The sequence below is a fragment of the Flavobacterium acetivorans genome (assembly GCF_020911885.1).
Taxonomy (GTDB): domain Bacteria; phylum Bacteroidota; class Bacteroidia; order Flavobacteriales; family Flavobacteriaceae; genus Flavobacterium; species Flavobacterium acetivorans.
The window spans coordinates 692060-807402 of record NZ_CP087132.1 but is presented as its reverse complement, the minus strand read 5'-3'; the positions used below and the strand labels follow the sequence as shown (position 1 = coordinate 807402).

Sequence of the window (115343 nt, the reverse complement as noted above, 5' to 3'; positions counted from 1 at the left end):
ACTTTCGCACTTCGATTTAAGAAAAGGACAAAATGAGTACAAAATTTACTGAATACAAAGGACTTGACTTACCAACTGTGGCATCGGAAGTTCTGGATTTTTGGAAGAAAGAAAACATATTCGAGAAAAGTGTAACTACTCGTGAAGGAAGCCAACCATTCGTGTTTTTTGAAGGACCGCCTTCGGCAAACGGATTGCCGGGAATTCACCACGTAATGGCACGTGCTATTAAAGATATTTTTTGCAGATATAAAACTCAAAAAGGATTCCAAGTAAAGCGTAAAGCCGGCTGGGATACTCACGGATTGCCTGTGGAATTAGGTACCGAAAAAGAATTAGGGATTACCAAAGAAGATATTGGAACTAAGATTTCTATCGAAGAATATAACGAAGCATGTAAGAAAACCGTGATGCGTTATACCGATGTGTGGAATGATTTGACCGAAAAAATGGGCTATTGGGTTGATATGGAAGATCCGTATGTGACTTACAAACCCAAATACATGGAAACCGTTTGGTGGATTTTGAAACAAATCTACAACAAGGATTTGATGTACAAAGGCTACACCATTCAACCGTATTCTCCAAAAGCGGGAACAGGATTGAGTTCGCACGAAGTGAACCAACCGGGTTCTTATCGTGATGTGACGGATACGACCATCGTAGCTCAGTTTAAAGCATTAAATGAAACTTTTCCAGAATTTCTTCAAGGTTTTGGCGATATTTATATTTTAGCTTGGACGACGACTCCTTGGACTTTGCCTTCTAACACGGCATTGACCGTTGGTCCAAAAATTGACTATGTTTTAGTAAAAACTTTCAATCAATACACTTTTAGACCGATAACGGTTGTTTTGGCTAAAAATTTAGTTGGGAAACAATTCGGGAAAGGATTTTTTGAAAGTACAGAAGCTGCTGATTTTGAAAACTTCAAAGAAGGCGACAAAAAAACACCTTACCAAGTTCTTGCGGAATGCAAAGGTTCGGATTTAGTTGGTATTCGTTACGAACAATTATTGCCGTTTACTTTACCGTATCAAAATCCGGAAAATGCTTTTAGGGTAATTTCAGGAGATTTCGTTACAACGGAAGACGGAACAGGAATTGTGCACACTGCGCCAACTTTTGGTGCCGATGATGCCAAAGTGGCCAAAGAAGCTACGCCTGAGGTTCCGCCGATGTTGGTTTTGGACGAAAATGGAAATCCGGTTCCTTTGGTCGATTTACAAGGGAAATTCACTTCTCATATGGGTGAATATGCCGGTAAATATGTGAAAAACGAATATTACGATGAAGGTCAAGCACCGGAACGTTCGATAGATGTTGAAATCGCCATTCGATTAAAAGAAGAAAACAGAGCTTTCAAAGTAGAGAAATACGTACACAGTTATCCACATTGTTGGAGAACCGACAAGCCTATTTTATATTATCCTTTGGATTCTTGGTTCATAAAAATAACGGAAGTTAGAGACCGTATGTTCGACTTGAACGAAACGATTAATTGGAAACCAAAAGCGACCGGAGAAGGTCGTTTTGGAAATTGGTTGAAAAATGCCAATGACTGGAACTTATCCCGTTCAAGATACTGGGGAATTCCGTTGCCAATTTGGAGAACGGAAGAAGGAACCGAAGAAATCTTGATCGGATCGGTTGAAGAATTATACAATGAAATAGAAAAATCGATCCAGGCCGGATACCAAAAAGAAAATCCTTTCAAAGGTTTCGAAATTGGAAACATGGCGGAATCAAACTACGATTTGATTGATTTGCATAAAAATGTGGTCGATGAAATCACCTTGGTTTCTGCTTCGGGAAAACCAATGAAGCGTGAGGCTGATTTGATCGACGTTTGGTTTGATTCGGGGTCTATGCCTTATGCACAATGGCATTATCCTTTTGAAAATAAAGATAAAATAGACGAAAACAAAGATTTCCCAGCCGATTTTATCGCCGAAGGAGTGGATCAAACACGCGGTTGGTTTTATACCTTGCATGCGATTGGGACTTTGGTTTTCGACAAAGTGGCCTATAAAAATGTGGTTTCCAACGGATTGGTTTTGGATAAAAACGGGCAAAAAATGTCTAAACGTCTAGGCAATGCTGCAGATCCTTTCGAAACATTGGCAGAATACGGTCCTGATGCGACGCGTTGGTACATGATTTCGAATGCAAATCCTTGGGATAACTTGAAATTTGACTTGGAAGGAATTGCTGAGGTGCGCCGAAAATTCTTCGGAACACTTTACAATACCTATTCGTTCTTTAGTTTGTACGCGAACATTGACGGATTTAAACATGAGGAAGCCGAAATTCCGTTAAACGAAAGACCGGAAATTGACCAATGGATCATCTCGGAATTGAACACTTTGATAAAAGACGTGGATGGTTTTTATGCCGATTACGAACCTACAAAAGCGGCTCGCGCTATTTCTGATTTCGTTCAGGAAAATCTGAGTAACTGGTACGTTCGTTTGTGTCGTCGTCGTTTCTGGAAAGGCGAATATGCGCAGGATAAAATTGCAGCTTATCAAACATTGTACAGCTGTTTGTTGACCATCAGTAAACTGGGTGCGCCAATCGCTCCGTTCTTTATGGACAAGCTTTACAGAGACTTAACTTTGGCGACACAATCAGAAAAATATGATAGTGTACATTTGGCTGAGTTTCCAAAATACGTTGAAAACTTTGTTGATAAATCGTTAGAGAGCAAAATGCAGAAGGCGCAAACCATTTCTTCACTGGTTTTATCGCTTCGTAAAAAGGAAATGATCAAGGTGCGTCAACCCTTGCAAAAGGTAATGATACCGGTGCTTGACGAGAATCAGAAGGCTGAAATTGAGGCGGTTTCTGAGCTAATAAAAGCCGAGGTAAACGTCAAAGAAATTCAACTTTTAGACGATGCTTCAGGTGTTTTAGTGAAACAAATTAAACCTAATTTTAAGGCACTTGGACCTCGTTTTGGTAAGGATATGGGCTTGATTTCTAAGGAGATACAAGGTTTTTCGGCGGATCAAATCAACGAGTTGGACAAGGAAGGAAGCCTGAAAATTGTTATTGCAGGAAAAGACGTAACTTTATCATTAGAAGATGTAGAGATAACATCGCAAGATATTGAAGGTTGGTTGGTAGCTAATTCAAACGGAATAACGGTTGCATTAGATATTACAATTTCTGAAGAGTTGAAACAAGAGGGAATTGCGAGGGAATTAGTGAACAGAATCCAGAATATCCGTAAAGATTCAGGATTTGAAGTTACTGATAAAATTAAGGTTCAATTGAAAAGAGATGGACTTTTGGAACAAGCAATTCTTAAAAATGAAGACTATATCAAATCAGAAACATTAACCAGTGATTTGGTTTTTGTGGATGAATTAGAAAGTGGTACAGAAATTGAGTTTGATGAGATAAAAACAAGAATAACAATTACTAAATAATTAGGTTATGGTAGAAGAAGCAACAAGATACTCTGATGCCGATTTGGCAGAGTTCAAAGAGATAATTCTAAAGAAAATTGAAAAAGCACAAGCGGATTTAGATTTGATAAAAAGCGCCTATATGAATGATTTGAATAATGGTACCGATGATACATCGCCTACTTTCAAAGCATTTGAAGAAGGTAGCGAAACCATGTCTAAAGAAGCAAACTCACAATTGGCCATTCGTCAGGAGAAGTTTATTCGCGATTTGAAAAACGCTTTATTCCGTGTGGAAAACAAAACTTATGGGATTTGTAAAGTAACCGGAAAGTTGATCAATAAAGACAGATTGAAAATTGTACCTCATGCTACGATGAGCATAGAGGCTAAAAATTTACAGCGATAATCAACTTTCGTTATATAAATATTTAACGCTCCATTGGGAGCGTTTTTTTTGATTAAATTATTACTTTTACGGACTTAAAATTTAAAAAATGTCATTACGAAAAGCGTATTTACTGATCTTCCTTATACTGATTGTTGATCAGCTTTCTAAAATATACATCAAAACTAATTTTATCTTAGGTGAGGAAGTAGAAGTTTTCAATTGGTTCAAAATTCTATTTATTGAAAATGAAGGAATGGCTTGGGGTACTGAAATTCCAGGAGAATACGGCAAATTAATTTTGACTCTTTTTAGACTGGGTGCAGTTGTAGGAATTGGATATTGGTTGTGGGATTCTGTAGAAAGAAAACACAGTTCTAATTATTTGATTGTTTCCATAGCGTTAATTCTTGCAGGGGCTTTTGGTAATATAATAGATTCGGTTTTTTACGGATTAATTTTCAATGACAGTCATGCTCAACTGGCGACTTTGTTTTCAGAGAATCCTTATGGCACTTTGTTTCACGGCAAAGTGGTAGATATGTTTTATTTTCCTTTTTGGCATGGAAATTTGCCTAGTTGGTTGCCAATTTGGGGAGGAAAAGATTTTACTTTTTTTAATGCTATATTCAATATTGCCGATGTAGCTATTTCTACCGGTGTTGGAATATTGATTGTTTTCAATAAAAAAGCATTTCATCATCAGGAATAAGATTTAAGATCAGTATATTAAAAAGACCTGTTTCGTAATTTGAAATAGGTCTTTTTTTTTGATGATAACGTGGTTTTTTAATTGTGATAGTAATAATCAGAATTGATAGATTTCATTTGGTGTCACGCAATAATCCAATTTGATGTCATTTTCATGGGTATCAGCAATTGATTGTTCGGCCTCAAAAAAAGAAAGACCAATTTTTATGGTTTCCGGTGCGCATTCAGCAAGGAAATTATCGTAGAAACCTTTGCCGTAGCCTATGCGATGTCCTTTTTTGTCAAAAGCAAGTAATGGAACAAAAACAACCTCAATTTTATGAGACGGTACTTCAATTCCATCAAGGGGTTCAGGGATATGGTACTCGTTTTTTTTGATTTTGGTATTGTCTGTCAGTAAGAAATGGGTCATTTTTCTGGTTTCAAAATCAGCTTTCGAAATTATGGTTTCCTTGTCTTTACCTGAAAGTAAATGTAATATCAATTCGGTATCGACTTCCTTTTGTTCAGTAATGGGTAGGAAAACATGAAAGTAGTTTTTCTCCCAAATGGGAAGCTCTAGCAATTTATTGGCAATAGCTAAACTCATTTCTTCTCTTTCCTTTTCAGAAAGTTGTTTTCTTAAGTCTTTGTATTTTGAGCGTAATTCTTTTTTATTGGTTTCCATCATCGATTGATTTGGGTTTTTATGCTTTTCATAGGGAATAAAAAATCTAAAAGTAGAAATAATTATTTGGATTTCGTAAATTTGAAATGAATTCAAATTAATAAAATCACTTCTTAGTTTTAAGTGCGATCGCGTATCCTTGTGAAATAAAATTATAATGCAAAACCCAACTCTCGAACTTCAAATTCAAACCTTGCCTGACGATCCCGGCGTATATCAATATTATGATAAACAGGGAAAAATTTTATATGTAGGTAAGGCTAAGAATTTAAAAAAAAGGGTTTCTTCCTATTTTAATAAAATTCATGATACGGCCAAAACTAATGTTCTGGTCAAGAAAATTGTAACGATTAAACACATTGTTGTTCCTACGGAAACGGATGCGCTTTTATTGGAAAATAACCTGATAAAAACCTTGCAGCCCAGATATAATGTGCTGTTGCGTGATGACAAAAGTTATCCTTGGTTGTGTATAAAAAAAGAATCTTTTTCTAGGATTTTCGCCACCAGAAGAATGGTCAAAGACGGTTCGGAATATTTTGGACCTTATACCAGTTTTAAGACGGTAAATACCATTTTAGAACTAATAAAAGAGTTGTATCCGCTTCGAACGTGTAATTATGATTTAAGTGAATCCAATATAGAAAGTGGGAAATTTAAGGTTTGCCTCGAATACCATATTGGGAATTGTAAAGGGCCTTGCGAAGGATTGGAAACCTTAGAAAATTACCAAAAACAAGTGGATGCCATTCGCGAAATTTTGAAAGGGAATTTCAAAGAAAGCATGAAAGATTTCAAAAGAGTAATGACGGAGCTGGCTCAAAATATGCATTTTGAGGAAGCACAAAAAATTAAGGAAAAAATTGAAGTGCTTGAAAATTATCAATCACGTTCGACCATAGTAAATCCCAAAATTACTAATGTGGATGTGTTTTCGATCGTTTCGGACGAAAGCGCCGCTTATGTGAATTTTTTGCAAATTTCACACGGTTCCATTATCCGATCCCATACAATGGAGATCAAAAAGAAGCTGGAGGAAACAGACGAGGAATTACTTGAGTTAGCAATAATTGAACTTCGGGAGCGTTTTCAATTGCTTTCCAAAGAAATATTAGTGCCATTTCCTGTCGATTTAGGAGAAAACATAAAAGTTTCGGTACCACAGTTGGGCGATAAAAAACAGATATTGGATCTTTCAATTCGAAATGCTAAATTTTATAGAATTGAACAGCTGAAACAATTGCAAATTGTGGATCCTGATAGGCATGCCAATAGAATTATGGCGCAGATGCAAAAAGACCTACGGCTCCATGTGGAACCGCGCCATATTGAGTGTTTTGATAATTCGAATATTCAGGGTACCAATCCGGTTGCAGCTTGTGTGGTTTTCAAAGATGGAAAACCAAGTAAAAAGGATTACCGTCATTTTAATATAAAAACGGTCGAAGGACCTGATGATTTTGCTTCGATGCAAGAAGTGGTTTATAGACGTTACAAAAGGCTTTTGGATGAGAAAGAACCTTTGCCGCAGTTGATAATTATCGATGGAGGAAAAGGGCAATTGTCATCAGCGCTTAAGAGCTTGGACGAGTTGGGATTGAGAGGAAAAATAGCCATCATTGGCATTGCCAAAAGACTCGAAGAGCTGTTTTATCCCGGAGATTCTGTCCCTTTGTATTTAGATAAGAAATCAGAAACTTTAAAGGTGATTCAGCAATTGAGAAACGAAGCGCATCGATTTGGAATTACACATCATAGGGATAAAAGAAGCAAGGCGGCTTTAAATTCTTCGATAGAATCGATTCCTGGAATTGGCGAGAAAACGATGTTGACGTTAATACAACATTTTAAAAGTGTTAAAAGATTAAAGTTAGCGACAGAAAAAGAAATTTCTGATGTTATAGGTATATCGAAAGCAAAAAAAATTGCCGACTTTTACAAAACAATACAGGAGTAATGTGATACAGTAATTTCTAGAGATCCAAGTACCCAAATAGAAACAAACACTTTTATGAAAAAACAAGCACTTTTATTTCTTATTTTTTTTTCAAGTATAGCCTTGTTTGCGCAAGAACAGAAAAGAGTCAAGGTAGGTTTGGTTTTAAGTGGTGGAGGAGCGAAAGGATTTGCACATATAGGTGTCCTTAAAGTTCTTGAAGATGCTGGCGTGAAGATTGATTTTATAGGAGGAACAAGTATGGGAGCTGTGGTAGGAGGGTTATACGCTTCGGGTTATAATGCGGCTCAACTGGATTCTATTTTTCGAGAAACCAATTTTGATGAGTTATTAAGCGACTATATTCCACGAGCGTCTAAGAATTTTTATGAAAAGAGAAATGATGACTTATATGCGCTTAGCTTGCCTTTTAATGATTTTAAAATAGGAATTCCAAAGGCGCTTTCTAAGGGGCTTTATAATTTTAATTTGTTGAGTAGACTAACTCGAAATGTTAGACATATTAGGGATTTCAATCAATTGCCAACTCCTTTTTTATGTATCGGATCCAATATTGAAACGGGGGAACAGATCATCTTGGATCGTGGCAATCTAGCACAGGCAATGATTGCTAGTGCTGCTTTTCCTTCTTTATTTTCACCTGTTGAAATAGATGGTAAACTCCTAGTTGATGGAGGCGTGACTAATAATTATCCCATAGATGAAATTAAGAAGTTGGGTGCCGACGTTATTATAGGGGTAGATGTACAGAATGATTTACTGGACCGATATTCTCTTAAAGATGCAACTAAAATCTTAGTTCAGATTACAAATCTTCATTCGATTGAAAAAATGAAAGCAAATGTAAAAAAAACGGATATTTATATAAAACCGGATATTAAAAACTATGGTGTTGTTTCCTTTGATAAAGGAAGAGAAATTATTGTAAAAGGAGAAGATGCTACCTTTTCGGTTTATGAAAAAATTGAACTGTTGGCTGACAGTTCTAATAAATATGCAAAGCCAAAGTTGAAGCTGGTGTCGGATTCTCTGAATATTAAAAGTATAAATTGCAATGATTTGGATAATTTCACCAGAGATTATATTATAGGTAAACTTCGATTTAAATCAGGCTCTAAAATTAGTTACAAACAACTGGAGGCGGGGATTAATAATATTAATTCGACACAAAATTTTAGTGCTATCACCTATTCCTTAAATCCGGAAATGGAAGGCGATAATTTGAATCTTACAATAAAAGAGAATCCTACAAAATCGTATCTTAAATTTGGTTTGCATTATGACGGTCTTTATAAGAGTGGGGTGTTAGTAAATCTGTCTCGAAAAAAAACTTTTTTTAAGAATGATGTAGCCTCATTTGATGTTGTCTTAGGAGATAATTTTCGTTATAATTTTGATTATTATATTGAAAATGGATTCAATTTAAGTTTAGGTTTTAAGTCTTCCTTTAATCAATTTAACAAAAATATAGCCAAGGAAATTAGCGGACTGGATCCTGATGATTTTGGAATAAAAGCCATTAATGTTGATTTTTCGGATGTGACAAATCAAGTTTATTTTCAATCTTTATTTGTGCGTAAATTTTTGCTAGGAGGAGGAGTTGAGTTTAAATTTTTGAAAATTAAGTCAGAAACTATTGCCAATGCAGATCCAATAATTGATAGAAGTACCTATGGGAGTGTTTTCGGATACTTAAAATACGATTCCTTTGATGATAAATATTTTCCAAAAAAAGGCTGGTATTTTTCTGGGGATGTTCAATCCTATTTGTTTTCGTCAAATTATACAAATGAGTTCAATCCTTTTTCTATAGCAAAGGCTGATTTTGGATTTGCAACCAGCATTTTTGATAAAGTCACGATGAAATTTCAAACTGAAGCCGGTTTTTCAATAGGCAAAGAAAGTGTGCCATTTTTTAATTTTACATTGGGTGGCTACGGTTATAATATGATAAATAATTTCAGACACTTTTACGGTTATGATTTTTTGAGCATAACGGCCAATAGTTATATAAAGTCCTCAGCAACTATTGATTATGAGTTTTATAGAAGAAACCACATCAATTTTTCGGCTAATTTTGCTAACTTGGGAGATAAACTTTTCGAGACAACGAATTGGGTTTCTATTCCTAAATATTCTGGTTATGCTTTTGGTTATGGGCTAGAAACGGTTATTGGTCCCATCGAAATAAAATATTCCTGGTCTCCTGAGAACTCAAGAAGCTATACTTGGATTAGTGTTGGATTTTTATTTTAAATTTATTTTATTTTAATAAAAATTCCGATATTTGTTATAATGAAAACAAAATGGCTAGGTTTATTAGAGTATCTTCAATTCCTTATCAAGAGAAATCCTGAATAAGGACACTTTTTTTGATTTATCATAACACATTATAAAGTAATCTCAACTTTAATTTGTTACACTTTTAAACAAAAAAATCATGCCTCTATACCATAAATTAGGGAGTTTCCCCCAAAAAAGACACACACAATTTGAAAAACCAAATGGCGGTTTGTATTATGAACAACTCTTTGGAACAGAAGGGTTTCATGGTCATTCGTCATTATTATATCACGTTCACAGACCAACACAAGTAAAGGAAATTTTGAAATCCTATTCGGTTGAGCCTAAAATAGCGATAGGTAAAAACATCAAATCATTATTGTTAAAAGGGTTTGAGTTAAAGCCCGAAGACGATTTTCTAGATAGCCGCAAACCCATGCTTGTCAATAAAGATTGTACGATAGGATTAGCAGCGCCAAAGCAATCACTACGCAACTATTTCTATAAAAATGCCGATGCCGATGAAATGATTTTCATCCACAAAGGAAAAGGGAAATTGCGTACTATGATGGGGAATATTCCCTTTGAATACGGTGATTATTTGATTATTCCTCGCGGAATGATTTACCAAATTGATTTTGAAACTATAGAAAACCGACTTTTCTACGTTGAATCTTTTGCGCCTTTTTACACACCAAAACGTTACAAAAACGAATCAGGGCAACACTTAGAGCATTCCCCATTTTGCGAACGCGACTTTATCTTGCCTAATGAATTGGAAACGCATGATGAAAAAGGAGATTTCTTGATCAAAATCAAGAAAGAAGGAATGATTCACGAAGTGATTTATGCAACGCATCCTTTTGACGTAGTAGGTTGGGATGGGTATAATTTTCCTTATGGTTTTAGCATCCATAATTTTGAGCCTATAACCGGTCGCGTGCATCAGCCGCCACCAGTACACCAAACTTTTGAAACTTCGACTTTCGTGGTTTGCTCTTTTGTTCCAAGGCTGTACGATTACCATCCAAAAGCCATTCCCGCGCCTTATAATCACAGCAATATTGACAGTGATGAGGTTTTGTATTATGTAGATGGCGATTTCATGTCGCGCAACAATATCGAGCAAGGTCATATCACGTTGCATCCAAAAGGAATTCCACACGGACCCGCTCCTGGAGCCATGGAGCGTAGTATCGGTCAGACGATAACCCACGAATTGGCAGTTATGGTCGATACGTTTCGCCCTCTAATGGTTACCGAAGAAGCTATGGGATTAGATGATGGTCAATATTACAAATCTTGGGTAGAGTAAAACAAATTAGATAATTAGATAATGTGTAAATTGGATAATTAAAAATCGAGTATGCTAAATGGCTTGTTTTTTTATGATAATTATCTAGTTGTCAGTATTAACTGATTTTGTAATTTAAAAAAATATGACTTTCAACGAAAAATATAAAGACTATGTTCTTTTGATTAAAACATTTGATTTTGCTTTTAAAATAATTGATTACACGGAAGAGTTACAAGAAAAAAAGAAATTTGTGATTGCTAATCAATTACTGAAAAGTGGTACTTCAATCGGAGCAAATTCGAAAGAATCCCAAAATGCAGAGAGTAAAGCTGATTTTATCCATAAATTAAAAATCGCGATTAAAGAAGCTGACGAAACAGAATATTGGTTGTTTTTGTGCAACGCACATCAAGCTTATCCTGATTGTGAAGTGCTTTTGAATGATTTATCAGAGATTTTAAGAATACTAAATAAAATAATTTCAACAACAAAATTGAATAATTAGAAAATTGTCTAGATTGCAGGATTAATTTATCCGGTAAGACATTTTCTGATTTTCTAATTAACTAATTTTCTAATTAACATAAACAATGTCAAAAGAAATTAAATCAGTAGAATACGGCTTAGAGAAAATATTCGAAGGTGCGCAAGACTTCCTTCCTTTAATGGGGACAGACTATATTGAGTTTTATGTAGGAAATGCAAAGCAAGCGGCACATTTTTATAAAACAGCTTTCGGTTTTCAGTCTCATGCTTATGCGGGATTGGAGACAGGAATAAGAGACAGAGCGTCTTATGTCTTGAAACAAGACAAAATCCGTTTGGTGTTAACAACGGCTTTAAACAGCGACTCTCCAATTGGCGAACACGTAAAAAAACATGGTGACGGGGTGAAAATTGTTGCTCTTTGGGTTGAGGATGCTCGTTCGGCATTTGAAGAAACTACAAAGCGTGGAGCAAGAGTCTTTATGGAGCCGACAGTAGAAACTGATGAGCATGGCGAAGTGGTTCGTGCCGGAATTTATACCTATGGCGAAACGGTTCACATGTTTGTGGAGCGCAAAAACTACAACGGAACCTTCTTGCCGGGTTATAAAGCATGGAAATCTGATTATAACCCAACTTCAGTTGGATTGAAATACGTAGACCACATGGTTGGAAACGTGGGTTGGAATGAAATGAATACTTGGGTAAAATGGTATGAAGATGTGATGGGATTTGTAAATTTCTTGTCTTTTGATGATAAACAAATCACAACCGAATATTCGGCTTTGATGTCAAAAGTAATGAGTAACGGAAACGGAAGAATCAAATTCCCAATCAACGAACCTGCCGAAGGAAAAAAACGTTCTCAAATAGAAGAATATTTAGATTTTTATGAAGGACCAGGAGTGCAGCACATCGCTGTAGCTACTGATGATATTATCACAACGGTTGCTGAAATGCGAGCTAGAGGGATTGAGTTTTTGAGTACTCCTCCGCAGGCCTATTATGATGCTATCCCTGAAAGATTGAAAGATCATATGACAAAATTTAAAGAGGATATTCAGGAGCTTCAAAAACTAGGTATCATGATTGATGCCGACGAAGAAGGTTATCTTTTGCAAATTTTTACTAAACCGGTAGAGGATCGTCCTACCTTGTTTTTTGAAATTATTCAAAGAATGGGGGCTAAAGGTTTTGGTGCGGGAAATTTCAAAGCCCTATTTGAATCTATAGAAAGAGAACAACAATTGCGAGGAACGTTGTAAAAAAGCCTTTTTTTTACATTATGTGAAAAAATAAGTAAATATCGGCGAGTTGTTTGGTAAATGTTGTGTTAAACTTTATTTTTAGAAAAAATAACTTGATTTATTGGCTACCTTTGCACTCGCAAAATGGAAGGGGTGGTTTCCTTCCGAATTGATATAAATTTCATAATTTATAGTTTTTTGGTTAGTTAATAGCATGAAAACTCAGTCATTATTTGACTGAGTTTTTTTGTTTTGATATATTTTGGAACTAAATTTGCTATTCTCTCAATAAATAGACAAAGTAAATTATGAAAAAAATAATACTATTCTTGATATTGATATTGACCGTAGGTTTTGATTCGCGAAGTGATGAAGCATATGATACTGGAGAATGGTTTAAGTTTCGTATTCATTATGGCTTTATAAATGCCGGTTTTGCTACGCTGGAAGTAAAAGATGCAGTTGTAAATAATAAAAAAGCTTTTCGAGTTATTGGGAAAGGCTATACTACTGGGATGTCTCGATTCTTTTTTAAAGTTGATGATTTATATGAAAGTTACATAGACAAAGACTCTGGAAATCCATATCAATTTGTTAGAAAAATTAATGAAGGAGGCTATACTAAAAATCAAGAAGGATTTTTTAATCATGCTGCTAATAAGGTTCTTGTAAAAGATTATAAAAATAAAAGCGAAAACACTTTTACAGTTCCAAAAAACACGCAGGATATTCTGTCAGCTTTTTATTACTTGCGCAATTACCCGGGCATAGATAAAATTAAATTGGGGGAATTCATCGTAATTGACATGTTTTTTGACGGTGAAACCACAAAATTTAAGTTAAAATTTATAGGTCGTGAAGATATTAAAACTAAATTTGGCGTTGTGTCTTCGATGATCTTTAGACCTTTGGTCCAGTCAGGACGTGTTTTTAAAGAACAAGAAAGTTTAACAGTTTGGATTTCAGACGATGGTAATAGATTGCCCGTTCGAATAAAAGCGGATTTGGCTGTAGGTTCAATTAAAGCAGATTTGGATGCATTTAAAGGCCTAAACAATCCGTTTAAAATAAAAATGTAATGAATATTAGTGAGAATACAGAAGCTATTTTAAAGCAAATAGAGCTTAAATACGAATCTATAAATCAAAAAACAGAAACGCATCTTGAAGGATTACTTTGGTCTAAACCCATTACTTATTGGGATTATATCCAAACAGATGCTTTGCTAAATTTGCAAATTCAAAGAACAACTCTTCCTGATGAAATGGTTTTTATTATGTACCATCAGGTTAATGAGCTGATGTTCAAAATGATTCTTTGGGAGATGCATCAGATTTCGTATTCTCAGGATATAAAAACGGATTTTTTTGCAGAAAGGTTAACAAGAATCAGCCGTTATTTTGATATGCTGACCACGTCTTTTGATATAATGGGCGACGGAATGGAAGTAGATCAGTATCTGAAATTTAGAAACACATTGACGCCTGCTTCTGGTTTTCAAAGTGCCCAATACCGCTTAATCGAATTTTCTTCAACTGATTTGATTAATCTTATCGACCATCGTTACAGGGCAAGTATTGATAGAAATACACCTTATGAACATGCTTTTGAACATTTATATTGGCAGGCAGCAGGCAAGGATTATCAAACAGGTAAAAAATCCTTCTTATTAGAAGAGTTTGAAAGAAAATACAAAGGGGTTTTCCTGAGACATATGGAGGAATATAATACCATAAATATCTGGCAAAAGTTTAAACAGCTCCCGGAGGTAGATCAAAAAAATCCAGACTTGATTCAAGCCATGCGTCATTTTGATCATACTGTAAATATTACTTGGGTTATGGGGCATTTGAATGCTGCTAGAAAATACATAGATAACGGACAAGGTTCAGGTGAAGCCACTGGAGGAAGTGATTGGAAAAAATACATGCATCCAAAATACCAAAGAAGAATTTTTTTCCCGGAACTCTGGAATGCAGAGGAATTAGCAAATTGGGGTGTGGAAAAATAGGTTGAATTAAAAAAGAAATGAAGTTTGAAAAGAGTATTGGTATTTATTTTAATAGTTTCGTCTGTATTATCGTGTAAAAAATCCGAAAAGGAAATTGCTGTAAAACCCGTTAAAGTTGTTGCGGAAAAATCTGATTTCGGGTTCAATTTTTCTGATTTTAATGTGGTGGAGGATACAATAAAAAAAGGAGATACTTTTGGGACAATTTTGAATAAACAAAATATTGGTGATCGTAGAATATTTGAGATTGTACAAAGTGTAAAGGATACTTTTAATGTGAGGTCAATTCGACCAAATAAAGCCTATACAATTCTTAGGACTAAGGACAAAACGAATAAAATACAAGCTTTTATATACCAGCCAGATGCTTTAAGTTATTATGTTTTTGATTTTAGAGACAGTGCGGTTGTGGCTTATAAAAAGACAAGACCGGTCACTATCAAAAGAAGAACTATAGGCGGGGTTTTGAAAGGTTCTTTGTCGGAAACACTTGGAAATTCAGGTGTTGAGGCTGCTTTGGCGAGCCGAATTACGAAAATATATTCTTGGTCTATTGATTTTTTCAAGTTAAAAAAAGGAGACAGATTTGCAATTACTTTCACCGAAAGGTTTATTAATGATTCAGTTTATGATGGAGTTGAGGATTTAGAAGCTTCATTTTTTGAATACAAAGGAAAAATTATTTATGCCTTCCCTTTTGCTCAGGATCCTTCATCAGGAAAAATTGAATATTATGATGAAGAAGGGAAAACACTTAAAAATTTCTTCCTCAAAACTCCTATAAAATTCAGTAGGTTGACTTCTCGTTTTTCAATGAATCGTTTTCATCCTGTTCAAAAAAGATGGAAAGCTCATAAAGGAACTGATTATGCGGCGCCTAGAGGAACTCCAATTTCTACAACTGCCTCTGGTATTGTTGAACGTACAGGATATACCGCAGGAAATGGGAATTATGTAAAAGTAAAGCACAACGGGACTTATTCTACCCAGTATTTGCATATGTCCAAGATTTTAGTGCGTAAAGGACAACGTGTTACTCAAGGACAGACCATAGGATTAGTAGGAAGTACAGGGCTAGCTACAGGTCCACATGTATGCTATCGATTTTGGAAAAATGGCGTGCAAGTCGATGCTTTAAGGCTTAATTTACCAAGCGGTGAACCGATGGTAGGAAAAAATAAACAACTTTTTTTGAAAAAGATAGAGCCTTTAAAGTTTGAATTGGACAGTGTTGCTAATTTGTAATTATTGATCTGTTGTTTTTTTTGGTTTTTCAAAATTCTAAAAATAAATTAAAAAGAACGGAATGCTATTAAATTGATAGCATTCCGTTCTTTTTTTGTCTATAATTTTGTTAGGGCAAGCTTTTTATTATTATTTGGTTATAATTGAAAATGTTTTAGCGGTTAATGCTAATTTCAGTATTTTTGACATACAAATAAATAATTACTATAATCCTACTATAAATGGCTTTAGATACAAAAAAACCAACAGAAACAGCAGCTTGGAAAAAACTACAAGAGCATTATGAAGCAATGCAAAAAGCAACAATGCAGCAAATGTTTCAAACAGATGCTTCAAGAGTTGAAAAGTTCAATCTTAAATGGAATGATTTTTTAATTGATTACTCTAAGAACATCGTTAATGAAGAAACATTGGAATTGTTACTTGAATTGACAAATGAACTGGGGCTTAAGAATGCGATCAAAGAATATTTTGAAGGAGAGTTAATCAATCAAACCGAAAATAGAGCAGTGCTTCATACGGCATTGCGCGCAAAGGAAGATGCGGTAATAAATGTAAATGGTCAAAACGTAGTTCCTGAAGTTTATGAAGTAAAAAGAAAGATAAAAAGCTTTACAAATGAGGTAACGAATGGAGTTAGGACCGGATATACGGGAAAAACATTCACAGATGTTGTCAACATAGGAATTGGTGGTTCTGACTTAGGTCCTGCCATGGTAGTTGAAGCTTTACAATATTATAAGAATCATTTAAATGTTCATTTTGTATCGAATGTGGATGGCGATCATGTATATGAAATTATAAAAAAATTAAACCCTGAGACCACTCTTTTTGTAATTGTTTCAAAAACATTTACTACCCAGGAAACTTTGACCAATTCTGAAACGATTAGAAAATGGTTTTTACAATCAGCAACCCAGGAAGATGTGGCCAAGCATTTTGTGGCAGTTTCTACTAATATGCAAAAAGTAACGGAATTTGGAATTAATCCTGATAATGTTTTTCCAATGTGGGATTGGGTTGGCGGACGATTTTCTTTATGGAGCGCTGTAGGATTAACGATAAGTTTAGCGGTTGGTTATGATAATTTTGACGAGCTTTTAAGCGGTGCAAATGAAATGGATGAGCATTTCAAGACAGCTGATTTTGATAAAAATATACCTGTAGTTCTCGCTTTATTAAGTATTTGGTACAATAATTTTTTCGGAGCCGAAAGTGAAGCTCTGATTCCTTATACTCAGTATTTGCAAAAGTTAGCCCCTTATTTGCAACAAGGAACAATGGAGAGCAATGGAAAAAGTGTGGGCCGTGATGGAAAAAAAGTTGATTATCAAACCGGAACTATTATTTGGGGAGAGCCGGGAACTAATTCTCAACATGCTTTTTTTCAGCTTATTCATCAAGGGACTAAGTTAATTCCTTCTGATTTTATCGGATTTGTAAAACCTTTATACGGATATGCAGATCATCATGATAAATTAATGTCTAATTTTTTTGCACAAACGGAAGCGCTTTTGCATGGTAAGACTAGCGCTCAGGTTCAAGCTGAATTTGATCAACAAGGACTTGATACGGATAAGGCAAAGTTTCTTTTACCATTTAAAGTTTTTGAAGGGAACAAGCCAACAAATACTATTCTTATAGAAAAATTAACTCCAAAATCCTTAGGCTCATTGATTGCACTTTATGAGCATAAGATTTTTGTTCAGGGGATTCTTTGGAATATTTTCAGTTATGATCAATGGGGAGTAGAGCTAGGAAAACAGTTAGCAAATTCGATTTTGGAAGAGATTAATACTGGAGAGGTGAAAACTCATGATAGTTCAACAACTTTTTTGTTAAATTATTTCTTGAATCATAAATAGAACGATTTTTTTAGTACATATATTTTACCTCAAAACCTTGATTTTTAAGTCAAGGTTTTGTTTTTTAGAACATTAAATAGATTTTTTCAAATTTTTTTGTGATATTTTTTAATGATTTTTTGTGGGATTTATTGCATTATTTTCTGTTAATGCTATGCATGACTATAAAAAATGCTTTTTTTTAAGAAAAAATGCTGAAAATTATACTTTTACCATGACTGGTTTTGTTTTTAATAATATTTTTATTAACATTATAGTAACATTTTGTAATTGAAATGTTATAATTTTGCCAAAAATAATAAACTAAACAACAATGAAGACAATGAAAAAAATTAATCAGTTTTTATTGCTAACTGTGGCATTATTATGCTCTTCAGTTATGATAGCTCAAGTAACTTCATCTAGTATGAGTGGAAGAGTTACAGACACTGGAGGACCTCTTGTAGGTGTAACAGTAATTGCAACCCATACTCCTTCAGGTACTACCTATGGAACTGTAACAAATTCCGAAGGAAATTACAATCTACCAGGGATGCGTGTTGGCGGTCCTTACAGTGTAGAAGTATCTTATCTTGGATATGGTAAAAACATTACTAATAATATTGTGATTAGGCTAGGTGCGCCTTATGTTCATAATGTCGTTTTAAGTGAGGAAAATGTTTCCTTGGATCAAGTTGTTATTACTACAAAAAGAACTAAGTTTTCAGCGGATAAAACAGGTGCAACAACTAACATATCTAATGAGCAAATGACTTCTATGCCTTCTATTAATAGAAGTATTACTGATATGGCTCGTCTTTCTCCATATGCTAATGGAATGAGTATTGCTGGTGGAGATGGCCGTTCGACTAACTTTACAATTGATGGCGCTAATTTTAACAATAACTTTGGATTGAGTTCTAGTCTACCAGGTGGAGGAAGCCCAATTTCATTAGATGCGATTGAAGAAGTTCAAGTTGTAATAGCTCCTTTTGATGTTCGTCAATCAAATTTTATTGGAGGGGGTATAAATGCAATAACTAAATCAGGAACTAACAAATTTAAAGGGAGTGCTTATGCTTATTTTAACAACCAAGATATGCGAGGTAATAGAATTGGTGATGTTGATTTTGGAGTACGACCTAAGGCATCAACAACTACTAAAGGGATTACTTTTGGAGGGCCAATTATTAAAAATAAATTATTCTTTTTTGTTAATGCAGAATCTATAGTTCGTCCAGGACAAGTTGTTAATTGGAGGCCTTCAGAAAATGGTGTTGCTAACCTTGATTTATCACTTTCACGTACTAGTATTGCAGATATGGAAAGAGTAAAACAGCATTTAATCACCAATTATGGTTATGATCCAGGTTCATATAATGATTATCCTGCTGATGAAACTAACAAGAAAATTCTTGTACGTCTTGACTGGAATATTAATAATGCAAACAAATTGAGTTTGCGTTATAATTACACTAAAAACCAAGGATGGAATCCAACTAATGGTAACTCAACAGATGCTGGTTTCCGTAATAATACTATGGATCGTATTTCACAATATTCTATGGCTTTTTCTAATTCTATTTATTCTATGGATAATATTGTAAATTCACTTTCATTGGATTTAAATAGTAGGATTTCAGATAAGCTTTCAAATCAGCTTCTTATTACAACTTCAAAAATACAAGATGCTCGTGGTTCAAATTCTTCGCCTTTTCCGTTTATTGATATTATGAACGGGGTTACAACAGGCGGGGCACAAATTCTTGAGCCTTATATATCTGCTGGCTATGAACTGTTCACTTGGAACAATGCTGTTAACAACAATACTTTTACATTTACAGATAATTTAACCTATTATTTGGATAACCATAAAATTACAGGTGGTCTAAGTTTTGAACACCAGTTGGCAAACAATTCTTATATGAGAAATGGTACAGGTTATTATCGTTATGCTAGTGTTGATGATTTTATTAATCAAGCTGCGCCAAGAGACTTTGCGCTAACTTATGGTTACAATGGAGAGTTGAATCCAACTGCCGAAGTTGCTTTCAATCAATTTGGAGTTTACCTTCAGGATGAATGGAATGTCAATCCTAACTTTAAATTATCTTATGGAGTGCGTGCCGATTATTTAAAGTATGAAGATAATATTCTTAGAAATAACTCTATTTATAACCTAGATTTTGGTGGAAGAAAAATTGATACAGGTAAATGGCCAGATGCTAATGTTCAGTTGTCTCCAAGAGTTGGTTTTTCATGGGATATAAAAGGGGATCAATCAATTAAACTTCGCGGAGGAACTGGTATTTTTTCTGGAAGATTGCCATTGGTGTTTTTTACCAACATGCCAACCAACTCAGGGATGGTACAAGGAAGTTATGCTGCCACTACTACATATAACGCAGATGGTTCTGTAAAAGTAGCTAATCCTGCCTTAGCTGGCTTAGCCGGTCCAATAATTACGGATGTAAATGAAATGATTCAAAAATTGAATTTGCCTAATACGATCACTCCTGAAGATGGTGTTTTACCGCGTGATATTAATGCTGTAGATCCTAATTTCAAAATGCCACAAGTATGGAAATCTTCTATAGCTTTAGATTATCAAGTTCCTGTTTCTTTCCCATTGTCAGTTACTGTTGAAGGAATATATACAAAAACTATGAATGGTGTCATGCTTAAAAATTACAATCTAAAACAGCCAGATGCTACATGGGGTCGTTTTTCTGGAGCTGATGATAGATATATTTATCCAGCTAAAGCTGACATTACTTATACTACAAAAGATGCATATGTATTATCAAACACAAACAAAGGTTTTAGTGCTATAGGAAATATTACAGTTAATTCAGAGCCAATAGAGGATTTGAAATTAATGGCAGCGTATACCTATACAGAATCTCAAGAAATTTCGGGTATGCCTGGTAGTAATGCACAATCAGCATATACAGGATTAGTTACGGTTAATGGACCACATTTGGCAGGCCTTCAACGTTCTCAATATACGGTGCCAAATAAAGTAATTGCATCTGTTTCTTACAAGCTTCCTTGGTCAAATGACATGTTAAAATCGGCTTCTTTTATTAATGTGTTCTATTCTGGTTACTCTCCTAACGGGTATAGTTTTACTTATTCAAATGATATGAATGGAGATGGTATCGCAGCAGATTTAATTTACATACCAAAAGCTAAAGGTGATATTAAATTCATCAACACTGCTAGCGAAGATGCATTCTTTAATTTTATGGAACAAGATAGTTATTTGAAAGCGAATAAAGGTAAATATGCTGAAGCAAATGCTGCACGTAGCCCATGGGTTAATAGTTTTGATTTAAGATTATTACGTGAGTATTATTTTAAAATAGGAGGAAGGACTAACACGTTACAATTTAGTATGGATTTCATCAATGTGGGGAATATGTTAAATTCAGAATGGGGTATTCAAAAAATCAACAATATCTCTGGTAATGGTAAAATTTTAAAATATGAAGGTAAAGATGTTAACAATGTTCCTTCTTATTCATTTAATAAAGTTGCAGGTAATTACCCTAGTAATACATACGATTATAACTCAAACTTTAATCAAACATGGAAACTTCAGTTAGGTGTTAAGTATTCTTTTTAAACAAAAAGTACACTTTTTGCAACTTAATTAGAATAAACATTATTTAGAATATTAAACTTAATTCATGTTTAAATTTCTAAAAAAAACAAATAAAAAACCACGTTGGAGAACGTGGTTTTTTTATTATATTTGAATTTTAAAAAAAAATTATATGTACGAATTCATTCAAAAGTTTCATTCTGGCTGGGCTTATCTGGCTATTTTAGTATTAGTGATTGCAGTTATTAACGCCTTTATTGGTTTGATGTCCAAAAAAGAATTTACTGCCAAAGACAGAAAAATTGCCCTTTTCGGATTGATAGGAATACATACTCAATTATTAGTTGGATTGATTCTGTATTTTGTTTCTCCGCTTGGATTTGCTTCTCTTGGGCAAATGTCAGATAAAATGTTAAGATTAACATCAATGGAGCATCCATTGATTAATATTATTGCAATTACTTTAATCACCATTGGGTGGTCTAAACATAAAAAATTGACAACATCTGAATCTAAATTTAAGACATTTACTATCTTTTATGGTTTAGGATTAGTGCTTATTTTAAGTAGAATTCCATGGTCTATGTGGTTATAATAAATTTTAAAAAGTCCTAGAAATAGGACTTTTTTTATCTAGGTACAGTTTTTGTACAAATGGAGTCCAAATAAAATGTTACAAATGAGAAAAACGATAACCCTATTTTTTTTACTGACAATAGTTGGTTTTGCCAGTAGTCAAAGTACAATTGCGGATAAAATTAAAGTAAGCTTGTCAAAGACAGTTGTCCAAAAAGATACTGTCAAAAAAAACAAGTCCTTTGTTGTACAACAGCAAATGGTTAAGGACACTTTGGCAGAAGAAATTTTGAAATTAAAATTCTACAAGAAAAATGCGCATGCTTCCTATTATGCCGACAAGTTTCACGGTCGACATACAACCAGCGGTATAAAATACGACAAAGAAAAATACACCGCAGCCCACAAGAAATTCCCTTTTGGTACAAAATTAAAGGTGACCAATCAGACTAATGGAAAATCAGTAATTGTAGAAGTGAACGATAGAGGTCCGTTTGTCAAGGCAAGAGAAATTGATTTGTCTAAAAGAGCTTTTATGGAAATTGCTAACAATAAAAGAGCAGGAGCGATGATTGTAACTATTGAAGAGGTTAAATAATCAAACCCAGTTTTTAAAGGGATTGGTGCTCAAGTATGAATTGTAATAGCGCTTGTCTGCTGTGACTTCTTTTCCGAGCCAATTTGGTTTTTGGAAATTTTCTGTTTCTGATTTAAGTTCTATTTCTGCCATAAGCAGGCCTTGGTTTTCGCCATAAAACTCGTCTATTTCATAAGTATGCTGGCCTACTTTTACCTCAAAACGGGTTTTGTCAATGATTCCTTTTTCGCACAAAAGCAATAATTTTTCTGCTTCTTCAACCGGGATTTTCTTTTCCCATTCAAAACGGGACATACCTGATTCGTTTGTACTGCCTTTTATGGTTATATAAGCCTCATTTCCTTTTATTCTTATGCGAACTGTTCGTTCCGGAACAGCACTCAAATAACCCTGTTTAATGCGATTTTGAGAAAAAGCTTCTTTTTTAAATTGATCTGAAGTAACCAGAAATTTGCGTTCTATTTCTATCATTTTCTACTTTTTTTAATAATTGAAGGTGCTTTTGTTTATTAGTTTTGTAGTCTTCTAAGTGAAAACTCAATCTTATTTTATCCAAGAATTTAATGATTATCTGGGCTAATTATGGATTCAAAGGTATTGAATATTTTACTTTAATGGCTTTGTGACTTTCAAAAGCGATTGAATTTAGGTTTTGGCTTAAATGGTTATTGTTTATTTTATTTGAAAACTATTTTCAATTGCTTTTCTGTATTTTGAGTAAACAAAAGATCTGTTGCCGAACCCAATTGTATTTTTTTGTTTTTTTTACTCAGTTAGAGTGATTTTTTATGATTTAGTTGCTAGAATTTCTTGTAACGATGTGTATTTTTACAAAAATTGAATTGTTACAATGAAGCTATTTTTCAAATCAAAACCAAAATCAACCGCAACAGAACTTTTAACTGAATTTTTTGGAGAAACACAGTCATGGAGAGAAACGAATGATCTCATTGAGCCTTTAGTAGAATTGGTTCGTGTAATAAGACCTGTAAAAAATAAAAATGTACTGAAGGTAGATTTACAGGAAATAATTTCTTTTTTAAAAAAGAACGATTCCTGTCGCAAACAGTTTTCTATCTATCTCAAAGAAGTTTTAAAGGACAGGAAATTCAACAAAATTCTTGCTGATGCCGCTATCTTGCAAGACGTGGATTTTATTTTTGAAGTAAAAAAAAGGATCTTCGCGAAGTTGCTGCCCTATCAGCCTCAAAAGGATACTTTAGAATATGTTCTCAATCAGGTTTTTTATCTTGCCAATGATGGGGTTTGGATCAATAGAATTCCTTTTAGCCAATTGGAAGAATTATATGATCTTTTGCAATTCAAGTCTATTTACGAAAGCAAGTTGCCTAATTCTGTTTTTTCCGAAGTATTGATTGCCCAGCACTTGATTATTCAGCGAATCAGCGGTCGAGCTATGGAAACCGATGTGATCAAAATGGTGCCTGAATTTGATGATCTTGAAAGCCCTTTTTCCGCTTTCGAAAAAGAATTGTTTTTGATTGAAGATCGAATTATAAATTCGGATAGTCATTATATTAGCTCGGATGATTTATCCTATGCGCAGTTGTTGATATTGTACAAACAATGCCAAGGATTTGTGGAGAAAGCCTTTCATAACAGTTCAAAATATGGAATTTCATTGCGGGTAAATCAGCATTTGTTAAAGATTAGACAGCAATTAGAACGTTTGATATTTTTAATTTCTTTATTAGTAGTTGATTCTGAAAAAGATAAAAGAAATAACAGTATTGCATTGGCTTTGCGATTGATAAAGTATAACTGTTATAAGAATAATGTTCGAAAATTCGTTGCCGAAAGTACCCAATTGCTTTCTTACGAGATTACACAACATACTGCCAAAACTGGAGAGCATTATATTACTGAAAGTCGTAAAGAGTATTTCAAAATGTTCCAAGGTGCTTTAGGAGGCGGTTTTATTGTGGGGATTTTGTGTATTATTAAGGTTTTACTTTCTAAGGCCGACACGAGTTTTTTTGGACATGCTTTTTTATATAGTATGAATTATGCTTTTGGATTTATCGCGATTTATCTTTTGGGCTTTACATTGGCCACAAAACAACCAGCGATGACTGCTTCAGCTTTAGTTAAGGCATTAGAAGAAGGCGCTTTGCAGCAAGGAGTTGGTACTATAAAGTATAAAGCATTTGCTGTTCTTTTTGCACGTGTTTTTCGATCACAGTTTATTGCCTTTGTAGGAAATGTGATAATGGCCTTTCCGATTTCATTACTTGGAATATGGCTGATTGATTATTTTTTAAATTATAATATTGCTGCAACTAAATGGGAACACTTGCTTGTTGATTTAAGTCCGATTCATTCTTTGGCTATTTTTCATGCGGCTATTGCAGGGGTATTTCTGTTTTTATCGGGAATTATTTCTGGTAGTGTGGCTAACCGAGACAAGCACAATCAGGTGTGTTTTAGAATTACAGAACACCCTTTCTTGAAAAGAAATTTAGGGAAAGGTAAAACTCTACAATTGGCAAAACTCTATGAGAAAAAATGGGCGGGTATTATTTCTAATTTTTGGTTTGGAGTATTTATGGGAAGTACAGCTTCGGTTGGTTTGTTTTTAGGGTTAAATCTTGATGTACGTCATATAACTTTTGGTAGCGGAAACCTTGCCTTGGCTTTATATGGTGCAAATTATGATGTAAGCAGTTGGATGTTATTTTGGGGTATTTTTGGGATTGGGCTTATTGGATTGATTAACTTTATGGTAAGTTTCAGTCTTTCATTAGGTCTTGCATTCCGTTCGCGGGCTATCTCATTATTTGAATTACGTTTCGTTACCGTAGCGATTTGGAATCATTTCAAATCAAAACCACTTAGTTTCTTTTTCCCAACAGAAAGGCAGACAAATGAGTTGCACTTGGAGTAAGTTAAAAATTCCTAGTCATGCTAAGTAATTTATTCGAAAAGAGTTGGGTGTATTCAAATTGTTTATAATGGAGGATTTAATTCTAAATAAGAAAATCATACATATTGACATGGATGCTTTTTATGCTTCTGTAGAGCAAATGGACAATCCAGAATTACGGGGCAAGCCTATAGCTGTTGGAGGTTCAGAAAATCGGGGCGTAGTTTCGGCAGCAAGCTATGAAGCTCGAAAGTTTGGTGTCAGGAGTGCTATTAGTGGGGTTTTGGCTAAGAAGTATTGCCCAGAACTGATCTTTGTTAGTCCTAGATTTGATCGTTACAAAGAGATATCGGCTAAGATTCATAAAATATTTAGAGAATACACTGATTTGGTAGAACCCCTTTCGCTCGATGAGGCTTATTTAGATGTTACTCAAAATAAAAAGGGAAATCCTAGTGCGAGTTTATTGGCAGAAGAAATTAGAAAACGAATTTTTAATGAGGTTGGTTTAACGGCTTCGGCTGGAATATCCATCAATAAGTTTGTTGCCAAAATTGCGAGTGATTACAACAAACCCAATGGTCAAAAGACAGTCAATCCGGATGAAGTAATTGCTTTTTTGGAAGAATTGCCTATTCGTAAATTTTATGGAGTTGGTAAAGTTACCACCGAAAAAATGTACCAATTAGGAATCTTTAGCGGTTTGGAATTAAAAAGTAAATCACAGGAATTTTTAGAGAAGCATTTTGGGAAATCCGGTATTTTCTACTATAATGTGGTGCGCGGGATTCATAATAGTGAGGTCAAGTCAGATAGAATTACAAAATCAGTTGCGGCTGAGCATACCTTTGATGTTAATCTTTCTTCGGAAATATTTATGGCTGAGCAATTGGAAAAAATTGCAAATACTTTAGAAAGAAGACTTAAAAAGCACCGTATTTCTGGGAAAACGGTCACCTTAAAAATTAAATACAGCGATTTTAGTCAACAAACCAGAAGTAAGACCTTGCCGTATTTTATTTCGGATAAAGGGCTGATTTTTGAAACGGTCAAAGAACTCTTGTATCAGGAAAGGATGAAAGATTCTGTTCGGCTGCTAGGGATATCGATGAGTAATTTGAATACTGAGGTCAAAAAAGCAGTTGTGGTTCAGTTGAAATTTGCTTTTTAATGAAAAAACAAAACCCTTCTAAGGAAGAAAGGTTTTGTAATAAAAGTATGTTTTAAAAGAGATTAGTCTTTGCTGGACAGTTTGGAAAGTAATCTTAGGAATTCGATGTATAACCAAACTAAAGTGATCATTAATCCCATGGCAGCAAACCATTCCATGTATTTTGGCATTTTTTCTTGAACTCCTTTTTCGATTCTGTCAAAATCAAGGAATAAGTTCAAAGCTGCGATTATAATCACAAAAACACTTATTCCGATACTCATCATGGAATTACCGTGATGAACCGGTTGGAAACTGGTAAACATTGAAACTAACCAAGATATTAAATAATAAGTTGCTATGGCAAGCGTTGCTGCAACAACAACAGATTTAAACTGCTCGGTTACTTTTACTATTTTAAATTTATACAAGCCTAAACAAACGGCAAAAGTCACAAATGTTGCTCCAACAGCTTGTATCACTATTCCGGGATACATGGCTTCAAAAATAGCAGAGATTCCGCCAATGAATAATCCTTCAAATAAGGCGTAACCGGGTGCTAAATAAGAAGAATATTGTGGCTTAAAAGCTGAGATAAGCACTAGAATCAATCCTACAATAGCGCCTCCAATAGTAGGAATCATTGCGTTGATGCCGTTAAATGACATCCACCAAGTTACCATAGCCGATGCAGTAAGCAATAGAAACAACAATAAAGTTTTATTGATGGTTCCTGACAAAGTCATGTCCTGATTATAGTCAATAATAGAAGCATGATGCACTTCATCTTTGCTAGTGGCAGATGTTGCCGAAAAAGATTTATTGTTCAAAAAAGGGTTTCTTGATTCGAAATTCATAATTGAATGGTATTTGTTTTTCATCAAAGATAAATGAAAATAAATTAGTACAAAAAAACCGCCTCGTTAAAATCATTAAGAGGCGGTTTAAATATTTGTTAAAAATTCTTAGTTATTCAATTTCTGAAACTCTAAGAGTATTTACCATTCCTTTCTCTTTGATAGGCATAGCTGCTAAGTTGATGACAAAATCACCAGTAGTTACGTAGCCTTTTTCTTTTACAATTTCATTGATGTCAGTCACGGTGTCATCCGTACTTACTCTTTTGTCGTAATAATATGATTTTACTCCCCAAAGTAAATTAAGTTGGGTAAGAATTCTTTTGTTTGAAGTGAAAACTAAAATATGAGCCGATGGTCTCCAGGCAGAAATCTGAAAAGCAGTGTATCCGCTGTTAGTCAACGTGCAAATTGCTTTAGCTTTGATTGTATTGGCCATAAGAGCGGCACTTTGACAAATAGTTTTAGTGATAAAACGTTTGGTTTTTATTTGTGGTGTGTTTTGTGGTACGTTGATAAGCGGAGAATCTTCGACAGCCTCAATAATTTGAGTCATTCTTTGAATCACCTGAACCGGATAATTACCAGTGGCAGTTTCACCAGAAAGCATTACGGCATCGGTACCGTCCATTACAGAGTTAGCCACGTCGTTTACTTCCGCTCTTGTTGGAGTTAAGCTAGTAATCATGGTTTCCATCATTTGAGTGGCTACAATTACCGGTATACGGGCTATTTTGGCTTTACGAATTAAATCTTTTTGAACTAATGGCACTTCGTGAGCAGGAAGTTCTACACCTAAATCACCACGTGCTACCATCAGTCCATCGCAATAAGCAATGATTTTATCTATGTTTTCTAATGCTTCAGGCATTTCGATTTTCGCAACAATTGGAATTTTATGTTCAGAGTGTTCAGCAATTAATTCCTGTAGGTCTTTTAAATCTTGTGGCGTTTTTACAAAAGAAAGTGCAATCCAGTCTACCTTTTGTTCTATGGCAAATATGGCATCCGCAATATCCTTTTCGGTCATTGCAGGAAGTGATATTTTGGTGTTTGGAAGGTTTACCCCTTTTTTAGATTTTAATTCTCCTCCTTGAATAACTTTGGCAATTACTTCTGTTTTTTTGTCGGTTTCAACAATTTCAAAAATAAGTTTCCCGTCGTCTAATAAAATTCTTTCTCCTGGATTAACATCATTAGGGAAGTTTTTATATTTCATGAAAACTTTTTCAGCAGTTCCAATAATGTCTTCGGCAGTCGTAAATGTAATTATATCTCCATCATTCACTACAACTCCTTCGTTCATAACTCCTACACGAAGTTTAGGTCCTTGTAAGTCACCAAGTATTGCCGTAGTATATCCGTATTCATCATTTAGTCCTCTAATGATGTTAATTTTTTCTTTGACATCAGAATAGTCTGCGTGAGAAAAATTAACTCTAAACACATTTACACCTGCATCAATCATGTCTTTTATCGTCTCTCTTGTGCTACATGCAGGTCCCAGTGTGGCTACAATTTTGGTTTTTTTGTTTGTAATCATTTTATTTTAAAAAATTAAATTGTTTTTTGATCTTATCTGATTGGTATCTACGGTATAAACTGTAGATATGCTATCAATGGTATTTAAGATTATTTTTACTTTTGATACTTCTATCGTGTTGTCGGTATTTTCAATTTTCAAAAAGAAATCTGCTTTTTTAAATTCAGGGAGTAAGTAAACTTTTGTAGCAATTCCCTGCGTTAAATCTGAGAATAGATTTTGGTCAGCATCTTTTTTTTGTTGAGAAACCTCATTTTTATTTTGAATTAAATTCCAAGAAATTGCATTTTCAGAGTCGTAATAATAAAAGCGAGAAAAATTAGTCTCCCCTTCTTTTATATTGATTTGAATCTCATCTTTGCTCTTACTCAAATTTATCGGAAGATTTTGATTGATGAAATAGGCCAATCGATAATCTTCTAATGAAGTATGAATTGCAATGAGATGGTAATCTATTTCGTCAAATTCGCCAAGATCCAGTTTATGAATAGCCATATTCAATCAAAAATAAGGTGTAAATATAGTGTTTCTAACGGAGTGTTAGGCTGGTAAAATGTAATGATTTAGTTAATTTATGAACGAAAACGTTGTAGTTTTGAACAAATTAGTGTTATTTCTTGTCCATTTTTTGTTGAAATGCAAAATAGGCGCGTTGGGATGCTTTTTCTTCTGCTTTCTTTTTTGATGTTGCTCTGGCTTTTGCAATTACTTTGTCGTCAATGCTGAGTTTAACACCAAATAAGCGTTGTCCATCTATGGCATTATCCTCGAAAATATCGTAGTGAAATATTTTTTTCTCCTTTTGACACCATTCAATTACCAAGCTTTTGTAGCTGATCACTTTTCCTTCTAATCTGGAGATGTCTACATAAGGGATGACTACTCTTTTTTGAATGAATTTCTCGCAAAAGTCATAGCCTTTGTCTAGGTAAATGGCTCCTATAAGTGATTCAAAAATATTACCATGAATGTTTTCGCCAAAATGCTGCACAGGAACTTTGCTTTCGATAAATCGGATTAAATTTAGGTCTTTTCCCAGTTCATTGAGGTGTTCTCTACTTACAATTTTTGAACGCATTTTAGTAAGGTAGCCTTCATCGCCAAGAGGAGCTTTGTTGAATAGGTGGGCAGCAATTACAGCGCTTAGCATAGCATCGCCTAAAAACTCTAAGCGTTCGTAATTGATTGGGTTTCCTTCCTCATTGAGTTTGTTAGAAGAGCGGTGTGTAAAAGCTTTTCGATAATGATCGATGTTTTTTGGTGGAAACCCCAATATTTTTTGGATAGAATCAAAAAAAATCCCGTCTTCTTGAGAACGGGATTTTGAAAATATTTTGCTTAGTATACCCATATGGAATTACAAGTCTAATTTTTTTACCAATACACAAGCATTGTGACCTCCAAAACCGAAGGTGTTGCTCATGACAACTTTCATATCTCTTTTTTGAGCAACATTGAAAGTGAAGTTTAGTTTAGGATCAATGTTTTCATCATCAGTAAAATGATTGATCGTAGGAGGAACTATTCCGTGTTCTAATGAAAGAATACAAGATATTGCTTCAATTGCTCCGGTAGCACCAAGTAAATGGCCTGTCATTGATTTAGTTGAATTCAAATTCATGGTATAAGCATGTTCGCCAAAAACATGTAGAATTGCTTTAGATTCTCCAATATCGCCAAGTGGAGTTGAGGTTCCGTGCATGTTTACTCCGTCTACATCCGTTGGTTTTAAACCAGCATCTCTTAAACAGTTTAGCATTACATTTTTAGCTCCTAATCCTTCAGGATGTGGTGCTGTAATATGATGGGCATCAGCCGACATTCCGCCTCCTCCAATTTCACAATATATTTTTGCGCCACGAGCTACGGCGTGTTCGTATTCTTCAAGAACTAATGCTCCGGCACCTTCTCCTAGTACAAATCCGTCTCTGTCTTTGTCCATTGGTCTGGAAGCTGTTTTTGGGTCGTCATTTCTGGTTGATAAGGCATGCATGGCGTTAAAACCTCCCATTCCGGCAATTGTTACCGCAGCTTCAGAGCCACCAGTTATTATTGCGTCAGCATGGCCAAGGCGAATGTAATTGAAAGCGTCAATAATAGCGTTTGTTGATGAGGCACAAGCGGAAACTGTTGTGAAATTTGGACCTCTAAATCCATGTTTCATTGAAATTAAACCACCAGCTATATCAGCAATCATTTTTGGTATGAAAAAAGGATTGAACTTTGGAGTACCATCGCCGGCTGCAAAATTAAGAACCTCTATTTGAAAAGTTTCTAATCCTCCAATTCCGGAACCCCAAATAACACCAACTCTGTCTTTGTCTAATTTATCAAAATCAAAATTAGCATCATTTACAGCTTCGTCAGATGCAACCATAGCGTATTGTGCGTAACGGTCCATTTTTCTTGCCTCTTTTCGGTCAATAAAATCTTCAACATTGAAGTTTTTTACTTCACAGGCAAATTTTGTTCTAAACTTTGAAGCATCAAAATAAGTAATTGGTGCAGCACCACTAACACCGTTAATAAGAGCGTTCCAATACTCTTGAATATTATTTCCAATAGGAGTAAGAGCACCTAAACCTGTTACAACAACTCGCTTTAATACCATAACTTATGTATTTTGTATCTTTTAAACAAATAAAACCCACGCTTTCTTTACTGTAATTCTACAAAAAAGCAGTGGGTATTACATTATAAATATCTTTTTGATTGAATTACAATCTCGAATTTCATATTTAAAATAAATAATAACACTCGCTTACAAAGGATGCAAGCGAGTGTGTATTTATTATTTTTTAGCTTCCTCGATGTAAGAAATAGCTTGACCTACAGTAGCAATGTTTTCTGCTTGATCGTCTGGAATTTGAATATCGAATTCTTTTTCGAATTCCATGATAAGCTCAACAGTGTCTAATGAGTCAGCTCCTAAATCATTAGTGAAGCTTGCTTCTGTTACAACTTCGTTTTCGTCAACGCCTAATTTGTCTACGATAATCGCTTTTACTCTTGATGCAATGTCTGACATAATCTTTAATTTTAGAATTTAATTGGTGGCAAAAATAAAAAACTTTATTTTAAAACAACCAATAAGTTGATAAATGTGACAACTAATTTATAAAATATATTTCAACAAAGACTTCTCATTGTTATTTATTTTCATTTTTTATTCCTTTTTTTGCGTAAATAAAATCGAGTTGATTATGAAAAAAATAGTGATTTTTGCTTCTGGATCTGGGACTAATGCTGAGAACATTATAAAATATTTTGATTCAAATGAGTCAGGAACGGTAGTTGCTGTTTTTACAAATAATGCTGCTGCCAAGGTTATCGAAAGAGCCGGAAAATATGAAGTTCCAACGGAAGTTTTTTCGAAAGAAGAATTAAATAAAGGGGATGTATTGCAAAAAATAAACGAAATTCAACCGGATTTGATTGTCCTTGCCGGTTTTTTATTGAAATTCCCTGAAAATATAATTGAACAATACCCTCATAAGATAATCAATATTCATCCTGCACTTTTACCTAATTATGGAGGCAAGGGAATGTATGGAATGCACATACACAGAGCTATTGTCAATAACAAGGAAAAAGAAACCGGAATTTCGATTCATTATGTGAATGAAAATTATGATGAAGGGAACATCATTTTTCAAAAAAATATAGCTTTAACGGGAATAGAAACCCCAGAAGAAGTAGCTGAGAAAATACATGAACTGGAGCAAAGATATTTTCCTGAGGTAATTGAAAAACTTCTAACTTCTAACTTCTAACTTCATATTTTGGAACACGACGTACATATATATACTGATGGTGCCGCAAAAGGGAATCCGGGAAACGGCGGTTACGGCGTTGTGATGGAGCTTGTTGGGACGCCACATAAAAAAGAATTCTATGAAGGTTTTAGATATACTACTAATAATAGAATGGAACTTTTGGCTGTAATTGTAGGTTTGGAAAAACTCAAGAATCCGAATATGAAAGTTTTGGTTGTTTCTGATTCGAAATATGTAGTGGATTCTGTTTTGAAGAAATGGGTTTTTGGTTGGGAGAAAAAAGGTTTTGTAGGCAGGAAAAATCCCGATTTATGGAAACGGTTTTTGGCTGTTTACCGGAAACACCAAGTTGATTTCAAATGGATAAAAGGCCATAATAATCACCCACAAAACGAAAGATGCGATGCGCTGGCTGTTATGGCTTCGATGCAAAAACAGCTTTCAGTCGACGCTTTTTATGAAAATGAAGGGGATAAAATAGTGTAATGCATTAGATTTCAATGCGATAAATTAGTAAAACTTTACGATTTTAGCCGTTGCAATTTTACAACTTATGAACTACCTTTGCGCCTTAATTCCAAAACCAAAAAATGAACAAATTGCTGATTGTCGGAACTGTTGCTTTCGACGCTATTGAAACTCCTTTCGGGAAAACAGATAAGATTTTAGGCGGAGCCGCTACATATATCGGACTTTCTGCATCTTTTTTTAATTTAAAATCGGCTATTGTTTCAGTAGTTGGCGACGATTTTCCACAAGAACATTTGGATTTATTGGCTAGCAGAAATATTGATATTTCAGGTTTGGAAATTGTAAAAGGAGGAAAAACTTTCTTTTGGAGTGGTCGTTACCATAACGATTTGAATTCAAGAGACACTTTGGTGACTGAATTGAATACTTTGGCTGATTTTCAGCCAAAAGTATCTCAGGATTATAAAGATGCCGATGTAGTAATGCTTGGAAACTTGCATCCATTGGTACAAAGCAGTGTTTTGGATCAAATGGAAGTACAACCAAAATTAGTGGTTTTGGATACAATGAATTTTTGGATGGATTGTGCCTTGCCGGAATTATTGGATGTGATAAAAAGAGTAGATGTTATTACCATCAATGATGAAGAAGCGCGTCAGCTTTCGGGAGAATATTCTTTAGTGAAGGCTGCTGCCAAAATTCATACTATGGGACCAAAGTATGTGGTGATTAAAAAAGGAGAGCATGGAGCATTATTGTTCCATAATAAAGAGGTTTTCTTTGCACCGGCATTACCATTAGAAGAAGTTTTTGATCCAACGGGAGCTGGAGATACATTTGCTGGAGGTTTCGCAGGATTTATCACTCAAAGCGAAAACATCTCTTTCGAGAATATGAAAAATGCCATTATTTATGGTTCAAACCTGGCTTCTTTCTGTGTGGAGAAATTTGGAACAGAAAGAATGGTTGACCTTGATAAAGAAGAAGTCTTGACAAGATTGAAACAATTCAAGTCTTTGACTCAATTTGATATAACGCTATAAAGTTACAAACCTCGGAAACGAGGTTTTTTTGGTTAATAATCATGATTTCATATTCTTTTTGTAAGAATATATTTTAGTAAACAACAACACAACAAATACAATACAATGAGCGACGCTTTAAAACACGAATGTGGAATAGCCTTAGTTAGACTGCTTAAACCGCTTGAATTTTACAAAGAAAAATACGGAACTGCTTTTTACGGAGTACAAAAAATGTATCTGATGATGGAAAAGCAGCACAACCGTGGGCAGGATGGTGCCGGATTTGCAAGTATAAAACTAGACATGGAGCCAGGCGAGCGATACATTAGCCGTGTGCGCTCTAATCATGCACAACCTATTCAAGATGTTTTTGCTCAAATCAATGAGAGAATCAATGAGGAAATGGTTTCGCATCCTGAATATGCGGATAATGTGGCACTTCAAAAAGCAAACATTCCGTACATAGGGGAGTTGTTTTTAGGACACGTGAGATATGGTACTTTTGGTAAAAATAGTATTGAGAGCGTTCATCCTTTTTTGCGTCAGAATAACTGGATGCACCGAAATTTGATTTTGGCTGGAAATTTCAACATGACTAATGTAAAAGAACTTTTTAATAGTTTGGTTGAATTAGGGCAGCATCCAAAAGAAATGGCGGATACAGTGACTGTTATGGAAAAAATAGGTCATTTCCTGGATGACGCTGTTACTGATCTTTATCAGGAATGTAAAAATGAAGGATTGAATAAAAGACAGGCTTCACCAGTAATTGCCGAAAGATTAGATGTAGCAAGAATTCTTGCTAGAGCTTCTAAGAATTTGGATGGCGGTTATGCTATGGCTGGACTTTTAGGTCATGGTGATGCATTTGTTTTCAGAGACCCAGCGGGAATTCGTCCGGCCTATTTTTATCAAGATGATGAAGTAGTGGTGGTTGCTTCTGAAAGACCAGTAATTCAAACAGTTTTCAATGTTCCATTTGAAAAAGTGCAAGAAATTGATCCTGGAAATGCATTAATAATCAAAAAGAATGGTACTGTTTCGATGCAGGAAATTCTTACTCCAACAGTTAAAAAAGCTTGTTCATTTGAACGAATTTATTTCTCTAGAGGAAGTGATGCCGAAATTTATCAAGAAAGAAAAGATCTGGGAAAATTGATTTTACCTGCAGTTTTGGAATCGATTGATAGCGATACGGACAACACAGTTTTCTCTTATATACCAAACACAGCCGAAACTTCTTTCTACGGAATGGTTGAGGCAGCTCAGGATTTCTTGAATAAAAGAAAGAATGATTATATCTTGGCAAATAAAGACACTTTGACAGCAGATAGTTTGCAAGAATTACTTGCTGTAAAGATCCGTACCGAAAAAGTGGCAATTAAAGATGCGAAACTAAGAACATTTATCACTGAGGATAGCAGTCGTGATGACTTAGTAGCTCACGTTTACGATGTGACTTACGGAGTAATTAAGCCTACAGACAATCTGGTGATTATTGATGATAGTATTGTTCGTGGAACAACACTTAAAATGAGTATCATCAAAATGATGGATCGTTTGAATCCGAAGAGAATTGTCATTGTTTCGTCGGCTCCACAAATTCGTTATCCAGATTGTTATGGAATTGACATGGCTAAACTGGAAGGTTTAGTGGCTTTTAGGGCAGCTTTGGAATTATTAAAAGAAAGAAATCTATATCATATTGTTGATGAAGTATATGCGAAATGTAAAACGCAAGAAAACTTTATCGATACGGAGGTTGTAAATTATGTAACGGCAATTTACGCACCGTTCCAGCCACAAGAAATTTCAGATAAAATTGCTGAAATGTTGAGTTCTCCGGAAATAAAGGCTGAAGTTAAAATTATATTCCAAACCGTTGAAGATCTTCATGTCGCTTGTCCTAAGAATTTAGGCGATTGGTATTTTACAGGTGATTACCCTACTCCTGGTGGGAATCGAGTTGTAAATCGTGCCTTTATGAATTTCTACGAAGGTAAAGATGCGAGAGCGTATTAAAATTATTAAAATTGTGTAATTTATCGGTTTTATAAGTTGTTCATCTTAAATATTTGTTTCTTGTGAACAACTGCTATAATTTTAAACTACCATAACATTTAGTAGGTTAAGTTTATGGTAGATTTGGGGCAAAAAAGGTGGAAGAAATTCCACCTTTTTTATTGGAATAAAGTCAAAAAAAAATAGGCGAACAAACTTAAAGTTCATTCGCCTATTCTCTATATTATTTGCTCTGTATTCTTCTAAACTATTTTTCTAAAGCGTATCTTCTTGAAACTTCAGTCCAGTTGATTGTATTGAAAAAAGCTTCAATATAATCCGGTCTTCTGTTTTGGTAATTTAAGTAGTAAGCATGTTCCCAAACGTCCATTCCTAAGATTGGAGTTCCTCCACAACCAATACCTGGCATTAATGGGTTGTCTTGGTTTGCTGTTCCGCAAACATCCAGTTTTCCTCCTTTGTGAACACAAAGCCAAGCCCATCCTGAACCAAATTGTGTTGCTCCTGCTTTGCTGAATTTAGCTTTAAATTCTTCAAATGAACCAAAAGCGCTTTCAATTGCGGCTAATAAATCACCTGTTGGAAGTCCGCCTCCGTTTGGTGACATAACTGACCAATATAAGCTATGATTGTAAAATCCACCTCCGTTGTTACGAACGGCAGCGTTTTTCATGTCAAGATTAATCAAGATGTTTTCGATCGTTTTGCCTTCCATGTCAGTTCCTGCGATAGCGGCATTCAAATTGGTAGTATACGCATTATGGTGTTTTGTATGATGAATTTCCATCGTACGTGCATCAATATAAGGTTCTAATGCGTCATACGCATAAGGTAATTGAGGTAGTTCAAAAGCCATGATATAGTTGTTTAAATGATTTATAAAATTTATCCAAATTTAAACATTTAACTTTGTAATAGGAAATTCTATTTGGTTATAATTACATTAATAAAATTGATAATGTTGTTGTTTGTTCTTTTTTGATTTAATAAAGCGCTGTTTACAAGTCTTTTCCAGTTGTAATTATTTGATTGGATTTTAATCAATATTTCCGTTTAAGATTGCGCCATTGCCATACAAACAATACTGATTTTTGCCCCGGGAATTTTCAATAAAGCACGGCAACAAGCTTCAAGAGTTGAGCCCGTTGTGATGACATCATCAATAAGAAGGAAATGCTTGTCATGGTCTTTTTCGGTAAAGTTAACGTTGAAAATGTTTTCGATGCCTTCGGTTCTTCCTAAAAGATTTTTTTTGGATTGTGTTTTAGAATAGACTGTTCGAACCAAAATGGATTCATTGTAAACGATATTCAATTCTTTTGAAAGTGCGAGGCCAAAAGCGCTAACTTGATTGTAGCCTCTTTCTCGATATTTCTTTTTGTGTAAAGGAACCGGGATAATCACGTCAATTTCTTGAAAAACCGGAATTTCTTTTAAATCTGCGGCATACCAGTTTCCTAATACGCGACCTATTTCCTCGTGGCCTTTGTACTTTAGTTTATGAATCACTTCTTGTACAATTCCTTTTTTGTGAAAATAAAATAAAGCCGAGGCATATTCGATGGGAATCTTACCATAAAATTTTTTGAAAGCTTCGTTTTCAGGGTTCAAATGATGATTGGTCAAGGGAATATGATGTCTGCAAAGCGTGCAGATTACATTTTCATTTGTCAGTAAAAATGAATTACAGCCTGCACATACCTTTGGAAAGAATAGATTTATGATGCTCTCGAACATATAATTACGAAATTATTTATAAAAATATGAAAATCAATGCTTCAAACTTCTCTTATTTCCTTTTTTTTCAGTTCACTTTTTATATTTTTGCATTACTATGGCAAAACAAGAAGATATATTTAAGAATGTAGTTTCGCACGCAAAAGAGTACGGATTTATTTTTCCGTCAAGCGAAATATACGATGGTTTGAGTGCAGTCTATGATTATGCACAAAACGGTGTAGAGTTAAAAAAGAACATACGCGAATATTGGTGGAAAGCGATGGTTCAGATGAATGAAAACATAGTGGGACTTGATGCGGCTATATTGATGCATCCTACCACTTGGAAAGCATCAGGACACGTAGATGCGTTTAATGATCCATTAATAGACAATAAAGATTCGAAAAGAAGATATAGAGCGGATGTTTTGATTGAAGATTATGCCGAAAAGCTAAATCAAAAAGCAATCAAAGAAATCGAAAAAGCAAGAGTTCGTTTTGGTGAAGCTTTTAATGAAGCAGAGTTTGTTTCAACGAATGCTCGTGTTAAAGAATACAAAGCCAAAGAAAGAGAGGTTTTGGAAAGAATGGCTCGTTCTCTTGGCAACGAAGATCTGGAAGACGTAAAAGCTTTGATCGAAGAACTGGAAATTGCTTGTCCTGAGTCTGGTTCCAGAAATTGGACCGAAGTGCGTCAGTTTAATCTAATGTTCGGAACAAAATTAGGCGCTTCTGCCGATTCTGCGATGGATTTATATTTGCGTCCGGAAACAGCACAAGGGATTTTTGTGAATTTCCTGAATGTGCAAAAATCAGGACGAATGAAAGTTCCTTTTGGAATTGCGCAAACGGGTAAAGCTTTTAGAAATGAAATTGTTGCAAGACAATTTATTTTCCGTATGCGTGAATTTGAACAAATGGAAATGCAATTTTTTGTTCGCCCGGGAGACGAAATGAAACATTATGAGTTTTGGAAAGAAGCCCGTTTAAAATGGCATTTATCACTTGGTTTAGGAAAAGAAAATTACCGTTTTCACGATCATGAAAAACTGGCGCATTATGCTAATGCAGCAGCTGATATTGAGTTTAACTTCCCATTCGGATTCAAAGAATTAGAAGGAATTCACTCTCGTACTGATTTTGATCTAAAAGCACATGAGAAATTTTCAGGTAGAAAACTGCAATATTTTGATGCAGAATTAAATCAGAATTATGTTCCTTATGTGGTGGAAACATCTGTAGGATTAGATAGAATGTTCTTAGCTGTTTTTGCTACTTCTTTAAAAGAAGAAACATTAGAAGACGGATCAACAAGAACAGTTTTGAAATTGCCTGCGGTTTTAGCACCAACAAAAGCGGCAGTGTTGCCTTTGGTAAAAAAAGATGGCTTGCCAGAAATTGCGCATAAAATCATTGAAGACCTGAAATGGGATTTCAATGTGTCTTATGATGAGAAAGATGCAGTTGGTCGCCGTTATAGAAGACAAGATGCTTTGGGAACTCCATTTTGTATTACAGTGGATCACCAAACTATCGAAGATCAAACGGTGACTATTAGACATAGAGACAGTATGAGGCAAGATCGCGTAAAAATAGCCGATTTAAAATCAATTATAGAAGATGAAGTTTCAATGAAAAATTGGTTGATGAAAATGTAATTAGTTTTTTTGTTTATATAAGAAAAGCTTTCCAAAACGGAAAGCTTTTTTTTTAGAATGGCATCAAATAGAATTTCTTTACTTAATTTAGAGTTCTTTTCAAATAAAATTTCAGGTCTTTTATCGGGTTTATTTGCACTTCATCTCAATGTATCAACATTTGTTATGAACATATTAACAACTAATAAGGAAAAATGGTTAAATGCTTATTTTTAGAATGTTAAATAAGAGCGTTTTGTGTAATTTTTTTCGCTTTTGTTTAATTAGTTTCCCAAAACTACCACAATTGCTTAATAATTTAGAGTATGTTTTACTTTGGAAGCCAAATGTAATGGATGCTAATTCTAGGAAAAGCCACTGATGAATTATTCCTACATTATTATTGACGACGATCAAGAAAGTGTTTTGAAAACGAAAGCCATTGCTGACAGTTTTTCGGAGCTTACTTTTGTGGCATCGGCACATAATTATGCGGAGGCTTTAAATCTTATTCTAGAACATACTCCTCAATTGATTTTTCTTGAAATTGATCCTGCTGACAAGAAGAGTTTGCTGTCATTAGCTCTCATAAATGAGCTGCACAGGTATCTAAAAGTAATTCCTAAAATCATCGTTACCACAACTAAAAAGGAATTGGCTTTTGAGGCCATAGAGTACGATGTGACAGCATATATGTTGAAGCCATTGGTGCGAATAGATTTTATCAAGACCATCTTGAAACTGAATAAAAATGCAAATCAAGAGGAAGCGATTCTGATACAGCCAGAAGAAGTGTTTCAAGAGGAGAAGCCAAATCCTGTTTTGCATCATGAAACTTTAAGCAAGCAAAAACCTCTTATATTGTGTATAAAGTCTTATGGTGATTACAGGTATATTGATGCCAGAGATATTTGCTACCTGCAGGCAGATAATAATTCAACCGACATTCATCTCAATAGTGGTGAAATGGTCACTGCTTTTAAAACATTAAAGCATTTTGAGAGTGCTTTGTCTTATCCTTTCATTCGAATTCATAACAGTTATATTGTAAACTGTAATTATATTTCTAGAATACATACTGGAAATGCGGTTTGTTACATAAAGAATACCGCAACAAAACTTCCCTTTTCCAAATCGTATAAGGTAAATATTGACCTGATTATTTCTGAAATTTCGAATGGGAATTATTTAGAAATTTAAAAAAATGCCATCTACCAAGATTTGATAGTCATTCACTATCAGACTGCTGCATTCTACCATATAGGCTTGTATTTGTAAGAAAAATAAAGATTTGCTATGTAGTTTTACAAAAGAAATCCCACACAAACGGATTTTTAAAATAGTGTAAAACAAATTTAAAAACATAAAAATCCCAAATTATGAAAAAATCAATCTTAACAATCGGACTATTCTCTTTAGTAATGATCTTAACTTCTTTTACCAGTAGTGCAGATATTATTGGGCAAGGTTCAACTGGAGGAAATATGAAAGTAGATATTATCGGTCAAGGTTCTACTGGAGGAAATATGAAAGTAGATATTATTGGACAAGGTTCTACTGGAGGAAATATGAAAGTAGATATTATTGGACAAGGTTCAACTGGAGGAAATATGAAAGTAGATATTATTGGTCAAGGTTCAACTGGAGGAAATATGAAAGTAGACTGATTATTTAATTAATTTTTTTTATAATACTTAGGCTGTCAATTATTTGATAGCCTTTTTTTATGCTAATAGTTTTATTTTACTATTTTTGGTAAAATTAGAGATTAACGATTGAAAAAATTTTATCCAATAAATCTACTATTCCTTCTGTTGTTCGCTTTTTTTGGCTGTGTCAAAAAGAAGTCGGTTAATAATTCTATTAATTCATCTGAGGATAGTCTGTCTTTTTATTTTTCAGTGGCTAATGATTTAAGTCTTAGCCGTGAGAAAAGGCTTTTTTTTAATAAGAAAGCTCTTGAAATAGTGGTAGGTCAAGAAAATGATTCACTTAATCGAATCAATCTTTTTAAGGTTGCTAACCGTTATTATAATATTAATGATTGGAAAGGGTATAGTAGAACAGTACTTCTAGTTTTAGATAAGTCAGAAAGCGCAAAAGATAGCGTAAGTATTGGAAAAGCGTATAGTTATCTTGGAGATTATTATGTTTCGCAAATGGTTTCAGATAGTGCATTTCAATTTTACAGTAAGGCTGAGAAGATTTATGACAGTTTGGAGGATAACATTAATTTGGGAAAAATATTAGTAAATAAAGCAAGTTTACAGTACAAAGCTGGGGATTTCTTAGGTGCCGAAAATGCGGTTGTTAAGGCACTGAGAATAATTAGAAAAGAGAAGCGAGCAAATAGTATTATGTATGATGCCTATAATCTTTTGGGTTTGATATTTAATGAATTAGGTGAATATGATAATGCAATTGTTTATAATAATAAAGCATTAGGAGTTATTGATGATGAAATAATACCTCAGGAATTTCAGTCGAGAGCAACTTCTTATAATAATATAGGGTATCTTTATCTTAGTTCTAAAGAATATTCGCAAGCAAAGAAGTACTTTTTAAAAGGATTGGAACAGAGTAATTTAAAGCACCAAAAGCCTCACTTATATGCTATGTTGTTAGATAATTTAGCTTATTCTAAATTTAAGCTGAAAGAAGAGGAGGGACTACCGGAATTGTTTTATGAGGCGTTAGCTTTTGGGGATAGCATAAAACTAACTTCAGGGATTTTTACTAATAAAATTCATCTATCTGAATATTTTGCCTCGAAAAAGGACACTCTAAAAGCGTTACAATATTCTAAGGAGGCACTATTACTTTCTAGAAGTACGAATATTTCAAGAGATATCTTAGTGGCATTAAAACAAATGGCTGTTGTAGAGCCTGAAAAAGCCGCTTTTTATAATAAGGAGTACATTCATATCAATGAGGAACTGCAAAAAGCGGAACGTAAAATGGGAGATAAATTCTCCCGAATAGAGTATGAAACGGATGTGATAAAAGATGAGAATACCAATCTTACGGTTCAAAATAGAAATTTAGTTTATATTTTTAGTGGGATAACTATTTTAGGATTGTTTTTGTATATTATCAAGGCTCAAAAAGCAAAGAACAGGGAGCTTCAGTACAAACAACGGCAACAGGAAGCTAATGAGGATATTTATAATTTGATGATTTCTCAGCAAAATACCATCGATGTCATTAGAGTAAAAGAGAAAAAGAGAGTGGCCCAGGAACTTCATGATGGCGTTTTGGGCAGAATGTTTGGTGTTCGGATGAATTTAGATGGATTGAATGGATTTCAAGACGAGGTGGCTATCAATCAGAGAATAGGTTATTTAAAGGAGTTGAAAAACATTGAACAGGATATTCGTGAAATTTCTCATGATTTGAATAGGGAGAAATCGGAATTAATTAATAACTTCGTTGCAATAGTTGATAATTTATTCGAGGAACAAAGAAAAACATTTCAGTCAAAATTGGTGACAACTATCGACTCTAACATTAAATGGGAATTGGTATCGAATTCGATTAAAATCAATTTGTATCGCATTATTCAAGAATCACTTCAGAACACTAATAAGTATGCAAACGCCCGCTTAATTAGAGTTGAGTTGAAAAAATCGGATGATGATTTAGAATTGACAATAAGCGACGATGGAATCGGGTTTAATGCTAATGTGAAGAAAAAAGGGATAGGTTTGCAAAACATGCTTTCACGAACGAAAGAGTGCAATGGTTTGTTTGAGATAAAATCTGAGAAAGCTAAAGGAACGACTATTACAGTTACAGTCCCAATTGAACAAAAACAAATAACCACATAAATGACAACTGACTCGGCCGCCCTAACCAAGATAAAGAACAATGTGCTAATTGTAGATGATCATCCTTTTATTATACAAGGATATAAAAATGCAATTACGAGATATAAACCGGAAAAATTCGAATTTTTTATTACCGAGGCTAAGGATTGTGAATCAGCTTTCCACGTTATTACTAATACTGAGACTGTTTTTGATATTGCTTTTCTAGATATCAGTATGCCGCCTTATGAGGAAAAAGGACTTTATTCGGGAGAAGATCTAGCGAAGTTGATTATGGATTCTATGCCAGATTGTAAAATCATTATGCTTACGATGTTTACCGAGTTTTTAAAAATAAAAACAATTATAAAGAATATTAACCCTAGCGGGCTAGTTATAAAAAACGATTTGACATTTGATGAGTTGTTATTCGCATTTAATAAGGTAATCAAAAACGAAAAATACTATAGTCAATCGGTTCTTAAAATGTTGGAATCTCAAGAACATAGTATTGAAATTGATTTGTTTGATAAGCAAATTCTATTTCATTTGTCAAAAGGAACTAAAACTAAAGATTTGCCGCAATATATTCCCATATCTTTGAATGCTATTGAAGTAAGGAAGTTGAACCTGAAAGAATTACTGAAAGTAACAGATGGAAGTGATATTGATTTAGTAAGAGAAGCTAAAAATATTGGGTTATTATTTTAATGATTAAAAAAAAAGCGGCATTTTAAAAGCCGCTTTTTTTGTTTCTTATTCTGTCAAAGCATCCCAGCCGCGTGCTTTCAAAGGAATTCGAGTATTTGCTCGAGTCACTAAATGAATGCCTTCACTTTCTTGTGTCATGTGTCCGATAATGGAGAAATTAGGATTTCCTTTGATTTTATCGAAATCAGACATAGCAATTGTAAATAACAATTCGTAGTCTTCTCCTCCGTTGATGGCCACTGTTGTGCTGTCAATATTGAATTCTTCACAGACATTGATAAATTGTGGATCAAGAGGTAATTTGTCTTCATATAAATTACAACCTACTTTAGATTGTTTGCAAAGATGCATGATTTCAGATGATAAACCATCTGAAATGTCAATCATAGCGGTTGGTTTTATCTCTAAGGCATGCAATAAAGTGCGTACATCTTTACGAGCTTCCGGTTTTAATTGACGTTCTATTAAATAAGTATAAAGTTCAAGATCAGGTTGTGAATTTGGGTTAACCTGAAAAACTTGTTTCTCACGTTCCAAAACTTGTAATCCCATATAAGCAGCTCCAATATCACCGGTAACAACTAGTAAATCGGTTTCTTTAGCGCCGTTTCTATACACGATTTCGTCTTCATCAGCTTCTCCAATGGCAGTAATGCTGATGATTAATCCTTTTTGTGATGAGGTGGTGTCTCCGCCTATTACATCTACTTTATATTCATTTGCAGCAAGCGTAATCCCTTCAAATAATTCTTCTAAGGCTTCAAGAGGGAAACGGTTTGATACGGCAACAGATACTGTAATTTGAGTTGGTTTTGCATTCATGGCGCAAATATCAGAGATATTGACTACGACGGCCTTATATCCCAAATGTTTCAATGGCATGTAAGCTAGGTCAAAATGAACACCTTCGATTAATAAATCAGTAGAGACTACTATTTTTTTGTCTTTAAAATCCAAAACAGCTGCATCATCACCAATGCCTTTCAAGGTAGAAGCTTGGTTGATTTGAAAGTTTTTAGTCAAATGGTTAATTAATCCAAATTCGCCCAATTGAGCTATACTAGTGCGTTGTGGGTTTTTATCTTCGATCATTATGTTTTGTTTTGAGTTTGCAAATATACAAAGAAATATTCGCCTTAAATGGAGTAGATTTGGTGGTTTTTTTGCATCTTTAATAAGGTAAATCAAGGAAGATGAAAACATTTGCTATTGTTACACTAACAGTTAGTCCTGCTTTGGATAAAAGTGCCCATTTTTCGGGTTTGGTTGCAGAGCAAAAAATCAGATGCCATTCTGCCTTATTTGATGCCGGAGGAGGAGGGATCAATGTTTCTAAAGCGATATCAAAATTGGGAGGAAATTCATTGGCGGTACTAACCTCAGGCGGGGCAACAGGAGAGATGCTGAAAGATCTTCTAAAAAGAGATTCCATTCCTTTTGAAGCAATCGAAACCAAAACTTGGACAAGGGAAAACTTTGTTGCTGTTGATGATCATACTAATTCCCAGTACCGATTCGTTTTTCCGGCGCCGGCTGTTAGTGTAAATGAGAAACAAAGAATTATTACGACCATTCAGGAATTAAAATTTAAATATTTGGTCATCAGCGGCGGTTTGAGCGAAGGCTTAGAAGTTGATTTTTATAAACAAATTGCCGAAATGGCAAAAGATAATAATTCGAAATTGATTGTAGATACTACCGGCGAGGCGCTTAAAAAAGTTCTGGAAGCGGGAGTTTATCTGATAAAGCCAAATGTGGGTGAATTAGCGAAACTCATTGGTGTGGAACGTCTCGAAATGGAAGAAGTAAAAGATACAGCCAAACAAATCATCGCCAAAGGCGGAGCCGAAATTGTGGTGGTTTCCCTTGGGCCTCAAGGTGCAGTTTTGGTAACTAAAGATAACTATGAATTTGTCCCCGCTCCACATGTCGTCAAAAAAAGTACCGTTGGTGCCGGTGATAGTATGGTAGGTGGAATGGTTTGGGCGCTTTCGCAAAACAAAAGTTTAAAAGAAGTCATTCGTTGGGGAGTTGCTTGTGGATCGGCGGCAACCATGAACGAAGGAACCCAATTGTTTAAAACAGAAGATGCTAAACGGCTGTTTGAATGGTTGAAGGATAGATAAAAAAAGCTATTATTTTCTGTTCCAAATTTCTGGATTTCTTGAAGTATGAAAAACGGCGAAAACAGTTATGGTTTTTAACTCATCTTCAATTGTATAATGAATTAGGAAAGGGAATTTTTCAATTTTGCGACATCTGACTTCTTTGTATTTTATAGAAAAACTCAAAGTGGTTTTATAAAGTTTCAGAAACTTCTTCCCAGTCCAACAATCGTTTAGGATTAATTTTGGCTTTAGCTATTCTTTCCAGAACTATTTTTTGATGTTCAACTGGAATAGTCATATCATCGCTCCAAATCGCATCATTGATTCTTAATCTGTCTTTTGGAGATAATTGTTTTACAGCTTCAATCAATTGATTGATATTGAGGTCGATATTTAATTTAATGGTTTCCATAAAAACAAAGTTAGTGAAAAAATGGGTAAAAAACTTAGGCTTTGAATTTTCTGAAATATTTTGAGGCTGTAGAGGTTTGATAAACAAAAAAACCTAACAATTTTCATCGTCAGGTTTCTCAATATTTTTAAAGTCCTTCCCTTCGGGAAGGATTTAGGATGGGATTTAATCATTCAATTTCAATACCGCCATGAAAGCTTCTTGAGGAATTTCAACGTTTCCTACTTGACGCATACGTTTTTTACCTTTCTTTTGTTTTTCAAGCAATTTACGTTTACGGGAAATATCTCCACCATAACATTTGGCAGTTACGTCTTTACGTAAGGCTTTTATGGTTTCACGAGCAATAATTTTAGCTCCAATTGCTGCTTGAATCGGAATGTCAAATTGTTGTCTCGGAATTAATTCTCTCAGTTTTTCGGTCATTTTTTTACCAATCTGGTAAGCATTATCTTCATGGATCAATGCCGAAAGTGCATCTACATTACTTCCGTTTAATAAAACGTCAAGTTTCACTAATTTAGAAGTTCGCATTCCTATTGGAGAGTAGTCAAAGGAAGCATATCCTTTAGAAACGGTTTTTAAGCGGTCATAAAAATCGAATACAATTTCAGCCAAAGGCATGTCAAAATTTAATTCGACTCTTTCTGTCGTTAAATAGGTTTGATTGGTAATTAAACCGCGTTTTTCGATACATAAACTCATTACGTTCCCTACAAAATCAGCTTTAGTGATAATCGTAGCTTTTATATATGGTTCTTCTACGTGGTCTAATTTAGAAGGTTCGGGTAAATCAGAAGGGTTGTTGACAATCAGAGGTGTTTCGGGATCCTTTTTGGTGTAAGCAAAATAGGAAACGTTAGGAACCGTTGTGATTACGGTCATGTCAAACTCTCTTTCCAGACGTTCTTGGATAATTTCCATGTGCAACATTCCTAAGAATCCGCAACGGAAACCAAAACCTAAGGCTGCTGAGCTTTCAGGGGTAAATACCAATGAAGCATCATTCAACTGTAGTTTTTCCATAGAAGAACGTAAATCTTCATAATCTTCGGTGTCTACTGGATAAATTCCAGCAAAAACCATCGGTTTTACATCTTCAAAACCGGTAATCATATTAGTAGTTGGTGTTTTAGCATCCGTCAAAGTATCACCTACTTTCACTTCTTTGGCTTCCTTGATTCCCGAAATCAAGTAACCAACATCACCTGCAGAAATCACTTGTTTCGGAACTTGGTTCAGTTTTAATGTCCCAATCTCGTCCGCAAAATATTCATTACCGGTAGCCATGAATTTAATTTTCTGACCTTTTTTGATTTCACCATTTTTTACACGAAAAATAACCTCAATTCCACGAAACGGATTGTAGTGTGAATCAAAAATCAATGCTTGTAAAGGCTCGTCAATATTTCCAGTTGGAGGCGGGATTTTTTCGATAATGGCTGCCAAGATGTTTTCGACACCAAAACCTGTTTTCCCCGAAGCATGAATAATATCTTCCAACTTACATCCTAGTAAATCAATAATATCATCACTTACTTCCTCAGGATTTGCACTCGGTAAATCTACTTTGTTCAAAACTGGAATAATTTCCAAGTCATTTTCTAAAGCCAAATATAAATTCGAAATCGTTTGGGCCTGAATGCTTTGTGCTGCATCTACAATCAAAAGTGCGCCTTCGCAAGCCGCAATTGAGCGAGAAACTTCATACGAAAAATCTACGTGTCCGGGAGTGTCAATCAAATTCAGGATATATTCTTCACCCTTATAAGTGTATTCCATCTGAATCGCATGACTCTTAATCGTAATCCCACGTTCGCGCTCCAAATCCATGTTATCTAGCAATTGCGCCTTTTCTTCACGAGCAGTAACGGTTTGTGTAGCGCCAAGTAAACGGTCAGCAAGCGTACTTTTACCGTGGTCAATATGTGCAATAATGCAGAAATTCCTTATTTTTTTCATTTTTTCCATCTGTCAATTTTATTTTTGGCTTGCCCTGATTTCTTTCAGGGCGTGACCCAATCCCGATAGCTATCGGGAGAGCTATCCGTTACAATCCTTTCTTTTTTAAGAAAAAAGAAAGGGATTTCCACTGCTATCCCTCACGCACATTCGCAAATCGCGACAATTAATCTGCAAATATACGCTAAATTCAGTAGCGTCAAAGCCTAGATTTTACAAACTAAAGGGTTTATAACTAAGTCTTTCTTCTTTCTTCTTTTATCCTTTCGTCTAAAAAACGTAATTTTGCACCAAAATTAAGCAGATGGTCAAGATTGGCAACATAGAATTACCTGATTTTCCTTTACTTCTCGCACCCATGGAAGACGTGAGTGACCCTCCGTTTCGCAGATTGTGCAAGGCTCATGGCGCCGATTTGATGTATTCGGAATTTATTTCTTCCGAAGGATTAATCCGAGATGCCATCAAGAGCCGAATGAAATTGGATATTTTTGATTACGAACGCCCGGTTGGAATCCAGATTTTTGGTGGTGATGAGGAAGCAATGGCTTTGTCGTCTAAAATTGTCTCAACTGTAAACCCAGATTTAATCGATATTAATTTTGGTTGTCCCGTAAAGAAAGTAGTGTGTAAAGGAGCTGGAGCTGGAGTTTTGAAAGATGTAGATTTGATGATCCGCCTGACCCAAGCTGTTATTGATAGTACCCATTTGCCGGTAACGGTAAAAACTCGTTTGGGATGGGATGATAATTCTATCAATATTGATGAGGTTGCAGAGCGTTTACAAGATATAGGAGTTGCTGCCTTGAGTATTCACGCCAGAACTCGTGCCCAAATGTACAAAGGCCATTCTGACTGGTCGCATATCGCCCGAGTGAAAAACAACCCTAGAATCACGATGCCTATTTTTGGTAACGGTGATATTGACAGTCCGGAAAAAGCACTACAATATAAAAACGAATACGGCATCGACGGGATTATGATTGGTCGTGCTGCTATTGGTTACCCTTGGATTTTTAACGAAATAAAGCATTATTTCAAAACAGGGGAACATTTGGCTAAACCGACGGTTGCTGATAGAGTGGAAGCGGTGCGCAATCACTTAACCTGGGCAATGGAATGGAAAGGAGAACGATTAGGAATTGTAGAAACAAGACCACACTATACTAATTATTTCAAAGGAATTCATTCGTTCAAACCATTCAAACAACAATTGGTTACACAAGATAATCCAGCCGAATTATTCGCAATTTTAAATAATATAGAACAAGCTTATGTGGGTTATGAGGTTGTTTAGTAAGATAGATTTTTTAATATTTCAAACCCGAATTTAAGTAGTTTACTGCTAAAATTCGGGTTTTCTGTTGTTTAATTATCTTAATCTCGGAATGGTTTTTATAAAGATATTACCGTCTGTCTCAATGTTAAAAATAAGTTAATCCAATAATTTCTTACTCACTCTGCTACTCGCAATCAACGAAGCAATAAAGCCAAGCGTAATAATTGTTGCTAAAACAATCAATACGTTTTCAAGAGAAAAAACAACCGGATAGGCTAATGTTGGGGTAATCATGATTAATTCAAAATGTTGTTGCAGGAGTACAATTACAATCCCTAAAATGAGTCCGATAATTCCGCCAACAACACTTAGTAAGGTGCCCTGAAGAAGGAATATTTTACGCAAATCTTTGATTTCAGTTCCCAGATTGAAAAGCGTTTTTAGATTGCTTTTTTTGTCGAGAATCATCATAATAAGTGCTCCAATCAAGTTGAAAAGTGCCACCACAATAACCAAGGTAAAGATTAAATACACGGCAATATTCTCTGTATTCAACATTTTATATAAGGATTCATTGAGTTGAGCCCTGTTTTTTACCGTAATTTTGTTGTTAAAAATTGCTTGAAGTTGCTCTATTATAAGACTCTCGCTGGCTCCTTTTTTCTCTTTGATTTCTATTCCGGAGATCTGGTTGGATTTGTATCCCAATAGTTCTTGGGCTAAAGCTAAATCGGCAAAAACGTATTTGGAATCTAAATCTTCGCTTATGGCATAAATTCCAACAGGGAATACATCACTTTTATTAAATGCCTGTTCCTCATTTTCTATGTTTCCTTTTCCTGGTTTTGGGACTAAAACTTGCAGTTGATTGTTGAAATCCAGTAAACCCATCGAGAATTTCTGTGCGATTCCATAGCCTACAACCACTTGATAAGTATTAGGCTCAATCCATTGACCGTTATAAAGTGTTTTTTTAATGTCGTTGACTTTGCTAAAGTTAGAGTCAACACCTTTTAGAGAAGTAACTTGTTGTTTGTCATCAAATACAAATAAAACACGTTCTTCTATTATTTTAGAATAAGAGGCAAGACCATCAATTTTTTTGATTTGTGCTTCCTGTTCAGGAGAAACGAAAAAAGATTTTCCTAAAGTGCTGCTTATTTTTAGATCGGGATCGATGTCATTGCTGAACGAAAGACTAAAAACTTTCAATCCGCTAAAGACAGAAAGAACCACAAACAGAGCCATCGCACCCACAATGATTCCCATACTCGCGATACGATTGATGATGTTTATGGCATTGTTTTTACTGTTACTAAGGATGTAACGTTTGGCTATGTAAAGAGGAAAATTCAAATTTTATTTAAACTTACGTTTCTCTAAAAGATCTCTGTTCTCTATAGGATTGTCTCTATTGGCAAGTGCATTGTCAATTTTTTCAATGTAATCTAATGAATCATCAATAAAGAAAACCAAATTAGGTACTTTTCTCAATTGCAAACGCACTCTTTGTGATAAATCGTGTTTTATGTTTTTAGCATTTGACTTAACTGCTTCTAAAATCTCTTTTGCTTTATCCTGTGGGAAAACACTTAAATGAACTGTAGCCACAGATAGATCTGTAGTTACCGTAACCTTGGATACCGAAATAATTAAATTAGCTACTCCGTTTTTTCTCACTTCACCTTGCAGGATGTCCACCAAATCTTTTTGGATAACCCCACCTATTTTTTTCTGTCTATTTGTTTCCATAGTGCAAAAATACTACTTTTAAGCATTAAACGAACAATTTTTAAAAACAACCTAATAATAGTTGTGTTTTTAGAAGCTTTTCCTGCTGTACACTCTGTCTTTCCTGCCAAAATCTGGCAAGAAAGGATGCCGTTCCGATAACTATCGGAACCATCAGGGCTAGGGCATTCGAGAAATCCAAAATTGTTAATCTAAAATCCAAATGCAAAGACCTTCTTTCTCCATATATGACGCATCAGCCGGTTCAGGAAAAACTTATGCGCTTGTCAAAGAATACCTGAAAATTATTTTGGTAGCCAAAAAAAATGATGCTTATCGAAATATTCTCGCCATCACCTTTACCAACAAAGCGGTACACGAAATGAAAAGCCGTATTGTAGGAAGTTTGTCAGAATTTGCCAAAGACACGCCTTCGGAAAAAGCACAGGATTTGATGCAAGATTTAGCGACTGATACACAACTTTCTATTGTTGAAATCAAAACCAAATCCCAGCAAATCATCAAGCATATTATTCATAATTATGCTGCTTTTGATATTTCGACTATCGATAAGTTTACTCATAAAGTGATTCGTGCTTTTGCCCATGATTTAAATCTGCCTATGACTTTTGAAGTCACTTTGGATACCGAGAATTTACTGATTGAAGCCGTAGACGCCATCATTGCACAAGCAGGCGAAGATGAAACCTTGACTAAATTACTCATCGATTTCACGATGGAAAAAACCGATGATGACAAGTCTTGGGATATTTCTCGTGAAATTCTCGATACAGGTCGCTTGGTGCTCAATGAAAATCACCGTTCAGAAATCACCCATTTTCACGATAAATCCATTGCAGAATTTGTAGAAATAAAAAAAAAACTCGCCGAAAGCTGTAAAGTTATCGACAAAGAAAACGCCTCCTTAGCCGAAGGATTATTGGCTTTAATAGAAAATAACGGAATTGATTTAAAGTCGTTTTCTCGTGGTACTTTTCCCAATCATTTGGTCAGCATTCGAGATGGAAAATTCAACCCGAAAAACAAAACCTTTCACGAGTTTGATGATATAGCGATCAATAAGACGGCTAAAGATCGCGCTTTAATAGAAAATTTAATCCCAGAGTTAATAAAAATTCTAGGAACAATTTATAAAAATTTCGAAAAAAGAGATTTCTACAAAGCTTTTCTGAAAAATATAACGCCGCTTTCTTTGTTGAATACAGTGAGCAATGAATTGGCAAAAATTCAAGAAGAGCAAAATGTACTTTCTATAAGTGAGTTTAACGCTATTATTCACCGGGAAATTCAAAATCAGCCCGCGCCTTTTATTTATGAACGATTAGGGGAGCGTTACCGTCATTTCTTTATTGATGAATTTCAGGATACGTCGGAGATGCAGTGGCAAAACTTGATTCCGCTGATCGATAATGCGCTTTCGGGTCAAGATGATTTTGGAGAAAAAGGAACCTTGATGATTGTGGGAGATCCCAAACAATCCATTTACCGATGGCGCGGTGGAAAAGCGGAGCAGTTTATTGAATTGAGTAAAGACAATAATCCGTTTAATAATCCAGATAAAAAGCTGGAACATTTAGATAAAAATTACCGTTCTTATTCACAAGTTATTGATTTTAACAATGAATTTTTTAAGTTAGTTTCTGGTGAATTTGAACATCCTGATTACAAAGATTTGTATGAAAATCACAGTCATCAAAAAACCAATGATAAAAAGGGTGGTTATGTCAATATCTCTTTTATTCCAAAAATAGAATCGTCTGGTGAAGATGAAGAAGCTTTGGATAAAACAGAATTATATGTATTAGCGACTTTAAACACCATCCAGAAAGTGCTTCGCGAAGGCTTTGAATACAAGGATATTGTAATTTTAACGCGAAAAAGAGGCCAAGGAATAGCGATTGCAAATTATTTGACGGAGCAAAGGATTCCGCTTTTATCGTCAGAAACGCTGATGATTCAAAATGCAACCGAAGTTAGATTGATTATTCACTTATTAAAATACCTGAAAAACAACGCCGACTTAGAAGCGAAAGCTTATTTCTTGCATTACATCGCCGAAAATATTCAGGATCAATTGCCAGTTCATGATTTCATTGCCAGAGGAATGGAACACAAACAGGAAATCGATTTTGAGAATTGGTTGATGAGTTTTGATATTTCGCTGTCTTTTCAAAATATACGTAAAAAATCATTGTATGAAGCGGTCGAAATTATTGTATCAAAGTTTTTATCCCAAAACCTTGCTAAAGGAGGCGGAGCCTATGTGCAATATTTTCTTGATATTGTTTTGGAACGAGATGTACGAAACCAAGCTGGAATTGCTGATTTCTTGAATTTTTGGGACAAAAATGCCGAGAAATTCAGTATTCCGTCACCCGAAGGAAATAATGCGGTTCGTATTATGACGATCCATAAATCTAAAGGATTGGAGTTTCCGGTGGTAATTATGCCTTTTGCAGAAGAGGATTATAGCAGAAAACCTAAAGATAAACTATGGTTAGATGCCACGGAAATGGATTTTGGCTTGCCCAAAGTTTTAATAGACAACAGTAGCGCCGTGGAGGGTTTTGGAGAAGAAGCAAAATCGGTTTATGATCTAAAAAAACAAGAAGAATTATTGGATAATGTCAATGTTTTGTACGTGGCTTTAACTCGTGCAGAAGAACAATTGTATGTTATTTCAAATATGAATCTGACGAGTAAAGGAGAGGTAAAGACTAATGATATGTCGACTTTCTTTATTAATTATTTAATGAATTACAGCGAATTCGATGAAAATAAATTGGAGTATGAGTTTGGAAATTCTAAAAAATTATCTTCAGCTTCAAAGCATGTTGATGCTTCAAAAAAGATTGAAGTAGCGGCAGAAACTTTAAATCCTAAGAATATAAAAATCGCCCAGCGCGAAGCTTTAATGTGGGGAACGCATCAGCAGGAATCCATTGAGTACGGAAACCTGGTACATGAAATTTTATCATTTGTGAAAACAAAAGAAGATGTGGACTTGGCTGTTGCTAAAGCTATCGAAAACGGATTGATTAATTTTGGTCAAAAAGAGGTGGTCTATCAAACGATTCAGGACATTGTCAATCATAAAGAATTGGAACTGTTTTTTGAGGAAGGGAATATTGTTTTGAACGAACAAACCATCATTCAAAAAGAGGGAAGCACCATAAAGCCGGATCGAATGGTTTTAACTAAAGCGAAAGAAGTTTTTCTATTAGATTATAAAACAGGAACTCATAATCCGAAATACAAAATACAACTAGAGAATTACCAAAGTGCTATTGAATTAATGGGGTATAAAGTGATAAAAAAATCGCTAATTTATATCGGAAAAGAAATTGATGTAGTAGCTTTGTAAGCTAAAATGGCAACAGAACTAAATTATAAAAACTAAAAAGCTTAAAAATGTACGGGAAAATTAAAGAACATCTTCAAAATGAATTGCAAACTATTGAAGACAACGGAATATTTAAAAAAGAAAGAATCATAACATCTCCTCAAGGAGCAGAAATTACGATTTCGACAGGAGAAACGGTTTTGAATTTTTGTGCCAATAATTATTTAGGTTTGTCATCTCATCCAGAGGTGATTCAAGCTGCCAAAGATGCGATGGATACACATGGTTTCGGAATGTCATCTGTACGTTTCATTTGTGGAACACAAGATATTCATAAAACATTAGAAAGGAAAATTTCGGAGTTTTACGGAACAGAAGATACAATTCTTTATGCTGCTGCTTTTGATGCAAATGGAGGTGTTTTTGAGCCTTTATTAGGTGAAGGAGATGCGATTATTTCGGATAGTTTAAATCATGCTTCTATTATTGACGGTGTACGTTTGTGTAAAGCGTCTCGCTACCGTTATGAAAATAGTAATATGGAGGATTTGGAACAACAACTGATCAAAGCTAATGAGGCTGGAAGTCGTTTTAAAATAATTGTGACTGATGGTGTATTCTCTATGGATGGTGTTGTTGCGCCTTTGGATAAAATTTGTGATTTAGCAGATAAATATGATGCCATGGTTATGGTGGATGAATGCCATGCAGCAGGTTTTATAGGTGCAACAGGCAAAGGAACACTGGAAGCTAAAGGAGTGATGGGAAGAGTGGATATTATCACAGGCACACTTGGGAAAGCATTAGGAGGAGCTATGGGTGGTTATACTACAGCCAAGAAAGAAATAATTGAATTGTTACGTCAACGTTCCAGACCATATCTGTTCTCCAATTCATTGGCACCTGCCATTGTGGGAGCTTCAATCAAGGTTTTTGAATTATTAGAAAAAGACACCACTTTAAGAGATAAATTGGAGTGGAATACAAATTACTTCAAAGAAGGAATGAAAAAAGCAGGTTTTGATATTGTAGACGGAGATTCTGCTATTGTTCCTGTGATGTTGTATGATGCAAAATTGTCTCAAACAATGGCAGATGAGTTGTTGAAAAAGGGAATTTATGTAATTGGATTCTTTTTTCCTGTTGTTCCAAAGGACAAAGCAAGGATTAGAGTGCAATTATCTGCAGCACATACCAAAGAGCATTTGGATAAGGCAATAGGCGCATTTATTGAGGTTGGCAAGGCTTTGAAGGTTGTATAGTGCTTATTTTTAGCTAGTTTTGGTATTTTTTTTCGTATTTTATTAACATTTTTTTTTGTAGTTAAAAATTTACGGGCTACTTTTGTTAGTAATTAACTAAATTGTAATTAAAAATAATAAGTATGAAACATCTTAACAAACTTTTAGTTGCTGTATTGATGACTATGGGATTAAGTTCTCACGCACAAGATAGTAACAACCCGTGGGCTATCTCCTTTGGAGCGAATGCCGTAGACACTAGAACAAGTGCTGGTGGTGGTAACGGATGGTTAGACCGTCATTTCTCACAACCATTTGCTGTGAAAGACAATTGGAACATACTTCCTTCTGTATCATATCTAAGTGTATCGAAATACATAGGAGATAATTTCTCTTTTGGAGTTGCTGGTTCAGTAAACAAAATTGACAAGTATGTAATGAGAGATACTAATGGTGCATTAATGGTTACTAATCCAGGAGACTTGATGTATTATGGAATTGATGCTACTATCAAATATAGCTTCATGAACTTAATTAACTCTAAAGTAATTGATCCGTCTTTATCTGTTGGAGGAGGTTATACTTTCTTTGGAGATAGTAGTTATGGAACATTAAATCCAGGAGCTGGTTTGACATTTTGGCTTACTGAAAATGTTGGTTTAGAACTTGCTACAAAGTATAAAAAATCATTTGGAGACAGAGAAGATGCTTCTGGTACTCCAGATGCTCCAACTCACTTTCAACATTCTGCTGGTATCATCTTCAAGTTTGGAGGTAAAGATACTGACGGAGATGGTATTTATGATAAAGATGATGCTTGTCCAGAAGTTGCTGGTTTAAAAGAATTCCAAGGTTGTCCTGATACTGATGGAGATGGTATTCCAGACAAAGATGATGCTTGTCCAGATGTTGCAGGTCCAAAAGAATTAAATGGATGTCCTGATACTGACGGAGATGGAATCGCTGATAAAGATGATGCTTGTCCAGATGTTGCTGGTTTAGCTTCTTTGAAAGGATGCCCTGATACTGATGGAGACGGAATTGCTGATAAAGACGACAAATGTCCTACAGTGAAAGGTCCAAAAGAAAACGGAGGTTGCCCATGGCCTGATACTGATGGAGATGGCGTTTTAGACAAAGATGATGCTTGTCCTACAGTTCCTGGTCCAGCAAGTAACAAAGGTTGTCCTGAAGTTTCGGCTGAGGTTATGAAACAATTGAACGATTATGGTAAAGTAATTTTGTTTGATTCTGGAAAATCTACTTTCAAAAAACAATCTTATACTGTTTTGAAATCAATCGCTGATATCTTGAAAGAATATCCTAATTCAAACTTTATGATTGAAGGACATACTGATAGCGATGGAAGTAATGCATTAAACCAATCTTTATCTGAAAACAGAGCTGCAGCGGTTAAAAATTACTTAATTGAAAACGGTATTGATGCTAGCAGATTAAGATCTACTGGTTATGGTGAAACTAAACCAATTGATAGCAACAAAACTGCTAAAGGAAAAGCTAACAACAGAAGAGTTGAAGTTTCTTTAATCAAAGAATAATTTTTTCCTAAAATATTTATGAGAAACGTCCCGATTTATCGGGGCGTTTTTTTATTTTTATAAAATGATAGATTCTTCTTTTTTAGATAAAATAGCGCAAGTTTTAGTTCAAGATTACTCCGATAAGTTATCGAATACCATAGTAGTTTTGCCAAATAAAAGAGCCAAGATATTCTTAGTCGAGGCCTTAAAAAAACAAGTTCCAACAAATATTCTTTCACCAGAAATTATTAGTATTGAGGATTTTATTCAGGATATTGCCGGTATTCGTTCTGTAGATCCTATCGAATTACTATTTGAGTTTTATGAAGTTTATTTATCCATAACGGAGAAATCCAATCAACAATCATTTGAGTTGTTTGCTAATTGGGCCAAAATGCTGCTGCAAGATTTTAATGAAATTGACCGCTATTTATTGGATCCATCTCATGTTTTGTCTTATTTGAAGGACATTGAAGACATCAAAAAATGGGGAATCGAAGTAGAAAACAAAACTCAGTTGCTTGAAAATTATATTGATTTTTGGAAACTCCTACCACATTATTACCAATCATTATATGCTCATTTGTTAAAAAAAGGGATTGGTTACCAAGGATTAATTTACCGTCAAGCGGTAGAAAATCTGATTCATTTTTCGAATTCTGTTGTTAATAAGCAATATCTGTTTGCCGGATTTAATGCATTGAATGCTTCTGAAGAAAAAATCATCCAACATCTTATTGCTTCTGACCAAGCTCAGATTTATTGGGACGCCCACCAAACATTTTTGAATGATCCATTTCACGATGCCGGATTGTTCATAAGAAGGTTCAAGGCGAGTTGGAAACACTATAAATCAAATCCTTTTGAATGGATTGTAGATGATTTTTCGAAATCTAAAAACATTCAAATTATAGGCACACCCAAAACCATAGGTCAGGCCAAAATTACTGGAAGTATCATTGAAAGTATCATTAATGAAAATCCAAACACTTCTCTTGATAAAGTAGCCGTTGTTCTTGGCGAAGAGAATTTACTGGTTCCGTTGTTGTATTCTTTGCCTTCGACTGTGGGTGCTTTGAATATTACGATGGGCTATCCGAGTAAAAATAATCCTGCACAAATTTTGATTGCGAAACTCTTTAAAATGCATACCAATGCTTTGTCTCGAAAATCAAATAGTTATGTTTTTTATTATAAAGATGTATTGGATATTTTGACTCATCCTTTGGTGGAACCGTATGCTAAAACGACAGCTTTAGTGAATGTTATCAACCAGAATAATTACACTTTTATCACGCATCAGAAAGTGATGGAGTTGAATCAAGTACCAACGGATTTGTTTTTGTTGCTTTTCCAAAAATGGGAAAAAGGATCGATTGCAGTTTTACAAACCGTTTCTAGTTTGTTACTGACTATTAAGAATAATCTGAGTAATGATAATGAAGAAGAAAAAATTACCAAAGCCTTTGTTTTCGCTATTTTCAAAGTAATCAACAAATTGATTAATTACTATTCAAAGCACGAACATATTGATAAAATTGAAACTTTGCACGCCATTTACAAACAGGTAATTGATTTGGCTGAAGTTTCTTTTGAAGGAGAACCTTTGAATGGTTTACAGATTATGGGAGTTTTAGAAAGTCGGGTATTGGATTTTGATACCGTAATTGTCACTTCGATGAATGAAGGGAAATTTCCGGCGGGCAAATCACAAAATTCATTCATTCCTTATGATGTAAAAAGGGAATTGGGATTGCCTACTTTCAAAGAGAAAGACGCAATTTATACCTATCATTTTTATCATTTGTTGCAACGTGCCAAAAATATTTATTTGTTGTATAATACCGAAAGTGAAGGTCTGGATGCAGGTGAAAAGAGCCGATTTATCACCCAATTAGAAGTCGAAAAGCAGCGAAATCATAAGTTGACACACGAAATTTATAACGCGGTGTTACCAGAAACGGCTTATGTGCCGATGGTAATTGAAAAATCCGAAGCAGTGATGTTGCGCTTAAATGAAATTGCCAGTGTCGGTTTCTCGCCTTCGGCTTTGACGAGCTATATCCGAAACCCGATTCAGTTTTATTTCCAAAAGATTTTGCGCATTCGCGAAGTCGAAGAAGTCGAAGAGAATATTGCCTTGAATACCTTGGGAACGATAATTCATGAAACCTTAAAAGCCTTATACGATCCTTTTGTGGGTAAATTTATTTCAGAAACCGATATTGAAATTTGCTTTAAGGAAATAGATGTTGAGGTTTTGAAACAATTTAAAATTGTTTATAAAGAAGGAGAAATTAAAAAAGGACGAAATCTTCTTGCTTTTGAAGTAGCTAAACGAAATGTTTCTAATTTCTTAAAAGTGGAATTAGAAAGTATAAAAGCCGGTGATGCTATTAAAATCATTGCATTAGAAAAAACCTTTGAACGCATTTTAGAACATCCTAGCTTGCCTTTTCCGGTATTGATAAAAGGAAATGTAGATAGAATAGAAGAGCGCAACGGTGTCATTCGAATCATCGATTATAAAACGGGAAAAGTAGAGAAAGCCAGCGTGACTTTGAAAGCTTGGAAAGGCTTGACCGAAGAAATTAAAAACGACAAAATTATTCAAGTTTTGGCTTATGCCTATATGTATGAAACAGAAGCAAAGGGAAAACCCATTGAAGCTGGAATTATTTCGTTTAAGAACTTAAAGTCAGGTTTTTTGCCTTTTAATTTTAAAGAAGAAAAAGAAGCCAAACAAATTATTGATGGAGAAGTAATGACGAATTATCTCGAACAGATTGTGTCGCTCTTGACAGAAATATTAGATCAAACCATTCCTTTTGAGGAGAAAGTGTAATGATTTTTTAACCCCAAAGATCATAAAGTCATTATTGGGTTTGAATCTTTTTGAAAAAATCTAATAATACTTCAGTAAGCTCTCCTTGATTTTCAATGTGGCTCATGTGTCCGTCTGGGAAAGAAACCAATTCTACCTCGGTGTTTTTAATTTGTTTTTTAGTTTCTTCGTATTGTAAAACGGGATCTTTTTCGCCTAAAATAAGCAATATAGGAAATGGACTAAGATGGAGTAAAACTTCGCGGTCATCTCTTATTTTCATTCCTTCCAGCGAGGCAACAATGGCTTGAAGTGGAGTTTTTAACGCCTCTTTTTTTACATTTTCAATTTCTTCGGATAATCTTTCTCGATTGTTTTCGCTAAATAAATTGGCGATAGCCAAGCGAACAAAATTGATATAGCTTTGTTTTACTGCTTTGATGGCGCGGTCTCTGTTTAATTTTCTTTCATCGCTATCGGCTTTGGCGGTTGAATTTAATAAAACCAGGCCTTTGACAAAATCAGGATACAATTCAGCGAAAGCGAGTGCTACATAACCACCCATAGAATGGCCTACAAAAATGGCTTTCCGGATGCGCAATTCTGCTAAAACGGCATGCACAGCATAGGCATTGTCTTCCATACTATGAACATAACCCAAACATTCCGTTTCTCCATGACCTAATAAATCAATAGCGATGACGCGGTTTTTCTTAGCGAAAGCTGCAATGTAATTGCTCCACATCGTCTTGTTTTCTAAAAAACCGTGCAATAAAACTACAGCCGTTCCTTTGCCGGTGTCCGTATAAGAAATGCTGCTGTTTTTAAATTGAATTTGTTTCAAGGGGAAAGTTTCTGTTGCTGCAAAATTAGAGTTTTTATCTTATTTCAAATAAAAAACGGCTCCCATTTCTGAAAGCCGTGTGTAAATTAGAATCGTCTGTCACCATCAAGTAAACTTCCTAAGCCGCCAAGAATACTTCCTTCTTCACGGCTGTTTCCTCCGGCTCTTGGTGCCGAAGCGATGATTCTGTCTGCTAATCGGCTGAAGGGTAAGGATTGCACATACACTGTTCCGGGTCCGCGAAGCGTGGCGTAAAATAAACCTTCGCCTCCAAAAATGGAGTTTTTAATACCGCCAATGAATTCAATATCATAATCGATATCTTTAGTAAATCCTACGATACAACCCGTGTCTACTTTTAGGACTTCGCCGGCGCGTAGTTCTTTTTTGGCTAAGGTTCCGCCCGAATGTACAAAAGCCATTCCATCACCTTCAATTTTTTGCATAATGAAACCTTCACCGCCAAAAAGACCGGTGCCTATTTTTTTGGAGAATTCGATTCCGACGGAAACGCCTTTGGCGGCGCAAAGGAAAGAGCTTTTTTGGCAGATGAATTTTCCTTGAAATTCGGTCAAATCAATTGGGAGGATTTTGCCGGGATATGGAGAAGCAAAAGATACCTTGCCTTTGGTATGGTTTTGATTGATGAAGGCGGTCATGAACAAGCTTTCGCCGGTCAGGACTCTTTTTCCGGCATTTAAAAGTTTGCCAAATAAACCGGATTGTTGTTCTGATCCGTCGCCAAAGATGGTTTGCATCTGGATGTTATTGTCCATCATCATAAAACTGCCTGCTTCGGCAATGACGATTTCTTGCGGGTCTAATTCGATTTCTACATATTGCATTTCTTCGCCAAATATCTGGTAATCTATTTCGTGTGCTGTCATAATTTTAGTTTTTTGATATTCGTAATTAGTTGGAAACTTATTTGAAATGTTACATTTTTATGATTTATTTAAGCGTTTTTTGCACAAGGGATGGCAGCGGAAAGCCCGCAGTCCCGATTTTTTCGGGATGAGGACTTATAGCGTACAGCCCGACCTTGCCGTAGTTTACGAAGGCGAGGATGTGCCATAATTTAACAGAAAACGGCTCACATTGCTGTGAACCGTCTTTTTTCTGTTTTTTTCTGTTTTCTTACTTAAGAATTCATCAAGCTTTCTATTTCGTCCACTTCAATCGGGATGTTGCGCATCAGGTTAAATGGAGCACCGGTTTCCTGAATAACTACATCATCTTCCAGACGAATTCCGAAACCTTCAGCCGGAATATAGATTCCCGGTTCTACGGTGAAAACCATATTGGCTTGCATTGGGTCAGTTAGGATTCCGTAATCGTGGGTGTCTAGTCCCATGTGGTGCGAGGTTCCGTGCATGAAGTATTTTTTATACGCTGGCCAATCCGGATTTTCGTTTTGTACATCAGCTTTATCGATTAATCCTAAACCAAGCAATTCCGAAGTCATGATTTTACCTACCTCAATATGGTATTGTTTCCACATGGTTCCCGGAACCAGCATTTTAGTGGCTTCATTTTTTACATTTAAAACGGCATTGTAAACGGCTTTTTGTCTTTCAGAGAATTTTCCTGATACCGGAATGGTACGCGTCATATCACTTGAATAATTAGCATATTCAGCACCTACATCGAGTAAAATTAAATCACCGGCCTTACATTGTTGATTGTTTTCTATATAATGCAATACGTTGGCGTTATTTCCTGAGCCAATAATTGGAGTGTAAGCAAAACCTTTGGAACGATTAGAAATAAATTCATGAATGAATTCGGCTTCAATTTCATACTCCATTACATTAGGTTTCACAAAGGAAAGGATTCTTCTAAAACCTTTTTCGGTGATATTGCAAGCTTGTTGGATTAGGTCTAATTCTTCGCTTTCTTTTACGGAACGGATGCGTTGCAAAATAGGATTGCTCTTGGCAACGGCATGTGCGGGGTATTTTTCTTTCCACCATTTCACAAAACGAGCTTCACGAGTTTCAGTCTCTACTGTTGCTCTGTAGTGTTCATTTGTATTGATGTAAATCGTATCTGAATGTGTCATTAATTCGAATAAAACTTTTTCGAATTCCTGTAACCAATACACGGTTTTGATTCCTGAAACGGCTAAGGCGCGCTCTTTAGTCAGTTTTTCTCCTTCCCAAACTGCAATGTGATCGTTAGTTTCTTTTAGGAATAAGATTTCTCTTTGGTGCTCGTAAGGAGCATCTGGAAATAATAATAAAATGCTTTCTTCTTGATCTACGCCACTTAGATAAAAAATATCGCGGTGCTGTGCAAAAGGCATTGTACTATCAGCGCTTATAGGATAAATATCATTTGAGTTAAAAACGGCTACACTTTTGGGCTTCATTTGGCCCATGAATTTAGCACGATTTTTTATAAATAAGTCACGGTCAATTTGATGGTATTTCATAACAATTCAGTTTATACTTTTAAGTATTCAAAAATACTAAGATTAAATCAGTTTAAGTTAGGAATTTGATAAATTTTATAGAAAAATAGTAAAGGCGGCAGTTTGGGATTTGGTCTTTAGATTACAGGTTTTGGGTTCAAGTTGTAACGTATTTTGTTGATTTTGTTGTATTTGTTTTTGGTGATAGAGGTGTTTTATTACAATCTAAAATTTTAAAAAGCTTTGGTTTGTTATTAATCATCAAGCAATCAGCGAAAAGTGTTTTTAAGAGAAGACCAAAAGCTTAATAAGGCACTTTAAAATCATTATAAATAACAGCGAAAAGGTTGTAGTTCATGTCTATTTGCTTTATTTTTGTCATATTTTTTAAAACAAATTATTCAAATCTTATGGCAAAATCTGCATTATTGAAGTCGTCAATAGCTAAAAAAGTTGCTATGGCGCTTTCAGGAATTTTTTTGATGTTGTTCCTCGCACAGCACTTCTTCATCAATATGACGTCGGTTTTTAGTTCTAATACTTTTAATTCGATATCCCATTTTATGGGGAACAATCCTTTGGTTCAATTCGTTATCCAGCCAATTTTAATCGTGGGAGTGATTTTTCACTTCATCATGGGTTTTGTTTTGGAAATTCAAAACAGAAATGCAAGACCGATTGCATATGCTAAAAATAACGGAGCGGCAAATTCTTCTTGGGCTTCAAGAAACATGATCTATTCTGGGGTAGTAATTCTTGCATTTTTAGGATTGCATTCTTACGATTTTTGGGTTCCAGAGATGGTGTATAAATACGTTGAAGTTAATCCATTGGATGAAACAAGGTATTTCCATGAATTAGTGGCAAAATTTGAAAGTCCAGTTCGTACTGCTTTATACTGCTTGTCATTTGTGTTGTTGTCTTTACACTTGCGTCACGGATTTAGTTCTTCTTTCCAATCAGTAGGACAAAATAACAAATACACCAAAGGGATGAAAGGTTTTGGATTATGGTTTTCTGTAATCGTTCCTTTAGGATTCGTAGTTATTGCATTATTTCATCATTTCAATCATTAATATTCAATTATAATGGCATTAGATTCAAAAATTCCAAATGGTCCAATTGCGGACAAATGGACCGATTATAAAGATCATATTAATTTAGTAAACCCTGCTAACAAACGTAATTTAGATATTATCGTTGTTGGGACAGGACTAGCAGGAGGTTCTGCCGCTGCTACTTTGGCTGAGTTAGGATATAACGTAAAAGCATTTTGTTTTCAAGATTCACCACGTCGTGCACACTCGATTGCAGCACAAGGGGGAATCAATGCGGCGAAAAATTATAAAGGAGACGGTGACTCCGTTCACAGATTGTTTTACGATACTGTAAAAGGAGGAGATTACCGTGCTCGTGAGGCAAACGTATACCGTTTGGCTGAAGTTTCTGCTAATATTATTGACCAATGTGTGGCTCAAGGAGTGCCATTGGCTCGTGAATATGGTGGATTATTAGACAACCGTTCTTTTGGAGGAACTTTGGTTTCTCGTACATTTTATGCTCAAGGGCAAACAGGACAGCAATTATTGTTAGGTGCTTATTCAGCAATGAACCGTCAAATTGGTCGTGGAAAAATCAAAATGTACAACCGTCACGAAATGCTTGAATTAGTTATCATTGATGGTAAAGCAAGAGGAATTATCGCCCGTAACTTAGTTACTGGTGAAATCGAGAGACATTCAGCTCACGCAGTTGTTATTGGGTCTGGAGGTTACGGCAACGTTTTCTTCTTATCCACTAATGCAATGGGTTCTAATGCTACTGCAGCTTGGAAAATTCACAAAAAAGGAGCTTTCTTCGCAAACCCTTGTTATACTCAAATTCACCCAACTTGTATTCCGGTTTCAGGAGATCACCAGTCTAAATTAACTTTGATGTCAGAGTCGTTACGTAATGACGGACGTATCTGGGTTCCTGCAAAATTAGAAGATGCGCAAGCGATTCGTGAAGGAAAGAAAAAAGCAACTGATTTAGCGGAAGCTGACAGAGATTATTTCTTGGAAAGAAGATATCCTGCTTTTGGTAACTTGGTGCCACGTGACGTAGCTTCTCGTGCTGCTAAGGAAAGATGTGATGCTGGTTTTGGTGTGAATAAAACAGGTGAAGCAGTTTACTTGGATTTTGCTGCTGCGATCCAACGTTACGGAAAAGAACAAGCACATATTAAAGGATTAGACGAAAACGATACTAAATTAGTAACTAAATTAGGTACTGATATCGTAAGAAGTAAATACGGGAACTTGTTCCAAATGTATTATAAAATTGTAGACGAAGATCCGTATACAACTCCAATGATGATTTACCCAGCGGTTCACTACACAATGGGTGGAACTTGGGTTGATTATAACTTGATGACTACAATTCCAGGTTGTTTCTCTATCGGAGAATCTAACTTCTCAGACCACGGAGCCAACCGTTTAGGAGCTTCTGCTTTGATGCAAGGTTTGGCTGATGGATATTTTGTATTGCCTTATACAATTGGTGATTATTTAGCTCCGGATATCAAAATGGGCACTATTTCTACAGATAGACCTGAGTTTGAACAAGCTGAGAAAAGCGTAAAAGATTTGATTGCTAACTTTATGAACAATAAAGGGACGCATTCAGTAGACCACTTCCACAAAAAATTGGGTAAAATTATGTGGAATAAAGTAGGGATGGCTCGTAATGCTAAAGGATTGACTGAGGCTATCGAAGAAATCGCTGCTTTACGTGAAGAGTTCTACAAAGATGTAAAAGTACCAGGAACTGACAAAGGATTCAACCAAGAGTTAGAAAAAGCAATTCGTGTTGCCGATTTCTTAGAACTAGGCGAATTGTTTGCTAAAGATGCCTTACACCGTAACGAATCTTGTGGAGGTCACTTCCGTGAAGAATACCAAACCGAAGAAGGGGAAGCTTTACGTGATGACGAAAACTTTGCCTATGTAGCTGCTTGGGAATACAAAGGAAAACCTAGCGATGCTGTATTACACAAAGAGCCATTGGTTTACGAAAACATCAAACTAGTTCAAAGAAGTTATAAATAGTAATTAGTCCAAAGTCCCTAGTCCAAAGTTACAGGCTTTAGACATTCGACTTTATGACTTTCAAACTAAAACAGTATGAAACTTACATTAAAAATATGGCGTCAGAAAAACGCCCAAGATAAAGGAGCAATGGTTGATTACAAAATCGACGGAATTGAACCAGACATGTCATTCCTTGAAATGCTTGACGTATTCAACGAACAACAAATCAATGCTGGTGAAGAACCAGTAGCTTTTGATCACGATTGTCGTGAGGGAATCTGCGGAATGTGTTCTTTATTCATCAATGGTGAAGCGCACGGACCAGACAGAGGAGTTACCACTTGTCAATTGCACATGCGTATGTTCAACGATGGAGATACGATCACTATTGAGCCATTCCGTGCTGCTGCTTTCCCGGTAGTTAAAGATTTAGTGGTTGACAGAAGTTCTTTTGACAGAATTCAACATGCTGGAGGATTTATTTCAGTAAATACTTCTGGAAATACAATTGATGCAAATACAATTCCTGTTAACAAGAAAGATGCTGATGACGCTTTTGATGCGGCGACTTGTATCGGTTGCGGCGCTTGTGTTGCTTCTTGTAAAAACTCATCTGCGATGTTGTTTGTGGCTGCTAAAGTGTCCCAATACGCATTGTTGCCTCAAGGTAGAATTGAAGCTACAGATCGTGTATTGAACATGGTAAATCAAATGGATCATGAAGGTTTTGGAAACTGTACCAATACCGGAGCTTGTGAGGTAGAATGTCCAAAAGGGATTTCTTTGGAGAACATCGCTCGTATGAACAGAGAATATTTATCTGCCTCTTTGAAAGGATAAAAACAACTCGTTTTATAATACTAAAAACGCATTCATTGATTTGAATGCGTTTTTTTATGGAACAATTTGAGGTGTTATTCTTAGTCTTTCCAGCCCCAAGGTGCCGAAGGTGTTGCAACTGTTTTTGTTAAATCAAATTTTACGGTAAAAAGTCTGTCCGAGCCTATGCGTCTTAAATTGTAAGTAAAAGATTTTTCGTCCAAAGTAATCCACCAGACATTTGCAGCAGCATTTGGTATTAAATCACAGGTTTGTTGATCGGCAGGAAAAAATTGCAATGTAGGTGAACCCGAATTGGAAGTTATTCCACCATATTGGGTAACCTTGTCTTCGGAACCATCCTCGTGACGATGGTCGTGTTTTAGTTGAATTCGGTCATTCTTGTAAGTTAATACCCAAGTTCTCGATTTGTCATCTGCCACAAAAAATGGGATTCGAATCGTGTTTTCATCACAATTGCGAACGTGCATCACTAGTTTTTTATTTCGAAAAGCATCGTTTTCAGTACCTTCAATTACTTCTCCTTCAAAAGATTTTCCGCATTGTTTCTGTAAATTTTCCCAAAATTGTTTTGCTCCTGATTTTTCTTGTGCAAAAATCAAAACTGAAAACAGCATACAGCATAGGAATAGGGTATTTTTCATAATTGTTTTTTTTGCTAATATAATGAACTTAAACTACTGTGATATTTCTTATTTTTATGAAAAAATAAAACAATGCAAGTTATATTGATTCAGGCTCCTCTGATTTGGGAAAATCCAAAAGTAAATCGCACTAATTTCGAAGAAAAAATTAATGCAATCAGTTCTGCTGTTGATTTGATTGTGCTTCCGGAAATGTTTACCACCGGTTTTACAATGAATCCAAGCGAAGTTGCCGAAACGATGCAAGGTGAAACTGTCCTTTGGATGCAATCTTTGGCGAAAGCCAAAAACAGCGCCATAACGGGAAGTATTGTTATTGAGGAAAATTCCAATTTTTATAACAGAATGTTATTTGTGTTTCCTTCAGGCGAAATTCAGTATTATGATAAAAGACATTTGTTTATACTTGCTGGAGAAGATAAAGTGTACAAGGCCGGCAGTCAAAAACTGATTGTTGATTATCTAGGTTGGAAAATCTGTCCGTTTGTTTGTTATGATTTGCGTTTTCCTGTTTTTTCAAGGAATGTTGAGGATTATGATTTGTTACTTTATGTGGCGAGTTGGCCAAAAATAAGAACAAATGCTTGGGATGCTTTATTGAAAGCACGAGCAATTGAGAACATGAGTTATGTTATAGGAGTCAATAGAACTGGTGAAGATGCGAATGGATATGCTTACATTGGTCATTCGCAAGTTGTCGATTTCTTGGGGGATCATATAGTGGATCCACAAGAAAAGGACGGTGTTTTCAAGGCAGAATTAAATAAAGAAAAAATGCTTCAAACAAGACAAAAACTAGGTTTTTTGAACGATAAAGATGCTTTTGAACTTAAAAACTAGATTTTTTCTTGGTACTGTCCGTTTTCTTTTTAGGCTGCGGCGTGTAGGGAAGACTCAAATCAAAAACATGAATAGCATCCCAGTTGGCTCGAACATCATCTATCTCTTTTGAATAATAAATGACTTCCTCTGAATAACGTTTTTCCAGATAATTTCCGGAATCGTATACTTTGTTTCTGTTTTCATCATAAATAACACGTAGGGAAAGTATTGTAGGTTCTAATAAATTAAAGTCTATTGTAGCGCTGTTTTCCGAGTATTCTGACGCAATTATTTCTCCTTTTGAATCGATCAATTCGACAATGACTGGGAAATGTTTTACGTTTTGCAATTGTACACTAAGATTACCAAAATCCGAATAGTCTCGAGTGTTTACTTGGTACTTTAAAGTATCATTGGACTTTTCGAAAAAATCAGTGAAAGCCCCTGGTAAAATAGAGAAAGTATATTTTTCTAGTGGTTCTTTCTTAAAATCAAAAAATAATTTCTGGTTGAAATCGTCGTATTCTGTTGTAAAAGCAACAGCAATTGAATCTTTGTTAATCAGTTTTATTTTTGAATTGTCAAACTGTGTCAAAGGTGTCGAAGATTCTAATGTGAATCGGTCTCTAAAATTTATTGTGCCATTTTGAACGGCAATAATGTTTAAAGTATCCTTTTTGGCGTCCTTTATTTTAAAATCAAAGTTTTTTTGATAGCTGTCTTTACTTACTGCCAAAGATAAAGAGTCTGCCTTTAGGGGTTTGTACCAGATTTGTAAGGAATCTTTTTTAGGAAACTGAGTGACAATGGTGGATATGATTTCGTTGTTATTTTTTAAAGTTATTTTTGGTCTTTCGCTAGCTAATTTCATTTTGCCTTCATAACCCATCAGCAAACGATTTCCAGATGCTAGAGTAGGTTTGAATGCTTTAAAGGGAAGTTTTTCTTTAAATAATTCCAATTCATAGACTGTGTCATTTGGGATGCTGATGAATTGCTTGTGGAACCCAATTTTATCATCTTTTGGGTTGAATTTATTATTGTTATTCTTGTCTTTCAAGGCCACAAGAAGGTATTTTCCTGCTTTTAGATTCTCCAATCGAAAGGTTTTTACGCTGTCTAAGGTGTTGGTAACGTATCTTGGGGTTTCCTTGTAAATTACAGAGTCTTTAAAGCTTTCGTTTACCTCATAGAGCATTACGGAAACAAAGGCATCAGCTTCTTTGTCGTAGGCATCTTTTATTCTTCCGCCAAGCGCCAAGGAGTCGATATACGCACCAGTTGAAAACACATATTTGAATTGATTGTATGGATTTCCTTCATTGTTGTCGGCAATACTTTGTCCAAAATTGAAACTATAAGTAGTATTAGGCTGTAAAGTGTCTTTGATTTTTATCGTAATAAATTTACTCGCAGTTGTAGGTAGTATCAATGGTTCATTCTTCATGGGTGGTGAAACGACCAATTGTTTGTTCAGGTTTTTAAGTCTGATATTCTCATCAAATACTAATTTGATTTCGTCTCCTTTAAAATTGGTGTTGAAGTTCTTAGGGAAACTCATTTTTAAAACAGGAGCAATGGTGTCTTTTAGACCGCCAGTGATTGATCCTCTTTTGGCACAACCAACAATTGAAAGTGCTACAACAATGTATATAATGAGTGCGTTATTTTTCAACATAAAAAGTTCAGAATTTAAGGTTACAAAATAACAATTATATTTACTCTAATCGAAACTTTTATAGAATTATTAAGGGATTTTACTAAGCTTAACAATTGATTTAACTGAGAGATGATTTTTTATTGCTAATAAATTCTTACATTTGCCTGACTTTTAATAGGGTCTTTTTTTGAAAAAATATTTTACTTATATCGTTTTAATTTTGGTTTTCGCTTCCTGTAATCAAGTAGAAAAACCGCTTATTGCTTTTTATTATTGGAAGACTAATTTTTCTTTGTCGACCTTAGAAAAAGAAGCTTTGCAGGATAACCAGGTACAAAAAATATACATTCGCTATTTTGATATTGATTTGCATCCAAAAACAAACCAGGCTTTCCCGGTAAGTCCTGTGCAGTTTTTGATACAACCACCAGTAAAAACAATTGTTCCTGTGGTTTATATTAAAAATAAAGTCATGCTAAAAACGGATTTTGATAGCAAGAAACTCGCGCGTCAAACCTATGATTTTGTACAACTGATCAATGCTAAAAACAATCTTTCGTGTCAGGAAATTCAAATAGATTGTGACTGGACATTGGAAAGTAAAACAAACTATTTGCAATTTATCGAAGATTTTAAACGCCTTTCAGATAAAAAACTTTCTGCCACAATCAGGCTTCATCAAGTGAAATATTTTGAAAAAACAAAAATCCCTAATGTCGATTCGGCTGTTTTGATGTATTACAATATGGGAACCATTGCAGTCAATTCGCTCAACTCGATATACAATCAGGATGTTGCGGCGCGTTATGTTAAGAGTTTAAAAAAATATCCTTTAGCGTTAGACTTTGCTTTGCCTATTTTTTCCTGGGGAATTCATATCAGTGAAGGAAAGGTAATTGGTTTGCGGAGCAAAATGACGGTTTCGGACTTGCAATTGGATCCTAATTTCACACCGGAAAATTCAAACAGTTTTAGGGTAAATCATTCGAATTATCGAAAAGGAACTTTTTATAAGAAAGATGATATCGTTAAGATTGAAGCTGTTTCTGCGGCTGATTTGAAAGAAATGGCTCGCGATTTAAAAGAAAATTCGGCTACAAGCCCGAAAGAAATTATTTTTTACGACTTAGACGAACTCAATATAAAAAATTATGAGAAAACTATTTTTAAACAAGTTGTTTCTTGTTTCTAGCGCTTTTTTGCTATTTGTTTATGGGATTATTTATGCTTGTGGTGGTGGCGATTGGTTTGAGGATTGGTATTATGGGTATAATTCTAATTTCACTCCTGAAGCCTTTGTTGATAAATCCTATTCACCCTTATTTTTATCGGGAGAGGTTTTTTATGGAATTGGTTTTGATGATGAGCACAATTCCAGATTCAATACGGAGATTACAGCTGATTGGGAAGTTTACCTGAAAGGGAGTATGAATGCCGAAACGGTAAGCTATTTCTTGATTGGTAAAAGTGCGAACGAAGTAGAGGAATTAAACGACTATTATCATTTCAAAAAAGAGAACGCGAGTTCCAAAAAATGGAGTCAAGTAATCAATTTGAAAAACAAAAAAGTAAAAGAGTTTCTAGGCTTTCTATACTTGGCAAAATACGTAGAAATAACTTCAGTAGCGGAAGAATATTGGGGTTATGATCGAGTTGAGGCTAAGGTTTTTTCTGATTGGGAGATTATTGCGGGTATTGAAAAAGCCTATAAAAGCAGTTCGGATAGTTTCATGAAAAACAGGTATTGGTTTCAATTGATGAAAGCCTATTTTTATAGCAACGACAAACAAAAAGGAATTGATTTTTTTGAAAAAACCGCGGATAAAGTACCTAAAAACACCTTGTATTATCGTGCTTTAGGATATTCGGCGGGATTGCATTATGCTAAAAAAAATTATGCCGTATCAAATTATTTGTACAGCCAGGTTTTTGATAAATGTCCGCCCATGCGAGTAGTGGCAGCTTATAGTTTTCATCCGCAAGAGGAAGCAGACTGGAATCAATCGTTGGCAATGGCCAAAACGAACCAAGAAAAAGCGGCACTTTGGGCTATTCATGGGTATTACAAAGACGAGGCAAATGCCATTGCAAAAATTTTTGACTTAGATCCCTCAAGCGAGCATCTGAATTATCTGTTGACGCGATTAATCAATGGTCAGGAGAATAAAATTAACGCGAATTATAAAGATAAATCAGTTGCAGAGAATAAGAAATCCCAATTAGCCAATATGGATAAATCGGTTTTGGCTTTGGTTGCTAAAATTGCGGCTTCCAATGCTACTCACGAGTCCTATCTGTGGAATATTGCTTTGGGTTATTTGCAAACTTTAAACGGAGAATATGCTAAAGCGGATAAAACCTTTGATGCTGTGGCTCCAAAGTTGCCTAAAACGGAGTTGGCTTCAAATCAGTTGCGATTGTTGCGATTTGTCAATAATCTGAATAAGATTTCGGTGATTAATGCTACTTCCGAAAAAACGATACTAAAAGATTTAGATTGGTTGTACAACCAACTTCCGAAGAAAAATATCGAGAGTTTTCGCTATTATAATGCTACCAGCTGGAGCAAATTGTATCTGGCGGCTTTGTATAAAACGCAAAAGAATAAAGTCATGGCAGAACTTTTGGTTCCTACAGAAGGTTTTTATGATGCCGATAAAGATTTGCAGGTAATGAAAAAATTCCTTTCGAAATCAAATAAAACCGAGATGGAACGAATTGCAAATAGTGTTTATAATTTGAAATTGAAGGACATTAATGCTTTTCAGGCTACAAAAGCCACTTTTGCTAATAAAATTCCTGAGGCAATAGCTTTCATGCAAAAGACGGATAGCTTGCAATATCTTAATTTTTTAGGAAATCCTTTTAATGGGAATATTAAAGATTGTCATGATTGCGAACATGCTGCTTACCAAAAAAGGAAGTTTAGTCAAATAGAATTTTTGAAGTTGATCAAAGAGATGCAGGATAAAATAGCTCAAAACGAAGATGTTTATAATAATAGTTTGCTGGTAGGAAATGCCTTTTATAATATTACCCATTTTGGAAATGCACGCATTTTTCATGAGGGCTCTATTACTGGTTTTGGCTCCAGTCCAACATATTTTAGAGAGCCTATTAAAAAAATGATCGTCGATTGTTCACTACCAAAAATGTATTATCAAAAAGCCTTTGAGGCGGCAACTACAAAAGAACAAAAGGCAAAATGCGTTTATTTGATAGCAAAATGTGAACGAAATGAGTTTTATAATAATAGGTATTATTTTCAAAATAAAAACTGGTGGGACGTTTATGGCGATAAGGTGAATTTTTTAGCTTGGGACGGTTTTAAGACATTAGAAAAAGAATATTCGGACACAAAGTATTATCAGGATGTAATTGCTGAATGTGGGTATTTTAATACTTATGTTAACAGACCATAATTGTATCTTTGTTGTTTAATATTATTGAGAAGATGAGAAAAATAGAACATATAGGGATTGCGGTAAGTGATTTAGAAGTTTCAAATCTGGTTTTTGAAAAGCTTTTTGGAGCGCCGGCTTACAAATCAGAGGAAGTAGAAAGCGAGGGAGTTAAGACTTCTTTTTTTAAGAACGGACCAAATAAAATCGAGCTTTTGGCAGCAACCCATCCGGACAGCCCTATAGCTAAATTCTTGGCCAAGAAAGGAGAGGGGATTCATCACATTGCTTTTGATGTGGAGGATATTGTATCAGAAATAGAGCGTTTGAAAAAGGAGGGCTTTGTTGTTTTGAATGAAGTTCCTAAAAAAGGTGCCGATAATAAGTTGGTTGCCTTTTTACATCCCAAAAGCACTAATGGGGTTTTGATTGAATTGTGTCAGGAGATAAAATAATTTGTTTTTATTAGAATTTTAGAATTCTAATAATCAATAGCTTTCTGATTCGAATGTTGAAATAGTATATTTAATATGAAATCTAGGCAGAAAATATTTGGAGCAAACGAAAAATAGTAGTAATATTGCAAACTCTTAACCGGTCCTATAGCTCAGCTGGTTAGAGCACCTGACTCATAATCAGGTGGTCCCTGGTTCGAGCCCAGGTGGGACCACTTTCAGAATCAAGCCTTTACAAAAATGTAGAGGCTTTTTTGTTTTTACAGGTTAAACATAGGTTAAACAATTTGAAAAATGTAAATTTGACTTATGTTTCCAAACCAGCTGTCAACACAAAATAAACCATTACTTTTCCTTGAAGTTTTCTTGACGCAAGATAACTTTGATATGTTTGAAAATGCTTTCTATAATAATTCAATTAATCCTTCTTTTGTTCCATTTAGAGAGCAAGGATATGTAGAGTATTTAGATAGTGAATATTTAAACGAAGATGTAGTTCCAAGGAAAGTTTATTTCAAAGATGAAATAATCAAAATATTAACTTCACAAAGAGACAAATCTATAAGGTTAATTAGTGATAAAGTTGAAGATGTTGAAAATTCAGGAAATTCAACTTTTAATTATATTAACAATACTAAATCCAAAATGATTGGTTTGTTAGAAGATGTACGTAGCAACAATAAACTGCATCAAGAAATAACAACTATTTTAAAAGGCATAAACCATACTTTAATTGAATTAAGCAAAGGAAGAGTATCGAGTAGAAAATCATCTATAGAAACTACTAACAAAAAGGGATTGTTTAAACCTAATATAAAAACGGGGAAACTGAAAATAATATATGACTTGACTCTCGAATTAGAAATTCTTGATGAAAATGTTGTTAGTCAAAATGACTTTATTAATGTATTTACACATCCAGACCCAAAACAAATTGATAACAGGATAGTGTTCAATATTGACAACAGAATAGCGTTTTACTTTATTAACAACATTAAAAAGCATTTTAGCAATCTTACACCATCAGCTATAAGTATTAGCGAATCTTTTTTTTCAAAACCCACAGAGAATAAAAAATCCATTCTATTAAAACAAAACAACATTGATAAAATTAATTATGATTTAAGAAAAGTTGATACTTCTAATTCTAAGTATAAAGATGTTTTAGACGCAATTAGAGATATGGAAGAAAAATACAAATTCTAAACTTACACTTTACCTTACACTTCATCTTACACCCTCCTTACACTTTTGTAATGAGGGTTTTTTTATGTCTTTTCTTTGATGAAAATTAACAGAGATATGCGCATATCTATAATATTAACATTTGAAAATTATGGAACACAATGAAATAAAGCCTATGACAAATAGGCAAGATAATTTAAGTAAAGAGTTTTTAACTATTGTAGAAGCAGCTAAGTACTTGAGTATCTCGGAATCTGCTTTGTACAAAAAAACGAGTAATAAGGAAATCCCTTATTACGTACCTGGAGGTAAAAAAATATACATCCTTAAAGGGGATCTTGATAATTGGGTTTTAAGTGGCAAGGTTAATCCTGTAAGTGAAATCAATTTGGAAACTGAACGTTACTTGAGTAGAAACTCTAAAATCCAAATGTCATGTTAGATTTTATTAGGATTGGATTAAGAATCCAGAAAGAATCAGAAGTTTTTATTTCTGCTCAAAGACGCTTTGAAGATGTGAAAATTACTTATCAGATCCATTCAGAGAAAATAGACTCTCCGATAATGACAACTTTTGTAACTAGTGATTCAGTAGTCATAGAAAAGATTACTTACTTGATAAATTCATTGTATAAATTTTATAGCGAAGAGCATAAACTTAAAGGTAATTATCATTATGATTTTACTTATAAAAATCTATGTGTTGCTATAGATAGAATAATTGAACAGTTACCTTTTTTAAAAAGCTCGGAACTGGCTCTATTAGAATTTGGTTTTGATTTTGAAAATCCAATTTATGCCAATAATATAGAAAAGAAAACGGCTTCCATATTTAAGGGTCGTTATTCTATGTTAACCACGTCTTATCAACCTTTAGGGATAAATGATGAAGCAAGTAAGGAAAAAAAATGCTCTAATATGTCATTAAAAATCAATTTAAAACCAGTAATAGTATAATAAAGATGTTGCAAAAAGTCAAAAATTTAAATTTTAAAGTATGGCAACTATAAAAATAGTCTTAAGAGACAAGCCTAATAGAGAGGGATTATATCCTATCGTATTTAAGATAACTAAAGAAAGAAAAACGAAGATAATTACATTAGGTATAGATTGCCTTAAAAAAGATTGGGATGAGAAATCATCCCAGTTTAAAAAAAGTTATCCTAATTATCTTCAGAGAAATAGAGTGCTATTAAACTTCAAACAAAAGGCGTTGACTATAATAGACGGGTTTAACCTTGAGGAGATAGACTTTACTTTAAATCAATTTGAAGAGAAACTTAGGGGAAAAGAGCAGAGTAAAATAACTGTTTTAGAATTTTGGTTGGAAAAAATAAATGATTTAAACCTTGCAGGAAGGACAGGAAGTGCCCGTGCTCATCAAGACACAAAAAATTCTTTCTTTAAATTTCATAAAAACCAGAAGGTTCTTTTCAGAGAAGTCACTGTTGAAGTTTTGGATAAGTATGAGACTCATCTAAGGGCTAATGGCAGTAATGACGGAGGGATAGGAGTAAGAATGCGTGAACTAAGAGCATTATATAATGAAGCTATTAGAAGAGGTGTAGTCCTAGAAAAATACTATCCTTTCAAAGTTTATAAAGTTTCGAAATTAAAAGGGAAGGGTTTCAAAAAAGCCTTGACAAGAGATGAAGTTAAAAAGATTGAAAATCTGGATGAGAATAAATACCCTCATTTATTAGAAGCTAAATATCTATTTGTTTTTTCCTATTACACAAGAGGTATGAACTTTTATGACATGATGAAGCTAACATGGGATAATATTGATAATGATAAAATCATCTATACTCGTTCTAAGACTAAAGGAAAATTTATTGTTAAGATTCTAGAACCAGTTCAGGAAATTCTCAACTTTTACAAAACAGTAAATACTTTAACAGGTTATGTGTTTCCAATCCTTTTAAAAGAGGGACTTACTCCTATTCAAATTGAGTATAGGAAATTTAAGAAGCTGAAGCAGTTTAATAGTGATCTGAAGAAGATTGCAGAAATAGTTGGTATAGACAAGCCTGTTACGAGTTATGTAGCGAGACACAGTTTTGCTACTAACCTGAAAGAATTAGGGATTTCAACTGATATTATAAGTCAATCTATGGGGCATCATAACGTAAGTATCACTACTGCTTATCTAAAAGATTTTGACAACAACATTATTGATGACGCCAATGAGAAGCTATTACAAGAACCTATATCTATCTATACTACAAGAAATGATATAAGGTTTTCAGCTTAATAATATGTTAAACATTGATCTTAAGATTCTTTAAGATTAATGTTTAATTACATAAATAAATTGTTTTATAAAATTTCAAAAAAATCATGATTAAAAAAATCGAATACGGGTATATTGACCCTGCAACATTTACGAAAAATAACCTTCAAGAATCCATGCGAAATTATGAAGAAGAGCCTGAAGAATTCGAAGAATTAATAGACGTACCTCTCTATGATTTGACTTTAGATTCTGAAGAAAACTTTAAAGATGGCATAGAAACTAAATACGTTTTGTTACCCATTAATAAAGACGGAGTAGTAAATGAAAACTCATACACCCCACTCCTAAATGCTGGTGGCAAAATAGTAGTGAACAATGATGGATTTAGACAGAATCTGGATATCATTTCAGACATTTTTATAATGGATTTCAACACTATGTTTGGTCTAAGACTATTAGTCTTTCAAAAGTACAACAGTAAATATTTTAGCTGTGATGAAAGGGTTTTCTTCGAAACCTTATTAATAAAGTTTCATGGATTCAGGTTTAAACCTTTTTTTATTTCTTACTCTACAATATTTAATGAATTAGGAATTAAGAAAGATAGGGTTATAACTATTTCAAAAAAATTTCAAAGGCTAGGATTTTTAAAAACTGAAATAAAAACAAAATTGATTGATAGAAGACCTTCACAGGTAACCTATTACCATCTGGACACAGATAAGATCTTGGAGTTATTACCAAAAATTTACATTGAAGAACATTTCGAGGACATTGATAGGGACATTAAAAAGTATCTTGAACCTGCATTAAAGAAAGTTAATACTCCTGCTGAAACAATACATATTTCTAACATCATGCAATAATTAAAAAGGGAGAGCTAATAGCTTTCTCTTTTTGCTTAAATAACCCATCAAGGAATTTCCTTCAATAAGTTATAATATATTATTAAGATTATGTATAGAAAGTAAGCTTATACATAATTAAAGCCTTCTCTTTTATTGGAGGATTTCCATTGATGGAAAATCAAAACCTACAAAAAACCACATAAATCATTAAATTATTTGTTATGGAATTAAAAAAATCAGAAAGAAGTAAAGCCAAAATAAAAATGGCTTTACAGGCTCCATCAGGAGCAGGAAAGAGTTACAGTGCTTTATTATTAGCTCAAGGTTTAACCAATGGAAACCTTTCTAAAGTAGCTGTCATTGACACAGAAGCAGGTTCAAGTAATCTGTATGCGCATATAGGTAGTTACAATGTTTTAAACCTGGAGTCTCCCCATTCACCTGAAAGATATATTGAGGCAATAGACTTATGTATCAAGTCAGGTATGGAAGTGATAGTTCTGGATAGCATCAGCCATTGTTGGGATTTCTTACTGGACTATCATGCTTCACTTACTGGAAATTCGTTCACGAATTGGAACAAGATAACTCCAAGACAAAAAGCTTTTGTAGAAAAGATACTTCAAAGTGATGTTCATGTCATTTGCACAATGCGAGTAAAACAAGACTATGTGTTAAGTGAAAGAAATGGAAAAATGGTTCCTGAAAAAGTAGGATTAAAAGCCATTCAAAGAGATGAGATTAGCTACGAGTTTACAATAGTTTTTGACATCGATTATAAACATTTTGCAACTGCTTCTAAAGACAGGACAAATCTGTTTGAAGGAAAACCTCAGTTTGTTATTAACTCTAATACAGGTAAAAAGATTTTAGACTGGTGCAACAGTAACATGACTAAAGGAGAGCTACAGGTTAAGGTAAGTGAATGTAATAACCAATCTGAGCTATTAATCCTTTATAATGAAAACCTAGATTTAGCCAAAACAATTGAACAGGATTTTGTAGCTAAGAGAAACCTTTTACAACAACTAACCTCAAATGTGTCATCAAATGGAAATGGAACTCACTAAAATCAGAAACGAGGAGACTCTTTCACATTTACCTGGAGCCTTTAAGGAGATAATATCTCCAGGTTTAAGTGACTCTTCACAAATGCACATAAATACTTCTTTTATTGAATTTAATTTAGAAAATAGAAGTGTAAATTTTGGAGAAGATACACAAGTTTTACATTCACCTGTAATCCTTAATGATATAAAGGATCCAGGTTTACACGAATCTTCAAATATCATACAAAAATCACCTTTTATAGAGGCTAACACGGAAGAGGTTAGCCTTTTTCATTTAAAAGAGAAATGTGTGATTCCAGTTTTCACAAAGGACAATGAAATTACTCTAAGTCATCAAGAGTTTATAGAAACTGCACTATCAGCTATTACTAAGGTATTCCCAAATGAAAACCTGGACACTCCTGAAATTAGGGTAAGCCACCAAATCAAGGGCAGAACTCCTGATGCTTTGCATATTGCTGCTAAAGATTTGCAAGAGCATCAAAGAACTTCTTATTTTGAGAGGATGGCTTTTATTATAAGGATTCCAGGTATTACTGAAACCATAAATGGCAACAAGTTATCACTAACAATAGGAGGTGTAAGAAGCTACAGCCTAGAGAACCTTTATAACAAGAAAACTTATGAAAAGTTTAAATTCTTCATAGGTTTTCAAAATATGGTATGCTGCAACCTCTGTGTTTCTACAGATGGTTTCCAGAGTGAAATTAGAGCCATGAGCTATTTAGACCTGGAAGATAAAATGCTTCAAGTAATACAAGGCTATAACATCAACCATCATTTAAACTCTATGAAAAACTTGTTGGAATATTCTCTTTCTGAAAGTGATTTTGCTCAAATTATAGGTAAAGCGAGATTATATAATTATCTGCCTAAAAAAGAAAAGGTTCTAATACCTGAGCTACTCTTGAATGATGGACATATTAATGCTGTAGCAAAAGACTACTACCAAGATGAAAGCTTTTGTAGAAATGCAAATGGTGATATTAGTATATGGGAGTTCTATAACCTGCTAACAGGAAGTAATAAGACTTCCTATGTAGATACTTTCCTTGAAAGAGGAGTGAATGCCTTCAGTTTTTCTGATGGCATCTCAAAAGCACTAAGTGATGGTTCTACCAACTATTCTTGGTTTTTGAGTTAATACCACCCAACCTCTTTAATTAGGGGTTGGGTTTTATAATTTATTCAAAAGCAGTTTCTGGTATTAGAGCATTTCCATCTCTGAATTCAGCTACTAAATGAAAATTATTTAGTTGAATATCTTCCCAATAACTTGGAGATGCGTGTTCTAGTAAAATTATTTGAAATTCCTCAATATAATCTTCTTCTATTTCAGTAATGAAATTATTAAGCAATTTAAAAGCATTTTGAAGTTTTTGTTTGTCATCATCTATTTTAATGGTATCTGAACTTTTACTTTCAAAATAAGGCTGACTAAGCTGGTCAATAATCAAGAACTGAGGGACAAAACTTATTTTTTGGTTTATAAAATGCTCATGTAAACCTAAAAACAAAAATAGATGGAGGAACATGTAATTAGATTTACTCCCAATAGTTAGGCTGATAGGTTCTATTGTTTTTCTAACTTTAAGGGATTTAGCTCTTACATCAAAATATACTTTATAATTTTTATAAACATCCATTGAATCTGAACTATCATAATATTTTTGAATTAAACTTTCTAAATCATTTAGAAGAATTCTCTTTTTCTCTTCAGTATCTTTTATTTTTTCTCTTAGAGATTCAATATCAGTTTCTATTTCATCTGTACTAATAAACTCTTCTTCAATTTCCCATTTATCTTCATAAAATTCTAGTTGAGATTTTACTTCTCCAATAAAAATATACTTATAAATTTCATTATTAAAGTCTACATTTTTTGATGCATATTTTGATAATTCACCATCAATAAATTCAATTTGAGATTTTAAACTAGTAACTTCTGATTTAACATTTGTTACTAATGTGACTTTTTTTGAGATTTCAGTTTTAACTTTTTCTAGAGTTTCTTCTAAAGACTCCAAGAAACTGTTTAACTCTAATGTTGGAATAAGTTGGTCAAAATTTTTAGTTAAATATTTAATTGGTTTAAGACTATCATAATCATTTTTCAAATTTTCTTTATACTGTTTATACTCATTTTCAAAACGCTCTAAATTCCTCAATTTTCTGTATAAACTTCTTTTTCTACTATTTAATTCATCTACTTGTAATGAATTATTAGAATATGTAATTTGATTTCCAAATGATTTAATAAGCCTATTCAGCTTTTCTAAAGCTTCCTCATTGGTAAATAATCTTCTTTCAATCAAATCATACTCTTGAGCTTTTAAAAGTAATTCTTGAATTTTTTTTCCAAAAAGCAATTCTTCTTTTCCAAGTGTTTTTTTTCGCTTCTCAATCTTAAGTAATTCTTTTTCTAATGAATTTATCTTCTCTTTTATTAAAACATTTCCAACATCATCTACACCAATTGCTAGGAAGAAAATTCTCTCTAAAGCTTCAACATATTTCTCTCTATCATATAGATCATAATCAAAAAAAGTAGTAGTGCTGGCAACTGTATCTTCTGACAAGGTGTTAAATAATAAAAAGTAACGATATGATATCTTACTACCTGCTGTAATATGTTTGCCTCCATAAGGCATTCTAAAGTTCTCATCAATACCAAATTCTTTTTCTAATACTTTCTTTACTTGTACAATATCATTATTATGTATGGGAAATTCTGGAAGTATACCGGTTCCTGAAAAGAATACTTCTTTGGACCCGTTATTACTTAAAGGATGCTTTCTTGCAATTGAGAAATTTTTATTGTTTATAGTAAAATCAATACCATACCAAATAATATTTTCATTTATAACAGTTTCTGGTATTCTAGCATTAGTGGATAATAAACAATAATCAATAATGGCTAAAATACTAGTCTTCCCTGTACCACTACCACCTGTTATTACATTAACCTTATTTGGCAAGAATTCTAGAATTTGTGGTTTAGAATTATTTTTAAACCACAATTTTATTTTATTAATTCTAAATATCATAATTCGACTTTTAAAGTTAAGTAGAGGGAGTTATTATCCATACTTGTAATAATTTCAATTAAACGGTCTAATCCCTTCATGATTTTCTGAATCCTGGTGCCAATATCTTTAAGCTCACTTGTTTTAAAATTACTATCTCTATTAAAATAGATATATTCCCTATCAATTTTTATAATTTGTAATTCATTAAGAATAGTAACTGAATTAATTGATAGAGGAAGAAAGTCTTTAAATCTTGAATTGAAATTAGATAATAATAAAGGTTTTTTTGTTATAAGTTCTTCCAAACTTCTATTTATTGAATTATTATTCAATTGTTTTAATGTTTGTTCATGTAAAACAAAAGGTAATATCAACATAAATTTTGGAATTGATATTACTTTCACTCTACTCATAAAATATCCTAAAGCTATTGTTGAAATTGCTTCATTATTGTAGATAAACAAATTGTTTTTCAAAGGGTTAGTATCTTGTTTTCCAGTCATAGTGCCATCCAATTTGGTCATTATTAGTCAGATTATAAAAATGCCCATTACTTAATTCTACAGATAATAAAGTTTCATCAATTTGTAATATAGCTTTTCTCATCTCATCTAAACATTCTAAAGCCTTATGTTTTATTTCAGAGTCATCTACAGAAATATTGCTTTCAACTTTTGTTTTAATTTGCCTAAATTTTTCTCGAAATGAATTTTTCCAAATTAATATAGATTGTTTGTGAAATTCTTCAATTTCATGATTTAACAAATCTCCATCTTCTTCCCATTTTTTTAAATTGTTGAAGAGTTGAAACATTTGAATGGTGTACTCTAACATTTCATCAGTATCATTACTACCAATATCACCAATATCTATCAATTGAAGAATAAATTTCTGATTTTCAATTTCAGAAGGGGTGTTAATATCAAATTTTCTTATTGGCAACTTATCATTTAAACCTTTTTTAAAGCATTTTCTAAAATTTGAAACAAAATCTTCAAAAGACAATTCTTTTTTATTTCCTTTTTTAACATCTAAATATTCTTTTGTTTTCAATTCTGAATAAAGGTCATTAAAAACATCATCCACCCTTTCTTTGAAGTATATTTTTTCCAGAATTCTTTCCTTGATTTTATCTATAATGTTGTCTTCATTTAATTTAAATTCCAATTTTTTAATGAAACTATATAGTAATTCATTATTCAAGCTTTTTAAGCTCTTAATGTAGCCGTTAATTGTTATGTCTGTTCCTTTATCAATTAAAACCTGTAAATAATTTTTAAATTCCTTAACAGTTATATCTGTGTTAAGTAATTTTTGAAGCTCAATAAAAAAGGGATTAGAAGAAAGGGATTTATTTGAAATTAATTGAAAAGAGGTAGTTTTTAAAAAAGTTTTTTTATCTGTTGCTTCATTAATTACCTTTACCCAATTGCTTAATGTTTTCCAAAGATCACTATCTCTTTCTGTTAGATTTATACTTGTTGAATCTTGATTAGTTTGGGTGGTATGTTTAGTTTGAATTAATATTAATTTTCCATCAGTAAATTCAATATGAATATCATCCTTTATCTCTATTGCAATTTTTTCATTGTGCCTTAAATCCAAGATTAAGTACATGTAATAATAAAACTGATAATCAAATCCAATTGATTTATCTGAAGCAGAAGTTATTTCATATCTTGTCTTATTCATTTAAAAAAAAATATCCTTTTTAACAATTCTCAAATGTAATTCATAATATTTTAAAAAAAATAAAAAAATAAGAAAATGACTTCATAAGATTATATATCTTCGAATAAAATTTAAATTATGAATGATTTTGAAGACTTTCTACAAAATAAAGTAGCAACTCTAAAAGTTAGGAGGGAAAGAGAAGAGAATGAGGAGCTTAATGAAATAGAGTTGTTTAGATTGGTATTAATGGAGATTAGCTACGGAGAATTGTTTGTAGTATTAAAAGACTTTCCAAATGCAGATATTAACCCCATTATAGAGAAATCTATATATATTGAAGCAAGAATTAGACAATATTCTTCAGATGATGCTTTGATAGAAATGAAAAGACAAATGGAAAATAGGTCAAAATAATTTTTAAGAGGTTTTTTTATGCAGAACTCAACATTTTGTGCTATCATCAATAGAATTCAAAATTATTGTTCCTACATTTCCTGGTTTTGTTTTTTTACTTTCTTCAATACTAATCATTAAAGAGGTGTAAATTATTGATGCTCTTATGGTTTTCATTAGTTTAAAAGTTTTATTTACAAAAACATCCCTTTGGATATTATATGTAAAACCGTCCTCAGAAACTCCAGAAGTACCAAATTCAATTAATTTGAATGATTTATGTTCTATGAAATTTCTTATTGTGGATAATTCCTTTGCTTCAGGCTCTAATAAACTATATAACTCATCCTTTTCAGAAAAATCTTTAGATAACCAATACATGCCTCTAAATCCCCAATTTTGGGTGTCTTCAATTAAAGGATTTAGTCGGTTTTTTTCTAACCATATCTTTTTAAAGGAAATGTCAAAAGGTTTGAGTTCTAATTTGAAATAGGAATTTATTAGATATGCAATTTTGTCTAGAATGGAATAAAATAATTTAAAAGCTATTTTTGCTTTCTCAATATTAAATGAATAAGTTGCATAATCAAGAGTGTCTATAATTACGTTTCCTTCATCTGAGTAATGCACATTTTTATCTGTAATAGATTCATAAAAAAGATATCTTGCAGAACAGTACTCCTGTTTTATTTGATTGTAAAATGAATGATAATTATAAATGTTAGCATCCTCTTTTTTTACCATTATTGTGGGCAGAGATAGGACATCTTGTGCAACAATAGATTCTTTGTAAATGTCATTTAAAGGATTAATAAATAGACAATTTTCTACACACCATTTTCTATATTTTATCTCTTCATCTGTACTTCCTAATGAGTAATTTTTATTCTCATTTGGAGAATTTAGAAAATTAAAATCAATTTGTTTCTCAATAAGTGAAATGATATTTTTAAATGAAGTTTTAGCTTCTAAATAAATATCTTCAGATTCAATGACTCTCTTTAAATTCAAATAAGATTCTTTTAAAAAATAAGATTTATGTCCATCATCATATAAAATCTGAGCATAGTGAAAAAGTCCAAAGCCAAGATTTCCAATAGCCATTGAGAAATTCTTGTCCAAATGCAGAGCTTTATTCCATAGTTCTATTGCTTCAGAATACCTACCCAAATAGCTTAAGTCATTTCCTAAATTTGTAAGTATCTCACATTTTCTTTTTAAATCATTGGAATTTTCTGAAAGTAAAAGTGCTTTACGACAATTTAAAATTTCTTGTGTTAATTCGTGATTCTCAAATTCCCAATATTTTGTAGAATATAATACTTGTTTCATATTCTTTTTATATGACCAAGCATTTGAGAGATTATAATAGAATGTCATTTTATAATCATCGCTAAAGTTTTGCAAACTAATGGATGAGGATATTTCTATCCCTTTTTTTAGACTGTCAATGCAATTTAATTCTCTGGAGAACTCAAATATTGACCCTAGAATTAAATTTATATCTTGAGGGGTTTTATTATCAAAATCTCCTATTGCCAAATATTCATTTAAAGTTTCTCTCATAGTAAAGCAAGGTAGGAATTTTTATTTTTTTATAAAATTTTTCACTCTGGGTTTTGAGAGAGTATTCTACACTGATTTAAGACTGCCCCCTCACCAAACCCAACTCAATACCCCCACCCATCACTAGCATATCAGAAAATTATTCCCCGTAGATATAGATACAAGTTGATAGCTGTATTTAAAGCTACAGGTTTATGTGTTTGAATGCTAAAATGTTTAACTCAAAAATTTAAAGAAAATGGTAAGAATTATTAACTACAAAAAAAGAGAAACAGAGGAGGGGAAAGAATTCTTTGTACTCGAACTTCAAGGTGGAATTGAAATGGTTAAATCCAAAGAAACAGGTAAATTCTATGTAACAGCAAGAAAGGCATCCATCTCTTCAACTTTTGATGAATTGACTTGTCAGGCATTAATAGGAACTGAATTACCCGGTAAGGTGGAGAAAGTAGAATGTGAAGCTTACGAATATGTAATCAAAGATACTGGAGAGGTTATTACCTTAACCCATAGATTTGAATACGTTGAAGAAGAAAAAGCTACTGCTCCCAAAGTTGAAATGAGCAAATTGTCTTTTAATGATGTTATGAAAGACAGTCAAGACGAAAACTCTTTTTCAAGCAATGGACAATTGCAACATTAATTTCATTTAAAATACCCTCTATTCGTGTAAACCTGGATGGTTAAAATGTATAGAGGGTATTTAATTTATTTTCAAATTTTATAAATACTTCCAATTATGGCAACAACCAACACAGCAAATGAATTAGCAGAGATACAGGTTTACTATTCTACACAAAATACGCATAAGGAGAAGATTAATTCTGTGCAAACAGCTTACGAGTTCTTATTACAATCTTGGGATCTAGGTACACTGGAACTTCAGGAAGAGTTTAAAGTCATTTTACTTAATAGAGCCAATGAGGCTCTAGGTATATATTCTTTGTCCAAAGGCGGTATTACAGGAACTGTAGTAGATGTAAGATTACTATTTGCAGTAGCTCTCAAGTGCAATGCTTGTGGTATCATCATTTCCCATAATCACCCATCAGGTAACACAAAACCAAGTGATGCTGATATTAGTTTAACAAAGAAAATTAAAAAATGTTCTGATTTACTTGATATTACCTTAATAGACCACTTGATAATTACTAAGAATATTTTTTATAGCTTTTCAAGTGAAGGAATGTTAACGTGAAAGCGTAAACTTATAAAGACACACCTTGCAGTAACTAAATTTCAAATATTTACTTTTTCACAGATTACTATTAATAGCGTTTTTCATTAATTTGATGCTTAATTTCTCTTGAATATTTATATTTACGATTTTAACTTAGAACAATATGGCCAATCTTCAGGATTACTTTGCAAACTTGAGAATTGAAAAGTTTGATAGTTTTAAATTTAACAACAACTTATCTAGCCTTAATATAAGCCAAAATGCTATTATCTTCTTTGACTTAGAGAATAACCCGGAGATTAATAAATACATTAAAAATCAACATTCAGAATTAAATAAAAAATTTGCTGAAGTTGATAAAAATTTCATCTATTTATCAAATTTAGATTATCCTAAAGACATAAGAGGTCTTTTAAAATTCTATTTGCCTTATCTATCCGCAAGTGATCTAAAACAATTCTATTCTGAAAAACATATTGCTTTAACTTTTACAAACCAAATCACAGAATTATTTAATGAAAAACCAGATGTCTCCTCTTTCCTATCAGAGTACCAAAGTATATTAGATTACATAGGTTATAAAGGAAATATTAAATGTGGTTTACTCTTTTTTGATAGTGATACCACCACAATTTTAGATTGTAATGACTTTGCTATCAAAGGTAATACTGAATTATTCTTCAATGATTTAACAACCTTTTTTAAGAATGCTAAAGGGAAGATTGAGGAATCTGATTGCATGATTGGAAATACTCAGGGACATGACCCTTATGAAAATCTTGATGAAGATGCTAAAGAGAAGATAAGAGATATACAAATTCAATTAAGGGAATTAAAAAATAGTGGACAGTTATTATTTGCTTTGCCAATTCTTAAAGACATTTTGAATAATGAAGTTAATAAGATCAACCTGGATTCCACAAACACCATAGCAATTAGTAATGATTACAGAATTGTATTGCCTCATTTTGATAATTTAGAAATACAGTTAAGTCACTTAACAAAAGCTGTTTACATTTTGTTCTATAATAATCCTTACGGTATAAATATTAAGGAACTCTATAAATACAAAAAGGAACTGGAGAATTTATATTCCAAAATTTCTAATCAATTGGATTATGATAAGATGATGCAAAGTATTGAAGACTTAGTTAAGCCCGAAAGCAAAGCCATTTACACTCATATTTCAAGAATAAAGTCAGCATTTTATAAACAAATGGATTTGGTTTATGCTAAAAACTTTATTGTAGCGGGAGGAACTTTTGGGGATGATTTTAAATACATTTCAATAATAAGACCTAAAATAGTTTATGACCCCGAATTTGATGATTAGCTTGCAAATTTGCAACTCTGTAAACTGAATTCAACTAGACTATACATTTGCTCTACCTTTAATATAAAAAGTATAGCAAAATGAAAAGATTATTATTTTTAGTAACGTTTATGTTTATTTCTGGGATGGTGTTTTCTCAGACCAATATGAAAACCACCTATCAGCAAGGTTATATAAAACCAAGTACAGGTACTTATGTTCAAGGCCATTACAAAACAATTTCCAATAACACCAATACGGATAATTTTTCTACTACAGGAAATACAAATATTTATACGGGAACATCTGGGACAAAAGCTAAAGATTATTCTATCCAAGTAACAAATTACAATAATGAAAAAACAATTTACACAGGGTCAAAAGGAGGTCAATATTACATAAACAGTAATGGCAATAAAACTTATGTGCCAAAACAAAGATGAATAAAATCTTATTTTGTAGAAGGTATACTTACTAAATCTTGAACTGAAACCTCTAGTGCTTCGCTTATTCTATAAAGAGTATAAACTGTGGGATTGGTTCTCCCAGATTCTATTCTTGAAATATTAGTTGTATCAATGCTGCCTTCAATTTTACCTACCAAGTCAACTTGAGACAAACCCTTGCTCACTCTAATATCTTGTATGTTTTTACCAATAATTTTAAGCAAATCAGACTTCTTCATACTTGACATATTTGACAAGTCAAAAAAAGAGGTTATATTAGCTTTAGTTAATGCCATATATGGCAATATTTAATCATTAGACAGTTTATATTTTATGGGACTATTTGACTTTTGGAAGGTTAAAACAGATTTTAGACAAGAGCTTTATCAATATGAAAAAGCTTCGTCAAACAAACTATTTGAGGTTATTATTCAGGTTAGAGAAACCCTAGAAGTACCTTCAAATTATGATGCTGAAAACAATTGGGATACAGCAGGCTACACCGATAAAGTACTAAGTGAAGTGAAAATATATGAGTTTTACAATAGATACAGTGATGACCAATTTTCAAGACTCCTGAAATTCAAATTAAAAGATGGGATGTCAGAAGATGAAAATGGGAACTACGTTACTTTTGAAGACCAACTATCAAAATTGGGCAGGGAGATTTTTTCACACTCTATGAAAAGAGCAAATATTAAGTTAGCCCCACAAAATCAAGATGCAATTGCTCTCCTAATAAGCAAAAATCAAGAAGCTTTAAGTAATTTATCAAAATATTCAGAAAATATAGGAATTACGACAAAAACTTTGATCCATTACTGTTCTTCTAAAGATACCATTCTTAATAAAGAGCTTACTGTAAATGATGTAGAAGATGGTGTTTTGTGTGTCGTTTTAGAGAACACAAAAAGAATAGCCTGATTCTTAACACAAGAAATACTCAATGAAAAACTACGTAAAATATAATTACTTCCTAAATAAAACCAACATGAGTTTTTTTGAGATGTTAAACATCAGGACTGAATTAAGAAATGAAAATCCCTTCGAGAATGTTGGTTGTTTTGAATTATGGAAAAAGATATATGGAAATAATCGCGATTTCATATATCAGTTAAAAGAGGAAGATTTAGAACAAATCAAATTCGTAATTATTGATGATTTTTACTTTGATGGGAATATATATTTTCTAGAAAAGTGTGTTAATCTTGAATATATCTATATCTGCGGTATTAATGGAAAAGGTAAGACAAAAGATTTGACGCCGCTAAAGAATCTAAAAAAAATTAAATACTTGGATATAAATTACTCTTTAATAGAAGATTTAACTCCAATAAGTAAGCTAACAGAAATTGAAGAACTATACCTATTAGAAAACCCTTTAAAAACCATAAAACCAATATGTAATTTTAAAAAATTAAAGAAATTAAAACTCCATTATAATAATTTAAATTATGATGACCTAGAATCTTATGCTTTTGATGAAAATGAGATTTTAGAATTAAAAAGTAATTCCCCCAACTGCAAAATAAACTAAGCTTATTTAAAATAGTATTTGTACTATTTTATTAAAATGAGGAAAACCGTAATAGAATACCTAAAAAAGGAAATTACTTTGAAAGTAATAATACAATTTCATATAAAAAAGAAATAGGCTTTAACAATTAATAACATCCGTTGATTACCTAGTAACCATATTTATTTTAAAAATCAGTTTTATGAAAAAAGCAATATTAACAATAGTTTTTTATCTCCTAGCATTCCAAGTTAATTCTCAGAATGTATTTAGAATTACTTTTAATACAATTATAACAAGTAATAATCTTGATGAAGCATATAATGAATGTATAAAAATTTATAAAAACATTCCATCAGTAACAAAAAATGATGATCAGAAAATAACAGGATTTACATTTAAAAGTGAGGGTGGGCTTATAACTTTTGGAAAACATAATTCTAGTCAAAAAATTGAAGGGGTAGTAATTTATATTCAGAGTAGTGAATTGGATTGGGTAAATAACATAATTCCATCATATTTTCATTCTGATAATTTAGGAATTCTAAAAAACAATTTAAATGGTCTCCCAGCCTTTAAATTTGAAGATGGAAGTAAAAATTTAAAAATATTAGCAATTGGAAAAGAAGAAATTTGGCAATATGTAGAAATGGATATTAACTAGAAAACGTAATGAGCATGAAAAATATAATTATAATATTTTCTTTATTTTTTATTCTGAATTCTTGTAAAGAAAACAAATTTCTTGATTTGGGATATAAAAAAATATTTGAGTTGAAAGATTATCAAGGAGCAATTCTTGATTACAACAAAGGAATAAAGAGTAATCCAAACAATGGAGAGGCATATTACTATAGAGGATATGCGAAAATTTGTCTTAATAAATACAATGATGCAATAAGTGATTTTAATAAATCAATTGAGCTTAACAATTTTGATGAAAATTTCAAGAGTTTGGTTTTTTTAGATAGAGGAACCGCAAATTTAAGACTTGGAAATTATTCTGATGCAATTAATGATTTTGATGCTTCTATTCATTTATCTCCTGATGATCCAACTGGTTATTTTTCAAGAGGAAAGGCAAAACATGACTTAAACTTAAGAAGAGAAGCTTGTGAAGACTGGGACGAATATATTGAATTAGGAGGAAGTGATGTAAATGACTTAAAGGAAATAAATAGTAATTGTAATTAACTCTTTTCCTTAAAGTCTATAACAAAGCATATAAAATTTTATTAGTATATAAACTAAGAATTAAAATATTATATTTTCTAATACACAACAGTAATTTCAAAGTTTAAAATCATGAACAAAATATTTAAAATATTAGGAGGCTTGTTACTAATTTATATTGTATTCTTTTCTTGCAACAAGATAATTTCTAGCAAAATGCAAAACGATATTAATAATTCTCCAGTAATGGAAACTCTAGACGCAAAACTTGAAATTGAACAAGTTGCTTCTATTATGAACAATAGTCTTCCCAAAACAATAGACAAACAAACTACGGTTACAAAAGTTGAATATTTAGATAAAGAAAACAAGTTGGTTTATAACTATCAAATAACTGGCTTAAAAAAGAGAGATAAAAGTGAGGTGGAAATTGAAAGTATTATTCAGAATCTTAAAGAATCTCAAATAGATGTTATAAAAAGTAATCCAGACAATGCAACCTTAATTAAAGCTAAAGTAACTTTTGAGTATATTTATAAAGATGTTAATGGTGATTTGTTTTGTAGTTACATGATTAAGCCTGTGGAATACTTAAAATAATTAATGAATAATGGAATACTTATATTTGTTTTTAGCTTCAGTATCCTTAGTTGTACTCGTGTTCTTTTTACTAAATGCATTCGCTGACAAAATAAAACTTAAAACAGTTAATATTATCTATGCATACCTATGTATTTGTTTTGGGCTTCCAATTCTTTATTTTGCATTGAATATAATATTTGCATTTTTAATGCTATGGTATTATTTCTTTGCAGCAATTCTAGTATCTTTAGGTATTATGTCATTGCTAAAACCAAATTTAAAAACCTACAATAAAATTATCATTATAGTCCTTATTGTAGTAACCATATATCTCTACTATGACTATAGGTCAATTCTTGAAATTAAATTTGATGTTATATTAGATAATAAACTTATCTTTAATTCTAATGAGGAATATTAAAAATTTGAATTTATAGAAATGGAATTTAAGGCAGATTTAAAAATTTATATAATTGTCATTTTTATTCAGGTTAAACATAGGTTAAACATTTATAAGATTAAAAGTAAAAAAGAGATAAGAAAAGAAAATCCCAAATTGTCTAATCACTTGGTGTCTTAGCAATTGAAAACAAAAAAGAATAAATGAAAGATCTAAGGGACTGACTCATAATCAGGTGGTCCCTGGTTCGAGCCCAGGTGGGACCACAAAAGCCTTTCAGATATTTTCTGAAAGGCTTTTTTTATGCGTATGAAAATCAGGTTTTTATGATAAAAAATCATACTTTTGTTATGACTGTTGTTGTTTTTCTAAAAACGGCATGTTTTTTTTAAATCTTTATTTATTCTCAAGATTATGAAAATTGGCCAAAATAAATTATTTCTTTTGATTGCCTTTCTTTCGGGAGTTTTTGTTTCTTGGGCTAAATTTTCCTTGCGAAATCCGCCAGCGCCAGCTTCTCCTATGAAGACTCCAGCACCGCCGGACGGATTGCCTATTGATGAGAATATATTAATATTAGTTATTGTTGCCTCGCTCTTTGGGATTTATACTATTTACAAGCATAGATTAAAAAAAGCAAAAGCTCCAAATTGACTTGGAGCTTTTGCTTTTTTTAATGAATTTTAAGTATGTTGTTTTAACGGTTGCTGTGTAATTTAGCTACATATTTTCCAATTACATCAAACTCAAGGTTTATTTTTGTGCCTACTTCGAAGTTTTTGAAATTAGTGTGTTCATGGGTGTATGGAATGATGGCTACGCTAAATTGATTTTTTTTCGAATTGACAACTGTTAGGCTTACTCCGTTTACGGTAATGGAGCCTTTTTCGATTGTTAAATTGTTTAGAGTGTCGTCATATTCAAAAGTAAATAGCCAGCTTCCATTGGTTTCTTCTACAGCTATGCAAGTTCCGGTTTGATCAACATGCCCTTGTACGATGTGGCCGTCTAGTCGATCGCCTAGTTTCATAGCTCTTTCCAGATTTACACTATCGTTGATTTTCCAATCGCCTAAATTTGTTTTTTTTATCGTCTCGTCAATAGCTGTTACGGTGTAGCTGTTGTCTTTTAGGGCTACCACGGTTAGGCATATCCCGTTATGGGCAACACTTTGGTCTATTTTGAGTTCAGCGGTAATAGAGGAGTTTATCGTAATATGGATATTGTCTTTCTCTTTTTTTATTTCTTGGATCGTGCCAAGGGTTTCTATGATTCCTGTAAACATTTCTTGTTTTATTTTACTAAATTTGCACTTCAAAATTAGCAATAAATAACTTGTGGTCATGATGAAAAAAGCAGAAAATATAATTGTTGGAATTTCAATCGGAGATTTAAACGGTATTGGAAGCGAAGTGGTGTTGAAAACATTCGAAGATGTGCGAATGTTGGAGTTGTGTACGCCTGTTATTTTTGCCAATGTGAAAATAATGTCTTTTATAAAAAAGAATTTAGATTCTACAGTTGCGCTTCATGGGATTGATAAGTTAGATCAAATTCTTCCGGGAAAGATTAATGTTTTAAATCTTTGGAGAGAAGGGGTTGATTTGAATCTAGGAGTCAACGATGAAAAAGTAGGGGAGTATGCAATAAAATCATTTGTGGCGGCAACTGCAGCTTTGAAAGAAGGTTTGATTGATCTTTTAGTAACGGCGCCTATTAATAAATACAATATACAGTCGGAAAGTTTTAAGTTTCCTGGGCATACAGATTATTTAGATCAGGAGTTAGAAGGAGATGCTCTTATGCTGATGGTTCAGGATGGTTTAAGAGTGGGGCTTCTTACGGATCATATTCCTGTGAGTGAGGTTGCATCGCATCTTACTGAAGAATTGATTGTAAAGAAAATAGAAACAGTAAAACAGTCATTGATTCAGGATTTTAGTATTAATAAACCAAAAATTGCAGTTTTGGGACTCAATCCTCATTGTGGAGATGGTGGAGTAATTGGAAAGGAAGATGATGCTGTTTTGAAACCTGCATTAAAGAAAATATTTGACAAAGGGACTATGGTTTTTGGGCCTTTTGCAGCGGACGGTTTTTTTGGGAGTGGACAATATGAGAAATACGATGCTATAATAGCAACCTATCATGATCAAGGATTGATTCCTTTTAAAACCTTGTCTTTTGGAAAAGGAGTGAATTTTACGGCTGGTTTGGATAAAATCAGAACGTCTCCGGATCATGGTACTGCTTATGATATTGCGGGAAAGGGTATTGCAGACTATAATTCTTTTAAAGAAGCAGTTTATCTTGGTTTGGATATTTATCGTTCCAGGGCGCAGTATGCAGAAATCAGTCAAAAACCGCTAAAAGTTAGAGAAAAATAGAAGCAGGTAAAAAATTATAAATAAGATTATTAGTTTTGCAATAATTTTATATCTTTGCACTCCCGAAGTTTGGGGTAAAATTTTGTTGAAATGAATAAGACAAAAGAATATGTAATTCCTTTTGTGGGATTAAAGCTAGGGAAACATCAATTTGAGTACCAAGTAGGTAATGCGTTCTTTGAAATCTTTGATTATGATGAATTTCAAAATTCAGACATCAAAGTAAATGTAGTTTTAGAGAAAAAAAGCACAATGCTAGAATTAACCTTCAAGCATAAAGGGACAGTAAATGTGCCTTGTGATCTTACGAGTGAGGATTTCGATATGCCGATAAAAGGAGGTATGAAATTGATTGTTCGTTTTGGAGAGGTCTTTAATAATGACAATGAAGAATTGCTTATTTTGCCTTTTGGAGAGTTTGAGATAGACATTGCGCAGTATATATATGAAATGATTGCGCTTTCTGTGCCTCTAAGACGGGTTCATCCAGGAGTGAAAGACGGGAGTTTAAAAACGAAAGCTCTTGAAAAACTGAATGAGTTGACATTAAAAGAACAAACAAAAGAAAAAGAAGAAAAAGAAGAAGAAAATATTGACCCACGTTGGGACAAATTAAAGCAACTATTAACGGATAAATAATATAGTAAAATGGCGCATCCTAAGAGAAAAATCTCCAAAACAAGAAGAGATAAGAGAAGAACACATTATAAAGCTACTGTAGCTCAAATCGCTACTTGCCCAATTACGGGTGAAGCACATTTATACCACAGAGCCTACTGGCATGAAGGTAAAATGTATTACAGAGGACAGGTTGTTATCGATAAGTCTGTAGCTGTTGCTTAATGCATTTTTTACAAATGATATTTGAACTCTCACTATGTGAGAGTTTTTTTGTTGTCTGTTATTTTAAATAAATTAAAGAGTTCTATAACAGAGGGTTTAGGATTTTTTTTGTAATTTTCAACTCTTTTAAACGTTTTATTAAATGGCAACATTTGATAAAAAATATTCGAATACAATGAATACAATTACGGCCGCAATCACCGCTGTAGGAGCTTATGTTCCTGACTTTGTACTTTCAAACAAGGTTCTTGAAACAATGGTTGATACAAACGATGAGTGGATTACCACTCGAACAGGTATAAAAGAAAGAAGAATCCTTAAAGATAAAGATAAAGGAACCTCTTTTTTAGCTATTAAAGCAGCTCAAGATCTATTAGCGAAAGGGAATATTGATCCTTTAGATATTGATTTAATAATAATGGCAACTGCAACGCCAGATATGCCTGTGGCTTCTACAGGAGTATATGTGGCTACTGAAATTGGAGCTACAAATGCTTTTGCGTATGATTTACAAGCAGCATGCTCAAGTTTTTTATACGGAATGTCTACCGCAGCTGCCTATGTTCAATCCGGAAGATATAAAAAAGTACTCTTAATTGGGGCTGATAAAATGTCTTCTATCGTAGATTATACCGATAGATCTACTTGTATCATTTTTGGAGATGGTGCAGGAGCAGTATTATTCGAACCTAATTATGAAGGTCTAGGATTACAGGATGAATATTTAAGAAGTGATGGTGTAGGTCGTGACTTTTTGAAAATTGATGCCGGTGGATCGCTTCATCCAGCTTCATTAGAGACGATTAAAGAGAATCGTCATAATATCGTGCAAGACGGTAAAACGGTTTTTAAATATGCTGTTACCAATATGGCAGACGCAAGTGAGTTGATTCTAAAAAGAAATAACTTGACTAATGAAGACGTAGACTGGTTAGTGCCACATCAAGCAAACAAGCGTATTATTGATGCTACGGCCAGCAGAATGAATTTAGAAGAATCTAAGGTTTTGATGAACATAGAAAAGTATGGAAATACTACTTCGGCTACTTTGCCTCTTGTTCTTAATGATTTCGAGCACTTATTGAAAAAAGGAGACACAGTTGTTTTTGCTGCATTTGGTGGCGGATTCACTTGGGGATCTATTTATTTAAAATGGGCATACGACAAAAAATAAATTTAAACTAAAAACAAATAATTATGGATTTAAAAGAAATTCAGAACTTAATCAAATTTGTAGCAAATTCGGGAGTTGCAGAAGTTAAATTGGAAATGGATGATGTAAAAATCACTATCAGAACAACTTTAGAAGGAAATGTAACTGAAACTACTTATGTTCAACAATTACCTGCTCAAGGTCAACTTCAGCAAGCTTTAGCTCCTCAAGCTGCGGCACTAGCAGCACCAGTTGCAGCGGCACCAGTTGCTGAGGATTCTAAATATATCACTATAAAATCACCTATCATTGGAACTTTTTATAGAAAACCATCACCAGACAAAGCTGTTTTTGTTGAAGTAGGAAATACAATTTCTAAAGGAGATGTTCTTTGTGTTATTGAAGCAATGAAATTATTTAACGAAATTGAATCTGAAATTTCAGGTAAAATCGTAAAAATATTGGTAGACGATATGTCACCGGTAGAATTTGACCAACCTTTATTCCTGGTAGACCCATCTTAATTAATTATAAATTATGAATTATAAATTATGAATTGATCATACCATCATTCTTAATTTTAAATAATTCATAACTCATAACTCATAACTCAAAATAGATGTTTAAAAAAATATTAATTGCAAATAGGGGAGAGATAGCACTTCGTGTTATCAGAACTTGCAAGGAAATGGGCATAAAAACAGTAGCTGTTTATTCTACTGCTGATGCGGAGAGTTTACATGTGAAGTTTGCTGATGAGGCTGTTTGCATAGGACCACCTCCTAGTAACTTGTCTTATTTGAAAATGTCAAATATAATCGCAGCCGCAGAGATTACTAATGCTGATGCGATTCATCCAGGATACGGATTCCTTTCTGAAAACTCTAAGTTTTCAAAAATATGTCAGGAACATGGAATCAAATTTATTGGTGCAGCTCCTGAAATGATCGATAGAATGGGAGACAAAGCTTCTGCAAAAGCGACCATGAAAGCTGCAGGTGTTCCATGTGTACCAGGTTCTGACGGATTGTTAGAATCTTTCGAACAAACTCAGGAATTAGCTAAATCATTTGGTTATCCAGTAATGTTGAAAGCTACTGCTGGTGGTGGTGGAAAAGGAATGCGTGCTGTTTGGAAAGAAGAAGAATTGCTAAAAGCTTGGGAAGGTGCCCGTCAGGAATCGGCCGCTGCTTTTGGGAATGACGGAATGTATCTTGAAAAACTAATCGAAGAGCCTCGCCATATCGAAATTCAAATCGTAGGTGATGCTTATGGAAAAGCCTGTCACCTTTCTGAAAGAGACTGTTCAGTACAAAGACGTCATCAAAAATTGACAGAGGAAACACCTTCACCGTTTATGACTGACGAATTACGTCAAAAAATGGGAGAAGCTGCGGTGAAAGCGGCAGAGTTTATTAAATATGAAGGAGCAGGAACAGTAGAATTTTTGGTGGACAAACACCGTAACTTCTATTTCATGGAAATGAACACCCGTATTCAAGTAGAACACCCAATTACGGAACAAGTGATTGATTATGACTTGATTCGCGAACAAATTTTAGTTGCTGCTGGTGTGCCAATTTCTGGAAAAAACTACTTGCCTCAATTGCACAGTATCGAATGCCGTATTAATGCTGAGGATCCTTATAATGATTTCCGTCCTTCACCAGGAAAAATCACGACGCTTCATATGCCAGGTGGACATGGAGTTCGATTGGATACTCACGTATATTCAGGTTATACAATTCCGCCAAATTATGATTCTATGATTGCTAAATTGATTACTACTGCCCAATCACGTGAAGAAGCAATTAGTAAGATGAGAAGAGCATTAGACGAATTTGTTATTGAAGGAATAAAAACTACCATTCCTTTCCACAGACAGTTAATGGATGATGAACGCTATATAGCGGGAGATTATACCACAGCTTTTATGGATACTTTTAAAATGATAGATCCACAATAAAAATAAAAAAACCTTGCTTTCGCAAGGTTTTTTTATGTCTAAAAAAAAAATCCCGAAATAATTTTCGGGATTTTTTGTGGTTTATTCTGAGATTATACGCCCATTTTTTTAGCAATCTCAGCTGGGATTGCAGCTTTGTGTACCATAAAAGCAGTAGTCTTATATTTCACATAATTTTTAGTTACATAAAGGTATCCTTTGTAATCATTAGTCGTACCCCAAGAATTTTTAACTACATAGTATTCTTTTCCTGTTTGATCTTTGGCAAGTCCCACAATGTGCATCGCATGATCATCAGTAGTTTGGTAGTTATCAAATGCTTTTTGACGTAATTCAGTAGTGATTTCTAATTCTGCTTTAGGGCCGTTAAACATGTTTTCTTTTTCTTCAGCGGTCATGTCTTCCATGTTCTTATTTGGAACATATGCAACACCGTTTTTCCAACTGAAACTTTTTTCGCTAACATCAGATGCCCAAGCTACGGTGTATCCATTCTTTAATGCATTGTCAATGATATTAGTCATATCGTTTAATTTTACATTGTAGATTTGATCTAAAGACCAGTTGTCCGGTACCATCATAGTCGTTTTAGCGTAGTATGGAGAATCTGTAAATGATGATATTTCGATATAATCAGCTGGGTTGATTCCTACTATTTCTTTAGCGAATGTTTGCGGAGTGTAATTCTTTCCTTTGTAATTGAAATTTTCCGGAACTTCTCCTAGGTAAGAATCGATTACAGCAGTATAGGCTTTTATCCAATTTGGGGTTAACTCTCCATTAGGATTTTTTACTACAGCAGCTAATACCCCTTCGATAAGAGAGCCCATTTCGGCAAACTTATTTTTAGAAGTTCCATAGTTTAAGCCCGTATAAATTTCTTGAGGCAATGCTCCGTATTTAGCGTACATATTGATAACATCATGCAGCGCGCCACCGTCACCAAGAGTTATGGCTCCGTGCATGCGTACATAATTTTTACCTTTTTCTATGTAAGTATTACGAGCTGAAAAAATCTGAGATAGTTCAACCGGTTGTTTGCCTAATCGAATCATTTCAGATTCTAGGTACGAATTAGTGCAATAGCTCCAGCAAGTTCCAGAAGAACCTTGGTTTTTTATCGAAGTATTAGCCAGATTGATTACATCTGTAAATTTGAAACTTTCTTTGCTTTTTTCGCTGGCGTTAACTTTTAGCGAATTTACCAGACCGTCTTGTGCCGAAATGGTATTTACACCTAACAAAAATGCTGAGGCAATAAAAAGACTTTTAATTGGGAATTTGTACATATTCTAGAATTTTAATTTTTATTGTTGGTCGCAAAATAACAAAAATGTTACTTACTAATTAGATTTAGTCTGCAAGTATTAATAGTTATAATGTTTCTTTAAGCCATTTGTAAAATTCTCCTTGCCAAACTTGGGCATTTTGTGGTTGTAAAACCCAATGATTTTCTTCTGGAAAATAAAGGAATCTGCTTTTTATTCCGCGCAATTGTGCCGCTTGAAAAGCTTCTTGTGATTGTCCAATTGCAACTCTGAAATCTTTCCCTCCTTGAATGATTAAGATAGGAGTGTTCCATTTGTCTACTAAATTAATTGGGTTGAATGTAGTATATGTTTTTTGAGCTGCTGCATTGTCTTTTTCCCAATAAGGACCTCCAAAATCCCAGTTGTTAAAGAAAACTTCTTCGGTAGTTCCAAACATACTTTGCGTATTAAAAACACCATCGTGAGCAATAAATGTTTTAAATCTATTGTTGTGTATACCGGCTAAATAAAACACTGAGTAGCCACCATAGCTGGCACCAACGCAACCTAAACGAGATTTGTCTACATATTTTTCTTTAGTAACATCATCAATCGCCGAAAGGTAATCATCCATTACTTGTCCGCCCCAATCTTTACTGATTTGCTCATTCCATTCTACACCATGTCCTGGCATTCCTCTACGATTTGGAGCTACGACGATGTAGCCATTAGCAGCCATCAATTGAAAGTTCCATCGGAAAGAATAAGATTGTGTTAAAGCACTTTGCGGCCCTCCTTGACAATATAACAGCGTTGGGTATTTTTTTGTTTTATCAAAATTAGGGGGAAGGATTACCCAAACTAACATTTTTTTACCGTCTGTTGTGGTCACATATCTTCTTTCGGTTTTGCTTAACGCCAAGGAATTATATACTTCGGTGTTGACATTAGACAATTGTTTCCAAGTTTTTTCCTTTAGATCAAAAGAGAAAATTTCTGAAGCATGGTTCATGTCAGTTCTGGTAACAATAAGACTGTTTCCGGAAAAACCCACCATATCATTCACGTCAAAATCACCATCGGTAATTTGATTAACATTATAAGCGATTTTAGTAAGCCCAGGAAAATTAACTTCAAATAGTTGTTTTGTTCCGTTAATTGGAGCCAGAAAATAGACTTTTTTTCCGTCTTTGCTCCAAAGAAAACTATCAACAGTACCATCCCAACTTGCGGTTAGGTTCATTTTTAGTCCTTTGAAATTGACAATAATGTCATTTTTGTCTGCTTCATAACCGTCGCGTTTCATTTGCAACCAAGTCAAATAACCCGCAGGAGAAAATTGTGGAGCGGTGTCATAACCTGGATTTTCTTCTGTTTTATTAGTGGTTTTGCCAGTTTCCAGATTGTATTCGTAAATATTGGTGTCAGTAGAAATGGCATATTGGGTTCCTGCTTTTTTCTTACTTACATATATAATGTTTTTGCTGTCAGGAGACCAAATGTAATCTTCGTCACCACCAAATGGTTTTTGTGGGCTGTCGAAATTTTCATTGCCCATAATATCCGTTCCTACCGCATCTGGGGTAGTTTCTTTGTAGAAAACATGATTGTATTTTCCTTCGTTCCAAGTATCCCAATGACGGTAGTCTAAGCCATCGTAGATTTGAGCCTCTGATTTATCCATTTTAGGATAAAAATCCTTACCTAGCACTTTGTTCAGTTTTACCTCTTCATTATAAACTAGGTAATTGCCATCTGGAGAAATATTCTTGTCTGTCAATAAGTCTTTTATTTCAGAAACTTCTGTAGGTACACCTCCGTCTATAGGAATAATATAGAATTTTGAATTGGATTTGTTTTCTTCAACCGAAGGAGTTGTTACTTTGTAAACAACATTTTTGGCGTCTTTAGAAATGCCTAAAGGAGTAACTCGGCCTAGTTTCCATAGCAGCTCCGGTGTCATTACATTTTGACTAATTGCATTTAAACTCATCATTGTCAGTGTTATAAAAAATAGTTTTTTCATAAAAGTGTTTGTTTTTTAAGAATTTAAAAGTAATGATTTTATTCTAAAAAGACTCAGGGGATTATGTTAACTCTTTTTATTTTACATTAGACTAAAAATATTATTTTTATAAAAATTTATCAGATGCAACTAAGTTATTGGGAATTAAAAAATTGGTTCACTGATGTGGATTACACCGTGGTGGGAAGTGGCATTGTAGGTTTGCATGCGGCTTTACGTTTGCGAGAGAAATTCCCAAAAAGTAAGATACTGCTACTCGAAAAAGGGATGTTGCCACAGGGAGCAAGCACTAAAAATGCTGGTTTCGCCTGTTTTGGAAGTATTTCGGAAATTATAGATGATTTAAAATCGCATTCAGAAGAAGAGGTTTTTAATCTGGTTCAGAAACGCTGGAAAGGTCTCCAATTGTTGCGAAACCGACTTGGGGATGCAGCGATAGATTTTAAACCTTACGGCGGATATGAATTGTTTTTAAAGGAGGATACGAGTTGTTACGAGGAATGTGTCAACAAATTGCCTTTTATAAATGAAATTTTAAAGCCCCTTTTTAAGGCCGATGTGTTTGCGAAAAAAGGAAATCGTTTTGGTTTCAACGGTATTCGTGAAGATTTGATTTTTAATCCTTTTGAAGCCCAGATTGACACTGGGAATATGATGCAGGCCTTGTTAAAACAAGCAGTTTCTGAAGATATATTAATTTTAAATCAACAGACAGTTACTTCTTTTTTCGACAAAGGAAATGAGGTCGAAATAGCGCTGGATGATTTTAGTTTTAGGACAAAGAAAGTTTTATTTGCCACTAATGGTTTTGCTGATGCGTTAACCGATGAAGGAGTGAAGCCAGCCAGAGCCCAGGTTTTAATAACGGAGCCTATTGAGGATTTAGGAATAAAAGGTACTTTTCATTTAGACAAAGGTTATTATTATTTTAGAAATATTGGAGATAGAATATTACTTGGTGGTGGGCGAAATCTTGACTTTGAAGGAGAAACCACAACTGAATTTGCTCAAACAGAAATTATTCAAAATAGATTGGAACAATTATTAAAAGAAGTAATTTTGCCCAATAAAGATTTTAAAATTGCCCACCGTTGGAGTGGTATCATGGGAATTGGTAGTAGCAAGAGTCCTATAGTTTCACAATTATCAGAGAATGTGTATTGCGGAGTACGATTAGGCGGAATGGGAGTAGCAATAGGAAGTTTAATAGGAACAGAATTAGCAGATTTAGTATAATGGCAACAAAAATTACACAAAAGAAACCCACTAAAAAACCCGTTAAAAAAGAAACTACTAGCTTTATGAGTAAGTTAAGCCGGCTTTTGTTTAAAATGATGTTGTGGTTCTTTGGACTTTCTTTGTTTTTTGTGGTCCTCTATAAATTTGTACCGGTTCCCTTTACTCCTTTGATGGTTATTCGTGCCATCGAAAATAAAACTGCCGGTAAAGAAGTGTACTTTAATCACAATTGGGAACCCTTGGAGAACATCTCGATTAATTTGCAAAAAGCCGTAATCGCCAGCGAAGACGGAACATTTTTGACTCATAATGGTTTTGATTTTAAAGCGCTGCAAAAGGCCTATAAAAATAATGAAAGAGGACGCAGGATAAAAGGTGGGAGTACTATTTCGCAACAAACAGCCAAAAATGTGTTCCTATGGCAGGGACGAAGTTACCTGAGAAAAGGATTAGAGGCTTATTTTACCGTTTTAATCGAATTGATTTGGGGCAAAGAACGCATTATGGAAGTGTATCTGAATAGTATCGAAATGGGCGATGGAATATACGGAGCGCAAGCGGCGGCTGAACATTGGTACCGCAAAGACGCTGCTAATCTTACACCGATACAAGCGGCAGGAATAGCCGCAATTTTGCCCAGTCCAAGAAAATATAGAGCAACTAGCTCTTCAACTTACATCAATAATAGAAAGGCCAAAATTGTTCGGATCATGAGAACTGTGGGGAAAATTAATTATTAGATGATATTTAAAAAAGCGCTTTTCGTCTTTATGGTATTGGTTTCTGCCATTGTAAAAGGGCAAGACAAAACTATCGAAATAGGGCTTGTAACGGACAATGATTTGTATACTTCTTCTAAGAATGATATGTACTACACCAATGGTTTGGAGGTTTTTTATAGGTATTTAGCTAAAAATAAGAGCAATAAAATCCATAAGATAATTTCGGAATTTAGAATAGGTCAGCATATTTATAATCCCAGAAGTATCAAATCAGAATCAATTGAAAAAAACGATCGTCCTTTTGCAGGATATCTTTTTGCCGGAGCGGGAAAGACCTTCTTTTATCAAAATGAATCGGTAATAAAAGTGAGTTTTCAATTGGGGTTTATCGGTTCTAATTCATTTGCCGAAGAGACACAAAGAGGATTTCATTATTTTTTTAATTATGAGTCGGTAGAAGGCTGGAAGAACCAAATTAGAAATACAATAGTAATTCAGTCTCATTTTTTGTTTTCCAAAAAAATATTTTCAGAGCAAGATACTCCCGTTATTGATTTTTACTCTCAAACAAAGACTGATTTGGGAATGGCATTTACAGGAATTTCAACTGGTTTTTTGACCAGAATTGGATTCAAAAAATTGGTTCCGATCTATAATTCTAATTTTTACGGAGCGTCTGTTGATAAAGATTCTCGCCAAATAAGGAGTGAGTTCTATTTTTATATTCTTCCGAGTATTAACTATCAGTTGTATGATGCCACAATTCAAGGTAGTCTTTTTAATAATGACAGTCCGGTGACCTATGATTTAATTCCTTTTCGGTTTAATGGCGAAGCGGGTTTAAAATACCGCAAAAACAATCTCAATTTATCCTACGCCTTTGTTTATAGAGGAAAGGAATTAAAGCATGATGTTAATACGGGATATTTTTATGGGTCAATTGGGATTTCTTACTTATTTAAATAGCGTTTTGTTGATGTAATTAATTACCATAATAAAATAAGGATTAAGAAACCAATTTCTCTTTGGTAATTCTATCTACAACCAAAGCAATAGCGGCATCTCCCGTAACATTGCATGCAGTACCAAAACTATCCATTGCAATATATAAGGCAATCATTAACCCGATCATTTCATCATTAAAACCCAACATAGATTGCAAGATTCCCACTGCTGCCATAATTGCTCCTCCAGGAACTCCGGGCGCTGCAACCATTGCAATTCCCAGCATAAATATAAAACTTGCAAATAGCGTAAAGTCAAACGGCATTCCATGTAAAATCATTAATGCAATTGCACAAGCTGTAATTTTCATAGTACTTCCAGACAAGTGAATAGTAGCGCATAATGGAATTACAAAACCAGCAATTTTCTCAGAAACGCCATTTTTTAAAGTCTGTTCCAGGGTAACGGGAATAGTAGCTGCTGAAGATTGTGTACCCAATGCAGTGAAATAAGCAGGCATCATTGTGAGTAATAATTTAAAAGGATTCTTCTTTGTAACTATACCTGCAATAGTATATTGAAGAAGTAATAAGATAATATGTAAGGCGAAAATCACACCGATAATATTAATAAACACCGAAAGAATGGAAAATACTTTTCCACTAAAGGACATACTTGCAAATATCCCCAAGATGAATAAGGGCAATAGCGGAACAATTACGTTTGCTATTAATTGCATTATAATCGTCTCGAAATCTTTTACTACTAATTTCAAGCTTGATTTTTCTTGATAGGATAATCCTAATCCAATAACAAAAGCAAAAACTAAAGCAGTCATAACATCTAAGGCAGGAGGAATGCTAATAGTAAAAAAAGGAGTTAATTCCGGGGCTGAACTTCCAATTTTAGCTACATTATTGACATGAGATTCTAGAAGTTGTGGAAATATACCCGAGGTGACGAAATAAGTCATAAAACCCGAAAATAAAGTCGATCCATAGGCAATTGCGGCGGTAAGCAATAATAATTTACCTGCGCCTTTTCCTAAATCGGAAATAGCCGGCATTATTAATCCCATTATAATTAATGGAATAGCGAAATTTAAAAACTGTCCGAAAAAAGCATTAAATGTTGTAAATACCCTGTTTATAGATTCGGGTAAATACAGTCCGAAAACAATACCTAGAACGATGGCAAGAAAAACTTTAAACAGTAAGTTCGAAAATAAATGCTTCATGATATATGCTAATTTGTAAAAGCCTCTAAAGGCTTCGTAATAGATTATTTTTAAGTTGGCGAATATACTGCCAATGTTCTGAACAAGCGCACTATGATTCCAGTTTTTTCAAAATTAACATGCTTAAACCTAAGTATATTAATGATTTACTATAATTATTATTTTTACCCAAGTGCTTGTTTTAAAGAAAAATCCGCTTATTTTTTAGTGAATTAGTTGTTAATGATGCTTTGGTTTGAATAAATAAAGTACATTATGATTCCTTTTTTTATAGTTTAGTTGTAGTTTTAATCCATTATTATATTATATTTGCGCCATAATTGGGGGATTAGCTCATTTGGCTAGAGCGCTTGCCTGGCAGGCAAGAGGTGACCGGTTCGAATCCGGTATTCTCCACCAGAAAAAAAGGCTTTGCAGCAATGCAGAGCCTTTTTTTATTTTCTTAGGTTAAACAATTTCAAGTTCAAAAAAAGTATCTTTAATCTGAATATTTTTAACTTTACCGCAAAACAATTCAAAATGTCCGTACAAGATTCAAATGGTTCGTTAACCACAATAATCAAAAATAAAATCGCAACACTTCAATTTGCACATCCGGCAAGTAATTCTTTTCCGCGCCAGTTGTTAGATCTTTTAACTGCCGAACTGAATAAGTTAAGTGAAAATAGTGAGGTGTCTGTAATTATTTTGAAAAGCGAAGGATCTGGAGCTTTTTGTGCTGGGGCTTCTTTTGATGAACTTTTGGCGGTGACTAATCTGGAAGAAGGCAAATATTTTTTCTCAGGATTTGCTCATTTGATTAATGCCATGCGCCGCTGCAAGAAAATAATTGTAGGACGCGTTCATGGAAAAACAGTTGGAGGAGGTGTGGGAATTGCTTCGGCCTGTGATTATGTTTTTGCAAGCAAGAACGCTTCAATTAAGTTATCTGAACTGGCAATAGGGATTGGTCCTTTTGTAATTGAGCCTGCGGTTTCGAGAAAAATAGGCAAGACGGCTTTGGCTGAGATGACTTTATCGGCTCACGAGTGGAAGTCAGCTGATTGGGCTTTAGCCAAAGGACTCTACGCGGCTACCTATGAAAAAACAGAAGAATTAGATGAGGCATTAGTTAATTTTTGCGCCAAACTAGCGAATTATAATCCGGAAGCTTTGGTGGAGATGAAAAAGGTTTTTTGGGAAGGGACTGAAAATTGGGATCAAGTATTAATAGACAGGGCAGCAATTTCCGGGAAGTTAGTTTTGTCTGATTTTACCAGAAATGCTTTGGAACAATTTAAAAAACAGTAGACAATGAAGATTATAGCTCTTGTTCAGGAAGTTGATATTGCAGAGAAATTAAAAACTGCACCCGATGGTACTTATCAAATTGGGGTGCTCATAGGCTCCTTTATCCCTTTTGTTGTTTTAGCGGGATTGGCTTACTGGATGTATGCTTCTGCAAAAAAAAGAGACAAAAACGGTTAATTATTCACTAAATTTGTATTCAAAATTAGATGGAAATGAGCAAAATCAGAATCACAAAAAAATTTAGTTTCGAAACCGGTCACGCCTTATATGGTTATGACGGCAAATGTAAGAATGTTCACGGGCATAGTTATAAGTTGTCGGTAACCGTTATCGGTAGTCCTATAGAGAATAGAAACGATGTCAAATTTGGAATGGTGATCGATTTTACCGATTTGAAAAAAATCGTAAAAGAAGAGGTTGTAGATCAATTTGACCATGCGACTGTTTTTAATGAAACAACTCCTCATGTTGAATTGGCCGAAGAATTAAAAAACAGAGGGCATCACGTAATTCTGGTAGATTACCAGCCTACGAGTGAGAATATGGTTGTCGATTTTGCCAAAAGAATTAGTAGTAGACTGCCTGAAAACATCAAGCTTTTCTCTTTGAAACTGCAAGAAACGGAGTCTTCTTTTGCTGAATGGTACGCCAGCGATAATTTTTAATTCAATTTTGACTTTTCAATTTCATGCAATTAGCCAATAATAAAAAGATATATTTTGCCTCCGATCAGCATTTTGGTGCGCCTACAGCCGAATTGAGTTTTCCCAGGGAACAGCGTTTTGTGGCTTGGCTTGACGAGATAAAAAAAGATGCCGAAGCTATTTTTTTATTAGGAGATTTATTCGATTTTTGGTTCGAGTACAAATCGGTGGTTCCCAAAGGATTTGTAAGAGTTTTGGGTAAATTAGCAGAAATTAGAGACAGCGGAATCCCAATTTATTTTTTCGTAGGAAATCACGATTTGTGGATGGAAGATTATTTCCAGAAAGAATTGAATATTCCGGTTTATCATGATAACAAAGAGTTTACTTTTGGAGATAAAACGTTCCTTATTGGTCACGGTGACGGAAAAGGACCCGGAGATATGGGCTACAAACGCATGAAAAAAGTTTTCACTAATCCATTTTCGAAATGGCTATTCAGATGGTTACATCCCGATATTGGTGTGCGTTTAGCCCAATACCTTTCGGTGAAAAACAAACTCATTTCTGGAGCCGAAGACGTTAAATTTCTTGGTGAAGACAATGAATGGTTGATTGTGTATTCCAAAAGGAAATTGGAAACTAAACACTACAATTACCTCGTTTTTGGGCATCGTCATTTACCTATGAAAGTAACGGTAGGAGAGAACTCCGAATATGTGAATCTAGGCGACTGGATTAGTTATTTTACCTATGGTGTTTTTGACGGAGAGAATTTCGAAATCAAAAATTTCGAAAACTAATTCATTCCCACCCCAAACAGATAGTCATCTAGATTTATTTTAAATAAAGTGCCTTCGACCAGATCCTTTACCGCAGTTAGTTCTTGCAAGGAAACAGCCAGATCAATTTGAATGCAAGGCGTTTTCAGTAAAAACTTATGACAATTATTTTTTAGTTCACAATCTTCACAAAGACTATTTTGAGCAAAGCTCTCTTCAATGCAGTGCCTAAATTGCTGCAGTTCCTGCTTGTTAAAATAAAATCCGGTTTCTCTGAAAATCAATTGTACTTTGTCAATGACCACTTCATTCTGTTTTCTCCAGTAAAAAGAAGTCCCCGAGTCATTGTAATATATTTGTTTTATTTCTTTCATTTGAAAAATGTTTGAAACAAATATAGGTATTATTTGTAATTATTCTAAATAAAGAATTTGAAATTATTCCTGATTTTCGTGTTCTTCCAGATCTTTTGTTAAATCTAGTTTCCTAAAAGAAGGAGAGACCATTCCTGTAGTCAAAACAACCAATAATGTCATACTTCCGCCAAAGACTACTGCGGTAACGGTTCCCATTAATTTTGCAGTCAATCCGCTTTCAAAAGCGCCTAATTCATTAGAGGAACCTACAAACATCGAATTTACTGCCGAAACTCTGCCTCGCATATGATCGGGTGTTTTTAATTGTAGAATCGTTTGACGAATGACTACCGAAATACCGTCGAATATACCGCTTAAAAATAAAGCAATCAGCGATACCCAAAAAATGGTGGAAACCCCAAAGACTATAATACAAATTCCGAAGCCAAATATGGCTGATAGAAGTTTCATTCCCGCATTTTTACTCAAAGGGATGTAAGCAGTAATAATCATGGTCAAAAAAGCACCAACGGCTGGCGCTGCTCTTAGAAATCCAAAACCTTCGGGTCCTACTTTTAAAATATCTTGAGCAAAAATAGGCAGCAGAGCTATAGCACCACCAAAAAGTACCGCTACCATGTCTAATGTTATAGCGCCTAAAACGGTCTTGTTGTTAAAGACAAATTTGATTCCTTCGGATAAACTTTGCATAATCGGTTCGCCAATTTTAGGGTTCAAAATAGGCTTTTTTTCAATCTGTGATAAAGCAAGCAAGGCAAAAAGGGAGCAGGCAAAAACCGTACATAACGACCAATGCACACCAATGAGGGTTATTGAAAATCCGGCGACAGCAGGTCCCACAACCGAAGCAATTTGCCAAACCGAACTGCTCCAGGTGGCTGCGTTGGGATAGGCTTTTTTAGGAACGAGTAAGGAAAGTAACGAAAAGATCGTTGGACCGAGAAAAGCTCTGACTAAGCCACCCAAAAAAACCAAGAAATAAATAGAATACAAAATAGTTTTTGTCGAAAAATCACTTACTACAGATGGCCAAGTCAATAAAAACAGTCCAAAACTAATTACGGAAAAGGCCAAAATACATTTCACTAAAAGACCTTTTTTTTCCTTTTGATCTACAACATGACCGGCAAATAAGGCTAAAGAAAGAGCGGGAATCACTTCCATTAATCCGATGATTCCCAGTGAAAGAGGGTCTTTGGTAATGCTATAGACTTGCCATTCAATAATGATAAATTGCATAGACCAAGCGAAAACCATAGCAAAACGCAGCAGTAAAAAAGTGTTGAATTCTTTATAACGCAAAGCAGCGTAGGGATCTTTTTTATTACTCTTATTTGAATTCATTATTTTATACTTTTTAATCTCAATTGAACAGAAACTTTCCCGTTCCATTCATTTTCATCAATACAGTAGGCTGCTTGAAAGGGTTTTTGATTTGTAGTTAAATCTATTTTATTACCTAATCCGAAACCGATTGCCGGAATTCCTTCAGAAGTATTTTGTTTTAGAAAGAGTTTCAAATGCTCGTCTTCAGCACCTAATTTTTTAGCATAACCGGTATCTTTTACATTTTTGCTCAAGAAAACCGGTGTCATATTTTGTGGGCCAAAAGGTTCAAATTGTTTTAAAATCCGAATGAGTTTTGGAGTGATATCCGAAAAGTTGATTTCGGCATCAATCTCGATTTCCGGAGTTAACATATCCGGATGAATGGTTTCCTGAACCTGTTTCTCAAAAGCCTCTTTGAAAATGGAATAATTTTCTTCCTTCAATGTCATTCCAGCGGCATACATGTGTCCGCCAAATTGCTCCAAATGTTCCGAGCAGGCATCAAGGGCATTATAAACGTCAAAGCCTTTTACAGAACGGGCCGAAGCAGCATATTTATCGCCACTTTTTGTGAAAACGAGTGTAGGACGATAATAGGTTTCAATCAATCGGGAAGCGACAATTCCGATAACGCCTTTGTGCCAATCTTCTTGATAAACTACGGTTGTAAATCGTTCTTGTTCTTGATTTTTTTCAATTTGCTGAAAAGCTTCTTTGGTAATCTGTTTGTCCAGATCTTTACGATCTGAATTATATTGTTCTATTTCCGAAGCAAATTGTTGGGCTTGCTCAAAATCAAATTCAGTTAATAATTCCACGGCATGATTGCCATGTTTGATTCGGCCGGCTGCATTGATTCGAGGTGCAATGATAAAAACGACATCGGTAATATCTAAAGTCTGTTTTTTTATTTGATGAATCAGAGCTTTAATTCCGGGTCTTGGATCGCTATTGATTACTTGCAATCCAAAATAAGCCAGCACTCGGTTTTCACCTGTCATCGGGACGATATCGGCGGCAATGGCGGCGGCAACCAAATCTAAATAAGGTACTAAATCGGCAATGGTTTGATTTCTGTTCGCGCCTAAAGCCTGAATCAATTTAAAGCCAATTCCGCAACCGCACAATTCATCATAAGGATAGTGGCAATCGTCTCTTTTTGGATCCAAAATAGCAACTGCTTCGGGCAATTCATTTCCGGGTCTATGGTGGTCACAAATGATAAAGTCGATGTTTCTCTCTTTTGCGTAAGCGACATGATCAATTGATTTTATACCGCAATCTAAGGCGATGATCAACGAAAATCCATTGTCATCGGCAAAGTCAATTCCTTTGAAGGAAACGCCATAACCTTCGTCATAACGATCCGGAATATAGGTAGCCACATTTGGGTAATAGCTTTTTAAATAGGAAGAAACGAGAGAAACGGCCGTGGTTCCGTCAACATCATAATCGCCAAAAACAAGGATGCGTTGCTGATTTTCGATCGCTTTTTCTATTCGCCCGACCGCTTTATCCATGTCTTTCATCAAGTAAGGATCGTGCAGGTGATCTAGCGATGGGCGGAAAAAAGCTTTAGCTTCTTCGAAAGTTTCAATGCCGCGTTGCACTAATAAAGTGGCCACAAAATCTTCCACATTCAAGGCTTGCGCCAAATGCTTGATTTTATCTTCGGAAGGTTTTGGTTTAAGAGTCCAGCGCATTTGATTTTTGATTGAGGATTAACAATTTTTAATTTGGGATTTTACCTTCAAAAATTCTTAAATAATTTACTTTAATTCTAAAGGACTTCCATAAAATGAAATTCCGTCCCAACCATGGGTAATAAAGTTGCGAATATTTTGGTGATTGGTTCCTTCCGGATCTCCCAATACTTCTTCACGGTAATAAGCACCAAAGCAAGCTAATGTCTCGGCTTGGGATAAATTTTGCAATTCGGCAAAAGCAAATAATTTGCAAGAACCGGAGTTTTCTCCTGCCGCATTGTGCTGTAATCCATTTTCGAATGCAGTTGGAGTAAAATTGTAATTTTCTTCAATCACAGCTATCGTTTCTGAGAAAGTAATTGCTTCTGGTGTTTGTTTTAATTTTGAGATAAAATCGGCTATATTCATTTTTCGAGTTGTTATTCTTCTTCTTTTTGGAATTTATTTTTTTTGGCTTCTTTAACGATGGTTTTGCCGGCTACGACCACAACGATTTCTCCTCGCGGAGCTGTTTTTTCAAAGTGAGCCAAAACTTCTTTAGCTGTTCCACGGCGGTTTTCTTCGTGTAATTTAGAGAGTTCTCTGGAAACACAAATTTGTCTGTCTTCACCAAAATAAGTGATGAATTCCGCTAGTGTTTTTACTAATTTATGGGGAGAAACATAAAGAATCATGGTTCTTGTTTCTTCGGCAAGTTCTAAGTATCGGGTTTGGCGGCCTTTTTTTTCAGGAAGAAAACCTTCAAAAACAAATTTGTCATTGGGTAGTCCGCTGTTTACCAAAGCAGGAACGAATGCCGTGGCGCCAGGCAGACATTCTACCTCAATTCCATGTTCTACACAAGCACGAGTCAGTAAAAAACCAGGATCAGAAATCGCTGGAGTTCCTGCATCAGAAATTAATGCGATGTTCTCGCCGCCTTTTAATCGGGAAATTACATTCTCGATCGTTTTGTGTTCATTGTGCATGTGGTGGCTATGCATGTGTGTGCCAATCTCAAAATGCTTCAATAATTTTCCGCTGGTACGGGTGTCTTCGGCAAGAATCAAATCGACTTCTTTTAGAATCCGGATGGCTCTAAAGGTCATGTCTTCAAGATTGCCTATTGGCGTGGGAACGATATATAATTTTGACATATACTTTTTTAAAGGAATTTTTTCTCGATGATATCCATGAAACGCTCTTCGTAATCGGCTTTTCCTTCCCAGTTATTGTAATCTGGTTTTACCATTTCTTCGATGAAATTTCTGGTTTCGTAAAAGTTGTCAAAAGTGATTAATTGGTTCAAAACGCGGTTGTAATCCTCATTACTGTTCCCAAAAAGGTGTTTTACAAAGGCAATTTGATCATTCAAGTCAATGTTGATTCCTTTTGCAAGTTTATCATTTAGTGACAGGGATTTTGGCTCTGCACTTTCAGATTTGGTTTCAATATTTTGTTCCGGTTTCTTTAGTTCAGTAGCAATTTCTTCTACAGCGTCAAATATTGGAGTAGTAGGAACGGCTTCTACCTCGTCCACTTTTACAAAAAGAGTGTTGTTGTAATTTCCGCCCAATAGATCTTCAAACGAGATTTGTACCGCTTCCGGTTTTGCAGGGGTTTCTATTTCTTCTGATAGTTCAAAGGCGGCTTTGAATTTTTCAGGAGCTTTTTCATTTGAAATTTCTTCTTCGTCTTCTTTAATATCTTCAATAGTTTCATCAGTAACTAAACTCTCTTCATTGGATAATGCTACGGCATCGATTTCCTCGTCGGTTTCGCTGATGGATTCAAGGCTCTCTTTTTTTTCTTCTAAAGTTTCCTCGGTATTTAATATTTCTTCCGCAGTGTTTGTCTCAATAGCTGCTTCAATTGTTTTCTCTTCAACTTCCAGATGTTTTTGCTCGATTTCGGCTAGAACGGCTTCTTTTTCGACAGTTTCTTCCGAAGTTGTTTCAGTTGCCAAATTGATTTGGGTGATTTCTATTTCTTCAACAGCAGCTTGGGCATCTTTTTCAAAAAAAGATTCGATTTCTTTTTCAATTTCGGCATAGCCAATGGTAGGTTTTACATCACCATAATGCGTGTCCACAAAACGAAGCACAGACAGTTTTTCGTATAATTTTTGAGTTTCCAAATACAATTGGTTGATATCAGATTTATTCTTAAGTTGTAATATTCTGTGTGCAATGCTGATTAAATCGGCTTCCAATTTTTTTTTCATAACGTTTAAATTATAGTATGTATGGTGTATCTCTTTGTTTTTCTGTATTATGCTTAAGGAAGTAAGATTCCTCTGGAGGTAACATTTAATTT

105 protein-coding genes and 2 tRNA genes are annotated in these 115343 nt (G+C 34.2%); 72 read left to right on the top strand and 35 right to left on the bottom strand.

The genetic code is table 11. From position 1 onward, the window contains the following. Positions 1-32 precede the first annotated feature (32 nt). The 3 genes from ileS (at position 33) to LNP19_RS03585 (ending at position 4513) form a co-directional block, all read left to right on the top strand. Entirely contained in the window at positions 33-3434 is a 3402-nt protein-coding gene (ileS, locus tag LNP19_RS03595) for an isoleucine--tRNA ligase (RefSeq protein ID WP_230063447.1), read from the top strand. Between the two features lie 7 nt (positions 3435-3441). After that, positions 3442-3822 (top strand): TraR/DksA family transcriptional regulator, encoded by a 381-nt coding sequence (locus tag LNP19_RS03590; protein ID WP_230063446.1) that lies wholly within the window; start codon positions 3442-3444, stop codon positions 3820-3822. An 88-nt stretch (positions 3823-3910) separates the two neighbouring features. Beyond that, positions 3911-4513 carry a lipoprotein signal peptidase gene (locus LNP19_RS03585; RefSeq protein ID WP_230063445.1) on the top strand — a complete coding sequence of 201 codons (603 nt, stop codon included), beginning with the start codon at positions 3911-3913 and terminating at the stop codon, positions 4511-4513. Between the two features lie 96 nt (positions 4514-4609). On the opposite strand, the gene LNP19_RS03580 is transcribed toward LNP19_RS03585, so the two are convergent. Further along, the gene (locus tag LNP19_RS03580; RefSeq protein ID WP_230064208.1) at positions 4610-5179 is read right to left on the bottom strand and encodes a 5-formyltetrahydrofolate cyclo-ligase; all 570 of its coding nucleotides are present in this window, start codon (positions 5177-5179) and stop codon (positions 4610-4612) included. Positions 5180-5336: 157 nt separating this feature from the next. Here LNP19_RS03580 and uvrC point away from each other — a divergent pair, with 157 nt between their 5' ends. The 12 genes from uvrC to LNP19_RS03520 all read left to right on the top strand — a co-directional run bounded on the left by uvrC (position 5337) and on the right by LNP19_RS03520 (position 22330). After that, positions 5337-7136: an excinuclease ABC subunit UvrC gene (uvrC, locus tag LNP19_RS03575; RefSeq protein WP_230063444.1), complete on the top strand. Its 1800-nt coding sequence runs from the start codon at positions 5337-5339 to the stop codon at positions 7134-7136. Positions 7137-7190: 54 nt separating this feature from the next. Next, positions 7191-9392, top strand: a complete 2202-nt coding sequence (locus LNP19_RS03570) for a patatin-like phospholipase family protein (RefSeq protein ID WP_230063443.1) — start codon at positions 7191-7193, stop codon at positions 9390-9392. A 184-nt stretch (positions 9393-9576) separates the two neighbouring features. Beyond that, positions 9577-10734: a homogentisate 1,2-dioxygenase gene (locus LNP19_RS03565; protein ID WP_230063442.1), complete on the top strand. Its 1158-nt coding sequence runs from the start codon at positions 9577-9579 to the stop codon at positions 10732-10734. Between the two features lie 124 nt (positions 10735-10858). Continuing rightward, entirely contained in the window at positions 10859-11221 is a 363-nt protein-coding gene (locus LNP19_RS03560) for a four helix bundle protein (protein ID WP_230063441.1), read from the top strand. 85 nt (positions 11222-11306) lie between these two features. Further along, positions 11307-12467 carry a 4-hydroxyphenylpyruvate dioxygenase gene (gene hppD / locus LNP19_RS03555; RefSeq protein ID WP_230063440.1) on the top strand — a complete coding sequence of 387 codons (1161 nt, stop codon included), beginning with the start codon at positions 11307-11309 and terminating at the stop codon, positions 12465-12467. 290 nt (positions 12468-12757) lie between these two features. After that, positions 12758-13528 (top strand): DUF3108 domain-containing protein, encoded by a 771-nt coding sequence (locus LNP19_RS03550; protein WP_230063439.1) that lies wholly within the window; start codon positions 12758-12760, stop codon positions 13526-13528. Beyond that, positions 13528-14460 (top strand): tryptophan 2,3-dioxygenase family protein, encoded by a 933-nt coding sequence (locus tag LNP19_RS03545; RefSeq protein ID WP_230063438.1) that lies wholly within the window; start codon positions 13528-13530, stop codon positions 14458-14460. The genes LNP19_RS03550 and LNP19_RS03545 overlap by 1 nt, the downstream gene beginning before the upstream one ends. A 24-nt stretch (positions 14461-14484) precedes the next feature. Then, the gene (locus tag LNP19_RS03540; RefSeq protein ID WP_230063437.1) at positions 14485-15705 is read left to right on the top strand and encodes a M23 family metallopeptidase; all 1221 of its coding nucleotides are present in this window, start codon (positions 14485-14487) and stop codon (positions 15703-15705) included. 221 nt (positions 15706-15926) lie between these two features. Further along, positions 15927-17570, top strand: a complete 1644-nt coding sequence (gene pgi, locus LNP19_RS03535) for a glucose-6-phosphate isomerase (RefSeq protein WP_230063436.1) — start codon at positions 15927-15929, stop codon at positions 17568-17570. 322 nt (positions 17571-17892) lie between these two features. Then, positions 17893-21177 carry a TonB-dependent receptor gene (locus LNP19_RS03530; RefSeq protein ID WP_230063435.1) on the top strand — a complete coding sequence of 1095 codons (3285 nt, stop codon included), beginning with the start codon at positions 17893-17895 and terminating at the stop codon, positions 21175-21177. A gap of 151 nt (positions 21178-21328) precedes the next feature. Beyond that, on the top strand, positions 21329-21751 hold the full coding sequence (locus LNP19_RS03525) for a hypothetical protein (protein WP_230063434.1): 423 nt from the start codon (positions 21329-21331) through the stop codon (positions 21749-21751). 84 nt (positions 21752-21835) lie between these two features. Beyond that, positions 21836-22330, top strand: a complete 495-nt coding sequence (locus tag LNP19_RS03520; RefSeq protein WP_230063433.1) for a septal ring lytic transglycosylase RlpA family protein — start codon at positions 21836-21838, stop codon at positions 22328-22330. On the opposite strand, the gene LNP19_RS03515 is transcribed toward LNP19_RS03520, so the two are convergent. Continuing rightward, positions 22331-22801, bottom strand: a complete 471-nt coding sequence (locus LNP19_RS03515; protein ID WP_230063432.1) for a CYTH domain-containing protein — start codon at positions 22799-22801, stop codon at positions 22331-22333. Positions 22802-23180: 379 nt separating this feature from the next. Here LNP19_RS03515 and LNP19_RS03510 point away from each other — a divergent pair, with 379 nt between their 5' ends. Both LNP19_RS03510 and dinB read left to right on the top strand, forming a co-directional pair. After that, a complete protein-coding gene (locus LNP19_RS03510; RefSeq protein WP_230063431.1) occupies positions 23181-25235 on the top strand; it encodes a site-specific recombinase in 2055 nt (684 codons plus the stop codon). Between the two features lie 67 nt (positions 25236-25302). After that, positions 25303-26385 (top strand): DNA polymerase IV, encoded by a 1083-nt coding sequence (dinB, locus tag LNP19_RS03505; RefSeq protein WP_230063430.1) that lies wholly within the window; start codon positions 25303-25305, stop codon positions 26383-26385. Positions 26386-26447: 62 nt separating this feature from the next. On the opposite strand, the gene LNP19_RS03500 is transcribed toward dinB, so the two are convergent. From LNP19_RS03500 to LNP19_RS03475, 6 genes are all read right to left on the bottom strand, one after another. After that, the gene (locus tag LNP19_RS03500) at positions 26448-27221 is read right to left on the bottom strand and encodes a Bax inhibitor-1/YccA family protein (protein ID WP_230063429.1); all 774 of its coding nucleotides are present in this window, start codon (positions 27219-27221) and stop codon (positions 26448-26450) included. Between the two features lie 112 nt (positions 27222-27333). Then, complete coding sequence (gene pyk / locus LNP19_RS03495; protein WP_230063428.1) at positions 27334-28764, bottom strand: pyruvate kinase; 1431 nt, start codon at positions 28762-28764, stop codon at positions 27334-27336. A 6-nt stretch (positions 28765-28770) separates the two neighbouring features. Further along, positions 28771-29259: an IPExxxVDY family protein gene (locus tag LNP19_RS03490; RefSeq protein ID WP_230063427.1), complete on the bottom strand. Its 489-nt coding sequence runs from the start codon at positions 29257-29259 to the stop codon at positions 28771-28773. A 115-nt stretch (positions 29260-29374) separates the two neighbouring features. Next, a complete protein-coding gene (gene rnc / locus LNP19_RS03485; RefSeq protein ID WP_230063426.1) occupies positions 29375-30115 on the bottom strand; it encodes a ribonuclease III in 741 nt (246 codons plus the stop codon). 6 nt (positions 30116-30121) lie between these two features. Then, entirely contained in the window at positions 30122-31375 is a 1254-nt protein-coding gene (fabF, locus tag LNP19_RS03480; RefSeq protein ID WP_230063425.1) for a beta-ketoacyl-ACP synthase II, read from the bottom strand. Between the two features lie 180 nt (positions 31376-31555). After that, entirely contained in the window at positions 31556-31792 is a 237-nt protein-coding gene (locus tag LNP19_RS03475; protein ID WP_007137004.1) for an acyl carrier protein, read from the bottom strand. Between the two features lie 175 nt (positions 31793-31967). On the opposite strand from LNP19_RS03475, the gene purN reads away from it, so the two are divergent. The 4 genes from purN to LNP19_RS03455 all read left to right on the top strand — a co-directional run bounded on the left by purN (position 31968) and on the right by LNP19_RS03455 (position 36058). Further along, a complete protein-coding gene (gene purN / locus LNP19_RS03470; protein WP_230063424.1) occupies positions 31968-32537 on the top strand; it encodes a phosphoribosylglycinamide formyltransferase in 570 nt (189 codons plus the stop codon). 9 nt (positions 32538-32546) lie between these two features. Then, positions 32547-33026: a ribonuclease HI gene (gene rnhA / locus LNP19_RS03465; protein ID WP_230063423.1), complete on the top strand. Its 480-nt coding sequence runs from the start codon at positions 32547-32549 to the stop codon at positions 33024-33026. Positions 33027-33130: 104 nt separating this feature from the next. Beyond that, positions 33131-34054 carry a PfkB family carbohydrate kinase gene (locus LNP19_RS03460; RefSeq protein ID WP_230063422.1) on the top strand — a complete coding sequence of 308 codons (924 nt, stop codon included), beginning with the start codon at positions 33131-33133 and terminating at the stop codon, positions 34052-34054. A gap of 105 nt (positions 34055-34159) precedes the next feature. Next, positions 34160-36058 carry an amidophosphoribosyltransferase gene (locus tag LNP19_RS03455; protein WP_230063421.1) on the top strand — a complete coding sequence of 633 codons (1899 nt, stop codon included), beginning with the start codon at positions 34160-34162 and terminating at the stop codon, positions 36056-36058. Between the two features lie 247 nt (positions 36059-36305). Here LNP19_RS03455 and LNP19_RS03450 read toward each other — a convergent pair whose 3' ends face one another. After that, positions 36306-36914: a superoxide dismutase gene (locus LNP19_RS03450; RefSeq protein ID WP_230063420.1), complete on the bottom strand. Its 609-nt coding sequence runs from the start codon at positions 36912-36914 to the stop codon at positions 36306-36308. Positions 36915-37111: 197 nt separating this feature from the next. Then, a complete protein-coding gene (locus tag LNP19_RS03445; protein ID WP_230063419.1) occupies positions 37112-37795 on the bottom strand; it encodes a ComF family protein in 684 nt (227 codons plus the stop codon). A 97-nt stretch (positions 37796-37892) separates the two neighbouring features. Between LNP19_RS03445 and LNP19_RS03440 the strand changes: the two genes are divergently transcribed. The 5 genes from LNP19_RS03440 to LNP19_RS03420 all read left to right on the top strand — a co-directional run bounded on the left by LNP19_RS03440 (position 37893) and on the right by LNP19_RS03420 (position 43930). After that, the gene (locus LNP19_RS03440) at positions 37893-39434 is read left to right on the top strand and encodes a glycine--tRNA ligase (protein WP_230063418.1); all 1542 of its coding nucleotides are present in this window, start codon (positions 37893-37895) and stop codon (positions 39432-39434) included. 360 nt (positions 39435-39794) lie between these two features. After that, positions 39795-40613 carry a LytR/AlgR family response regulator transcription factor gene (locus LNP19_RS03435; protein WP_230063417.1) on the top strand — a complete coding sequence of 273 codons (819 nt, stop codon included), beginning with the start codon at positions 39795-39797 and terminating at the stop codon, positions 40611-40613. 179 nt (positions 40614-40792) lie between these two features. Continuing rightward, positions 40793-41080 carry a 3-oxoacyl-ACP reductase gene (locus LNP19_RS03430; RefSeq protein WP_230063416.1) on the top strand — a complete coding sequence of 96 codons (288 nt, stop codon included), beginning with the start codon at positions 40793-40795 and terminating at the stop codon, positions 41078-41080. A 108-nt stretch (positions 41081-41188) separates the two neighbouring features. After that, positions 41189-43240 carry a tetratricopeptide repeat-containing sensor histidine kinase gene (locus LNP19_RS03425; protein WP_230063415.1) on the top strand — a complete coding sequence of 684 codons (2052 nt, stop codon included), beginning with the start codon at positions 41189-41191 and terminating at the stop codon, positions 43238-43240. Then, positions 43241-43930, top strand: a complete 690-nt coding sequence (locus tag LNP19_RS03420; protein ID WP_230063414.1) for a response regulator — start codon at positions 43241-43243, stop codon at positions 43928-43930. Between the two features lie 45 nt (positions 43931-43975). On the opposite strand, the gene thiL is transcribed toward LNP19_RS03420, so the two are convergent. Continuing rightward, positions 43976-45022 (bottom strand): thiamine-phosphate kinase, encoded by a 1047-nt coding sequence (gene thiL / locus LNP19_RS03415; RefSeq protein WP_230063413.1) that lies wholly within the window; start codon positions 45020-45022, stop codon positions 43976-43978. A gap of 101 nt (positions 45023-45123) precedes the next feature. Here thiL and LNP19_RS03410 point away from each other — a divergent pair, with 101 nt between their 5' ends. Further along, positions 45124-46056 carry a 1-phosphofructokinase family hexose kinase gene (locus tag LNP19_RS03410; RefSeq protein WP_230063412.1) on the top strand — a complete coding sequence of 311 codons (933 nt, stop codon included), beginning with the start codon at positions 45124-45126 and terminating at the stop codon, positions 46054-46056. A 172-nt stretch (positions 46057-46228) separates the two neighbouring features. Here LNP19_RS03410 and LNP19_RS03405 read toward each other — a convergent pair whose 3' ends face one another. After that, the gene (locus LNP19_RS03405) at positions 46229-46450 is read right to left on the bottom strand and encodes an addiction module protein (protein WP_230063411.1); all 222 of its coding nucleotides are present in this window, start codon (positions 46448-46450) and stop codon (positions 46229-46231) included. A 165-nt stretch (positions 46451-46615) separates the two neighbouring features. Next, the gene (lepA, locus tag LNP19_RS03400) at positions 46616-48412 is read right to left on the bottom strand and encodes a translation elongation factor 4 (protein WP_230064207.1); all 1797 of its coding nucleotides are present in this window, start codon (positions 48410-48412) and stop codon (positions 46616-46618) included. Between the two features lie 304 nt (positions 48413-48716). On the opposite strand from lepA, the gene dusB reads away from it, so the two are divergent. Continuing rightward, on the top strand, positions 48717-49709 hold the full coding sequence (gene dusB, locus LNP19_RS03395; RefSeq protein WP_230063410.1) for a tRNA dihydrouridine synthase DusB: 993 nt from the start codon (positions 48717-48719) through the stop codon (positions 49707-49709). Positions 49710-49847: 138 nt separating this feature from the next. Here dusB and LNP19_RS03390 read toward each other — a convergent pair whose 3' ends face one another. Both LNP19_RS03390 and rbfA read right to left on the bottom strand, forming a co-directional pair. Then, complete coding sequence (locus LNP19_RS03390) at positions 49848-51047, bottom strand: ABC transporter permease (RefSeq protein WP_230063409.1); 1200 nt, start codon at positions 51045-51047, stop codon at positions 49848-49850. A gap of 3 nt (positions 51048-51050) precedes the next feature. Further along, positions 51051-51443: a 30S ribosome-binding factor RbfA gene (gene rbfA / locus LNP19_RS03385; RefSeq protein WP_230063408.1), complete on the bottom strand. Its 393-nt coding sequence runs from the start codon at positions 51441-51443 to the stop codon at positions 51051-51053. A gap of 202 nt (positions 51444-51645) precedes the next feature. Here rbfA and LNP19_RS03380 point away from each other — a divergent pair, with 202 nt between their 5' ends. From LNP19_RS03380 to LNP19_RS03365, 4 genes are all read left to right on the top strand, one after another. After that, entirely contained in the window at positions 51646-54807 is a 3162-nt protein-coding gene (locus tag LNP19_RS03380) for a UvrD-helicase domain-containing protein (protein WP_230063407.1), read from the top strand. A 47-nt stretch (positions 54808-54854) separates the two neighbouring features. Then, positions 54855-56048, top strand: a complete 1194-nt coding sequence (gene kbl, locus LNP19_RS03375) for a glycine C-acetyltransferase (RefSeq protein WP_230063406.1) — start codon at positions 54855-54857, stop codon at positions 56046-56048. 122 nt (positions 56049-56170) lie between these two features. Next, a complete protein-coding gene (locus tag LNP19_RS03370) occupies positions 56171-57586 on the top strand; it encodes an OmpA family protein (RefSeq protein WP_230063405.1) in 1416 nt (471 codons plus the stop codon). Between the two features lie 64 nt (positions 57587-57650). Then, a complete protein-coding gene (locus LNP19_RS03365) occupies positions 57651-60413 on the top strand; it encodes a PD-(D/E)XK nuclease family protein (RefSeq protein ID WP_230063404.1) in 2763 nt (920 codons plus the stop codon). A 31-nt stretch (positions 60414-60444) separates the two neighbouring features. Here the strand turns inward: LNP19_RS03365 and LNP19_RS03360 are convergent, their stop codons facing one another. The 3 genes from LNP19_RS03360 to LNP19_RS03350 form a co-directional block, all read right to left on the bottom strand. Continuing rightward, positions 60445-61236 (bottom strand): alpha/beta fold hydrolase, encoded by a 792-nt coding sequence (locus LNP19_RS03360; protein ID WP_230063403.1) that lies wholly within the window; start codon positions 61234-61236, stop codon positions 60445-60447. 86 nt (positions 61237-61322) lie between these two features. After that, on the bottom strand, positions 61323-62123 hold the full coding sequence (locus LNP19_RS03355; RefSeq protein WP_230063402.1) for a TIGR00266 family protein: 801 nt from the start codon (positions 62121-62123) through the stop codon (positions 61323-61325). A gap of 254 nt (positions 62124-62377) precedes the next feature. Beyond that, positions 62378-63670, bottom strand: a complete 1293-nt coding sequence (locus tag LNP19_RS03350; protein WP_230063401.1) for an aminopeptidase P family protein — start codon at positions 63668-63670, stop codon at positions 62378-62380. Positions 63671-64059: 389 nt separating this feature from the next. Here LNP19_RS03350 and LNP19_RS03345 point away from each other — a divergent pair, with 389 nt between their 5' ends. The 3 genes from LNP19_RS03345 to LNP19_RS03335 all read left to right on the top strand — a co-directional run bounded on the left by LNP19_RS03345 (position 64060) and on the right by LNP19_RS03335 (position 67560). Next, entirely contained in the window at positions 64060-64725 is a 666-nt protein-coding gene (locus LNP19_RS03345; RefSeq protein ID WP_230063400.1) for a succinate dehydrogenase cytochrome b subunit, read from the top strand. Positions 64726-64737: 12 nt separating this feature from the next. Continuing rightward, positions 64738-66738 carry a fumarate reductase/succinate dehydrogenase flavoprotein subunit gene (locus LNP19_RS03340; protein WP_230063399.1) on the top strand — a complete coding sequence of 667 codons (2001 nt, stop codon included), beginning with the start codon at positions 64738-64740 and terminating at the stop codon, positions 66736-66738. Positions 66739-66813: 75 nt separating this feature from the next. Then, positions 66814-67560, top strand: coding sequence for a succinate dehydrogenase/fumarate reductase iron-sulfur subunit (locus tag LNP19_RS03335; protein ID WP_072940924.1), 747 nt, complete (start codon positions 66814-66816; stop codon positions 67558-67560). Between the two features lie 80 nt (positions 67561-67640). Here the strand turns inward: LNP19_RS03335 and LNP19_RS03330 are convergent, their stop codons facing one another. After that, positions 67641-68204 carry a hypothetical protein gene (locus LNP19_RS03330; protein WP_230063398.1) on the bottom strand — a complete coding sequence of 188 codons (564 nt, stop codon included), beginning with the start codon at positions 68202-68204 and terminating at the stop codon, positions 67641-67643. A gap of 72 nt (positions 68205-68276) precedes the next feature. Here LNP19_RS03330 and LNP19_RS03325 point away from each other — a divergent pair, with 72 nt between their 5' ends. Then, complete coding sequence (locus tag LNP19_RS03325; protein WP_230063397.1) at positions 68277-69044, top strand: amidohydrolase; 768 nt, start codon at positions 68277-68279, stop codon at positions 69042-69044. On the opposite strand, the gene LNP19_RS03320 is transcribed toward LNP19_RS03325, so the two are convergent. Then, positions 69034-70704 carry an Ig-like domain-containing domain gene (locus tag LNP19_RS03320; protein WP_230063396.1) on the bottom strand — a complete coding sequence of 557 codons (1671 nt, stop codon included), beginning with the start codon at positions 70702-70704 and terminating at the stop codon, positions 69034-69036. The two genes, LNP19_RS03325 and LNP19_RS03320, sit on opposite strands and share 11 nt — an antisense overlap. Positions 70705-70873: 169 nt before the next feature. Between LNP19_RS03320 and LNP19_RS03315 the strand changes: the two genes are divergently transcribed. The 11 genes from LNP19_RS03315 to LNP19_RS03265 all read left to right on the top strand — a co-directional run bounded on the left by LNP19_RS03315 (position 70874) and on the right by LNP19_RS03265 (position 81025). After that, entirely contained in the window at positions 70874-71878 is a 1005-nt protein-coding gene (locus tag LNP19_RS03315; RefSeq protein ID WP_230063395.1) for a hypothetical protein, read from the top strand. After that, positions 71838-74108, top strand: a complete 2271-nt coding sequence (locus LNP19_RS03310) for a hypothetical protein (protein WP_230063394.1) — start codon at positions 71838-71840, stop codon at positions 74106-74108. The genes LNP19_RS03315 and LNP19_RS03310 overlap by 41 nt, the downstream gene beginning before the upstream one ends. A gap of 32 nt (positions 74109-74140) precedes the next feature. Further along, entirely contained in the window at positions 74141-74542 is a 402-nt protein-coding gene (gene mce, locus LNP19_RS03305; protein ID WP_230063393.1) for a methylmalonyl-CoA epimerase, read from the top strand. A gap of 141 nt (positions 74543-74683) precedes the next feature. Next, positions 74684-74757: transfer RNA gene (locus LNP19_RS03300), tRNA-Ile, on the top strand. Positions 74758-74851: 94 nt separating this feature from the next. Further along, positions 74852-75748 carry a hypothetical protein gene (locus tag LNP19_RS03295; protein ID WP_230063392.1) on the top strand — a complete coding sequence of 299 codons (897 nt, stop codon included), beginning with the start codon at positions 74852-74854 and terminating at the stop codon, positions 75746-75748. A 154-nt stretch (positions 75749-75902) separates the two neighbouring features. Beyond that, complete coding sequence (locus LNP19_RS03290; protein WP_230063391.1) at positions 75903-76169, top strand: helix-turn-helix transcriptional regulator; 267 nt, start codon at positions 75903-75905, stop codon at positions 76167-76169. Continuing rightward, positions 76163-76684, top strand: coding sequence for a hypothetical protein (locus LNP19_RS03285; RefSeq protein ID WP_230063390.1), 522 nt, complete (start codon positions 76163-76165; stop codon positions 76682-76684). Before LNP19_RS03290 ends, LNP19_RS03285 begins: the two co-directional genes overlap by 7 nt. A gap of 40 nt (positions 76685-76724) precedes the next feature. Continuing rightward, a complete protein-coding gene (locus LNP19_RS03280) occupies positions 76725-77981 on the top strand; it encodes a site-specific integrase (protein WP_230063389.1) in 1257 nt (418 codons plus the stop codon). A gap of 86 nt (positions 77982-78067) precedes the next feature. After that, positions 78068-78829 (top strand): hypothetical protein, encoded by a 762-nt coding sequence (locus LNP19_RS03275; protein WP_230063388.1) that lies wholly within the window; start codon positions 78068-78070, stop codon positions 78827-78829. Positions 78830-79032: 203 nt separating this feature from the next. Beyond that, positions 79033-79881 carry an AAA family ATPase gene (locus tag LNP19_RS03270; protein WP_230063387.1) on the top strand — a complete coding sequence of 283 codons (849 nt, stop codon included), beginning with the start codon at positions 79033-79035 and terminating at the stop codon, positions 79879-79881. Then, positions 79862-81025: a DUF3871 family protein gene (locus LNP19_RS03265; protein ID WP_230063386.1), complete on the top strand. Its 1164-nt coding sequence runs from the start codon at positions 79862-79864 to the stop codon at positions 81023-81025. Before LNP19_RS03270 ends, LNP19_RS03265 begins: the two co-directional genes overlap by 20 nt. Before the next feature lie 40 nt (positions 81026-81065). Here LNP19_RS03265 and LNP19_RS03260 read toward each other — a convergent pair whose 3' ends face one another. The 3 genes from LNP19_RS03260 to LNP19_RS03250 are packed head-to-tail and all read right to left on the bottom strand — an operon-like array spanning position 81066 to position 84602. Next, on the bottom strand, positions 81066-82928 hold the full coding sequence (locus LNP19_RS03260) for a DUF3732 domain-containing protein (RefSeq protein WP_230063385.1): 1863 nt from the start codon (positions 82926-82928) through the stop codon (positions 81066-81068). Then, positions 82925-83413 (bottom strand): three component ABC system middle component, encoded by a 489-nt coding sequence (locus LNP19_RS03255; RefSeq protein WP_230063384.1) that lies wholly within the window; start codon positions 83411-83413, stop codon positions 82925-82927. Before LNP19_RS03255 ends, LNP19_RS03260 begins: the two co-directional genes overlap by 4 nt. Next, positions 83391-84602, bottom strand: a complete 1212-nt coding sequence (locus LNP19_RS03250; RefSeq protein ID WP_230063383.1) for a dsDNA nuclease domain-containing protein — start codon at positions 84600-84602, stop codon at positions 83391-83393. The genes LNP19_RS03255 and LNP19_RS03250 overlap by 23 nt, the downstream gene beginning before the upstream one ends. A gap of 117 nt (positions 84603-84719) precedes the next feature. On the opposite strand from LNP19_RS03250, the gene LNP19_RS03245 reads away from it, so the two are divergent. Beyond that, positions 84720-84998, top strand: coding sequence for a hypothetical protein (locus LNP19_RS03245; RefSeq protein WP_230063382.1), 279 nt, complete (start codon positions 84720-84722; stop codon positions 84996-84998). A gap of 27 nt (positions 84999-85025) precedes the next feature. On the opposite strand, the gene LNP19_RS03240 is transcribed toward LNP19_RS03245, so the two are convergent. Next, positions 85026-86543 carry an LA2681 family HEPN domain-containing protein gene (locus LNP19_RS03240; RefSeq protein WP_230063381.1) on the bottom strand — a complete coding sequence of 506 codons (1518 nt, stop codon included), beginning with the start codon at positions 86541-86543 and terminating at the stop codon, positions 85026-85028. A 238-nt stretch (positions 86544-86781) separates the two neighbouring features. Between LNP19_RS03240 and LNP19_RS03235 the strand changes: the two genes are divergently transcribed. From LNP19_RS03235 to LNP19_RS03220, 4 genes are all read left to right on the top strand, one after another. Continuing rightward, positions 86782-87186: a hypothetical protein gene (locus LNP19_RS03235; protein WP_230063380.1), complete on the top strand. Its 405-nt coding sequence runs from the start codon at positions 86782-86784 to the stop codon at positions 87184-87186. A gap of 96 nt (positions 87187-87282) precedes the next feature. Further along, positions 87283-87741 (top strand): JAB domain-containing protein, encoded by a 459-nt coding sequence (locus tag LNP19_RS03230; RefSeq protein WP_230063379.1) that lies wholly within the window; start codon positions 87283-87285, stop codon positions 87739-87741. A gap of 145 nt (positions 87742-87886) precedes the next feature. Then, positions 87887-89056: a hypothetical protein gene (locus LNP19_RS03225; RefSeq protein WP_230063378.1), complete on the top strand. Its 1170-nt coding sequence runs from the start codon at positions 87887-87889 to the stop codon at positions 89054-89056. Positions 89057-89136: 80 nt separating this feature from the next. Then, complete coding sequence (locus tag LNP19_RS03220; protein WP_230063377.1) at positions 89137-89478, top strand: hypothetical protein; 342 nt, start codon at positions 89137-89139, stop codon at positions 89476-89478. An 8-nt stretch (positions 89479-89486) separates the two neighbouring features. Here LNP19_RS03220 and LNP19_RS03215 read toward each other — a convergent pair whose 3' ends face one another. Next, positions 89487-89777 (bottom strand): helix-turn-helix domain-containing protein, encoded by a 291-nt coding sequence (locus tag LNP19_RS03215; protein ID WP_230063376.1) that lies wholly within the window; start codon positions 89775-89777, stop codon positions 89487-89489. Positions 89778-89814: 37 nt separating this feature from the next. On the opposite strand from LNP19_RS03215, the gene LNP19_RS03210 reads away from it, so the two are divergent. The 6 genes from LNP19_RS03210 (at position 89815) to LNP19_RS03185 (ending at position 93806) form a co-directional block, all read left to right on the top strand. Then, on the top strand, positions 89815-90405 hold the full coding sequence (locus tag LNP19_RS03210) for a hypothetical protein (RefSeq protein ID WP_230063375.1): 591 nt from the start codon (positions 89815-89817) through the stop codon (positions 90403-90405). Positions 90406-90427: 22 nt separating this feature from the next. Beyond that, positions 90428-91018, top strand: a complete 591-nt coding sequence (locus tag LNP19_RS03205; protein ID WP_230063374.1) for a leucine-rich repeat domain-containing protein — start codon at positions 90428-90430, stop codon at positions 91016-91018. A 181-nt stretch (positions 91019-91199) separates the two neighbouring features. Continuing rightward, positions 91200-91661, top strand: a complete 462-nt coding sequence (locus LNP19_RS03200; RefSeq protein WP_230063373.1) for a hypothetical protein — start codon at positions 91200-91202, stop codon at positions 91659-91661. 14 nt (positions 91662-91675) lie between these two features. Then, complete coding sequence (locus tag LNP19_RS03195) at positions 91676-92191, top strand: tetratricopeptide repeat protein (protein WP_230063372.1); 516 nt, start codon at positions 91676-91678, stop codon at positions 92189-92191. Positions 92192-92302: 111 nt separating this feature from the next. After that, entirely contained in the window at positions 92303-92770 is a 468-nt protein-coding gene (locus LNP19_RS03190; protein ID WP_230063371.1) for a hypothetical protein, read from the top strand. Positions 92771-93566: 796 nt separating this feature from the next. After that, positions 93567-93806: a hypothetical protein gene (locus LNP19_RS03185; protein ID WP_230063370.1), complete on the top strand. Its 240-nt coding sequence runs from the start codon at positions 93567-93569 to the stop codon at positions 93804-93806. Positions 93807-93849: 43 nt separating this feature from the next. On the opposite strand, the gene LNP19_RS03180 is transcribed toward LNP19_RS03185, so the two are convergent. Further along, on the bottom strand, positions 93850-94437 hold the full coding sequence (locus LNP19_RS03180) for a riboflavin synthase (protein WP_230063369.1): 588 nt from the start codon (positions 94435-94437) through the stop codon (positions 93850-93852). A 58-nt stretch (positions 94438-94495) separates the two neighbouring features. Between LNP19_RS03180 and pdxA the strand changes: the two genes are divergently transcribed. The 6 genes from pdxA (at position 94496) to accC (ending at position 99501) form a co-directional block, all read left to right on the top strand. Next, on the top strand, positions 94496-95539 hold the full coding sequence (gene pdxA / locus LNP19_RS03175) for a 4-hydroxythreonine-4-phosphate dehydrogenase PdxA (RefSeq protein WP_230063368.1): 1044 nt from the start codon (positions 94496-94498) through the stop codon (positions 95537-95539). A gap of 90 nt (positions 95540-95629) precedes the next feature. Beyond that, on the top strand, positions 95630-96178 hold the full coding sequence (locus LNP19_RS03170; RefSeq protein ID WP_230063367.1) for a YceD family protein: 549 nt from the start codon (positions 95630-95632) through the stop codon (positions 96176-96178). A 9-nt stretch (positions 96179-96187) separates the two neighbouring features. Continuing rightward, positions 96188-96382: a 50S ribosomal protein L32 gene (gene rpmF / locus LNP19_RS03165; protein ID WP_007137315.1), complete on the top strand. Its 195-nt coding sequence runs from the start codon at positions 96188-96190 to the stop codon at positions 96380-96382. 175 nt (positions 96383-96557) lie between these two features. Further along, positions 96558-97556, top strand: coding sequence for a beta-ketoacyl-ACP synthase III (locus tag LNP19_RS03160; protein WP_230063366.1), 999 nt, complete (start codon positions 96558-96560; stop codon positions 97554-97556). A 23-nt stretch (positions 97557-97579) separates the two neighbouring features. Beyond that, positions 97580-98059, top strand: a complete 480-nt coding sequence (gene accB, locus LNP19_RS03155) for an acetyl-CoA carboxylase biotin carboxyl carrier protein (protein ID WP_230063365.1) — start codon at positions 97580-97582, stop codon at positions 98057-98059. Positions 98060-98154: 95 nt separating this feature from the next. Continuing rightward, the gene (gene accC, locus LNP19_RS03150; protein ID WP_230063364.1) at positions 98155-99501 is read left to right on the top strand and encodes an acetyl-CoA carboxylase biotin carboxylase subunit; all 1347 of its coding nucleotides are present in this window, start codon (positions 98155-98157) and stop codon (positions 99499-99501) included. A gap of 92 nt (positions 99502-99593) precedes the next feature. Here the strand turns inward: accC and LNP19_RS03145 are convergent, their stop codons facing one another. Next, positions 99594-100790, bottom strand: a complete 1197-nt coding sequence (locus tag LNP19_RS03145; RefSeq protein ID WP_230063363.1) for a C1 family peptidase — start codon at positions 100788-100790, stop codon at positions 99594-99596. An 85-nt stretch (positions 100791-100875) separates the two neighbouring features. Continuing rightward, on the bottom strand, positions 100876-102777 hold the full coding sequence (locus tag LNP19_RS03140; RefSeq protein ID WP_230063362.1) for a S9 family peptidase: 1902 nt from the start codon (positions 102775-102777) through the stop codon (positions 100876-100878). 123 nt (positions 102778-102900) lie between these two features. Between LNP19_RS03140 and LNP19_RS03135 the strand changes: the two genes are divergently transcribed. The 3 genes from LNP19_RS03135 to LNP19_RS03125 are packed head-to-tail and all read left to right on the top strand — an operon-like array spanning position 102901 to position 105704. Next, positions 102901-104013 (top strand): NAD(P)/FAD-dependent oxidoreductase, encoded by a 1113-nt coding sequence (locus LNP19_RS03135; RefSeq protein WP_230063361.1) that lies wholly within the window; start codon positions 102901-102903, stop codon positions 104011-104013. Then, positions 104013-104756, top strand: coding sequence for a monofunctional biosynthetic peptidoglycan transglycosylase (gene mtgA, locus LNP19_RS03130; RefSeq protein ID WP_230063360.1), 744 nt, complete (start codon positions 104013-104015; stop codon positions 104754-104756). Before LNP19_RS03135 ends, mtgA begins: the two co-directional genes overlap by 1 nt. Then, positions 104757-105704: a lipid A deacylase LpxR family protein gene (locus LNP19_RS03125; RefSeq protein ID WP_230063359.1), complete on the top strand. Its 948-nt coding sequence runs from the start codon at positions 104757-104759 to the stop codon at positions 105702-105704. It abuts the gene before it with no gap. 40 nt (positions 105705-105744) lie between these two features. Here LNP19_RS03125 and LNP19_RS03120 read toward each other — a convergent pair whose 3' ends face one another. After that, the gene (locus LNP19_RS03120; RefSeq protein ID WP_230063358.1) at positions 105745-106920 is read right to left on the bottom strand and encodes a dicarboxylate/amino acid:cation symporter; all 1176 of its coding nucleotides are present in this window, start codon (positions 106918-106920) and stop codon (positions 105745-105747) included. A 322-nt stretch (positions 106921-107242) separates the two neighbouring features. Here LNP19_RS03120 and LNP19_RS03115 point away from each other — a divergent pair. The 5 genes from LNP19_RS03115 to LNP19_RS03095 all read left to right on the top strand — a co-directional run bounded on the left by LNP19_RS03115 (position 107243) and on the right by LNP19_RS03095 (position 109657). Beyond that, positions 107243-107319: transfer RNA gene (locus LNP19_RS03115), tRNA-Ala, on the top strand. A 120-nt stretch (positions 107320-107439) separates the two neighbouring features. Then, complete coding sequence (locus tag LNP19_RS03110) at positions 107440-108210, top strand: enoyl-CoA hydratase/isomerase family protein (protein ID WP_230063357.1); 771 nt, start codon at positions 107440-107442, stop codon at positions 108208-108210. 3 nt (positions 108211-108213) lie between these two features. Next, a complete protein-coding gene (locus tag LNP19_RS03105; RefSeq protein WP_230063356.1) occupies positions 108214-108387 on the top strand; it encodes a hypothetical protein in 174 nt (57 codons plus the stop codon). A 35-nt stretch (positions 108388-108422) separates the two neighbouring features. Next, positions 108423-108875, top strand: a complete 453-nt coding sequence (locus tag LNP19_RS03100) for a 6-pyruvoyl trahydropterin synthase family protein (RefSeq protein ID WP_230063355.1) — start codon at positions 108423-108425, stop codon at positions 108873-108875. 23 nt (positions 108876-108898) lie between these two features. Beyond that, a complete protein-coding gene (locus LNP19_RS03095) occupies positions 108899-109657 on the top strand; it encodes a UDP-2,3-diacylglucosamine diphosphatase (protein WP_230063354.1) in 759 nt (252 codons plus the stop codon). Here LNP19_RS03095 and LNP19_RS03090 read toward each other — a convergent pair. From LNP19_RS03090 to LNP19_RS03065, 6 genes are all read right to left on the bottom strand, one after another. Beyond that, complete coding sequence (locus tag LNP19_RS03090; RefSeq protein WP_230063353.1) at positions 109654-110010, bottom strand: hypothetical protein; 357 nt, start codon at positions 110008-110010, stop codon at positions 109654-109656. The two genes, LNP19_RS03095 and LNP19_RS03090, sit on opposite strands and share 4 nt — an antisense overlap. A gap of 63 nt (positions 110011-110073) precedes the next feature. Continuing rightward, a complete protein-coding gene (locus tag LNP19_RS03085) occupies positions 110074-111357 on the bottom strand; it encodes an MFS transporter (RefSeq protein ID WP_230063352.1) in 1284 nt (427 codons plus the stop codon). Continuing rightward, positions 111357-113045 carry a single-stranded-DNA-specific exonuclease RecJ gene (gene recJ / locus LNP19_RS03080; protein ID WP_230063351.1) on the bottom strand — a complete coding sequence of 563 codons (1689 nt, stop codon included), beginning with the start codon at positions 113043-113045 and terminating at the stop codon, positions 111357-111359. Before recJ ends, LNP19_RS03085 begins: the two co-directional genes overlap by 1 nt. 66 nt (positions 113046-113111) lie before the next feature. Then, positions 113112-113456 (bottom strand): HopJ type III effector protein, encoded by a 345-nt coding sequence (locus LNP19_RS03075; protein ID WP_230063350.1) that lies wholly within the window; start codon positions 113454-113456, stop codon positions 113112-113114. A gap of 11 nt (positions 113457-113467) precedes the next feature. Beyond that, a complete protein-coding gene (rsmI, locus tag LNP19_RS03070) occupies positions 113468-114184 on the bottom strand; it encodes a 16S rRNA (cytidine(1402)-2'-O)-methyltransferase (protein WP_230063349.1) in 717 nt (238 codons plus the stop codon). Positions 114185-114192: 8 nt separating this feature from the next. Then, positions 114193-115251 (bottom strand): hypothetical protein, encoded by a 1059-nt coding sequence (locus tag LNP19_RS03065; RefSeq protein ID WP_230063348.1) that lies wholly within the window; start codon positions 115249-115251, stop codon positions 114193-114195. Between the last annotated feature and the right edge of the window lie 92 nt (positions 115252-115343).

Excerpts from the sequence above, each read along its gene's own strand:
- LNP19_RS03140 (WP_230063362.1), bottom strand. The coding sequence starts at position 102,777 with ATGAAAAAACTATTTTTTATAACACTGACAATGATGAGTTTAAATGCA.
- LNP19_RS03295 (WP_230063392.1), top strand. The coding sequence starts at position 74,852 with ATGTTTCCAAACCAGCTGTCAACACAAAATAAACCATTACTTTTCCTT.
- LNP19_RS03190 (WP_230063371.1), top strand. The coding sequence starts at position 92,303 with ATGAACAAAATATTTAAAATATTAGGAGGCTTGTTACTAATTTATATT.
- rsmI (WP_230063349.1), bottom strand. The coding sequence starts at position 114,184 with ATGTCAAAATTATATATCGTTCCCACGCCAATAGGCAATCTTGAAGAC.
- LNP19_RS03405 (WP_230063411.1), bottom strand. The coding sequence starts at position 46,450 with ATGGAAACCATTAAATTAAATATCGACCTCAATATCAATCAATTGATT.
- LNP19_RS03445 (WP_230063419.1), bottom strand. The coding sequence starts at position 37,795 with ATGTTCGAGAGCATCATAAATCTATTCTTTCCAAAGGTATGTGCAGGC.
- LNP19_RS03585 (WP_230063445.1), top strand. The coding sequence starts at position 3,911 with ATGTCATTACGAAAAGCGTATTTACTGATCTTCCTTATACTGATTGTT.
- LNP19_RS03230 (WP_230063379.1), top strand. The coding sequence starts at position 87,283 with ATGGCAACAACCAACACAGCAAATGAATTAGCAGAGATACAGGTTTAC.
- LNP19_RS03200 (WP_230063373.1), top strand. The coding sequence starts at position 91,200 with ATGAAAAAAGCAATATTAACAATAGTTTTTTATCTCCTAGCATTCCAA.
- purN (WP_230063424.1), top strand. The coding sequence starts at position 31,968 with ATGAAAAAAATAGTGATTTTTGCTTCTGGATCTGGGACTAATGCTGAG.
- LNP19_RS03500 (WP_230063429.1), bottom strand. The coding sequence starts at position 27,221 with ATGAATTTCGAATCAAGAAACCCTTTTTTGAACAATAAATCTTTTTCG.
- LNP19_RS03090 (WP_230063353.1), bottom strand. The coding sequence starts at position 110,010 with ATGAAAGAAATAAAACAAATATATTACAATGACTCGGGGACTTCTTTT.
- LNP19_RS03240 (WP_230063381.1), bottom strand. The coding sequence starts at position 86,543 with ATGAGAGAAACTTTAAATGAATATTTGGCAATAGGAGATTTTGATAAT.
- recJ (WP_230063351.1), bottom strand. The coding sequence starts at position 113,045 with ATGCGCTGGACTCTTAAACCAAAACCTTCCGAAGATAAAATCAAGCAT.
- dusB (WP_230063410.1), top strand. The coding sequence starts at position 48,717 with ATGGTCAAGATTGGCAACATAGAATTACCTGATTTTCCTTTACTTCTC.
- rbfA (WP_230063408.1), bottom strand. The coding sequence starts at position 51,443 with ATGGAAACAAATAGACAGAAAAAAATAGGTGGGGTTATCCAAAAAGAT.
- LNP19_RS03365 (WP_230063404.1), top strand. The coding sequence starts at position 57,651 with ATGATAGATTCTTCTTTTTTAGATAAAATAGCGCAAGTTTTAGTTCAA.
- LNP19_RS03245 (WP_230063382.1), top strand. The coding sequence starts at position 84,720 with ATGAATGATTTTGAAGACTTTCTACAAAATAAAGTAGCAACTCTAAAA.
- LNP19_RS03215 (WP_230063376.1), bottom strand. The coding sequence starts at position 89,777 with ATGGCATTAACTAAAGCTAATATAACCTCTTTTTTTGACTTGTCAAAT.
- LNP19_RS03280 (WP_230063389.1), top strand. The coding sequence starts at position 76,725 with ATGGCAACTATAAAAATAGTCTTAAGAGACAAGCCTAATAGAGAGGGA.
- LNP19_RS03265 (WP_230063386.1), top strand. The coding sequence starts at position 79,862 with ATGGAAATGGAACTCACTAAAATCAGAAACGAGGAGACTCTTTCACAT.
- LNP19_RS03145 (WP_230063363.1), bottom strand. The coding sequence starts at position 100,790 with ATGTACAAATTCCCAATTAAAAGTCTTTTTATTGCCTCAGCATTTTTG.
- LNP19_RS03580 (WP_230064208.1), bottom strand. The coding sequence starts at position 5,179 with ATGGAAACCAATAAAAAAGAATTACGCTCAAAATACAAAGACTTAAGA.
- pdxA (WP_230063368.1), top strand. The coding sequence starts at position 94,496 with ATGATGAAAAAAGCAGAAAATATAATTGTTGGAATTTCAATCGGAGAT.
- uvrC (WP_230063444.1), top strand. The coding sequence starts at position 5,337 with ATGCAAAACCCAACTCTCGAACTTCAAATTCAAACCTTGCCTGACGAT.
- LNP19_RS03095 (WP_230063354.1), top strand. The coding sequence starts at position 108,899 with ATGCAATTAGCCAATAATAAAAAGATATATTTTGCCTCCGATCAGCAT.
- LNP19_RS03075 (WP_230063350.1), bottom strand. The coding sequence starts at position 113,456 with ATGAATATAGCCGATTTTATCTCAAAATTAAAACAAACACCAGAAGCA.
- LNP19_RS03235 (WP_230063380.1), top strand. The coding sequence starts at position 86,782 with ATGGTAAGAATTATTAACTACAAAAAAAGAGAAACAGAGGAGGGGAAA.
- accB (WP_230063365.1), top strand. The coding sequence starts at position 97,580 with ATGGATTTAAAAGAAATTCAGAACTTAATCAAATTTGTAGCAAATTCG.
- LNP19_RS03105 (WP_230063356.1), top strand. The coding sequence starts at position 108,214 with ATGAAGATTATAGCTCTTGTTCAGGAAGTTGATATTGCAGAGAAATTA.
- LNP19_RS03180 (WP_230063369.1), bottom strand. The coding sequence starts at position 94,437 with ATGTTTACAGGAATCATAGAAACCCTTGGCACGATCCAAGAAATAAAA.
- LNP19_RS03325 (WP_230063397.1), top strand. The coding sequence starts at position 68,277 with ATGCAAGTTATATTGATTCAGGCTCCTCTGATTTGGGAAAATCCAAAA.
- LNP19_RS03125 (WP_230063359.1), top strand. The coding sequence starts at position 104,757 with ATGATATTTAAAAAAGCGCTTTTCGTCTTTATGGTATTGGTTTCTGCC.
- LNP19_RS03310 (WP_230063394.1), top strand. The coding sequence starts at position 71,838 with ATGAGAAAACTATTTTTAAACAAGTTGTTTCTTGTTTCTAGCGCTTTT.
- LNP19_RS03110 (WP_230063357.1), top strand. The coding sequence starts at position 107,440 with ATGTCCGTACAAGATTCAAATGGTTCGTTAACCACAATAATCAAAAAT.
- LNP19_RS03455 (WP_230063421.1), top strand. The coding sequence starts at position 34,160 with ATGAGCGACGCTTTAAAACACGAATGTGGAATAGCCTTAGTTAGACTG.
- LNP19_RS03510 (WP_230063431.1), top strand. The coding sequence starts at position 23,181 with ATGAAGCTATTTTTCAAATCAAAACCAAAATCAACCGCAACAGAACTT.
- rnc (WP_230063426.1), bottom strand. The coding sequence starts at position 30,115 with ATGGGTATACTAAGCAAAATATTTTCAAAATCCCGTTCTCAAGAAGAC.
- LNP19_RS03355 (WP_230063402.1), bottom strand. The coding sequence starts at position 62,123 with ATGACAGCACACGAAATAGATTACCAGATATTTGGCGAAGAAATGCAA.
- LNP19_RS03335 (WP_072940924.1), top strand. The coding sequence starts at position 66,814 with ATGAAACTTACATTAAAAATATGGCGTCAGAAAAACGCCCAAGATAAA.
- LNP19_RS03195 (WP_230063372.1), top strand. The coding sequence starts at position 91,676 with ATGAAAAATATAATTATAATATTTTCTTTATTTTTTATTCTGAATTCT.
- LNP19_RS03420 (WP_230063414.1), top strand. The coding sequence starts at position 43,241 with ATGACAACTGACTCGGCCGCCCTAACCAAGATAAAGAACAATGTGCTA.
- fabF (WP_230063425.1), bottom strand. The coding sequence starts at position 31,375 with ATGGTATTAAAGCGAGTTGTTGTAACAGGTTTAGGTGCTCTTACTCCT.
- LNP19_RS03285 (WP_230063390.1), top strand. The coding sequence starts at position 76,163 with ATGTTAGATTTTATTAGGATTGGATTAAGAATCCAGAAAGAATCAGAA.
- LNP19_RS03205 (WP_230063374.1), top strand. The coding sequence starts at position 90,428 with ATGAAAAACTACGTAAAATATAATTACTTCCTAAATAAAACCAACATG.
- LNP19_RS03565 (WP_230063442.1), top strand. The coding sequence starts at position 9,577 with ATGCCTCTATACCATAAATTAGGGAGTTTCCCCCAAAAAAGACACACA.
- accC (WP_230063364.1), top strand. The coding sequence starts at position 98,155 with ATGTTTAAAAAAATATTAATTGCAAATAGGGGAGAGATAGCACTTCGT.
- LNP19_RS03590 (WP_230063446.1), top strand. The coding sequence starts at position 3,442 with ATGGTAGAAGAAGCAACAAGATACTCTGATGCCGATTTGGCAGAGTTC.
- LNP19_RS03515 (WP_230063432.1), bottom strand. The coding sequence starts at position 22,801 with ATGATAGAAATAGAACGCAAATTTCTGGTTACTTCAGATCAATTTAAA.
- LNP19_RS03520 (WP_230063433.1), top strand. The coding sequence starts at position 21,836 with ATGAGAAAAACGATAACCCTATTTTTTTTACTGACAATAGTTGGTTTT.
- mtgA (WP_230063360.1), top strand. The coding sequence starts at position 104,013 with ATGGCAACAAAAATTACACAAAAGAAACCCACTAAAAAACCCGTTAAA.
- LNP19_RS03530 (WP_230063435.1), top strand. The coding sequence starts at position 17,893 with ATGAAAAAAATTAATCAGTTTTTATTGCTAACTGTGGCATTATTATGC.
- pyk (WP_230063428.1), bottom strand. The coding sequence starts at position 28,764 with ATGATTACAAACAAAAAAACCAAAATTGTAGCCACACTGGGACCTGCA.
- LNP19_RS03435 (WP_230063417.1), top strand. The coding sequence starts at position 39,795 with ATGAATTATTCCTACATTATTATTGACGACGATCAAGAAAGTGTTTTG.
- lepA (WP_230064207.1), bottom strand. The coding sequence starts at position 48,412 with ATGAAAAAAATAAGGAATTTCTGCATTATTGCACATATTGACCACGGT.
- LNP19_RS03210 (WP_230063375.1), top strand. The coding sequence starts at position 89,815 with ATGGGACTATTTGACTTTTGGAAGGTTAAAACAGATTTTAGACAAGAG.
- LNP19_RS03100 (WP_230063355.1), top strand. The coding sequence starts at position 108,423 with ATGAGCAAAATCAGAATCACAAAAAAATTTAGTTTCGAAACCGGTCAC.
- LNP19_RS03085 (WP_230063352.1), bottom strand. The coding sequence starts at position 111,357 with ATGAATTCAAATAAGAGTAATAAAAAAGATCCCTACGCTGCTTTGCGT.
- LNP19_RS03275 (WP_230063388.1), top strand. The coding sequence starts at position 78,068 with ATGATTAAAAAAATCGAATACGGGTATATTGACCCTGCAACATTTACG.
- LNP19_RS03440 (WP_230063418.1), top strand. The coding sequence starts at position 37,893 with ATGGCAAAACAAGAAGATATATTTAAGAATGTAGTTTCGCACGCAAAA.
- hppD (WP_230063440.1), top strand. The coding sequence starts at position 11,307 with ATGTCAAAAGAAATTAAATCAGTAGAATACGGCTTAGAGAAAATATTC.
- LNP19_RS03160 (WP_230063366.1), top strand. The coding sequence starts at position 96,558 with ATGAATACAATTACGGCCGCAATCACCGCTGTAGGAGCTTATGTTCCT.
- LNP19_RS03260 (WP_230063385.1), bottom strand. The coding sequence starts at position 82,928 with ATGATATTTAGAATTAATAAAATAAAATTGTGGTTTAAAAATAATTCT.
- thiL (WP_230063413.1), bottom strand. The coding sequence starts at position 45,022 with ATGATCGAAGATAAAAACCCACAACGCACTAGTATAGCTCAATTGGGC.
- ileS (WP_230063447.1), top strand. The coding sequence starts at position 33 with ATGAGTACAAAATTTACTGAATACAAAGGACTTGACTTACCAACTGTG.
- LNP19_RS03340 (WP_230063399.1), top strand. The coding sequence starts at position 64,738 with ATGGCATTAGATTCAAAAATTCCAAATGGTCCAATTGCGGACAAATGG.
- LNP19_RS03490 (WP_230063427.1), bottom strand. The coding sequence starts at position 29,259 with ATGGCTATTCATAAACTGGATCTTGGCGAATTTGACGAAATAGATTAC.
- rpmF (WP_007137315.1), top strand. The coding sequence starts at position 96,188 with ATGGCGCATCCTAAGAGAAAAATCTCCAAAACAAGAAGAGATAAGAGA.
- LNP19_RS03290 (WP_230063391.1), top strand. The coding sequence starts at position 75,903 with ATGACAAATAGGCAAGATAATTTAAGTAAAGAGTTTTTAACTATTGTA.
- LNP19_RS03220 (WP_230063377.1), top strand. The coding sequence starts at position 89,137 with ATGAAAAGATTATTATTTTTAGTAACGTTTATGTTTATTTCTGGGATG.
- LNP19_RS03185 (WP_230063370.1), top strand. The coding sequence starts at position 93,567 with ATGAAAATTGGCCAAAATAAATTATTTCTTTTGATTGCCTTTCTTTCG.
- LNP19_RS03550 (WP_230063439.1), top strand. The coding sequence starts at position 12,758 with ATGAAAAAAATAATACTATTCTTGATATTGATATTGACCGTAGGTTTT.
- LNP19_RS03270 (WP_230063387.1), top strand. The coding sequence starts at position 79,033 with ATGGAATTAAAAAAATCAGAAAGAAGTAAAGCCAAAATAAAAATGGCT.
- LNP19_RS03560 (WP_230063441.1), top strand. The coding sequence starts at position 10,859 with ATGACTTTCAACGAAAAATATAAAGACTATGTTCTTTTGATTAAAACA.
- LNP19_RS03475 (WP_007137004.1), bottom strand. The coding sequence starts at position 31,792 with ATGTCAGACATTGCATCAAGAGTAAAAGCGATTATCGTAGACAAATTA.
- LNP19_RS03460 (WP_230063422.1), top strand. The coding sequence starts at position 33,131 with ATGAACAAATTGCTGATTGTCGGAACTGTTGCTTTCGACGCTATTGAA.
- pgi (WP_230063436.1), top strand. The coding sequence starts at position 15,927 with ATGGCTTTAGATACAAAAAAACCAACAGAAACAGCAGCTTGGAAAAAA.
- LNP19_RS03410 (WP_230063412.1), top strand. The coding sequence starts at position 45,124 with ATGAAAACATTTGCTATTGTTACACTAACAGTTAGTCCTGCTTTGGAT.
- LNP19_RS03330 (WP_230063398.1), bottom strand. The coding sequence starts at position 68,204 with ATGAAAAATACCCTATTCCTATGCTGTATGCTGTTTTCAGTTTTGATT.
- LNP19_RS03320 (WP_230063396.1), bottom strand. The coding sequence starts at position 70,704 with ATGTTGAAAAATAACGCACTCATTATATACATTGTTGTAGCACTTTCA.
- kbl (WP_230063406.1), top strand. The coding sequence starts at position 54,855 with ATGTACGGGAAAATTAAAGAACATCTTCAAAATGAATTGCAAACTATT.
- LNP19_RS03225 (WP_230063378.1), top strand. The coding sequence starts at position 87,887 with ATGGCCAATCTTCAGGATTACTTTGCAAACTTGAGAATTGAAAAGTTT.
- LNP19_RS03570 (WP_230063443.1), top strand. The coding sequence starts at position 7,191 with ATGAAAAAACAAGCACTTTTATTTCTTATTTTTTTTTCAAGTATAGCC.
- LNP19_RS03430 (WP_230063416.1), top strand. The coding sequence starts at position 40,793 with ATGAAAAAATCAATCTTAACAATCGGACTATTCTCTTTAGTAATGATC.
- LNP19_RS03450 (WP_230063420.1), bottom strand. The coding sequence starts at position 36,914 with ATGGCTTTTGAACTACCTCAATTACCTTATGCGTATGACGCATTAGAA.
- LNP19_RS03525 (WP_230063434.1), top strand. The coding sequence starts at position 21,329 with ATGTACGAATTCATTCAAAAGTTTCATTCTGGCTGGGCTTATCTGGCT.
- LNP19_RS03135 (WP_230063361.1), top strand. The coding sequence starts at position 102,901 with ATGCAACTAAGTTATTGGGAATTAAAAAATTGGTTCACTGATGTGGAT.
- mce (WP_230063393.1), top strand. The coding sequence starts at position 74,141 with ATGAGAAAAATAGAACATATAGGGATTGCGGTAAGTGATTTAGAAGTT.
- LNP19_RS03120 (WP_230063358.1), bottom strand. The coding sequence starts at position 106,920 with ATGAAGCATTTATTTTCGAACTTACTGTTTAAAGTTTTTCTTGCCATC.
- LNP19_RS03380 (WP_230063407.1), top strand. The coding sequence starts at position 51,646 with ATGCAAAGACCTTCTTTCTCCATATATGACGCATCAGCCGGTTCAGGA.
- LNP19_RS03345 (WP_230063400.1), top strand. The coding sequence starts at position 64,060 with ATGGCAAAATCTGCATTATTGAAGTCGTCAATAGCTAAAAAAGTTGCT.
- LNP19_RS03350 (WP_230063401.1), bottom strand. The coding sequence starts at position 63,670 with ATGAAATACCATCAAATTGACCGTGACTTATTTATAAAAAATCGTGCT.
- LNP19_RS03545 (WP_230063438.1), top strand. The coding sequence starts at position 13,528 with ATGAATATTAGTGAGAATACAGAAGCTATTTTAAAGCAAATAGAGCTT.
- LNP19_RS03250 (WP_230063383.1), bottom strand. The coding sequence starts at position 84,602 with ATGAATAAGACAAGATATGAAATAACTTCTGCTTCAGATAAATCAATT.
- LNP19_RS03370 (WP_230063405.1), top strand. The coding sequence starts at position 56,171 with ATGAAACATCTTAACAAACTTTTAGTTGCTGTATTGATGACTATGGGA.
- LNP19_RS03255 (WP_230063384.1), bottom strand. The coding sequence starts at position 83,413 with ATGACTGGAAAACAAGATACTAACCCTTTGAAAAACAATTTGTTTATC.
- LNP19_RS03065 (WP_230063348.1), bottom strand. The coding sequence starts at position 115,251 with ATGAAAAAAAAATTGGAAGCCGATTTAATCAGCATTGCACACAGAATA.
- dinB (WP_230063430.1), top strand. The coding sequence starts at position 25,303 with ATGGAGGATTTAATTCTAAATAAGAAAATCATACATATTGACATGGAT.
- LNP19_RS03170 (WP_230063367.1), top strand. The coding sequence starts at position 95,630 with ATGAATAAGACAAAAGAATATGTAATTCCTTTTGTGGGATTAAAGCTA.